Source organism: Mesorhizobium sp. GW821-FHT04C10, from assembly GCF_059420305.1.
On sequence record NZ_JBWKTL010000001.1, the window covers coordinates 4,952,326 to 5,066,478 of the forward strand.

At 62.3% G+C, this 114,153-nt stretch carries 102 protein-coding genes and 3 tRNA genes (2 of these 105 cut by a window edge); 44 read left to right on the top strand and 61 right to left on the bottom strand.

Going from position 1 to position 114,153, the window contains the following annotated elements; translation table 11 throughout:
* The 3 genes from AC07UC_RS24175 to AC07UC_RS24185 form a co-directional block, all read left to right on the top strand.
* A protein-coding gene (locus AC07UC_RS24175; RefSeq protein ID WP_494907642.1) for a glycosyltransferase crosses the window boundary here: on the top strand, window positions 1-555 show its end. The gene continues 576 nt to the left of window position 1, outside the view; only the last 555 of its 1,131 coding nucleotides appear in the window; its start codon lies off the left edge, out of view; its stop codon occupies window positions 553-555.
* Window positions 556-645: 90 nt separating this feature from the next.
* On the top strand, window positions 646-2,181 hold the full coding sequence (locus tag AC07UC_RS24180) for an undecaprenyl-phosphate glucose phosphotransferase (RefSeq protein WP_140767900.1): 1,536 nt from the start codon (window positions 646-648) through the stop codon (window positions 2,179-2,181).
* Window positions 2,178-3,428 (top strand): O-antigen ligase family protein, encoded by a 1,251-nt coding sequence (locus AC07UC_RS24185; RefSeq protein WP_202322951.1) that lies wholly within the window; start codon window positions 2,178-2,180, stop codon window positions 3,426-3,428. The genes AC07UC_RS24180 and AC07UC_RS24185 overlap by 4 nt, the downstream gene beginning before the upstream one ends.
* Before the next feature lie 1,145 nt (window positions 3,429-4,573).
* On the opposite strand, the gene AC07UC_RS24190 is transcribed toward AC07UC_RS24185, so the two are convergent.
* From AC07UC_RS24190 to AC07UC_RS24205, 4 genes are all read right to left on the bottom strand, one after another.
* Window positions 4,574-4,650 (bottom strand) — tRNA-Pro (locus AC07UC_RS24190).
* A gap of 108 nt (window positions 4,651-4,758) precedes the next feature.
* Window positions 4,759-5,220: a YbaK/EbsC family protein gene (locus tag AC07UC_RS24195; RefSeq protein ID WP_494907643.1), complete on the bottom strand. Its 462-nt coding sequence runs from the start codon at window positions 5,218-5,220 to the stop codon at window positions 4,759-4,761.
* 230 nt (window positions 5,221-5,450) lie between these two features.
* On the bottom strand, window positions 5,451-5,738 hold the full coding sequence (locus AC07UC_RS24200; RefSeq protein WP_494907644.1) for a helix-turn-helix domain-containing protein: 288 nt from the start codon (window positions 5,736-5,738) through the stop codon (window positions 5,451-5,453).
* Between the two features lie 104 nt (window positions 5,739-5,842).
* Window positions 5,843-6,031 carry a hypothetical protein gene (locus AC07UC_RS24205; protein WP_494907645.1) on the bottom strand — a complete coding sequence of 63 codons (189 nt, stop codon included), beginning with the start codon at window positions 6,029-6,031 and terminating at the stop codon, window positions 5,843-5,845.
* On the opposite strand from AC07UC_RS24205, the gene AC07UC_RS24210 reads away from it, so the two are divergent.
* Window positions 6,021-6,635: a hypothetical protein gene (locus AC07UC_RS24210; RefSeq protein WP_202322955.1), complete on the top strand. Its 615-nt coding sequence runs from the start codon at window positions 6,021-6,023 to the stop codon at window positions 6,633-6,635. The two genes, AC07UC_RS24205 and AC07UC_RS24210, sit on opposite strands and share 11 nt — an antisense overlap.
* Window positions 6,636-6,797: 162 nt before the next feature.
* Here the strand turns inward: AC07UC_RS24210 and AC07UC_RS24215 are convergent, their stop codons facing one another.
* Window positions 6,798-7,214, bottom strand: a complete 417-nt coding sequence (locus AC07UC_RS24215; RefSeq protein ID WP_494907646.1) for a hypothetical protein — start codon at window positions 7,212-7,214, stop codon at window positions 6,798-6,800.
* A 61-nt stretch (window positions 7,215-7,275) separates the two neighbouring features.
* Here AC07UC_RS24215 and AC07UC_RS24220 point away from each other — a divergent pair, with 61 nt between their 5' ends.
* Window positions 7,276-8,277, top strand: coding sequence for an ATP-grasp fold amidoligase family protein (locus AC07UC_RS24220; RefSeq protein ID WP_494907647.1), 1,002 nt, complete (start codon window positions 7,276-7,278; stop codon window positions 8,275-8,277).
* Between the two features lie 89 nt (window positions 8,278-8,366).
* Here AC07UC_RS24220 and AC07UC_RS24225 read toward each other — a convergent pair whose 3' ends face one another.
* From AC07UC_RS24225 to AC07UC_RS24255, 7 genes are all read right to left on the bottom strand, one after another.
* Window positions 8,367-8,669, bottom strand: a complete 303-nt coding sequence (locus AC07UC_RS24225) for a hypothetical protein (RefSeq protein ID WP_202322958.1) — start codon at window positions 8,667-8,669, stop codon at window positions 8,367-8,369.
* Between the two features lie 102 nt (window positions 8,670-8,771).
* Window positions 8,772-9,311 (bottom strand): MerR family transcriptional regulator, encoded by a 540-nt coding sequence (locus AC07UC_RS24230; RefSeq protein WP_027042329.1) that lies wholly within the window; start codon window positions 9,309-9,311, stop codon window positions 8,772-8,774.
* 212 nt (window positions 9,312-9,523) lie between these two features.
* A complete protein-coding gene (locus tag AC07UC_RS24235) occupies window positions 9,524-9,847 on the bottom strand; it encodes an integration host factor subunit alpha (RefSeq protein ID WP_010915609.1) in 324 nt (107 codons plus the stop codon).
* Window positions 9,848-9,948: 101 nt separating this feature from the next.
* The gene (locus tag AC07UC_RS24240; protein ID WP_140767909.1) at window positions 9,949-10,920 is read right to left on the bottom strand and encodes a beta-ketoacyl-ACP synthase III; all 972 of its coding nucleotides are present in this window, start codon (window positions 10,918-10,920) and stop codon (window positions 9,949-9,951) included.
* A 9-nt stretch (window positions 10,921-10,929) separates the two neighbouring features.
* A complete protein-coding gene (gene plsX / locus AC07UC_RS24245) occupies window positions 10,930-12,000 on the bottom strand; it encodes a phosphate acyltransferase PlsX (RefSeq protein ID WP_019857626.1) in 1,071 nt (356 codons plus the stop codon).
* A 113-nt stretch (window positions 12,001-12,113) separates the two neighbouring features.
* Window positions 12,114-12,662 carry a YceD family protein gene (locus tag AC07UC_RS24250; RefSeq protein ID WP_494907648.1) on the bottom strand — a complete coding sequence of 183 codons (549 nt, stop codon included), beginning with the start codon at window positions 12,660-12,662 and terminating at the stop codon, window positions 12,114-12,116.
* On the bottom strand, window positions 12,662-13,207 hold the full coding sequence (locus AC07UC_RS24255; protein ID WP_140767912.1) for a ubiquinol-cytochrome C chaperone family protein: 546 nt from the start codon (window positions 13,205-13,207) through the stop codon (window positions 12,662-12,664). The genes AC07UC_RS24250 and AC07UC_RS24255 overlap by 1 nt, the downstream gene beginning before the upstream one ends.
* A 114-nt stretch (window positions 13,208-13,321) precedes the next feature.
* Here AC07UC_RS24255 and AC07UC_RS24260 point away from each other — a divergent pair, with 114 nt between their 5' ends.
* From AC07UC_RS24260 to AC07UC_RS24270, 3 genes are all read left to right on the top strand, one after another.
* Window positions 13,322-13,837 (top strand): outer membrane protein assembly factor BamE, encoded by a 516-nt coding sequence (locus AC07UC_RS24260; protein ID WP_140767913.1) that lies wholly within the window; start codon window positions 13,322-13,324, stop codon window positions 13,835-13,837.
* A 158-nt stretch (window positions 13,838-13,995) separates the two neighbouring features.
* The gene (locus tag AC07UC_RS24265; protein WP_494907649.1) at window positions 13,996-14,541 is read left to right on the top strand and encodes a dTDP-4-dehydrorhamnose 3,5-epimerase family protein; all 546 of its coding nucleotides are present in this window, start codon (window positions 13,996-13,998) and stop codon (window positions 14,539-14,541) included.
* Between the two features lie 4 nt (window positions 14,542-14,545).
* Window positions 14,546-15,541: a glycosyltransferase family 2 protein gene (locus AC07UC_RS24270; RefSeq protein ID WP_494907650.1), complete on the top strand. Its 996-nt coding sequence runs from the start codon at window positions 14,546-14,548 to the stop codon at window positions 15,539-15,541.
* Between the two features lie 83 nt (window positions 15,542-15,624).
* On the opposite strand, the gene AC07UC_RS24275 is transcribed toward AC07UC_RS24270, so the two are convergent.
* From AC07UC_RS24275 to AC07UC_RS24350, 16 genes are all read right to left on the bottom strand, one after another.
* A complete protein-coding gene (locus AC07UC_RS24275) occupies window positions 15,625-17,766 on the bottom strand; it encodes a sodium-translocating pyrophosphatase (protein ID WP_056562478.1) in 2,142 nt (713 codons plus the stop codon).
* Between the two features lie 263 nt (window positions 17,767-18,029).
* Entirely contained in the window at window positions 18,030-18,779 is a 750-nt protein-coding gene (locus tag AC07UC_RS24280) for an ABC transporter permease (RefSeq protein ID WP_494907651.1), read from the bottom strand.
* Entirely contained in the window at window positions 18,776-19,714 is a 939-nt protein-coding gene (locus AC07UC_RS24285) for an ABC transporter ATP-binding protein (RefSeq protein WP_494907652.1), read from the bottom strand. Before AC07UC_RS24285 ends, AC07UC_RS24280 begins: the two co-directional genes overlap by 4 nt.
* Complete coding sequence (locus tag AC07UC_RS24290) at window positions 19,711-20,910, bottom strand: ABC transporter permease (RefSeq protein ID WP_494907653.1); 1,200 nt, start codon at window positions 20,908-20,910, stop codon at window positions 19,711-19,713. Before AC07UC_RS24290 ends, AC07UC_RS24285 begins: the two co-directional genes overlap by 4 nt.
* An 18-nt stretch (window positions 20,911-20,928) precedes the next feature.
* Window positions 20,929-21,840 carry a glycine betaine ABC transporter substrate-binding protein OsmF gene (gene osmF / locus AC07UC_RS24295; RefSeq protein ID WP_140767918.1) on the bottom strand — a complete coding sequence of 304 codons (912 nt, stop codon included), beginning with the start codon at window positions 21,838-21,840 and terminating at the stop codon, window positions 20,929-20,931.
* A gap of 174 nt (window positions 21,841-22,014) precedes the next feature.
* Entirely contained in the window at window positions 22,015-23,232 is a 1,218-nt protein-coding gene (locus AC07UC_RS24300; RefSeq protein ID WP_202322965.1) for an MFS transporter, read from the bottom strand.
* Entirely contained in the window at window positions 23,229-23,729 is a 501-nt protein-coding gene (gene nusB / locus AC07UC_RS24305) for a transcription antitermination factor NusB (RefSeq protein WP_056562492.1), read from the bottom strand. The genes AC07UC_RS24300 and nusB overlap by 4 nt, the downstream gene beginning before the upstream one ends.
* Window positions 23,726-24,220, bottom strand: a complete 495-nt coding sequence (gene ribH / locus AC07UC_RS24310; protein WP_056562495.1) for a 6,7-dimethyl-8-ribityllumazine synthase — start codon at window positions 24,218-24,220, stop codon at window positions 23,726-23,728. The genes nusB and ribH overlap by 4 nt, the downstream gene beginning before the upstream one ends.
* Before the next feature lie 81 nt (window positions 24,221-24,301).
* Window positions 24,302-24,577, bottom strand: a complete 276-nt coding sequence (locus tag AC07UC_RS24315; RefSeq protein WP_494908979.1) for a type II toxin-antitoxin system RelE/ParE family toxin — start codon at window positions 24,575-24,577, stop codon at window positions 24,302-24,304.
* Entirely contained in the window at window positions 24,577-24,837 is a 261-nt protein-coding gene (locus AC07UC_RS24320; RefSeq protein WP_140767921.1) for a CopG family ribbon-helix-helix protein, read from the bottom strand. Before AC07UC_RS24320 ends, AC07UC_RS24315 begins: the two co-directional genes overlap by 1 nt.
* Window positions 24,838-24,912: 75 nt before the next feature.
* Entirely contained in the window at window positions 24,913-25,530 is a 618-nt protein-coding gene (locus AC07UC_RS24325) for a riboflavin synthase (protein ID WP_494907654.1), read from the bottom strand.
* A 10-nt stretch (window positions 25,531-25,540) separates the two neighbouring features.
* Window positions 25,541-26,671: a bifunctional diaminohydroxyphosphoribosylaminopyrimidine deaminase/5-amino-6-(5-phosphoribosylamino)uracil reductase RibD gene (gene ribD, locus AC07UC_RS24330; protein ID WP_494907655.1), complete on the bottom strand. Its 1,131-nt coding sequence runs from the start codon at window positions 26,669-26,671 to the stop codon at window positions 25,541-25,543.
* Window positions 26,672-26,673: 2 nt separating this feature from the next.
* On the bottom strand, window positions 26,674-27,153 hold the full coding sequence (nrdR, locus tag AC07UC_RS24335; RefSeq protein ID WP_056562515.1) for a transcriptional regulator NrdR: 480 nt from the start codon (window positions 27,151-27,153) through the stop codon (window positions 26,674-26,676).
* Between the two features lie 189 nt (window positions 27,154-27,342).
* The gene (locus AC07UC_RS24340; protein WP_494908980.1) at window positions 27,343-27,921 is read right to left on the bottom strand and encodes an invasion associated locus B family protein; all 579 of its coding nucleotides are present in this window, start codon (window positions 27,919-27,921) and stop codon (window positions 27,343-27,345) included.
* Window positions 27,922-28,020: 99 nt separating this feature from the next.
* Entirely contained in the window at window positions 28,021-29,334 is a 1,314-nt protein-coding gene (gene glyA / locus AC07UC_RS24345) for a serine hydroxymethyltransferase (protein ID WP_015318249.1), read from the bottom strand.
* Between the two features lie 193 nt (window positions 29,335-29,527).
* Complete coding sequence (locus AC07UC_RS24350) at window positions 29,528-31,171, bottom strand: Na+/H+ antiporter (protein ID WP_494907656.1); 1,644 nt, start codon at window positions 31,169-31,171, stop codon at window positions 29,528-29,530.
* A 431-nt stretch (window positions 31,172-31,602) separates the two neighbouring features.
* On the opposite strand from AC07UC_RS24350, the gene AC07UC_RS24355 reads away from it, so the two are divergent.
* Window positions 31,603-32,328, top strand: coding sequence for a helix-turn-helix transcriptional regulator (locus tag AC07UC_RS24355; RefSeq protein ID WP_494907657.1), 726 nt, complete (start codon window positions 31,603-31,605; stop codon window positions 32,326-32,328).
* Between the two features lie 62 nt (window positions 32,329-32,390).
* On the opposite strand, the gene AC07UC_RS24360 is transcribed toward AC07UC_RS24355, so the two are convergent.
* From AC07UC_RS24360 to AC07UC_RS24375, 4 genes are all read right to left on the bottom strand, one after another.
* A complete protein-coding gene (locus AC07UC_RS24360; protein WP_494907658.1) occupies window positions 32,391-33,644 on the bottom strand; it encodes a L,D-transpeptidase family protein in 1,254 nt (417 codons plus the stop codon).
* Window positions 33,645-33,994: 350 nt separating this feature from the next.
* The gene (gene ldtR, locus AC07UC_RS24365; RefSeq protein WP_013896002.1) at window positions 33,995-34,510 is read right to left on the bottom strand and encodes a transcriptional regulator LdtR; all 516 of its coding nucleotides are present in this window, start codon (window positions 34,508-34,510) and stop codon (window positions 33,995-33,997) included.
* A 238-nt stretch (window positions 34,511-34,748) separates the two neighbouring features.
* On the bottom strand, window positions 34,749-35,171 hold the full coding sequence (locus tag AC07UC_RS24370) for a DUF6163 family protein (protein ID WP_056562528.1): 423 nt from the start codon (window positions 35,169-35,171) through the stop codon (window positions 34,749-34,751).
* Window positions 35,168-36,211 carry an enoyl-CoA hydratase/isomerase family protein gene (locus tag AC07UC_RS24375; protein ID WP_494907659.1) on the bottom strand — a complete coding sequence of 348 codons (1,044 nt, stop codon included), beginning with the start codon at window positions 36,209-36,211 and terminating at the stop codon, window positions 35,168-35,170. The genes AC07UC_RS24370 and AC07UC_RS24375 overlap by 4 nt, the downstream gene beginning before the upstream one ends.
* Between AC07UC_RS24375 and AC07UC_RS24380 the strand changes: the two genes are divergently transcribed.
* The 3 genes from AC07UC_RS24380 to AC07UC_RS24390 all read left to right on the top strand — a co-directional run bounded on the left by AC07UC_RS24380 (window position 36,126) and on the right by AC07UC_RS24390 (window position 39,213).
* Window positions 36,126-37,217 (top strand): DUF8605 domain-containing protein, encoded by a 1,092-nt coding sequence (locus tag AC07UC_RS24380; protein WP_494907660.1) that lies wholly within the window; start codon window positions 36,126-36,128, stop codon window positions 37,215-37,217. The genes AC07UC_RS24375 and AC07UC_RS24380 overlap by 86 nt on opposite strands.
* A gap of 110 nt (window positions 37,218-37,327) precedes the next feature.
* Window positions 37,328-38,359, top strand: coding sequence for a porphobilinogen synthase (gene hemB / locus AC07UC_RS24385; RefSeq protein WP_494907661.1), 1,032 nt, complete (start codon window positions 37,328-37,330; stop codon window positions 38,357-38,359).
* A 206-nt stretch (window positions 38,360-38,565) separates the two neighbouring features.
* Window positions 38,566-39,213, top strand: a complete 648-nt coding sequence (locus tag AC07UC_RS24390; RefSeq protein WP_140767935.1) for a dihydrofolate reductase family protein — start codon at window positions 38,566-38,568, stop codon at window positions 39,211-39,213.
* Between the two features lie 191 nt (window positions 39,214-39,404).
* Here AC07UC_RS24390 and ppk2 read toward each other — a convergent pair whose 3' ends face one another.
* Window positions 39,405-40,325 (bottom strand): polyphosphate kinase 2, encoded by a 921-nt coding sequence (ppk2, locus tag AC07UC_RS24395; protein WP_140767937.1) that lies wholly within the window; start codon window positions 40,323-40,325, stop codon window positions 39,405-39,407.
* 282 nt (window positions 40,326-40,607) lie between these two features.
* Between ppk2 and AC07UC_RS24400 the strand changes: the two genes are divergently transcribed.
* On the top strand, window positions 40,608-41,651 hold the full coding sequence (locus tag AC07UC_RS24400) for an aldo/keto reductase (protein ID WP_494907662.1): 1,044 nt from the start codon (window positions 40,608-40,610) through the stop codon (window positions 41,649-41,651).
* Window positions 41,652-41,743: 92 nt separating this feature from the next.
* Here the strand turns inward: AC07UC_RS24400 and AC07UC_RS24405 are convergent, their stop codons facing one another.
* Together AC07UC_RS24405 and AC07UC_RS24410 are read right to left on the bottom strand one after the other, a co-directional pair.
* The gene (locus AC07UC_RS24405; protein WP_494907663.1) at window positions 41,744-41,911 is read right to left on the bottom strand and encodes a hypothetical protein; all 168 of its coding nucleotides are present in this window, start codon (window positions 41,909-41,911) and stop codon (window positions 41,744-41,746) included.
* 60 nt (window positions 41,912-41,971) lie between these two features.
* Window positions 41,972-42,943, bottom strand: a complete 972-nt coding sequence (locus tag AC07UC_RS24410; RefSeq protein WP_494907664.1) for a glycosyl transferase family 90 — start codon at window positions 42,941-42,943, stop codon at window positions 41,972-41,974.
* 200 nt (window positions 42,944-43,143) lie between these two features.
* Between AC07UC_RS24410 and AC07UC_RS24415 the strand changes: the two genes are divergently transcribed.
* Window positions 43,144-43,290 (top strand): hypothetical protein, encoded by a 147-nt coding sequence (locus AC07UC_RS24415; RefSeq protein WP_081294707.1) that lies wholly within the window; start codon window positions 43,144-43,146, stop codon window positions 43,288-43,290.
* 54 nt (window positions 43,291-43,344) lie between these two features.
* On the opposite strand, the gene AC07UC_RS24420 is transcribed toward AC07UC_RS24415, so the two are convergent.
* Both AC07UC_RS24420 and AC07UC_RS24425 read right to left on the bottom strand, forming a co-directional pair.
* Complete coding sequence (locus tag AC07UC_RS24420) at window positions 43,345-43,605, bottom strand: DUF982 domain-containing protein (RefSeq protein ID WP_056562552.1); 261 nt, start codon at window positions 43,603-43,605, stop codon at window positions 43,345-43,347.
* Window positions 43,606-43,798: 193 nt separating this feature from the next.
* Entirely contained in the window at window positions 43,799-44,464 is a 666-nt protein-coding gene (locus AC07UC_RS24425; protein WP_202322976.1) for a GntR family transcriptional regulator, read from the bottom strand.
* Window positions 44,465-44,580: 116 nt separating this feature from the next.
* Between AC07UC_RS24425 and AC07UC_RS24430 the strand changes: the two genes are divergently transcribed.
* Both AC07UC_RS24430 and AC07UC_RS24435 read left to right on the top strand, forming a co-directional pair.
* Complete coding sequence (locus tag AC07UC_RS24430) at window positions 44,581-45,834, top strand: multidrug efflux MFS transporter (RefSeq protein WP_494907665.1); 1,254 nt, start codon at window positions 44,581-44,583, stop codon at window positions 45,832-45,834.
* A gap of 34 nt (window positions 45,835-45,868) precedes the next feature.
* Window positions 45,869-46,234, top strand: coding sequence for a DUF423 domain-containing protein (locus AC07UC_RS24435; RefSeq protein ID WP_494907666.1), 366 nt, complete (start codon window positions 45,869-45,871; stop codon window positions 46,232-46,234).
* A gap of 17 nt (window positions 46,235-46,251) precedes the next feature.
* Here the strand turns inward: AC07UC_RS24435 and AC07UC_RS24440 are convergent, their stop codons facing one another.
* Complete coding sequence (locus tag AC07UC_RS24440) at window positions 46,252-46,401, bottom strand: hypothetical protein (RefSeq protein WP_494907667.1); 150 nt, start codon at window positions 46,399-46,401, stop codon at window positions 46,252-46,254.
* A gap of 362 nt (window positions 46,402-46,763) precedes the next feature.
* Between AC07UC_RS24440 and AC07UC_RS24445 the strand changes: the two genes are divergently transcribed.
* Window positions 46,764-47,840, top strand: a complete 1,077-nt coding sequence (locus AC07UC_RS24445) for a LacI family DNA-binding transcriptional regulator (RefSeq protein ID WP_494907668.1) — start codon at window positions 46,764-46,766, stop codon at window positions 47,838-47,840.
* Between the two features lie 12 nt (window positions 47,841-47,852).
* Here AC07UC_RS24445 and AC07UC_RS24450 read toward each other — a convergent pair whose 3' ends face one another.
* Window positions 47,853-49,052 carry an OpgC family protein gene (locus AC07UC_RS24450; RefSeq protein ID WP_202322981.1) on the bottom strand — a complete coding sequence of 400 codons (1,200 nt, stop codon included), beginning with the start codon at window positions 49,050-49,052 and terminating at the stop codon, window positions 47,853-47,855.
* Window positions 49,053-49,253: 201 nt separating this feature from the next.
* On the opposite strand from AC07UC_RS24450, the gene AC07UC_RS24455 reads away from it, so the two are divergent.
* The 5 genes from AC07UC_RS24455 to AC07UC_RS24475 all read left to right on the top strand — a co-directional run bounded on the left by AC07UC_RS24455 (window position 49,254) and on the right by AC07UC_RS24475 (window position 54,478).
* Complete coding sequence (locus AC07UC_RS24455; RefSeq protein WP_494907669.1) at window positions 49,254-49,913, top strand: alpha/beta hydrolase; 660 nt, start codon at window positions 49,254-49,256, stop codon at window positions 49,911-49,913.
* A gap of 164 nt (window positions 49,914-50,077) precedes the next feature.
* Window positions 50,078-51,157, top strand: a complete 1,080-nt coding sequence (locus AC07UC_RS24460; protein ID WP_494907670.1) for a toxic anion resistance protein — start codon at window positions 50,078-50,080, stop codon at window positions 51,155-51,157.
* An 11-nt stretch (window positions 51,158-51,168) separates the two neighbouring features.
* Window positions 51,169-52,740, top strand: coding sequence for a substrate-binding domain-containing protein (locus AC07UC_RS24465; RefSeq protein ID WP_494907671.1), 1,572 nt, complete (start codon window positions 51,169-51,171; stop codon window positions 52,738-52,740).
* 14 nt (window positions 52,741-52,754) lie between these two features.
* Window positions 52,755-53,372 carry a 5-bromo-4-chloroindolyl phosphate hydrolysis family protein gene (locus AC07UC_RS24470; protein ID WP_140767959.1) on the top strand — a complete coding sequence of 206 codons (618 nt, stop codon included), beginning with the start codon at window positions 52,755-52,757 and terminating at the stop codon, window positions 53,370-53,372.
* The gene (locus AC07UC_RS24475; protein WP_494907672.1) at window positions 53,372-54,478 is read left to right on the top strand and encodes a type 2 periplasmic-binding domain-containing protein; all 1,107 of its coding nucleotides are present in this window, start codon (window positions 53,372-53,374) and stop codon (window positions 54,476-54,478) included. Before AC07UC_RS24470 ends, AC07UC_RS24475 begins: the two co-directional genes overlap by 1 nt.
* Before the next feature lie 3 nt (window positions 54,479-54,481).
* On the opposite strand, the gene sthA is transcribed toward AC07UC_RS24475, so the two are convergent.
* Window positions 54,482-55,870 carry a Si-specific NAD(P)(+) transhydrogenase gene (gene sthA / locus AC07UC_RS24480; protein WP_140767963.1) on the bottom strand — a complete coding sequence of 463 codons (1,389 nt, stop codon included), beginning with the start codon at window positions 55,868-55,870 and terminating at the stop codon, window positions 54,482-54,484.
* Between the two features lie 215 nt (window positions 55,871-56,085).
* On the opposite strand from sthA, the gene AC07UC_RS24485 reads away from it, so the two are divergent.
* The 3 genes from AC07UC_RS24485 (at window position 56,086) to AC07UC_RS24495 (ending at window position 58,485) form a co-directional block, all read left to right on the top strand.
* Complete coding sequence (locus AC07UC_RS24485; protein WP_056562574.1) at window positions 56,086-56,556, top strand: RDD family protein; 471 nt, start codon at window positions 56,086-56,088, stop codon at window positions 56,554-56,556.
* 139 nt (window positions 56,557-56,695) lie between these two features.
* The gene (locus tag AC07UC_RS24490; RefSeq protein WP_010915563.1) at window positions 56,696-57,460 is read left to right on the top strand and encodes an arginyltransferase; all 765 of its coding nucleotides are present in this window, start codon (window positions 56,696-56,698) and stop codon (window positions 57,458-57,460) included.
* 128 nt (window positions 57,461-57,588) lie between these two features.
* A complete protein-coding gene (locus tag AC07UC_RS24495) occupies window positions 57,589-58,485 on the top strand; it encodes a DMT family transporter (protein WP_494907673.1) in 897 nt (298 codons plus the stop codon).
* Between the two features lie 39 nt (window positions 58,486-58,524).
* Here the strand turns inward: AC07UC_RS24495 and AC07UC_RS24500 are convergent, their stop codons facing one another.
* Both AC07UC_RS24500 and parC read right to left on the bottom strand, forming a co-directional pair.
* Complete coding sequence (locus tag AC07UC_RS24500) at window positions 58,525-59,739, bottom strand: AI-2E family transporter (RefSeq protein WP_494907674.1); 1,215 nt, start codon at window positions 59,737-59,739, stop codon at window positions 58,525-58,527.
* Between the two features lie 251 nt (window positions 59,740-59,990).
* Window positions 59,991-62,243 (bottom strand): DNA topoisomerase IV subunit A, encoded by a 2,253-nt coding sequence (parC, locus tag AC07UC_RS24505; protein WP_140767969.1) that lies wholly within the window; start codon window positions 62,241-62,243, stop codon window positions 59,991-59,993.
* A gap of 338 nt (window positions 62,244-62,581) precedes the next feature.
* Here parC and AC07UC_RS24510 point away from each other — a divergent pair, with 338 nt between their 5' ends.
* Window positions 62,582-63,772: an aq_1923 C-terminal domain gene (locus tag AC07UC_RS24510; RefSeq protein ID WP_202322988.1), complete on the top strand. Its 1,191-nt coding sequence runs from the start codon at window positions 62,582-62,584 to the stop codon at window positions 63,770-63,772.
* Between the two features lie 117 nt (window positions 63,773-63,889).
* Here AC07UC_RS24510 and aspS read toward each other — a convergent pair whose 3' ends face one another.
* Together aspS and AC07UC_RS24520 are read right to left on the bottom strand one after the other, a co-directional pair.
* Entirely contained in the window at window positions 63,890-65,680 is a 1,791-nt protein-coding gene (gene aspS, locus AC07UC_RS24515; RefSeq protein ID WP_494908981.1) for an aspartate--tRNA ligase, read from the bottom strand.
* A gap of 198 nt (window positions 65,681-65,878) precedes the next feature.
* Window positions 65,879-66,487 carry an invasion associated locus B family protein gene (locus tag AC07UC_RS24520; RefSeq protein ID WP_281406800.1) on the bottom strand — a complete coding sequence of 203 codons (609 nt, stop codon included), beginning with the start codon at window positions 66,485-66,487 and terminating at the stop codon, window positions 65,879-65,881.
* A 230-nt stretch (window positions 66,488-66,717) separates the two neighbouring features.
* Between AC07UC_RS24520 and AC07UC_RS24525 the strand changes: the two genes are divergently transcribed.
* The 6 genes from AC07UC_RS24525 to AC07UC_RS24550 all read left to right on the top strand — a co-directional run bounded on the left by AC07UC_RS24525 (window position 66,718) and on the right by AC07UC_RS24550 (window position 74,217).
* Window positions 66,718-67,080 (top strand): hypothetical protein, encoded by a 363-nt coding sequence (locus AC07UC_RS24525; RefSeq protein ID WP_494907675.1) that lies wholly within the window; start codon window positions 66,718-66,720, stop codon window positions 67,078-67,080.
* A 220-nt stretch (window positions 67,081-67,300) separates the two neighbouring features.
* Complete coding sequence (locus AC07UC_RS24530) at window positions 67,301-68,155, top strand: CsgG/HfaB family protein (protein WP_140767980.1); 855 nt, start codon at window positions 67,301-67,303, stop codon at window positions 68,153-68,155.
* A 303-nt stretch (window positions 68,156-68,458) separates the two neighbouring features.
* Window positions 68,459-72,793 carry a beta strand repeat-containing protein gene (locus tag AC07UC_RS24535; protein ID WP_494907676.1) on the top strand — a complete coding sequence of 1,445 codons (4,335 nt, stop codon included), beginning with the start codon at window positions 68,459-68,461 and terminating at the stop codon, window positions 72,791-72,793.
* Between the two features lie 70 nt (window positions 72,794-72,863).
* Window positions 72,864-73,256, top strand: coding sequence for a hypothetical protein (locus AC07UC_RS24540; protein WP_494907677.1), 393 nt, complete (start codon window positions 72,864-72,866; stop codon window positions 73,254-73,256).
* A gap of 44 nt (window positions 73,257-73,300) precedes the next feature.
* Entirely contained in the window at window positions 73,301-73,906 is a 606-nt protein-coding gene (locus tag AC07UC_RS24545) for a hypothetical protein (RefSeq protein WP_494907678.1), read from the top strand.
* A 44-nt stretch (window positions 73,907-73,950) separates the two neighbouring features.
* Window positions 73,951-74,217 carry a curli assembly protein CsgF gene (locus tag AC07UC_RS24550; RefSeq protein WP_140767987.1) on the top strand — a complete coding sequence of 89 codons (267 nt, stop codon included), beginning with the start codon at window positions 73,951-73,953 and terminating at the stop codon, window positions 74,215-74,217.
* Window positions 74,218-74,277: 60 nt separating this feature from the next.
* Here AC07UC_RS24550 and AC07UC_RS24555 read toward each other — a convergent pair whose 3' ends face one another.
* Window positions 74,278-74,646: a hypothetical protein gene (locus tag AC07UC_RS24555; RefSeq protein WP_494907679.1), complete on the bottom strand. Its 369-nt coding sequence runs from the start codon at window positions 74,644-74,646 to the stop codon at window positions 74,278-74,280.
* A 482-nt stretch (window positions 74,647-75,128) separates the two neighbouring features.
* On the opposite strand from AC07UC_RS24555, the gene AC07UC_RS24560 reads away from it, so the two are divergent.
* The 3 genes from AC07UC_RS24560 (at window position 75,129) to AC07UC_RS24570 (ending at window position 78,649) form a co-directional block, all read left to right on the top strand.
* Entirely contained in the window at window positions 75,129-76,373 is a 1,245-nt protein-coding gene (locus AC07UC_RS24560) for an MFS transporter (protein WP_494907680.1), read from the top strand.
* Between the two features lie 75 nt (window positions 76,374-76,448).
* Window positions 76,449-77,600, top strand: coding sequence for a ribonuclease D (gene rnd / locus AC07UC_RS24565; RefSeq protein ID WP_202322996.1), 1,152 nt, complete (start codon window positions 76,449-76,451; stop codon window positions 77,598-77,600).
* A gap of 14 nt (window positions 77,601-77,614) precedes the next feature.
* The gene (locus AC07UC_RS24570) at window positions 77,615-78,649 is read left to right on the top strand and encodes an acyltransferase family protein (protein ID WP_494907681.1); all 1,035 of its coding nucleotides are present in this window, start codon (window positions 77,615-77,617) and stop codon (window positions 78,647-78,649) included.
* Between the two features lie 7 nt (window positions 78,650-78,656).
* On the opposite strand, the gene AC07UC_RS24575 is transcribed toward AC07UC_RS24570, so the two are convergent.
* Genes AC07UC_RS24575 through guaB form a run of 3 tightly spaced genes read right to left on the bottom strand, consistent with a single transcriptional unit; the run spans window position 78,657 to window position 81,178 of the window.
* The gene (locus AC07UC_RS24575) at window positions 78,657-79,076 is read right to left on the bottom strand and encodes an MAPEG family protein (RefSeq protein ID WP_494907682.1); all 420 of its coding nucleotides are present in this window, start codon (window positions 79,074-79,076) and stop codon (window positions 78,657-78,659) included.
* A 25-nt stretch (window positions 79,077-79,101) separates the two neighbouring features.
* Window positions 79,102-79,725, bottom strand: coding sequence for a hypothetical protein (locus tag AC07UC_RS24580; protein ID WP_140767999.1), 624 nt, complete (start codon window positions 79,723-79,725; stop codon window positions 79,102-79,104).
* On the bottom strand, window positions 79,676-81,178 hold the full coding sequence (guaB, locus tag AC07UC_RS24585) for an IMP dehydrogenase (protein ID WP_202322998.1): 1,503 nt from the start codon (window positions 81,176-81,178) through the stop codon (window positions 79,676-79,678). Before guaB ends, AC07UC_RS24580 begins: the two co-directional genes overlap by 50 nt.
* Window positions 81,179-81,483: 305 nt before the next feature.
* Between guaB and AC07UC_RS24590 the strand changes: the two genes are divergently transcribed.
* A complete protein-coding gene (locus AC07UC_RS24590) occupies window positions 81,484-82,905 on the top strand; it encodes an MFS transporter (protein ID WP_494907683.1) in 1,422 nt (473 codons plus the stop codon).
* 176 nt (window positions 82,906-83,081) lie between these two features.
* Here the strand turns inward: AC07UC_RS24590 and AC07UC_RS24595 are convergent, their stop codons facing one another.
* Both AC07UC_RS24595 and AC07UC_RS24600 read right to left on the bottom strand, forming a co-directional pair.
* Window positions 83,082-83,795: an RlmE family RNA methyltransferase gene (locus AC07UC_RS24595; RefSeq protein WP_494907684.1), complete on the bottom strand. Its 714-nt coding sequence runs from the start codon at window positions 83,793-83,795 to the stop codon at window positions 83,082-83,084.
* Window positions 83,792-85,156 carry a Ppx/GppA phosphatase family protein gene (locus AC07UC_RS24600; protein ID WP_494908982.1) on the bottom strand — a complete coding sequence of 455 codons (1,365 nt, stop codon included), beginning with the start codon at window positions 85,154-85,156 and terminating at the stop codon, window positions 83,792-83,794. Before AC07UC_RS24600 ends, AC07UC_RS24595 begins: the two co-directional genes overlap by 4 nt.
* Before the next feature lie 417 nt (window positions 85,157-85,573).
* On the opposite strand from AC07UC_RS24600, the gene AC07UC_RS24605 reads away from it, so the two are divergent.
* Both AC07UC_RS24605 and AC07UC_RS24610 read left to right on the top strand, forming a co-directional pair.
* Window positions 85,574-86,506, top strand: coding sequence for a lysylphosphatidylglycerol synthase domain-containing protein (locus AC07UC_RS24605; protein ID WP_494907685.1), 933 nt, complete (start codon window positions 85,574-85,576; stop codon window positions 86,504-86,506).
* 242 nt (window positions 86,507-86,748) lie between these two features.
* Window positions 86,749-86,822, top strand: a tRNA-Gln gene (locus AC07UC_RS24610).
* A 938-nt stretch (window positions 86,823-87,760) separates the two neighbouring features.
* Here the strand turns inward: AC07UC_RS24610 and AC07UC_RS24615 are convergent.
* Complete coding sequence (locus AC07UC_RS24615) at window positions 87,761-88,156, bottom strand: hypothetical protein (RefSeq protein WP_494907686.1); 396 nt, start codon at window positions 88,154-88,156, stop codon at window positions 87,761-87,763.
* A gap of 141 nt (window positions 88,157-88,297) precedes the next feature.
* Between AC07UC_RS24615 and AC07UC_RS24620 the strand changes: the two genes are divergently transcribed.
* The 4 genes from AC07UC_RS24620 to AC07UC_RS24635 all read left to right on the top strand — a co-directional run bounded on the left by AC07UC_RS24620 (window position 88,298) and on the right by AC07UC_RS24635 (window position 90,878).
* The gene (locus AC07UC_RS24620; protein ID WP_494907687.1) at window positions 88,298-88,681 is read left to right on the top strand and encodes a hypothetical protein; all 384 of its coding nucleotides are present in this window, start codon (window positions 88,298-88,300) and stop codon (window positions 88,679-88,681) included.
* A 390-nt stretch (window positions 88,682-89,071) separates the two neighbouring features.
* The gene (locus tag AC07UC_RS24625) at window positions 89,072-89,725 is read left to right on the top strand and encodes a hypothetical protein (protein ID WP_494907688.1); all 654 of its coding nucleotides are present in this window, start codon (window positions 89,072-89,074) and stop codon (window positions 89,723-89,725) included.
* An 87-nt stretch (window positions 89,726-89,812) separates the two neighbouring features.
* Window positions 89,813-90,758, top strand: a protein-coding gene (locus tag AC07UC_RS24630; RefSeq protein ID WP_494907690.1) for an IS630 family transposase whose coding sequence is annotated in 2 segments (ribosomal slippage) — window positions 89,813-90,151 and window positions 90,153-90,758 — 945 coding nt in all. Because the reading frame shifts where the segments join, the coding sequence is not laid out codon by codon here.
* A 46-nt stretch (window positions 90,759-90,804) separates the two neighbouring features.
* Window positions 90,805-90,878, top strand: a tRNA-Cys gene (locus tag AC07UC_RS24635).
* A gap of 72 nt (window positions 90,879-90,950) precedes the next feature.
* On the opposite strand, the gene AC07UC_RS24640 is transcribed toward AC07UC_RS24635, so the two are convergent.
* A complete protein-coding gene (locus AC07UC_RS24640) occupies window positions 90,951-91,982 on the bottom strand; it encodes a glycoside hydrolase family 19 protein (protein ID WP_494908983.1) in 1,032 nt (343 codons plus the stop codon).
* A gap of 36 nt (window positions 91,983-92,018) precedes the next feature.
* Window positions 92,019-92,744: a hypothetical protein gene (locus AC07UC_RS24645; RefSeq protein ID WP_494907691.1), complete on the bottom strand. Its 726-nt coding sequence runs from the start codon at window positions 92,742-92,744 to the stop codon at window positions 92,019-92,021.
* A gap of 258 nt (window positions 92,745-93,002) precedes the next feature.
* Between AC07UC_RS24645 and AC07UC_RS24650 the strand changes: the two genes are divergently transcribed.
* Window positions 93,003-94,688, top strand: a complete 1,686-nt coding sequence (locus AC07UC_RS24650; protein WP_494907692.1) for a hypothetical protein — start codon at window positions 93,003-93,005, stop codon at window positions 94,686-94,688.
* 664 nt (window positions 94,689-95,352) lie between these two features.
* Here AC07UC_RS24650 and AC07UC_RS24655 read toward each other — a convergent pair.
* Window positions 95,353-96,039: a D-lyxose/D-mannose family sugar isomerase gene (locus tag AC07UC_RS24655; RefSeq protein ID WP_140768012.1), complete on the bottom strand. Its 687-nt coding sequence runs from the start codon at window positions 96,037-96,039 to the stop codon at window positions 95,353-95,355.
* Window positions 96,040-96,283: 244 nt separating this feature from the next.
* Between AC07UC_RS24655 and AC07UC_RS24660 the strand changes: the two genes are divergently transcribed.
* Window positions 96,284-97,342, top strand: coding sequence for a D-TA family PLP-dependent enzyme (locus tag AC07UC_RS24660; protein ID WP_494907693.1), 1,059 nt, complete (start codon window positions 96,284-96,286; stop codon window positions 97,340-97,342).
* A 32-nt stretch (window positions 97,343-97,374) separates the two neighbouring features.
* Here the strand turns inward: AC07UC_RS24660 and AC07UC_RS24665 are convergent, their stop codons facing one another.
* The 7 genes from AC07UC_RS24665 to hutU form a co-directional block, all read right to left on the bottom strand.
* Window positions 97,375-99,006 (bottom strand): tetratricopeptide repeat-containing sulfotransferase family protein, encoded by a 1,632-nt coding sequence (locus tag AC07UC_RS24665; protein ID WP_494907694.1) that lies wholly within the window; start codon window positions 99,004-99,006, stop codon window positions 97,375-97,377.
* Between the two features lie 40 nt (window positions 99,007-99,046).
* Window positions 99,047-99,718, bottom strand: a complete 672-nt coding sequence (locus tag AC07UC_RS24670) for an outer membrane protein (protein ID WP_494907695.1) — start codon at window positions 99,716-99,718, stop codon at window positions 99,047-99,049.
* Window positions 99,719-99,906: 188 nt separating this feature from the next.
* Window positions 99,907-100,686, bottom strand: coding sequence for a heme ABC transporter permease (locus AC07UC_RS24675; RefSeq protein ID WP_494907696.1), 780 nt, complete (start codon window positions 100,684-100,686; stop codon window positions 99,907-99,909).
* A gap of 236 nt (window positions 100,687-100,922) precedes the next feature.
* Entirely contained in the window at window positions 100,923-102,695 is a 1,773-nt protein-coding gene (locus AC07UC_RS24680; protein ID WP_140768018.1) for a glucan ABC transporter ATP-binding protein/ permease, read from the bottom strand.
* A gap of 372 nt (window positions 102,696-103,067) precedes the next feature.
* Window positions 103,068-111,650: a glycoside hydrolase family 94 protein gene (locus AC07UC_RS24685; protein ID WP_494907697.1), complete on the bottom strand. Its 8,583-nt coding sequence runs from the start codon at window positions 111,648-111,650 to the stop codon at window positions 103,068-103,070.
* Between the two features lie 287 nt (window positions 111,651-111,937).
* The gene (locus AC07UC_RS24690; protein ID WP_140768022.1) at window positions 111,938-112,516 is read right to left on the bottom strand and encodes a HutD/Ves family protein; all 579 of its coding nucleotides are present in this window, start codon (window positions 112,514-112,516) and stop codon (window positions 111,938-111,940) included.
* Window positions 112,517-112,520: 4 nt separating this feature from the next.
* A protein-coding gene (gene hutU, locus AC07UC_RS24695) for a urocanate hydratase (protein ID WP_494907698.1) crosses the window boundary here: on the bottom strand, window positions 112,521-114,153 show its 3' portion. Its footprint extends 41 nt past the window's final position; 1,633 of the gene's 1,674 nt are visible here — the last part of the coding sequence; the start codon falls outside the window, past its right edge; its stop codon occupies window positions 112,521-112,523.

Below are 114,153 nucleotides of genomic sequence, written 5' to 3' on the forward strand. Positions count from 1 at the left end.
GAACCGGTGGCCGTCGGCCCCGATGCGGCGGATCTGCTCTATATCGGCATGATGCGGGACCTGAAGGGCCCCGACATCTTCATCGATGCGCTGGCCGCCGCAGGTCCCCGGCTTGGCCGTGCGCTGAGCGCGGTGATGGTCGGCGACGGCGACGACCTGCCGCGCTACCACGCGCAGGTGAAGCGCCTTGGGCTTCAGGACCATGTCCGCTTCCTGCCACCAATGCCGGCCAGGGAGGCCTTCGCGCTGGCGGCGCTCGTCGTCGTTCCCTCCCGCGCCGAAGCCATGCCCTATATCGTGCTTGAGACACTCGCAGCGGCAAGACCCATGATCGCAACCTCGGTCGGCGGCATACCGGAGATTTTCGCTGCCGGCTCCCCTGCCCTGATCAGGCCTGATCCCGTCGAACTCACCGACAAGATGAGTGAAGCGCTGGCCGATCTCGCAGCCTACGGCAAGCTGATGCCCGACGGCGCCGACCTCAAGGCGCGCTTCGGCGCCGACGTCATGGCCGCCGAAATCGAAAAGGCCTATTTCGCCGCGCTCGGCAGGTGACACCCCAAGCCTTTCCAAAGCCACGCGTTGTTTCAAGGGTTTCTTAGCTCTCTTTTGCTAATCACCCTGGGGAAGCTTGCGGACTGTTCCATGAACGAGATTGACCCCGCGCGCCGCTTTTCAGCAGAAGCTGTGCGTAAATTCGACGGCCCGGCCGATGGCGATGCGCCCGGGGGCATGAACGATGTTGCCCGACAGGTCGCGTCGCAATACCGGCGCGATACGATGTCGCCGATCATGGTCAGCGGCGTCCTGCGCATGATCGAGTTCGCGATCCTGTTCCTTTCGGGGCTCTGCGTCTATTTCTACTATGTCGGGTTCTTCAACTATCTCGCCTGGCAATATCCGGTGACGATCGCCGCCGCGTCGTTCCTCGCCGTGGTTCTGCTCGATGTCACCGACTGCTACCAGGTCGTTTCCCTGATGCGGCCGATCGCCAATTTCAGCCGCATCCTGCTGGTCTGGGCCGGTACCTTCGCGCTGATGGCGTTGACGGCTTTCACCATGAAGATGTCGGAAGACTATTCGCGACTGCTGTTCGGCACCTGGTTCGTGGTCGGCTTCGTCTTCCTCTTCGGCCTCAGGCTGGTGATGTCGAAGCTGATCCGGCGCTGGGCCCGCGATGGACGCATGGAGCGGCGCGCCGTCATCGTCGGCGGCGGCAAGGCGGCGGAAATCCTGATCCGTTCGGTCGAAAAACAGCCTTACAACGACATCCGCATCTGCGGCATATTCGATGACCGCAGCGACAAGCGCTCGCCGCCCATCGTTGCCGGCTATCCCAAGCTCGGCACCATTTCGGAACTGATCGAGTTCGCTCGCATCGCCCGCATCGACATGCTGATCGTGTCGCTGCCGCTGACCGCAGAAACGCGTGTGCTGCAGCTGTTGAAGAAGCTGTGGGTGCTGCCGGTGGACATTCGGCTTTCGGCGCATTCCAACGCGCTGCAGTTCCGCCCACGCGCCTATTCCTTCATCGGCTCGGTGCCGATGCTCGACATCTTCGACAAGCCGATCAACGACTGGGATTCCGTCGCCAAGCGCGCCTTCGACATCATTTTCTCACTGATCGGCATCATCGTCTTCTCGCCGGTGATGCTGGCGACCGCGATCGCCATAAAACTCGACAGCAAGGGACCGGTGCTGTTCAAGCAAAAGCGACACGGCTTCAACAATGAGATCATCGAGGTCTACAAGTTCCGCTCGATGTACACTGACCGGTCGGATCCGACCGCCAAGCAGACAGTGACCAAGAACGATCCGCGCGTCACCCGCGTGGGCCGCTTCATCCGCAAGACGTCGATCGACGAACTGCCGCAGTTCGTCAATTCGCTGCTGGGATCGCTGTCGCTGATCGGCCCGCGCCCGCATGCGATCGCGGCGCAATCGCACAACCTTCTCTACAACGAGGTAGTCGACGGCTATTTCGCCCGCCACAAGGTCAAGCCGGGCGTCACCGGCTGGGCGCAGATCAACGGCTGGCGCGGCGAGATGGACACCAACGAGAAGATCCGCATGCGGACGGAATACGACCTCTACTACATCGAGAACTGGTCGCTGCTGTTCGATCTGCGGATCCTGTTCCTGACACCGATCCGGCTGCTCAACACGGAAAACGCCTATTGAGCGCGATTTCCCATGAGTTGCCGCCGGCCGCGGTCAACGCCAAGCTGATCGCGCTGATTTCTTCCAGTGCGGTGGTGTTCGGCATCCTCCTGTCCGGCTTCGTCATCAGCGAGCCGGCGCCTTACGAAATCTACATGGCCGGGCTGATCGCCATCTGGGCGCTCTTCGGCTTGCGGATTTCCCGCGCTGCGATGCCGCTGCTGGTGCTGCTGGTAACAATGAACATCGGCGGCATGATCTCGATGACGCAGATGGCGGACCTCGCCTTCACGCCCCTCTATCTCTCCGTGTCGCTGTTCCTGGCCTTCAGCGCGGTGTTCTTCGCCTCGGTCACCGCCACGCAACCAGGTCTCTACCGGCTGATCTTCAATGCCTATGTCGTCTCGGCCGTGGCGACGTCGCTGCTCGGCATAGCAGGCTATTTCCATGCCTTTCCCGGCGCCGAGATCTTCACCAAATACGACCGCGCCGCCGGCGCCTTCCAGGATCCGAACGTCTTCGGGCCGTTCCTGGTGCTGCCCGGCATCTATCTGCTCTATCTGCTCCTGACCGGTCCGGTCTCGCGCATGCCGCTGCTGGCGGTGCCGCTGCTGATCATCGCATCGGGCATTTTCTTCTCCTTCTCGCGCGGCGCCTGGGGCATGTTCGCCGTTTCGGCGATCCTGCTCACCGGCTGCCTGTTCCTGCAGAGCAACAGCGGCAAGTTCCGGTTGCGCGTGGTGATCATGACCATCGCCGCGCTGTCGTTGCTGACGATCGCCGTCATCGTCATCCTGCAATTGCCCGGCGTGTCGGAGATGTTCTCCAACCGTGCGCATCTCGAGCAAAGCTATGACACCGCCCGCCTCGGCCGTTTCGCCCGCTACGGAATCGGCTTCCAGATGGCGATGGAGCGTCCATTCGGCATCGGGCCGCTGGTCTTCGGCAAGATGTTCGGCGAGGACACGCACGACATCTGGCTGAAGATGCTGATGGATTATGGCTGGCTCGGCTTCGTGTCGTTCCTGACGCTTGTACTGTGGACCATAGCCTCCGGGTTCCGCATCCTGCTGCGCGACCGGCCGTGGCAGCCTTACCTCTTGTGCGCCTATGTCGCCTTCATCGGCAATATCGGGCTCGGCACCTTCATCGATATCGATCACTGGCGCCACGTCTACCTGCTGCTCGGCCTGATCTGGGGCGCCATCGCCTTGGAGTACCGCCATCAGCGGCTGTTGCGGCCGGCTCTGGCTCAAGCAGGACGCTGAAGGCGCGATCTGCCCAGGGTTCAGCCAAGACGAACCGGAAGAAGTGCCATTTCCAAATGGCCAGGTTTCACCGTTCGGGCCATTGATGGCGACAAAGCCTACCGCTCGCCAGACTTCGGCGGGATCGTCTCAATGCGCACCTTGTAACCAATCCCCTTTGCCATCGCGAACGCTTGGGCCCTGTCTTTCGTCGTCAACACCGTGCGCCAATGTGGCTCTCAAAAACGGAAACGACGAAGGTCGTTTCCGGCTTTTCGTTCATCGCGCGGCTCCTTCATTTGCATGCTTCGGCCATATTAGTATCAGTGCATAGATTTGCCAGCCGGCGGTTCGGTCCCTAAACAGTCCGCCGGTCAGGCCCGGTGTCCCAATTCATCCCAACGCAGGCACCGGGCCGCCTTGAGCTTCGGAAATCCCGGGATTTGGTCTCGACCCAAGCGTCGACGAGATATCCTAAGCCGGCTTTGTTCCATGCCTGCCACTTGCGGTCGAGCTTGCGCTGCGCAATACTACCTCTTGGGGTAAAGGGTTGCAGGGGAGTAGCATGCCAATCTACGATGTCGCAGAAATGCGCTACGATCGGGTAATCAGATGCAAGGCAGTCGAAGCGACTAGTCCTGCCGTGGCCGCATCGGAAATGAATACCTGCGAGGCAGCCTCGCAAAGGTGGGCGCGGGACTGGATTCGCGTAACTGATGAGGCTCGTGGGGAAGTATTCGCCTACACGGTCGCTCGCCGAATGAATTCGGCTCAACCACCATCATGAAAATACAAATGTTGGTTCGCAGTGGGGACCAGCCCGCTGCTGGGACTTCTTTGGGGGTGCAGCGGGCTGCGGGTGTGGGCACCCAAGGAACAGCGAAGGGCTGAATCAGTTCGCTGTTCGCGGTCAACATATGAGACATCGGCTCAAGGGCGCGACTTACGGATTCGTAAGGAGCCCACCTCTCTCGCCTAACGGTGCTACACGTTCGAGGGGATTTGCCGACGAATTCCAGAATCGCCGACGCAGGAACATTCGCTGTGTGTTAGGGACTTCTTCGGAACGCCGTGTCCGAAACGGGCGACTGGAGCGCCTTTCGCTTCAAAAACGAGAAAAGGCGCCCAAGGCGCCTTCGGTAAAACCAGGGATTTCAAGGAACTAATGGTCGGAGTGGCCGGATTCGAACCGACGACCCCTTGACCCCCAGTCAAGTGCGCTACCGGGCTGCGCTACACTCCGGACCGGTCGCGATGTATCGTGATAACCCCGCTCGGGTCAACCGAATTCCGCGACTATCTTGCAGGTAGATTGTGAGACAATGGCGGCCGGCTGCGTCAGTACCTTACCTTAACCCTGGCACACATCGACCCATTCCGCACCGATAAGATCGACCATGCGCTGCGGGGCGATCCGCACCGCGGCGTTGGTGGCCCCGGCGGCCGGCACGACCTCTTCAAATTCGCGCAGCGACACGTCGCAGTAGACCGGCAGAGGCGCCGGCAAGCCGAACGGGCAAACACCGCCAACCGGATGGCTCGTGGCAGCGACAACTTCCTCCGCATCCAGCATGCGCGGCTTGCCGCCGAACCGGTCCTTGAACTTGCGGTTGTCCAGTCTGGCGATGCCGCTGGTCACGACCAGCATGGTGCGGTCGCCGACGCGCAGGCAGATCGTCTTGGCGATCTGCCCCGGAAGAACGCCATGCGCTTCCGCCGCCAGCGTCACCGTTGCCGAACTCGCTTGCGTGACGATGACTTCGACATCAGCCGCATGGGCGGCAAAGAACGCACGAACGGATTCCAGGCTCATATCGAAAAACTCACGGTTCAAAATCCGACGTACAAGGCGCCCGACACATAGGGCGCCCGACACACAGGGCGCCCGACACACAGAGCGATTGGCGCAAATCTGGATGCGGCACGTATAAACACGTGCGATTCATGAATCGGCAAGCCCGGCCGCCGGGGAACGCCGATGCATCAACAAGAAACCCGCCAAGCTGGCCTTGACGGGTTCCGCGGCATTGCTGGTTGCCGGTTTTATGCCAGGGGGCGACCTTGTGCGGCCGGTGTCGGTGCAGCGAAAGCGATGAGAGCATCCTGCGGCAGCCGAAGCGCGGCCGCGATACGACGCAGCTTCGCCGGATCGGCAGCCCTGCCGTTCTCAATGTCCTCAATTTCGCCGACCGCGAGACCGCAGGTCAGGGAAAGCTCTTCCAAGCTGTATCCGCGGGTTTCCCGCATTGCTCTGAGGCTACTACTGGAATCTGGCCCGATCTCACTGACTAACGGTTCGGAGAGGGCATTGATTTTTGCATTTTGGGGCATTGGCAACTCCGGTGGCTGAAAGAGTTTGATCAAAATGGAGTGTTGCCTGAGACGAGCAGGAAGATGCCCGCTCGCCAGTGATTTGCCAAGAGCCAAACGGACCGTCACGCTATCGTGAACCGGACGCCTTCGCGCCAGCTTACGCACATCGGTGCCATCAAGTTCTTTTGAACGACCGGCACCTTTTTGCTCGAAGGTTTGGGCCCACCTGTTCGTTGTTCTGATGCACTGGCGTGAAAACCATCCGGTTCCAGCCAGGCCATTCCCAGAAGGATATCTGCAATGAACGTCAAGGCATCCCTCCTCGTGCTCGGCACGGTCTCCAGTCTTTTCATCGCCGGTGCGGCGACCGCTCAGGCGGCGGACGCGTTGCGCGTTCGTGGTACTGTGATCAGCTTCGAGCCCTCCCTGCTCACCGTCAAAACCCGCCAGGGCGACACCTCCGCGATCAAGCTCAATACCGGCTGGAAGATCTCGGGCGTCGCCAGTGCCTCCGAAAAGGACATCAAGCAAGGCGACTTCCTCGGCATCGCTTCCGTTTCAAAGGCGGATGGCGGCAGCGGGGCGCTGGAAGTCGTGATTTTCCCCGCTGCCTTGAAAGGCACCGGCGAGGGTGACCGCCCATGGGACCTGCAGCCGAACAGCCGCATGACCAACGGCACGGTGGCGGACGTCACCGACATAAGCGGGCGAGCCGTGACGCTGACCTACGACAATGGGCAGACCAAGAAGATTTCGATCCCCGACAGCACGCCCGTCGTGACCTTTGCCCCGGCCACGCCGACCGATCTCAAGCCGGGCGCAACGGTTTTCGTGACCGCCCAGCGTGAGGCCGACGGGACGCTGAGCTCCAGCCGCGTCGTGGTGGGAAACAATGGCGTGGTCCCGCCGATGTAGCCAAACAGCCGGAGAGAGCGCGGCTTTTCGGCCTTGGTGATGATGGTTGGAAAGCCGGCTTCTTCGGAAACAGTCCAGAAACAAAATTCTACAATCGGGAAATACTGACGAAAAAATTCGGGAGCGTAATCCCATGTGCGGCGGTCGGGCTATCGACCCGATTTAATATCTGCCTGCGAAAAAAGGAAACGATCCATGAAGAAGTCCCTCCTCTCGGCTCTCGGGCTTGCGGTTGCAGTTGCTTTCACCGTGCCGGCTATCGGCGTGACGAGCGCGGATGCGGCCCCGATGGCGAAGCATCATCGTCATCATCACCACCATCGTCATCATCACCGCCATCACCACCACCATCATCACCACCACATGAAGACGATGAAGAAGGCCTGACACCACACTGCCAACGAGAAGACCGGCCTTGGCTTCTTGTTCAAGGCTGGTCTTCTTGGTTGCGCCGCCAGACCCGACATGAACCGGGCCTATCGAATTTCGCCTGACGACACTGCTGGCCAGGATTTCGGCGCCAATTCCAATACTTCGAGAAGCGAGACTTTCACGCCGCGCCAAATCGCGATACGGCAAGGGATGCTTCTGACCGGCAACTGTACCGGATCAGGCTTTCGCGAACAGGCCAGGTATCCCGATGACGGCCAAGGCCGACCTCTCCCGGACAGACCGCCTTGTCCTGTCGGTTGCCCGATTGTGGCTCACACTTCGCCACCCTGCCCTTGTCGTGCGGTTCTTCATGAAACTGGGCTATCTGCCCAATCCGGCGGCGCCCGTGCGCTACCATGAATTGTTGCTTTGGCGAAAGATTCTCGATCGCAACCCGCTGTTCGTGACGCTGACCGACAAGCTGGCGGCCAAGGCTCATATCCGTGAAGTCTGCCCCGGGATCCCCATACCGAAGACGCTCTGGCGCGGGCGCGACGCCACCGACATCCCGCCGGGTCTGCTGGCCGGCGCCGTGGTGGTCAAGACAAACCATGGCTGCGCGATGAACATATTCGTCGCCGATGGCAACCCCAGTCGCGGCCTCATCATCGCCAAGACGAGGCACTGGCTGAGAAAACGCTATGGCCGCCGCAATGGCGAATGGGCTTATTGGCCGATCGTTCCCACCGTTTTCGTGGAAGAGCGGCTGGCGCTCTCCGGGGCAAGGGTCGCAACCGACATCAAGGTGCACGTCTGCGGCAGCGTGGTAACGCATGCCTGGGTCGAGGATAAGGCCGCCGGCCGTTCGTTGCTTTTTGACCGGGACGCCAATCCATTGCCCGGGCGCGATCCAGACTATCCCCGCGAGGATCAGGCGGTGCCCGTCAATACGCAGCTTCTCGACTATGTCCGTCAGGCGGTATCCATCGCCCCCGCCATCGCCGGCAACCTTGACTACATCCGGGTCGACTTCCTTGTCACCGACCTTTGTCTCTATGCCGGCGAGATCGTCGTCTATCCCGGTGCTGGCTATGGCACCACCACCAATCCGGCGTTCGCCAGCGAAATCGAGCGGCTCTGGCGGCTCGACCAATCAGCCTTCCTGTGCCGGCCTCACAAGGGGGCTGTGCGCCTCTATGCCGACGCGCTTCGCGCCAGATGCCGGAGCAACATTGCGAATGGCCAGGCCGACGCCGCGCAGCACTCCTGATGAAGCCGCAGGGATCAATGGCGGCTCGCCCTTCGGGGTCGGCCGCCATTTTCTTGGCTGAATCCCTTGTCTTATGACCAGAGGACTCCTCAGCGTCGGCTGAAAAGCAGGCTGGCGACCAGGCCGAGTACCACAAGGCCGACCGCGGCGGCGGCCGCCGGATGGTCGCGGGCCGATTTCTCGATCACCCTGCCCTGTTTGCGGATTGCCGGCATGGCATCCCGCAGACGTCCGGCAAGATCCGAATATGTATCAAGAGCGGCATCGCGGCCGTCTTCATAGTAAGCGCCGCCCCGTTTTGACATTGCCTTGCGCAACGCCGCGAGTTCCCTCGAGAGGGCCGCGACCTGCTTCTCGAGGTCGATGTCCGAAAGGGTCGAAAATGATGCCATCATGCGTTTCCTTGTCTTGCTGAGCGTCTTGCAGAAGGAAACGTAACGCCTCACCCGAAGGCGAGTTCCGGCCCAAAGGCTTCAAAACGCGTCGTGCGGCGGTCAGCGCACCTGGTCAAGCAGACGCTTGCATTCGAGCAGGTCGAACAGCGCCTCCTGCAGCAGCGCCCGGTTGTCGCGCGAGAGTTTCGACGCATCCGGCTGAACCGGACCTTCCTCGTCGCTCTTGCCCAGGCCAAAAAAGCGGCGGCTGGGCTTGACCCTTGGCTGGCCAACCAGCTCATCATCTCCGCCACGCGGCTGCGCCGCCGGTGTCAGCGGCACCTGATCGGCCTGCTTCCGTTGCGAGATCGCCTCGACTGCGGCCATGTCACCATTGCCGATGGCTACGAGGAAGTGATTGCCGTTTTCGCGTAGCAGCTTCTGCACGCCCTTGATCGTGTAGCCCTGGTCGTAGAGCATGTGGCGAATGCCCTTGATCAGTTCGACGTCCTGCGGCCGGTAGTAGCGACGGCCGCCGCCGCGCTTCATCGGCTTGATCTGGTTGAAGCGCGTCTCCCAGAAGCGCAGCACATGCTGGGGCAGGTCGAGATCTTCAGCGACCTCGCTGATGGTGCGGAAGGCGTCAGGGCTCTTGTCCATGGGCGAAATCCTCACGCTGGAGCGTGATCCGGAACGGTATTCAGCGAGATCATGCTCACCAAAGAGAAAAGCTCATTCCAGTTGCGCGGAATGGACCATACGCGGAACACCAATCCGGCCATGCTGCCGAATCGGACCTTATTTCAGCGGTTTGTGAAGCAATATTCAAGCCCGGCGTCATGGCGGCGCCGGTTTTCAACCGCCAATGGAGGCTATTTGCCGCCCTTGGCCTTGCTGTTCTGATGCGAGCGCAGGATGCGGTTCTTCAGCACGTTGGACGATTTGAAGGTCATCACCCGACGCGGCAGGATCGGCACCTCTTCACCGGTCTTGGGATTGCGCCCGATGCGCTCGTTCTTGGAGCGGACGTGAAACGTCGCGAAGGACGACAGCTTGACCGTCTCGCCACGCACGATGGCTTCGCAGATTTCGTCCAGCACAGCTTCGACGAGTTCGGCGGATTCAGTGCGCGACAGGCCGACCTTTCGATAGACGGCCTCCGCAAGGTCGGCACGCGTAAGTGTCTTTCCCCCCATGCGACCGTCCCATCAGCTCAAACATAAAATCGGCACAACAACGGCTGAGCCTAAGTAATTGATCCGGCAAGGTCAAGGACCGAAACCGACCCGTTCGGCACTTACCAGCGAACCAGAACGGCACCCCAGGTGAAGCCGCCGCCCATCGCTTCCAGGAGGACGAGGTCTCCCTTCTTGATGCGACCATCGGCAACGGCCACAGACAGTGCCAGCGGCACGGAAGCAGCCGAGGTGTTACCGTGCAAATCGACCGTAACCACCACCTTCTGCTCGGCTATCCCGAGCTTCTTGGCGGAAGCGTCAATAATTCGTTTATTGGCCTGGTGCGGCACGAACCAGTCGAGATCGTCAGCGGTGATGCCCGCGGCCGCGAAGGTCGCCTCGATAACGTCGGTGATCATGCCGACCGCGTGCTTGAAGACCTCGCGGCCTTCCATCCTGAGGTGCCCGACCGTTCCCGTTGTCGACGGTCCGCCGTCGACGAAAAGCTTGTCCTTGTGCGCGCCGTCAGAGCGCAGGCTGGCCGCCAGAACGCCATGGTCGGCAATCGTGCCGGCCCCCTCGCCCGCTTCCAGGACCAGCGCGCCGGCGCCGTCTCCGAACAAGACGCAGGTCGAGCGGTCATTCCAGTCGAGGATGCGCGAGAATGTTTCCGAGCCGATGACCAGTACGCGCTTGGCGAGGCCGCCACGGATATAGAGATCGGCTGTCGTCACCGCATAGACGAAGCCGGAGCACACTGCCTGCATGTCGAAGGCAAAGCCGTGATGCATGCCGAGCCTGTTCTGGATCTCGACCGCGGTGGCCGGGAATGTGTTGTTGGGCGTCGACGTCGCCAGCACGATCAGGTCGATGTCGTCCGGCGTCAGCCCGGCATTTGCAAGGGCGGCACGGGCCGCGGCCTCGCCCAGGGAAGCCGTCGTCTCGTCGTCGGCCGCGATATGACGCTGGCGGATTCCGGTGCGCTGGGCGATCCACTCGTCCGAGGTTTCGACCATGCCCTCGAAATCGGCATTCTTCATGATGCGGCGGGGCAGCGCGGCGCCCGTGCCGCGCACGACTGATCTGATCAAAGTTCTTTCCTATTCCTTCGCGTCGGTAACGACGTCGGATTTCCGAGATGACAGGGCACGCGGGTTGCGCGCATGAAACAGGTCCAGGTCGGCCTCGATCCGGTCAAGCAGATTGTTGCGAACCATGTCGTAGCCGAGTTCGATCGCGGCGGCGAACCCGTCCGAATCGGCACCGCCATGGCTTTTGACGACGATGCCGCTCAGCCCCAGGAACACGCCGCCATTGGAGCGGCCGACATCCATCTTTTCGCGCAGGCGATCGAAGGCGCCCTTGGCGAAGACATAGCCTATCTTGGCCATCAGGGTGCGGCTCATGGCGGCGCGCAGATAACCTGCGATCTGGCGCGCGGTGCCTTCCGCCGTCTTCAGCGCGATATTGCCGGCGAAGCCTTCGGTCACCACCACGTCGACCGTGCCCTTGCCGATATCGTCGCCTTCGACAAAGCCATGATAGTTCATCGAGGCCATGTTGGCCTCGCGCAGCATGCGTCCTGCTTCCTTGACCTCTTCCTGGCCCTTGATCTCTTCCACGCCGACATTGAGCAGGCCAACCGTCGGTCGGGCGATGCCGAACACGGCGCGCGCCATGCCGGTGCCGAGAATGGCAAAATCGATGAGCTGTTGGGCATCGGCGCCGATGGTGGCGCCGACGTCCAGAACCACGCTTTCGCCGCGCAATGTCGGCCACAATGCCGCGATCGCCGGGCGATCGATGGTGGCCATGGTGCGCAGGCAGAATTTCGACATCGCCATCAACGCGCCTGTGTTGCCGGCGGAGATGCAGGCGTCCGCGGCACCCGACTTGACCGCTTCGACCGCCTTCCACATCGACGACTTCCAGCGGCCATGGCGCAGCGCCTGGCTGGGCTTGTCGTCCATCCTTACCGCGATCTCGCAGTGGAAGAATTCGCTCACCTCGGCCAATTTGGGGAACTTGGCCAGTTCGGGGCGCACCAGTTCCTCACGCCCGTAGATGACGAAGCGGATGTCGGGACGGCGGGTCGCGACCGTCATGAGCGCCGGAATGACCACGGCTGGTCCGTGATCGCCGCCCATGGCATCGATGGAAATCCTGATCACGCGGTATTTATCTCACGGTTATGCGGCAGGTCGCTTTAGTGATCGCGAAGGTTCGGCGAAAATAGCGGTTTTGGGTTTTCACACAACCGACTTTTCCATCGCGGGCGAGGTTTTCAGGATTTTCCCAGCAAGGATCGCAGTTTTTGCTGAAATTCATTCTCAGCCGCTTCGGTCCTGCCGCCGGGGTCCAGCGACGCGCCCGCCTTGCGCGGATAAGGGTCGATCGCCAATCCGAAGAACTGTTCGGCGAGTGCCCCGACATCGATGGTGTCGCCGGAAAATGTTTCGGGACTGTCGGGCCCGTCCGCATCGAGAAGTATCTCGCCGCCGCCTTCGAATCCCTGCCGCCCAAGCTTGGAGTCCTCGGGCAACAGCAGCGCCTCGACCGGCTCGTCGATATGCGCCTGGACCGGATCGAGCGTGACGATGCAGGCCTGGGTGATGTCGGCCTCGACACGGCCGCTGACCTTCACGCCATTGCGCTTCCAGGACACCACCAGGAGCTCCGCACGATAGGCTTCCACCGAAAGCAGCCCATGCTCCCCGGCGAGCGCCGCGCGCTGGGCGGCATCGGCCTCGATCACCACGGGCAGGCCCTTCTGCGGCAGGCGGGCGACATTGGCGAAAAACGATACCGGGCTTCGCGTATCAGCGTGTTTCATCAAGCACCTCCCTTGGCGAGCGGAAACGTCGCCGTACCGGAAACGATTGATTCGGACGGCTGAGCGGCCAGTTGCCGGCAAGCGTCGGCGACATAGTCGGCCAATTGCGATGCCTCCGGCCACGCGCCGGTGTCGGGCCGGACATTGCGGGCAAGTGCCGCGGTCAGCCCGTCCTGGTCGTTTCTTTCCAGCGCATCATCATAGGCGGCGGTACGGCCATAAAACATCTTCGCCAGCTTCTTCATGCGTTTGGGCACGCCCACATCGCCAATGCCCAACTCCCGCAGCGAATGATCGACGTCGAGGAAGAACTCGTCGATCAGCACCTGGGCGATCTCCTGCGCCACGCCGTCTTCACCGCGCAAGCGATGCTGGAACAGGAACATATGCAGAGAAAGCATCTCAAAACGGCCGAGCGGCGTGTCCGGTACATTCCAATGGGAATAAAATACAGTCTGCCGCGCCGCTGCCACGATTTGTGCGTAGAGCGCGTCGGTGATGGCGCGGTTGGCGTGGCGTTCGCGACCAAAAAGGCGCTGGAACATGGGGATGGTCTCCGGGGACCGTTTGTTGAATTGGCCTTGTTGCATCGGCAGGCAAGCTGGTTTACCGGTTTTGCGGCCCAGCGCAAGTTGCGGCGATATAATGGAGAATTGTTGTTGCGCGCGCTGAATTTCAAGTCGACCTTCTCGTCCAGGCCTGCTGGCGCGATCTCACTGCTGCTCGTCGTATCGGCGCTCTCGGCGTGCCACACCAACAAGATGATCGGCGACCTCAATCCAAGCGAGACGTTTACGCAAGGGTATGTCTACGATCAGCAGGCCGTCGATTCGGTGCCTGTCGGCTCCAGCCGCGAGCAGGTGCTTCTGGCGCTTGGCACGCCATCGACGACGGCGACGTTCGACAACGAGGCGTTCTATTACATTTCGCAAACCCGCAAACGCTATGTCGCCTTCGACAAGCCCAGGCTCGTCGACCAGAAAGTGCTCGCGGTCTATTTCGGGGCCGACGGCCGCGTCAGCCAGATCGCCAATTACGGCTTGAAGGACGGCAAGATTTTCGACTTCATTTCGCGCACCACGCCGACTGGCGGCAAGGACCAGAACTTCCTCAGCCAGATCATCAACGGCGCCAGCAAGCTGGCGCCCAGCATTCCCGGCGGCGGAACTCCCTGATCATCAGAACCCTGCTTCCTTTCGGAAAGCAGCAACATCTCAGGCGACCGAAAACCCGTGGGAGCGATCTCACGGGTTTTTGTTTGGCCAAGGCAAGGCCAGCTTGCCAGCAATGGGGCAAGCCCGTATCAAATCCCCCGGGCTTTGGGTTTTTGAAAATGAGCAGTGGCGAACGCGTAGCGCCGGACGGCTGGATGGCCACCGGCACGTCTGACAGGCAAACCGTCACCTCCGACTGGCTTGCCATCGATCCTCCGGCAATCGACGGCGTCAGGGTCAAGGAAATCAGGCCTGTCGCGACGTCCAACGGCTATCTCACCGAGGTATTCCGGGACGAGTGGAATCTCGATCAGTCGCCGGTCGGCCAGGTCTTCCAGCGCACGATGTATCCAGGTGCGGTAACCGGCTGGCATGCGCATGAGGCGACGCTGGATCGGCTCTTCTGCTGTGTCGGGAGCGTGCGCATATCGCTCTATGACGGCCGAAAGGCCTCGCCCAGCTTCGGCACTGTCTGGCACAAGATCGTCGGCGCGTTGCGACCGGCGATCGTCATCATCCCGCCCGGCGTGTGGCACGGTGTGACGGCGCTCGGGCCGGAGATCGCCCTGCTGCTCAATCTCGTCGACAAGGCCTATGCGTATGACGCGCCTGACCATTGGCGCCTGCCGCCGGACACCGATCACATCCCCTATAAGCTGGTGTAGCGTGGTGCGCCCCGGCCAGTCCGATGCAGCCGGGCAGAAGTCGCCGCTCGTCTCGGTGGTGATCGCAACCCACGACCGCCCGGCCGCCTTGCGGCAAGCATTGCGCAGCGTCCTGGGCCAGACCCTGCAGGACTTTGAAATTCTGGTGATTGGCGACGCCTGCCGCCCCGACACGGCGGGGGTCATCGCCGAATTCGCCGATCCGCGCATCGTCTATATCAACCTCCCGGTCAATTTCGGCGAGCAGTCCGGCCCCAACAATATCGGCTTTGCCAGGGCACGCGGCCGGTTCGTCGCCTTGCTCAACCATGACGACCTCTGGTTTCCGGACCATCTCGCGGCGACCACGGGATGGATCGATGCGACCGGCGCCGACGTGGTGATCGCAAGGGGCGTCGTTGTCGAACCACCGCTGGTCGATGGCAAGCCTGTCAAGAACTCGATATTCGGGATCGGCAAGGGCGGCTTCTACGATCCCGCGTCAACGACCGGGTTCGGATCGGCCCAGATTGTGCGGCGGACGGCGTTGGACTGGTTGGGGCTCTGGCGTCCGGCCAGTCAGTGCTTCTGCGAGTCATCGCAGGACTGGTTGTTCCGAGCCTGGCGAAAGGGTGCGGCCATCGCGACGATGCCGCATCTGACCGTGCTCAAGCTGCATTCCGGCAACCGCCGAGGCAGCTATGTCGAAGACCTGGCGACGGAACAGGAAGAGCTCGTCGCGGCAATGGAGACGCCCAACACCTTGCGTGTCAGAGTTCTTGCCGGTGCTGACGGACCGCCTCGCTCGACAAGAGCCACCTATCTCAGGCGTAGATTGCTCGCGGCTTGCGGCATCCACCCCAGGGCGCGGTCCTTCCGTCATCGACACAAACGTGGCGCATTCGTCGCGCTGCTGCGCGAGATCCGCGGCCTCCCGCCAATGCCCGAGCGCGAGCCGGGTGTGCGGGAACTGTCGGAGATCTACGGCAGCCGCCCGGATACGGACGCCAGCGGCGGTTGAAATCCCGTCGAAGCCGACGCATTAAATGAAAAGCCCGCGGGGATCGCTCCCCGCGGGCTTTTTCGGACCACCGGCCCGGCCGGTTAGCCGTGCGCGAGCACGGCCAGCAGCAGGAGGGCCACGATGTTGGTGATCTTGATCGCCGGGTTGACCGCAGGGCCCGCGGTGTCCTTGTAGGGATCGCCGACCGTATCGCCGGTCACCGAAGCCTTGTGCGCCTCGGAGCCCTTGAGGTGCTTGACGCCGTCCTTGTCGGTGAACCCATCCTCGAACGATTTCTTCGCATTGTCCCAGGCGCCACCGCCCGAGGTCATCGAGATGGCGACGAACAGGCCGTTGACGATAACGCCGAGCAGCGAGGCTCCGAGGGCCGCGAAGGCCGACGCTTTCGAACCGGAGATCAGCAGCACGCCGAAATAGACGACGAGCGGCGCCAGCACCGGCAGCAGCGACGGGATGATCATCTCCCGGATCGCCGCCTTGGTCAGAAGATCGACCGCACGCGCATAGTTCGGCTTGGACGTGCCTGCCATGATGCCCGGATCTTCGCGGAACTGCTTGCGAACCTCCTCGACGATAGCGCCCGCCGCGCGGCCAACGGCCGTCATGGCGATGCCACCGAACAGATACGGGATCAGGCCGCCGAAGATCAGGCCGGCGACGACGTAAGGGTTGGAGAGATCGAAGGAGATTTCACCCATGCCCTGGAAGTAGGGGTATTTGTCGCCATTGGCGGCAAAGAACTTCAGGTCGTTCGAATAGGCGGCAAACAGCACCAATGCGCCGAGGCCGGCCGAGCCGATGGCATAACCCTTGGTCACGGCCTTGGTGGTGTTGCCGACCGCGTCGAGCGCGTCGGTGGAGTGGCGCACTTCCTTGGGCAGGCCCGCCATTTCGGCGATGCCGCCGGCATTGTCGGTGACCGGGCCGAAGGCGTCGAGCGCCACGATCATGCCGGCAAGGCCGAGCATGGTGGTGACCGCGATCGCCGTGCCGTAGAGGCCGGCGAGCTGGTAGGTCGAGATGATGCCGCCGACGATGACGATGGCCGGCAACGCCGTCGATTCCAGCGAAACCGCGAGGCCCTGGATGACGTTGGTGCCGTGGCCGGTGACCGAAGCCTGGGCGATCGAGTTGACCGGGCGCTTGTTGGTGCCGGTGTAGTACTCGGTGATCACCACGATCAAACCCGTCACCACGAGGCCGATAAGGCCGCAGATGAACAGGTTCTTGCCGGTGATGACGATGCCGGCGACAGTGCCGACCTCGCCCCAGCCGAGCGTTGCCGAAGTGGCGATGGCGAGGCCGACGATCGACAGCAGGCCGGTGACAATGAGCCCCTTGTAGAGGGCGCCCATGATCGAGCCGTTGGAGCCGAGCTTGACGAAGAAGGTGCCGACGATCGAGGTCAGAATGCAGGCGCCGCAGATGGCGAGCGGATAGAGCATCGCAGTCTGGAGAACGGCGGTACCGCCAAAGAAGATGGCGCCGAGAACCATGGTGGCGACGACCGTCACCGCATAGGTCTCGAACAGGTCGGCGGCCATGCCGGCGCAGTCGCCGACATTGTCACCGACATTGTCGGCGATGGTGGCCGGGTTACGCGGATCGTCTTCCGGGATGCCGGCTTCGACCTTGCCGACCAGATCGCCGCCCACGTCGGCGCCCTTGGTGAAGATGCCGCCGCCGAGACGGGCGAAGATCGAGATCAGCGAGGCGCCGAAGCCGAGCGAGACCAGCGAGTCGATGACGATACGGTCATTGGGCTGCAGGCCCATGGGACCGGTCAGGATCAGGTAGTAGATCGAGACGCCAAGCAATGCCAGGCCCGCCACCAGCATGCCGGTGATGGCGCCCGACTTGAAGGCGATGTCGAGACCGGCGGCGAGGCTGTTGGAGGCCGCCTGCGCGGTGCGCACATTGGCACGCACCGAAACATGCATGCCGATGAAGCCGGCGGCGCCCGACAGGACGGCGCCGATCAGGAAGCCGATCGCGGCGGTGATAGAAAGCAGCCACCAGGCGAGCAAAAGCACGACCACGCCGACGATGGCGATGGTGGTGTACTGGCGCGCCAGATAGGCTTGCGCGCCTTCGCGGATGGCGGCGGAGATTTCCTGCATGCGTGCATTGCCCTGATCGGACGCGAGAACCGATCGTGTCGCCCAGATAGCGTAAAGGACAGAAAGCAGACCGCAGGCGATGACGGCGTAAAGTATGGTCATTGCCAAATTTTCCTCGATTGTTGGCCCAAATGAACCCCTCCCTGGGCCGTTGAGACAAAGACCGGAATCCGCGCACGGAATCCACCTCTTCGCATCGGTGTATGCGAAACAGGGCTCGGAACGTCAAGATATTGTTCAGTTTTTGCCCGGCTTTCGCCCAAAAGACAAAGCCGCGACCACAATGCCCGCATGGGCCTTTCATTTAGATCGATTGAAATGACGCAAGGGAATCACTGCGGCAGGACCGCCGGCTCCCCTAAGGACTATTCCGCCTCGCGGCCCATCCGGCGTGCGGTGTAGCGTTCGACCGCCGACAGACCGTCATAGATCAGCACGGCAAGGGCCGCCACGATCAGGCCACCCTGCAGGATGAAGGCGAGGTTGTTGGACAACAACCCGGCGATGATCACCTCGCCCAGCGTCTTGGCGGCCACGGTCGAGCCGATGGTGGCCGTTGCCAGGCTGATCACCACCGACAGCCTGATGCCGCCCAGGATGATCGGCGCGCTCAGCGGCAGTTCGACCTTGGTGAGCCTTTGCCAGCCGGTCATGCCGGCGCCACGCGCCGCCTCCATGACGTTGGCCGGCAGCGTCGTCAGTCCGGTCAGGGCATTCTCGAAGATCGGCAGCAGACCATAGAGAAACAGCGCGATCAGCGTCGGCTTCTCGCCAAAACCGACAGCCGGCACGGCGAGCGCCAGCACCGCCACCGGCGGAAAGGTCTGGCCGATGTTGACCAGGCTGCGCGACAGCGGCAGGAATTCGGCGCCGGCTGGCCGGGTGACGAGGATGGCCAGGGCCACGGCAACGATGGTCGCGGCGACGGTGGCGATCAGCACGGTGCGCAAATGCAGCAGCGTCAGCGTCAGCAGGCTGCCTTGATTATAGATCGCGGGAGCGTTGTTTTCTGTCAGCGGCTTGAGCAGTGGCTCGAACCAGCCTGGATTGGTGACAAAGGCCACGAGCAGCACCACCAGGGCAAGCCTCAGCAGCAGAGGCAGCCAGGCTTTCATGCCGGCCTCGCCGCGCGCTTGACCAGCCCGTCCACCGTGACGCGGCCGAGCGGTTTGCCGTCGGCGCCTTTTACCGGCAGCGCGGGCCGGCCCGACCACAGGAGTTCGGCCAGCGCATCGCGCTGGCTGGCATCACCGGGGATCGCCTCGCCATCGGCGGTGCCCTTTTCCACCGCGTCGCGCACCCGTCCGAGCGAGAGCAGCCTGAATGGCCTCTCGCTGGCGCCGACCAGGGTCTCGACAAAGCTGCTGGCCGGGTTTGCCAGGATCTCGGCGGGCTTGGCGTATTGCACGAGCTTGCCGGCATCCATGACAGCGATCTTGTCTCCCAGATGCACGGCCTCTTCCATGTCGTGAGTGACGAGAATGATGGTGGTGCCGAAACGCTTCTGGATCGCCAGCAGATCTTCCTGCGCCTTGGTGCGGATGATCGGGTCGAGTGCGCCGAACGGTTCGTCCATCAGGAGCACGTTGGGCTCGGCGGCGAGCGCCCGGGCGACACCGACACGCTGCTGCTGGCCGCCCGACAATTCATGCGGATAGCGCGGCCCGAACGCCTCGGGATCAAGCTGGTAGAGCGTCATCAGTTCATCGACGCGGGCCTTGATACGGGCCTTGTCCCAGCCGAGCAGCACCGGCACGGTGGCGATGTTCTGGGCCACGGTGCGATGCGGAAACAGGCCATGGCCCTGGATGGCATAGCCGATGCTGCGGCGCAGTTCGTAGCCGGGCACGGAGCGGTTGTCGGCGCTGTCGAGCTTGATGATGCCGGCGGTTGGCTCGACCAGCCGGTTGATCATGCGCAGCAACGTCGTCTTGCCGGAGCCGGAGGTGCCGACGATGACGCAAACCGTGCGTGGCTCGATGACCATCGACACGTCGTCGACAACGGTGGTCGCATCATAGCGCTTGGTAATGCCTTCGATCTCGATCATGCCGTTTCAACCCTGCGCCTGGTGGCGGTCATTTCGATCACCGCATCGAGGATGATGGCGGCGGCGAAGGCGAGCGCGACCGTCGGCACCGCGCCAAGCAGCACCAGGTCCATCGCCGTCTGGCCAACGCCCTGGAAGACGAATACGCCAAAGCCGCCGCCACCGATAAGCGCGGCGATGGTGGCAAGGCCGATATTCTGCACCAGCACGATGCGGATGCCGGTGAGGATCACCGGAAAGGCCAGCGGAAATTCGACACCGAACAGGCGCTGGCGGTCCGTCATGCCCATGCCGCGCGCGGCGTCGTTGGCGGCACGCGGCACGCCGGCGAGACCGACAACCGTGTTGGCCACCACCGGCAGCAGCGAATAGAGGAACAGGGCGACGAAGGCAGGTGCGGTGCCGATGCCGCGGATGCCGAGCGCGGCCGCTCCCGGCACATGTATGGCGACCCAGCCGAGCGGCGCGATCAGCAGGCCAAACAGCGCGATCGAAGGAATGGTCTGGATGATGTTGAGCACGTTGAGCACGCCGGCGCGCAGCTTTTCGACGCGGTGGCAGAGGATGCCGAGCGGCAGCCCGACGATCACTGCCGCGGCCAGCGAGCCAAGCGCCAGCGTCACGTGCTTGGAGCCTTCGGCCCAGAAACTGTCGGCACGGTTGGCGTATTCCTTGAGGATGGAAAGGTCGTTCCAGGCCCCCGACACCAGAAGCAGGCCGATCGCCACCACGGCTGCGACCAGCACGCCGACGCGCGCCGACGGCGACAAATTCAGGCGCGTCAGCACGTCGGCCAGCAAGAGCGTGAAGGCAAAGACGAGAATCCAGAAACCGGAGGCCGGAGACACCCTGGCGAAAGTGTTGCCGGCCGGCGTCAAGAACGTGCCGGCGACGCCGACGAGCAGCGCCAGCGCGGCAAGCGCGACCACACCGGCGGCAAGGCGCAGCACAAGCGGTGTCCTGAAAAGTGCTATGAGCGCGGCGACGACCACGATAGCCAAAAGCAATGGCCCGGCGGTTGCCGGCAGCGCCTCGAGAATCGAACGCGCCTGGCCCGGAACGATCCGGTTGGCGCGAAAGGTGGCGAAGGGGGCGAGGAACGCCGCATAGGCGGCGATCGCGGCGATGACCACGCCGAGCTTGTCGAAACGGATATTCACGCCCTCCCCCGCCGGTCGTTCCGGCGCGCCACGCATGCGGCGCGCCGGAATCGCCTACTTCAGAAAGCCGTTCTTCTTCAGGAAGTCCTCGGCGACGCCCTTGACCGGCTCACCGCCGACCTGCACGCGGCCGTTCAGCTCCTGCAGCGTGACGAGATCGAGCTTGGCGAAGACCGGCTTCAGCAGCGTCTCGATCTCGGGATGTTCCTTGAGCACGGATTCGCGGATGATCGGGGCCGGTTGGTAGACCGGCTGCACGCCTTTGTCGTCCTCGAGCACGACAAGGCCGGACGGCGCGATGCCGCCGTCGGTGCCATAGACCATGGCAGCGTTGGCGCCGCTGGTCTGGTTGGCCGCCGCGGCGATGGTCGCCGCCGTGTCGCCGCCCGAGAGCGTGATCAGCTGGTCCGGCTTCAGCGTGAAGCCGTAGGTGGTCTGGAAGGCCGGAAGGGCTGCCGCCGAATTGACGAACTCGGAGGAAGCCGCCAGCACCACCTTGCCGCCGCCGGCGACGTATTTGCCGAAGTCCGACAGGGTGACGAGCTTGTTCTCGTCCGTCACTTCCTTGCGCAGCGCGATCGCCCAGGTGTTGTTGGCCGGCGCCGGCGACAGCCAGACGATCTTGTTGGCGTCATAGTCGAGCTTCTTGGCCGTCTCATAGGCCTTGGCTGCATCCTTCCAGACCGGATCATCGGCCTTTTCAAAGAAGAAAGCGGCGTTTCCGGTGTATTCGGGATAGATGTCGATCTCGCCCGCTGTGATCGCCTTGCGCACCACCGGCGTGCCACCGAGCTGGATGCGGTCCGTGGTCTTGATGTTGTTGGCGTTGAGAACGAGCTGGATGATGTTGCCGAGCACGCCGCCCTCGGTGTCGATCTTCGAGGAGACGACCACCTGGGCACTGGCGGAAGCCGCCGTGATGCCGAGCGCGAGCGCCGCGCCAGCCAGAGCCTTGATTGAAAACATTGTGAAAATCCCTTGCTATGAACCGAAATACGGTGGCCGCATATGAGCATGGCCCAAACGCGGCGTCGGGGCATACGGTTTCATAAGAGTGGGTATCAGCGCAATAATTTTGTTCTGAAGCGGCGACTTCGACCGAAGCCATCCTGACAGCATCATGTCACGTCAAGGCGAGGCTCAGGCGTCGGATTTGCGCGGGCCCGTCAGCTTCAACGTACCAAGTGCCAGAAAGCACAGAACGGCGACCGGAAAGATCATCCAGTTCAGCATCTCCCAGCCCCAGGCGTTGTAGACCATGCCCGACAGCAGCGACGCGCAGGCGACGGAGCCGAACAGGGCGAAGTCGTGAAACCCCTGCACCTTGCCCTTTTCCGACGGCCGGTAGCTGGCAGCGACCATGGCGGTGGCGCCGATGAAGCCGAAATTCCAGCCGAGACCGAGCAGGATAAGCGACGTCCAGAATTGCCACAGCGCCAGGCCCGACAAGGCTACCGCAGCGCAGCCGATCAGCAGCAGCAAGCCAGTGGCGACGATGCGCTCGGCGCCAAACCGATGGATCAGCGAGCCGGTGAAGAAGCTCGGCGCGAACATCGCCATGACGTGCCAGGAAATGCCCAGCGTCGCATCATTCTCCGACAGCCCGCACCCGACCATGGCCAGCGGCGCGCCGGTCATGACGAAGCTCATCAGCGCATAGCAGCCGACAGCGCAGAACAGTGCGGCGACGAAGCGCGGCCTGGTGACGATTTCGGCCAGGGGCCTGGCATCGCCGCCGGCAACATCAACCTTGCTGGCGGCCTTTGCCGGAAGGCGCAGAAACGACAGGATAACGGCTCCGACCGCGGCAAGCGGCAAGATAGCGGCGAATGACCCGGCAAACATCACCGGCGCGAACAGTTCACGGGTGAAGATGACGATCTGCGGCCCAAGGATGGCTGTGACGATGCCGCCGGCCAGCACGAAGGAGATGGCGCGCGCCTTGAATTCCGGCGGCGCGTTGTCGGCGGCGGCGAAGCGGAACTGCTGGACGAAGGCACCGCCGACGCCGATCACGAGCAGCGCGAACGCGAACAGCCAGAAGCTGCCGTGGAAAAGCGCCAGAGTGGCGATCAGGCCGCCAAGCGCGGTGACGACGGTTCCGGTCATGAAGCCGCCGCGCTGGCCCAGCCGGCGGATGATGGCCGCGGCCGGCAAAGCGCCGAGCGCCACGCCAAGGTTGAAGCCGGTGACCGGCGCCGTTGCCAACGATTTGTCGGCGCCGAGCAGATATTGCCCGGCCAGTGCGCCCATGGAGATGGCTATCGGTGCCGCCGAGCCGATAATCGCCTGCGAGGCAGCGAGGATCAAAGCGGTGTGCCGCGCGTCCTTGCCCACCTCCACGGTGATGGCCGTCACGATGCGTCCTTGCCGCGCCCTTCGCCGCGCACCCGGCGTGACACCCGGTCGAGCACGGCATTGACCAGCTTCGGCTCGTCTTCCTCGTAAAAGGCCTTGGCGATGTCGACATATTCCGAAACGATGACCGCCACCGGCACGTCTTCGCGCTTCATCAATTCATAGACGCCGGCGCGCATAATGGCGCGCAGCGTCGAATCGAGCCGAGACAGCGGCCAATCATCGGTCAGCGCCTGACGGATGATTGGATCGATGGTCTTCTGGTTCTCGACGACGCCGGTCAGGATGGCGCGGAACCATTGCGCATCCGCTTCGCGGTAGAGCGCGCCGTCAACTTCCTTGCCAAGCCGGAACGCCTCGTATTCGGCGGTGATCTCGAAGACACCGCTGCCGGCGACATCCATCTGATAGAGCGCCTGCACGGCGGCCAGACGGGCGGCACCGCGCTTGTTGGCGTGGCGTATCGCGGGCTGTCCGGGCGAAGCGGGTTCGCTCACGATCGCGCTCCCAGTTGTTCCTTCAGCGCGATCATGGTCAGCGCCGCACGCGCGGCAAAACCGCCCTTGTCGCCTTCCGAGCGCTTGGCCCGCGTCCATGCCTGCGCGTCGTTCTCGGTGGTCAGGATGCCGTTGCCGATGCAGACCGAGTCCTGCACGGACAGATCCATCAGCGCGCGGCTGGATTCATTGGCGACGATGTCGAAATGATAGGTGTCGCCGCGGATGACGGTGCCGAGCGCAACGAAGCCGTCGTAATTCGTGCCGCCTTCCGCCGCGCCATCCAGCGCGAAGGTGATGACCGCGGGAATCTCGAGCGAACCTGGAACAGTGATGACGTCATAGGTCGCGCCCGCTTCATCGAGCGCGCTTGTCGCGCCTTCGAGCAGCGCGTCGGCAAGGTCGTCGTGGAAGCGCGCTTCGACAATCAGCAGATGCGCCTTCGCCTTCGGACGAATGAAGGCTTTGCCGTGTTGGGATGTGCCTGCCATAAAAATCTCCGGGGGGTTGCCGGTGACTTAGGCCGAAGCCGGATTGATCGCAAGCGGAAGATTGTGGGATGGACGTCGGTCCTATCGATCCTCTCGCGTATGCCACAGGCGCAACACAGAAATTGTCGTGTCCTGTATTTCGTAGCGAATTTCGTAGCTGCCTACCAAAATGCGTCGCACTTCTCGTGGCTCGAACTCTTTCAGTTTCTCGCCGATACGCGGATACTCGAGCAACCGTGTCGGCGCGGCAGTAAGCGGCTGCACCGCACGGGCGGCGGCTGGGCCATTTGCCGGCGCGAGAAAATCATGGAGCCGGACCAAGTCGGACAAAGCCTTGTTGGTCCATTTCAACTCCATCAACGAGGCACCGGCAGCGGCTTGTCGGTGCCAAGACTCTCAGCCCACGCCTGAACGGCCTGGTGGTCAATGACCCGTCCTGCATCCACATCGGCCAATGCTTCAAGCGTGAGCCGCCGGCGCTCCTCCTCCAAATCCACCCACGCGGAAAGAGCCTGTTTGACGATCCAACCGCGCGGGCGCTCAAGGCGAGCAGCTAGCTGATCTACCTTTTCGGCTAGCGGCAGCGGAACGTGAGCGGTGATTACTTTTGTATCCATCTGAGCCTCACAATCAGATTTAATCATAGCGATTAAAACTGATTAAGTCGAGGTCGAGGCTGAGGCCGGTAACACTCAAAGCCCCTCTTTCGCCGCCTCCGCCAGCCGCGCGGCGTAGCGGGCCATGGTGTCGATCTCGAGATTGACGCGGTCGCCGGCCTTGCGCTCACCCCAGGTGGTCACGGTCAGCGAGTGGTGGATCAACAACACGTCGAAGCGGGTGCCCTCGACCTTGTTGACGGTGAGCGAGGTGCCGTCGAGCGCGACGGAGCCCTTCGGCGCGATGAATTTCGCCAGTTGGCGCGGCGCCTCCAGCGTGAAGCGCACCGCGTCGCCCTCGTCCTTGCGCTCGACAATCTCGGCAGTGCCGTCGACATGGCCCGACACGATGTGGCCGCCGAGTTCGTCGCCGATCTTCAGCGCTCGCTCGAGATTGACCTTGGTGCCGGATTTCCAGCCCGAGGCCGTGGTCAGCCGCAAGGCCTCTTCCCAGGCTTCGACCTCGAACCAGCGCGCGTTCGAGCCATGTTCGGGCAAAGCCGTGACCGTCAGGCAGACGCCGCCGCAGGAGATCGAGGCGCCTATGGCGATGGTCTCGGGATCATAGGCGGTATCGATGCGCAGGCCGACGCCTTCGCTGAGCGGCTTGACGGCCGCAACGGTGCCGATATCGGTGACAATTCCGGTAAACATCGATTGATTCCTAAATGTCTCTTACCCATTCGGCGTAGCTGTCTTCGCCGAAGCGCATCTCGCGCAGCTTGCGAAAGCCAGCCGGGATATGGTCGGCATCGACCGGCGATGCAATGCCATCCTCGCCAATCGCCTCCGGTCCCTGGAACAACACGATGCGGTCGACCAGGCCCTCGTCCAGGAATGCCTTGGCGACCTGGGCGCCGCCCTCGACCAGCACGCTTGCCATGCCGAGCGCCGCCAGGTCTTCGAGCAGTTCCGGCAAGGCGACAACGCCGTCATGGGTCTCGGTGCCGATGAAGCGTACGCCCGCGCGTTCGAGCGCGGCGCGACGATGCGGATCAGCCTCAAGGCAGGCAGCGAGATAAAGCGGCACGCGGTCGACACCGGAAACCAGCTTCGAGGCTTCCGGGAGCCGGATCTGACGATCGAGGATGATGCGCGCCGGCGAACGGTTTTCCAAACCCGGCAGACGCACGGTCAGAGCCGGATCGTCTTCCAGCGCCGTGCCGATGCCGATCAGGATGGCGTCCGACTCCGCGCGCATCAGATAGACGTCGCGACGCGCGATCTCGCCGGTGATCGCAACCTGGCCAGCGCCTTTCCTGCCGATCTTGCCGTCGCTCGAAAGCGCAAGCTTCAGCGTCACTTCCGGGCGTTTTCGCAGAGATCGAATCAAATAGCCCGCCATCTGCTCGGCGGCTTCCGCGGCCAGCACCTTCTCCACCACCTCGATGCCGGCGGTGCGCAAAATGGCATAGCCCTTGCCGGAGACGCGCGTGTCCGGATCGCTGGCGGCACCCACGACGCGCGCGATGCCGGCATTGACCAGCGCATTGGCGCAAGGCGGTGTGCGGCCGTGGTGGGCGCAGGGCTCCAAAGTGACGTAAGCCGTGGCACCCCGCGCGAGCTCGCCGGCCTCGGCCAGCGCCTCGGTCTCGGCATGCGGACGGCCACCGACCGCGGTGACGCCGGTGCCGACAATCATCGGCCCCGCGCCATCGTCACGCACGATGATCGTGCCGACCGACGGATTGGTCGAGGTCCTGCCCGCATTCCTGCGCGAAAGCCGCAGGGCCGCGGCCATGAAACGGCGATCAAGGGCCGCTTGTCCGGCCTCGCTCAGTTGCGGTGCTGCCATGCTCAGCCGGCGTCCTCTTCAGTCTTGTCTTCGTCGCCCTTCAGTTCGCCCAGCAACTCGTGAAAGTCCTTGGCCTCGCGGAAATTGCGATAGACCGAGGCAAAGCGCACATAGGCGACGTCATCGAGCGATTTCAACGCCTCCATGACCAGCCGGCCGACCTCGCCGGAAGCCACTTCCGTCTCGCCGGAACTTTCGAGCTGGCGCACGATGCCGGTCACCGCGCGGTCTATGCGCTCGGGATCGACATTGCGTTTGCGTACCGCGATCTCGACCGAGCGCAGCAGCTTGTCGCGGTCGAACGGCACTTTCCGGCCCGACTTCTTGACCACGACCAGATCGCGCAACTGCACACGCTCGAAAGTGGTGAAGCGGCCGCCGCAATCGGGGCAGACACGCCGCCTGCGGATCGCCGCGCCGTCCTCGGCGGGGCGCGAATCCTTCACCTGCGTATCTTCGGACTGGCAATAGGGACAGCGCATGAAAAGCCTTGGGTTCGCGAATCTGATGAGGCGAAAGGCTTAGAGCCTTTCCAGCCGGGATTGAAGCAGTTCCGTTTCTTCAGAGATAGCGAGGCGCGAGGAAGATTGCCAGCGCGGCAACCAGCCGGACGGCGATGCCGCCGGCGACGGCCAGGCGATAGTCGACCTATTGCGGACCCGGCCGTCCGGTCACGGCGCGACGTCCTTGGTCGGAAAGCCGCAGGACGTGCCCAGGTTGCGGTAGGCCTTGGTGAAGCCGTCCATCGGGATACTGGCGAAAGCCTGCTTGCCGAAAGTCACGTCGAGCGAGACAACCTGGCGCATGGCACGCAGCAGCGCGAGACTGGTCTTGGCCTGGTTATCGACCGTCCAGCTCGGGCGGCCGATGACGGCATCGTTGGAATAGACCGTCGCCGAAACCTTGACGCCGGGATCGCCGAACGTCGCCGCGATCTTCTTGCCGGTCGGCAGCTCCTTGTTGTCGACAGTGAGCATGATGGCCGGATAGGCATCGGGCGGCAGCGCATCGCCGGTCGAGATCGACAAGGTCAGCGTGCCCGAATTGCCGTTCGCATCGAAGAACGCCGTCGAAGCCGCACAGGTCTTGCTCGCATCCTGGCCGGTGTCGAGCACATCGACGATGGTCGTCCATTTGCCGAAGGTGTTGGTAACCGGCGTCTCCGGGGCGGGCTGTGTCTGCGCCACGGCGGATCCGCAAACGGCCAGCCAGCCGACAACGCCGAGCGGGGCGAGACGAAAATTGCGCATCATCAGGTCTCCAGTTCCATGCGTCACCCGATCAGGGGTGACGCACCGACGGCGAATAAGAGATGACGCTTCGCGCCTGGTCAATCGAGATAAGGATGATCAACCGAGATAAGGATAGAGCGGAAAACGATCGGTCAGCGCCACGACCTTGGCCTTGACCGCCGCCTCGACCGCGGCATTGCCCTCGTCGGAATTGGCGACCTTTAGACCATCCAGCACTTCGGCGATCAACTTGCCGATCTCGCGGAATTCGGCCTGGCCGAAGCCGCGCGTTGTGCCGGCGGGGGTGCCGAGGCGCACGCCCGAGGTGACGAAGGGTTTTTCCGGATCGAAGGGAATGCCGTTCTTGTTGCAGGTGATGTTGGCGCGGCCAAGGGCTGCCTCGGCGCGCTTGCCGGTGGCGTTCTTGGGACGCAAATCGACCAGCATCAGGTGGTTGTCGGTGCCGCCGGAGACGATGTCGAGACCCGTTTCCTTGAGGCTCGAAGCCAGCGCCTTGGCGTTGGCGGCCACGCTCTCGGCATAGACCTTGAAGCTCGGCTTCAACGCTTCGCCGAAGGCCACCGCCTTGGCGGCGATGACATGCATCAGCGGGCCACCCTGCAGGCCGGGGAACACGGCCGAGTTCATCTTCTTGGCAATGTCCTCGTCGTTGCACAGGATCATGCCGCCGCGCGGGCCGCGCAGCGACTTGTGCGTGGTGGTTGTCACCACATGGGCGTGCGGCAGCGGCGAGGGATGCACGCCGCCGGCGACGAGGCCGGCAATGTGCGCCATGTCGACCATCAGATAGGCGCCGACCGCGTCAGCGATCTCGCGGAAACGCTTCCAGTCCCAGATGCGCGAATAGGCGGTGCCGCCGGCCAGGATCAGCTTCGGCTTGGTCTCATGCGCGGTCTTCTCGATCGCGTCCATGTCGAGCAGGTGGTCGTCCTTGCGCACGCCATAGGAGACGACCTTGAACCATTTGCCGCTCATGTTCACAGGCGAGCCATGGGTAAGATGGCCACCGGAATTGAGATCGAGGCCCATAAAGGTGTCGCCGGGCTGCAGCAGCGCCAGGAACACCGCCTGGTTCATCTGGCTGCCGGAATTCGGTTGGACGTTGGCGAAATTGCATCCGAACAGCTTCTTCGCCCGCTCGATGGCCAGTTCCTCGGCCACGTCGACGAACTGGCAGCCGCCGTAATAGCGCTTGCCCGGATAGCCTTCGGCATATTTGTTGGTCATGATCGACCCTTGCGCCTCAAGCACCGCGCGCGAGACGATGTTTTCCGAAGCGATCAGTTCGATCTCGTGGCGCTGGCGACCGAGCTCGTTACGGATGGCGCCGAAAATCTCCGGATCGGCGTCTTCCAGCGTGGTTTCGAAGAAGGATTCGAATTTATTCGACGCTGCCGCTGCTGTTGCCATGGCCTGAAATCCTCGGTTCGGGGGCAATTTGTTTATGCCTGCCGTTGCCCCAAAACCGCTGCACACTTTTGGGCGACACGCATTGCCGCGCCATTAACACAGTTGTTTTCGAGCCGCCACGTTTGCAGCGCGAAATTTGCTGGCCGGTTTGCGGCAGAGGTTGCAAATCCATGCCCCTTGGGCATCGTAGGCCCTATTTTCGTGACTGCCTGCCGTCCAGAAGAGCTTCGGTAAGCGTGATCTCGGTGAACAACGCCCGCGCGGTGTGATCGTTGATCTCGCCACGGCGAAGCATGGCGCGCAAGGCGTCGCGTTCGGCGGCGATGCCGGCGAGCCTCAGATCGATCTCCAGCCTCCCCGCCTCGCGCAACTCGGCGCGCGCTTCATCGGCCTCGTCGGCCGCCGCGATGCGCCGCCGGTAGGCAGCGACAATCCCATTGGCGGCGGCGAGCCTGACGCCGGGCACATCGCCCTCCTCCTCATCGGTCTGCGCGATGCTTTCAAGGTGGGCGATCGCGGCCTTCGCCGCGCCGACACGCGCCATGCGTTCCTCGGCGGCGCCTGCGTCTTCACCTGGCTCGACCAGGCCGCGCGCGATGACGGGCAAGGCCAGGCTTGCGATCGCCAGGGAGCAGATGATGACGCCGGCGGCGAGAAAGATGACAAGGTCCCGCGCGGGAAACGGCGAACCGTCCTGCAGGGCCAGCGGCAGCGACAATATGCCGGCCAGCGTGATGGCGCCACGCACGCCGGCCACCGACCCGGCGAGCCGCACGCGCAGGCCGAATGGCTCGGCCTTGCGTTTGCCGAGCCGAGCCGCAAGCCCCGCCATGATGTCGCCAATCCAGATCCAGACGAAACGCAGCGCGATCAGGCACAAGGTCAGCGCCATCACGGTCAGCACCGGCTGGATGAGTGGATAGTTGCCGGTGAGCTCCGGTGGCACCTTGCGGATGATTTCGGGAAGCTGCAGGCCGAGCACGATGAACAGCGCGCCGTTGAAGACGAAGGAAAACGTCGTCCAGAGCGAGATCGTCTGCATGCGCGCCGAAACACCAAGGAAGCGGAATATGCCGGTGCTCCCGGTCAACAGACCGGCGGTGACCGCGGCCAGGATGCCCGAAGCCTCGAAGTGCTCGGCGCCGAGATAGGCGACAAAGGGAAGCAGGATGGTGATCAGCACCTGCGCCTCGGCCGGCACGCCGCCGATGCGGCTCAGGAGTTGCAGCGCCTTGGCGGCGACGAACAATGCCGCCACCCCAGCCAGGATGCCGACCGCCACGGCGTAGAGGAAACTCAGCGAGGCCTCGGCGAAGGAGAAACTGCCGGTCAATGCCGCCGCGACGGCAAAGCGGAACATGACCAGGCCCGACGCATCGTTGAGCAGCGACTCGCCTTCCAGAATGTGCATCAACCGCGCCGGGACCACGCTCCTGTCGACGATCGAGGAGACGGCTACCGCGTCGGTCGGAGACAGGACTGCCGCGAGCGCGAAGGCAACGACCAGCGGAATGCTCGGCACCAGCCAGTGCAAGGCATAGCCGAAGCCGACAATGGTGAAGAAGACGAGGCCGATGGCAAGGTCGAGGATGGGTCTTCGCAATGCCATCAGCTCGCGCTTGGGCGCGCCAAAAGCGTCACTGAACAGCAGCGGTGGAATGAACACCAGCAGGAACAGTTCCGGATCGATCTCGATATGGATGCCGCGCACCGGCCATGCGAGCGCGGCGCCCATCGCAATCTGCAGGATCGGCAGCGGCACCCGCACCAGCCGCACTAGCGCGCCGGAAACGGCGACGAAAACGAGCACGGCGAGGACAAAGATGGCGGCTTGCATGGTGCGATTCCGGCTGTTTCGCGAACCATGCGCAATCGTCGACCTCCCGTCCAGACAGCGCCGGCGCGACGACGGCCGAAGGGCGGGCCGGGTTCAGGGCATGAGCGAACCGACCGCATGGCAAAGCATGCCGTTAATGTCAGAAAGAAAGCCGGCACCTGGCGTCAACGCGAGGCTGCCTAGGGGCACCAGGTGGCCGGCCGCACGCCAGCCCCCGCGGTCGACGTGCGTATGCTGGGGCGCCGATGTCCAGACATTCAGACGTGGATGCCGAAAGCGAGCGCCGTTCCCTTCCTGGATACGCTGGTATGTTCCCGCATCAACCTCCCGATGGCGCGAGGTTGACAGGTGGCTTTCGCCAGGTAGCAGCCTTGCGGGTCATATGCGGTTGTGCCACCGTGCACCACGGCTGGCGAGCGGGGGTTCGATCTATGCTGTCGCGGATCATGGCACATGCCGAACCGGCCCTGACGTCGGAAACGGCCGAGGATGCAAGCATCGCTTATTTCGCGGCGATGGAAACCTTCGGCGCTTCCTATCTGCAGACCCGCCTCTATCGAAGGCCGGCGGCGACGCTGACGTCCGCCAGCCATTGGGCGGCCGGCGGCTTCATCACCCGGCTGGCACCGGCGGACTGGCCAGGCAGCCCTGCGTTCGACTATGTGTGCTTCGAGTGCAACCCGCTGCTGGGCGCGATCCGCGAAAGCCGCACGCGCTACCGGTTCTCCGACTTTGCTCCGCGCGACCGCCCTCAGTTCGGCGTCTATTGGGAAGCGCTCGGCGAGGCTGGGATCAATGATGCGCTGTGTTCCACCTCTTACGGCGCCGATGGCGCCATAGCCTCGCTGCATCTCGGCTTCCACGAGCGTGAATTCACGGCAGAAGAGAGTTTTGCCATTCAGATGGCCGGTCTCGTGCTGACGGAACGGCTGATGAACCTGACGATGCCACCACCCGCCGCCATCGTTCGGCTGACGGTGCGCGAGCGTGATGCCTTGGCGCTTGTCGCCGAAGGCAAGACGGATTGGGAAATCTCGGTCATTCTCGGCATTGCCGAAGCGACTGTGCGCTTCCATGTCGACAATGCCAGGCGCAAGCTCGGCGCCGTCAATCGCGCGCAAGCGGTGGCGCGGCTGGTGAACCAGCGCTTGATTTAACGACGCTCCCGCCAAACAAAAAAGCCGCCTCACGGCGGCCTTTCGTTATGAATGTCAAAGCCTTACAGCGAAGATGTAATCTGCAGCTCGCTGGCGCCGTCCAGCGCGTAGACGTCGTCGCGGAACTGGATCACGCCAGGTCCCGTCGACCAGGCCGAGAGATAGAGAAAGTGCACCGGCACCGGGTTGGTGACCTGGATCGGCGTGTTCTGGCCGGTCTTGATCGCCGCCTCGAAATGCTGACGGTCCCAGCCGGGGGTGTCGCGCAAGATCCAGGTTACGAGATCGCGGACGTTCTGGACGCGCACGCAGCCCGAGGAGTCGAAGCGCATCATCTTGCCGAACAGGCTCTGCTGGGGCGTGTCGTGCATGTAGACGCCGTCCGGGCTCGGGAAGTTGATCTTGACCGAGGCCATGGCGTTTTCCGAACCGGGATCCTGGCGGAACCGGTATTTGGCGGCATCATCGGTCGACCAGTCGACGTTCATCGGATCGACTTCGCTGCCGTCCGGCGCGAACAGGCGGATATGGCTGTTCTTCAAATAGTCGGGATCCTTCCGCATCAGCGGAATGATGTCCTTGCGCACGATCGAGACCGGCGCGTTCCAGTACGGGTTGACGATGATCTCGTTGATCTTGGAATTGACGATCGGCGTCTGGCGATCGATCTTGCCGACGATCGCTGTGTGGCGAAGCACGACGCGGTCGTTCTCGACCGCTTCGACCTGCGCCGCCGGAATGTCGACCAGCACATAGCGGCTGCCCAGCGTGCCGGCCTTCTCCTTCAGCCGCTGCAGATTGGTTTGCAGCTGGCCAAGCCGGACCTGCGCCGAAACGTTCATCGCCGCATAAGTGTATTTGCCCATCGAGCCGTCGGCTGGCAGGCCATGACGCAGCTGGAAGCGCTTGACCGCCGAGTCGACATAGGAATCGAAGGCCGTCGAAATACCGGCGCTCTGCGAAAGGTCGCCAGCGACCATAAGCCGCTTGCGCAGCGGCACGACATCGGGATCATCGACTCCGAGTTGCAGCTTCTTGGTCGCGGGGACTTCCACCCAGCCGCCCTGCCCGACAATGTTCTGATATTGCGCGACCGCCTGCTCCGTGAACGCAACGGTCTGCGGGCTGAAGATAGGCAGCGTCGAAGCCACTTTGCCACCTTCGCTGGCGCGAGCGTCGAACTGGTCGTCCCAATTGCCGCGTGCGGAAGATTTCAGAATATCCCCGATCACATCCTGCGCGCTCGCACGGCCGGCCACCATGGCGGCGGCGAGCAACGAGGCTCCGGAAAGGAAAAAGCGGCGGCTGGTTTTCATGGACGTTCCAGACATAGGTAGCGGTTCGATCACTTGCTGCGTCGATCATCGGGCGATCTCGCCCGCACTCTAAAATTGGCAATCTTAACAATTAGCCAACCATGGCCCGTATCACGTTGGCGAGAAACGCACGAGGCGCGATACGGTTGCGGGTGGACGCATGGTCTTCACGACAGCATCACTGCCACCCTCGGTTCCACTGGAATATGGCGGCAACGTGGCCTTGTGCCCAAATCGGCCGGGCCGGTGCTCCGAAAAGAAAGGGACCGATGCTTTTCGGCACCGGCCCTGACTGAAGGTCGCTATTTCGGCCGCGCTTCTGTGGCGCGGGCCAGATCTGATGCGGCGCCTTACATCCGGTAGGCGATGGTGTCGTTCCAGAAGCGGTCGAGCCGCTGCAACGCGCGGTTCATCTGCTTGAACTCGTCGGTGTTGATGCCGCCGACCTGCTCGATCGAGCCGACATGGCGCTCATAGAGACCGGCGACGACGTCCGCCACCTCGTTGCCCTTCGGGGTCAGCGAGACGCGGACCGAACGGCGGTCGATGCGCGAACGCTGGTGGTTGATGAAGCCGAGATCGACCAGCTTCTTCAGATTGTAGGACACGTTCGAGCCGAGATAGTAGCCACGCGAGCGAAGCTCGCCGGCGGTTAGCTCGGAATTGCCGATATTGAACAGCAGCAGCGCCTGGATGGCATTGATGTCGGACCGGCCGTTGCGGTCGAATTCGTCCTTGATCACGTCAAGCAGACGGCGGTGCAGCCGCTCGACGAGCTGCAGCGATTCCATGTAAAGCGAACGGATAGCCTCGCGGCGATCGTCGGAAACGTTGGCGGTCTTCGCCGCCGGACGCGAATTGATCATTGTCTTTGCCTCTCGTTTGTCGCCCTGGTGATTTTTTGTTTTTCACCTTGATCGCGACACTATCGAATACTCATAAAATTCGACTTAAACGCTAGGGCTAACAAGAGCTTACCGGTAACAGGTTTCGAAAGAGGCTTAACGAACGGTCACCCGAGCAAGGATAATTAACCTAAAGGCTTAGGCAATGATCGCGAGGCCGGATCGAGGTGGCCGCGAAGTCGTCAATGGCGGCAAGAGCTTAGTGCCGCGCGGGGCGTTTCTGCAGGTAGATGACGACGCGAAAGACGATGTAGAGCAGCGCCACCGCCGCATGCGAGACGACGATCAGCAGCCGATGGCCGAAAAGCTCGGGAAAGCCGGCGTACATGACGGTTTCGGTGACCGCGCAGATGAACCAGATCACCGGGCCCCAGGAGGCCAGCATCCAAAGCCCCGCCGCGGCGAAGGGGAAGAACACGGCGAGCATCACCGCCGCCACCTGCCAGTGCACCGGCATCAGGTCGAAGCGCCAGAGCGATCCAGGGTAAAAGCCGATCAGCTTGATCCAGTACAGGATGCCGAACAGCAGGCAGTAGCCGGCGATGACGCGCTGGAACCAGGCGAAGATGACCTCGACCGTCGACGGCTGGAGTACGACGCGTCGCGACGTCACCTCGCTCATAGCGGGAGTTCCCGTTCACCGAGCGGAGCGAAATAGGCCTCGACATCCGCTTCGCCGACCGCATCGAGGCTTGCCGGCCGCCATTGCGGCTTCGACCCCTTGTCGATGATGGCGGCGCGGATGCCTTCGTAGAAATCGTGGCCGGCAAGCATGCGGTTGAGGATGCGGAACTCCATCTTCATGCACTCGTCCATCGACAAGGTCTGCCCGGCGCTGATCTGCCGCCAGGCGACGCGAAGGCTGGTCGGAGAGCGCATGCGGATCGTCGCCAGCGTCTTGGCCGCGAATTCATCGGTGCCCGACGCGCGGTCCAGGCTGTTGAGAACATCCTGCAGCGACGGTTGGTTGAAATGGCGCGATATCGCTTCGAGCGTCGGCCTGTCGGTCTCCCGCTTTGCCTGGACAAAGAAACCGCGCAGCACCGATTCCGGATCGCCGGTCAGCACCAGCCGATCGAGGAAGCTGGCCTGGTCTTCGGCCTTGATCGTGTGGGTGGCGAGCCCCGACCACAGCGCGTCGCCATAGCGGATGCGGTTGCCGGTCAGGGCCAGATACATGCCGAAGGAGCCGCCAAGGTCGGGCAGCAGATGGCTGGCGCCGACATCGGGGAAGAAGCCGATACCGACCTCCGGCATGGCGAACTGAGCATTCTCGGTCATCACCCGGTGCGAACCGTGAAAGGAAATGCCGACGCCGCCGCCCATGACGATGCCGTCGATGAGGGCGACATAGGGTTTCTTGAAGCTGTTGATGCGGGCGTTCAGCCGATACTCATCGGCAAAGAACTCGACCGGCGGCTTTCCGGCCCGGCCGGCCTCGTAGATATGCAGGATGTCGCCACCGGCCGAAAACGCCCTGCCCTCGGCCTTGACGAGGACGACGTCCACGCCGTCATCGCGCTCCCAGGCATGCAAGGCCTTGCCCAGCGCCTTGACCATGCGATGGGTGACGGCGTTGAGCGCCTGCGGCCGCGTCAGCGTCACGAGACCGGCCCTGCCCAACCGTTCGAAGCGAATTTCGTCGCCCCCACCAAAATCCATCGCCAGAGAATCCTTCCCCCGCGCCTGCGGGACTGAAGTGCTAAAGGCGGCGCATGGGTGCGTCAATGGCGGCAGCCTCTCCACCACAGCCTTGGCGGCCAGCGGTGAGCAATGCTACGAAGATCGCTGCCGTTGCAAGCGACGCGCCGATACTGCGCGCAGGCGGATTTGGGGACAGTTGGCCATGTCCGGATTTCTTCGTCCCGCACTGTTGACGATCGGGCTCATGATCGCAGGCCTTGCACCGCGCGCCGCGTTCGCCGTCACGACCGACGATCTCTACCAGTCGCGGACCATCGTCACCGGCCAGGGCGAAGAGAACCGCCAGATAGGCTTCAGGGATTGCCTGGACCGGGTCCTGGTCAGGGTTTCAGGCGATCAGCGGCTACTGAAAAAGCCGGAAATGCTGGCATTACGCGACAAGGCCGGCGATTTCATCGACAGCTTCCGCTACCATGACCGGCTGGAAGGCATTCCGATCCATGACGAGCAAGGCACGCATGACCGGCCGCACGATCTGATTTGTCTCTACAAGCCGGCCACGGTCAACAAGCTGCTGGCACAGCTCGGCAGCAGGCCTTGGCTTGGCGAGCGACCGACGCTTACCGTCTTTCTCGCCGCCGAACAGGGCGCTCGGTATTTCATGCTCAGTGCCGAAGAGAAGCGTGGCGAGACGATGCGCGAGTCTTTCGCCAATGCCGCCGATCCGCTGTTGATGCATGTCGCGTTTCCGAAGGCGGCGCAGTTGGCAGAGCTCGGCAAAAAAGGGCTAAGCACCGACGACATGGCAAGGCTGGATCTGCTGGCCAAACAGACCGGTGGCGCGCAAGCGCTCTCCGGCAGCATCGTATGGAGCGACAAGGAGCTCGGCTGGATCGCCGATTGGCGACTGGCCGATCACGGCAAGACCTATCGCTGGCAGATCCGCGGCGTCAGCTTCGACGAGGCGTTCCGTGTGGCAATCGGGGGTGCCGCACAGATTCTCTCCGGCAATGGGCAGCCCTGACCGGATAGGCATGGCGGGACGGTGTCCCTTCCGCCGGCTTGGCACAATCGTGTCGCATTGGTCAGCGACAAGGGCTCGTGGTAAAAGCCGCCGAAAAGAGAGTTTTGGCCATGAACAAATTCACCCCGACAAAGCCAGCCGGCGCGCGCAGCGTCGACGACATCACCGGCAGCCGCCGCCTGCGCCGCATGCGCAAGGCCGACTGGTCGCGCCGCCTGGTGCAGGAGAACCGGCTTACGGTCGACGATCTGATCTGGCCGATCTTCGTCGTCGAGGGCAAGGATGTGCGCGAGCCGATCGCGGCCATGCCCGGCGTCTTCCGCCTGTCGGTCGACCTTGCCGTCAAGGAGGCCGAACGGGCGGCAAAGCTCGGCATTCCGGCTCTCGCCACCTTCCCCAATGTCGACCTGGCCTTACGCGACCAGACCGGCTCGCACATCCTCGACCCGCAAAACATCATCAATCGCGCCAGCCGCGCGATAAAGGACGCGGTGCCCGGAATCGGCATCATCACCGACGCCGCGCTCGACCCGTTCACCAGCCATGGCCATGACGGCATCCTGCGCGACGGCATCATCGTCAACGACGAGACGGTCGAGCAGGTGGCGGCTGCGGCCGTCATCCAGGCGGCCGCCGGCGCCGACATCATCGCGCCTTCCGACATGATGGACGGCCGGATCGGTGCCATCCGCGACGCGCTCGACGCCAACGGTTTTCAGGACGTGGCGATCATGTCTTACGCGACGAAGTTCGCCTCGGCCTTCTATGGCCCCTATCGCGAGGCGGTCGGCACCGCCGGACTGCTCAAGGGCGACAAGAAGACCTATTACATCGACCACGCCAATTCCGACGAGGCGGTGCGCGAAGCCGAGCAGGACATCGCCGAAGGCGCCGACATGCTGATGGTCAAACCCGGCCTGCCCTATCTCGACATCATCCGCCGGCTGAAGGACGAATTCCAGATGCCGACCTTCGCCTACCAGGTGTCGGGCGAATATTCGATGATCAAGGCCGCGGGCGCCAATGGCTGGATCGACGGCGAAAAGGCGATGCTGGAGAGCTTGCTTGCCTTCAAGCGCGCCGGCTGTGATGGGATCCTGACCTATTTCGCGCCTGAGGTGGCGGAGATGCTGAAGGGGTAGCTTGCACCAAACCTGAACGAGGAAGCCGCCGAAGCCCGGCGATGCGGCGTATCAGCACCGTTATCTTTGTTTTGAACGATCGTTCCCAGCTGGCTGTCAGGAGCCTTCTGTAGCCCGTTGCGCATCACATGAAACCAATTGCTTTTTGCAAGCAGTTAGGTTAAACGGCCACTGGTTGCAAATTACATGCGGTTCAGGAGGCAATGGTGTCAAAACTTCGTGTCAATGCATTCACCCTCTCGCTCGACGGTTACGGCGCCGGTCCGGATCAGACTCTTGAACATCCTCTCGGCGTCGGCGGCGAAAATCTGCACAAATGGATGATCGGCACCCGCACGTTCCGCCAGATGGTGCTCGGCAAGAACGACGGGACCACCGACACCGATGACAGCTTCGCGGCACGCAGTTTCGAGAATGTCGGCGCCTGGATCCTCGGCCGCAACATGTTCGGGCCGATCCGAGGCGATTGGCCTGACGACAGCTGGAAAGGCTGGTGGGGCCCCAGCCCGCCCTATCACGTGCCGACTTTCGTGCTGACGCGCTACAAACGCGATCCGATCGTCATGGAAGGCGGCACGACCTTCCACTTCGTCACCGACGGCATCCATTCCGCGCTCGAGCAGGCAAAGGTCGCGGCTGGCGGCAAGGATGTGCGGGTTGGTGGCGGCGTTTCGACAATCCGGCAATATCTGCAGGAAAAGCTCATCGACGAGATGCACCTGGCGATCTCGCCGATCCTGCTTGGCACAGGTGAGAATCTGTTCGCCGGCCTCGACATGCTGAAGCTCGGCTACCAGTGCACCGAGCAGGTTGCGACGGCGCTTGCCACGCATGTGGTGATCGGGCGGGCGTGACTACAGCTCTTTCTCCCCGTCACTATACGGGGAGAAATGCCCGGCAGGGCAATGAGGGGCGGCGCGGCCTTTGGAGACTAGCGGCAAGCTACCAATGGCAGCGAATTGGGGCTCAATCGCCAACGCTGGCGCCGCCCCTCATCCGCCCTTCGGGCACCTTCTCCCCGTGAACGGGGAGAAGGACAAGGTGCTCAATACTTCTCCGGCACGTAGAGTTCGCGCGGCAATGTCTGGCGCTCGTATTCGGGATTGAAGACGCGCTCGGGCAGCGTGATCTCCTCGTGCGGCACCTCTTCATAAGGCATCTGCTTGAGCAGATGGTCGATGCAGTTCAGCCGCGCGCGCTTCTTGTCGTTGCCCTCGACGATGAACCAGGGCGCCTCCGGAATGTTGGTGCGGGCGAAGGTCTCTTCCTTGGCCTTGGTGTACTGCTCCCAGCGCACGCGCGATTGCAGATCCATCGGCGACAGCTTCCACTGCTTCATCGGATCGTGGATGCGCATCAGGAAGCGCATCTGCTGCTCCTCATCGGTGATCGAGAACCAGTATTTGACCACGGTGATACCCGAGCGCACCAGCATGCGCTCGAACTCCGGAACGTCATGGAAGAACTCCTCGACCTGGTCGTGCGAGGCAAAGCCCATCACCCGTTCGACGCCGGAGCGATTGTACCAGGAGCGGTCGAAAAGCACGATCTCGCCGCCAGCCGGCAGATGCGGGACATAGCGCTGGAAATACCATTGCGACTTCTCGCGTTCGGTCGGCGCCGGAAGTGCCACGACGCGGCAGATGCGCGGATTGAGCCGCTGCGTGATGCGCTTGATGACGCCGCCCTTGCCGGCAGAGTCACGGCCCTCGAAAACCACCACCAGCTTCTTCTTGTGATAGGCGACCCAGGACTGCAGCTTGATCAGTTCGGACTGCAAGGTGATAAGGTCGCGAAAATATTGCATGCGATCGATCGAAGGCGGATGCGAGTTCTTGTAGATCTTGGCGATCTCCATCGACAGCGCCGGTTCCGACATTTCGAGCTCATAGTCTTCGTCGAGCGTGTCGGCGAGCTCGGCTTCAAGCCAATCCTTGGCGGGAGAATTCTGTCTTAGCTCGGTCATATCAGTCGCTCCGCTAGCAAGCCCTGTCGATTCATGTCCGGCACCCCAAACTGCAGGCCCGTGGCCTGGAATGGAAACACCTTAGCCGAATTCAATATAGGCCGGCGGTGACGGTTTTATTGCAGTCCGGAACGCGACCGCGGCCTTTAAAAGCTCCGCCATGCGTGATCGATCCATCATCATTGCATGGCGACAAGCCGGGCAAATTGTCCTACAAATCCCCGGTCGCATTCCGGGCTGCCCTTCGCGGCGCCCCAATTCAACACAATCGCGAGGACTGACATGGAATACCGCACCCTTGGCCGTTCAGGCCTGAAGGTTTCGACACTGACTTTGGGCACCATGACGTTCGGCGGCACCGGGCCCTTCGCCGCGGTGGGCAACAGCGATCTTACCGAAGCGAAGCGGATGATCGACATGTGCATCGACGCCGGCATCAACCTCATCGACACCGCCAATGTCTATTCGAACGGCCTGTCGGAAGAGATCATCGGCGAGGCACTCGGCGGCAAGCGCAAGAACGACGTGCTGATCGCGTCAAAGGCGCGCATGCGGATCGGCAGCGGGCCGAACGACGAAGGCCTGTCGCGCCACCATCTGATCCGTGAATGCGAAAAGAGCCTGAAGCGGCTGAAGACCGACGTCATCGACATCTATTTCGTCCACCAGTGGGACGGTCTTACCCCGGTCGAGGAAACGGTGGCCGCGCTCGACACTTTGATCGCCCAGGGCAAGGTGCGCTATATAGGTTGTTCCAACTGGTCCGGTTGGCAGGTGATGAAGGCGCTCTCCATCAGCGACAGCCGTCACCAGCAACGCTTCGTCACCCAGCAGATCCACTATACGCTGGAGGCACGCGAGGCCGAATATGAACTGCTGCCGATCTCGGTCGACCAGGGGCTGGGCGTGCTGGTCTGGAGTCCGCTCGCCGGCGGCTTGCTGTCCGGCAAATACCGCCGCGACAGCCCGACCGCGCGCCAGCTCGCGGGCTGGTCCGAGCCGCCGATCCGGGACGAGGATCGACTGTGGCGGATCGTGGACGTGCTGGTGGAGATCGGCAAGGCCCGCAGCGTCTCGGCGGCGCAGGTGGCACTTGCCTGGCTGCTCGGACGCCCCGCCGTCTCCTCGCTGGTGATTGGCGCCCGCAACGATGCCCAGCTCAAGGACAATCTCGCCGCGGCGGCCCTGGAGCTCAACCCTGAAGAACGCCAGCGCCTCGACGCCGTCAGCCGCCCGCCTCTGCTCTACCCCTACTGGCACCAGCAATTGACGGCAAAGGATCGCTTCGGCCCCGCCGACATGGTTCTCGACCGCAGCGTCATCTGACCGTTAGAGCGGCTCCCTAGGGAAAGCGCTACGCGCTTTTCCCGGGAAAACCGTTTCACACTTTTCCTGGAATTGCTCTAGGCCGAGCCGCGCTAGCCCTCGATGAAGTGCCAGAGTTGGCGATCGGGTTCGAGCTGGCCGCTGAGCACGAAATATTTATAGAGCACGAGCAGGGAGACAGCCTGCTCGTCCCGCTCATTGGAGAATGTCCGGCAATAGGCATTGGCCGCGTCACGCTTACGCGTCGTTGTGCCAGGCATTTACCGAGAGCGGCGGTCGTCCAGCGCGTGCCGACCGGCTTCGACGAGAGACCCTGGGTACTAGCCCGTTATGCAGCGCCAGACCTCGGTATCCGGCTTGATCTGGCCGCTGAGCACGAAATATTTGTAGAGCACCAGCAGGGAGATCGCCTGTTCGGTCTGTTCGTGCCCAAAGGTCCGGCAATAGGCGTTCGCTGCCGCGGTGATACGCTCCGCCTTCTCCGGGTTCCGTTCGAAATAGGCCACATGCTCGGCAAGGTCCGAGAAATCAGCTTCGAGCGGCACATAGTGGACATTGGCCTCGAGCTGCCGCTCGGCGAACCATGTCTCGTATGTCGGCGGCGGCATCAGGCAGAGCGACTTCGAGCTCAATATCCATTTGAGGTTGGTCGCCACGTCGTTGCCCTCGAGCGAGACGATGTAGCGATAGCGCTGGTGCTGGCTGATGCTGAGAAACGGCTTGGCGTATTCGGCCGGAGCGTTCGGCTTGTGCGAGCCGGCATCGCAGAACGGCAGGTCGCGCACCGCCTTCAGAAATCTCGTCCTGATCGGATTGTTGAGATCGCCGCGCCAGACCACGGCAGGCAGCTTGTCGGCGAACGAGATGGCATCAGCCGGCATCTGGAAGTGACGAAACTTGTCGAGCTTCATGATGACCGCGTTCTGGTCGTCATCACGGATCGGCCGGTCCTTCACGATCGTCGGCACCTTCGGCAGCCTCCTGACGTCGCCGAATTCGAGGTCTATGAGCAATCCGGGGTCGAAGTAGCGGGCGAATTCCTTCAGGTCGTAATAGTACATGGTCGGCGTGAAGGGCAGCTTGCTGATGCGCATGGCATTGGCGCTGGGGGCGAAGCCATCCTGCAGCTTGTTGTAGTAATTCACCCGCCGGCGCGCCGCCTCATCGGAAAGCCTGGCCTTTTCGAGGCGAGCGGCCAGTCTGCGGCGAAACAAGGCTTGCGGAATGACATCGCGCGCGACGTTTCGCGCATAGTAGAAAACCTTTGCCGACGTCCGCGCAATTGTGGCCATGGTCCACTTGATCAAAACAAACGGGCAGCTCTCAATACGCTGGCGCCCCGCGTTTTCTACATCATTATGGCGCCCGTCTGGCAAGCCCCCCCTGCGGATCCGCGACGCCGCGCCCGTGCAGAACCGCTTCAGCTGTTGTGTTTGACGGCTAATGCTCCTAGGCAGGGTCAGAGCCGCAAGGCAGGTCAAAAGGAACCGATATGGCGCGAGCACCAAACTACGATCAGGAACGCAAGGAACGTGACCGGCAGAAGGCGGCGAAGAAGGCCGAAAAGCTGGCGGCCAAGGTTGCCGCGCGCGAACGTTCAAAGCCCGAGACCGAGATCGAAAACGAAACAGCGGAATGACGGCAAAAGGCCCGCAAATGCGGGCCTTGCCTCAATCCAGTTCGTCGCCCTGCGTCAGGCGGGCGCCTTGTCGCTGATAAAAACGTCCACTTCCCGCGCCGCGGCGATAAAGGCGCGCCTGGCATTCATGGCCGGCTTGTCGCCGGCCAGCGCATCGTGGCAGGCCTGCAGCGCCGCGCGATGCTTGGGACTGCGCTTGCCGGGCCAGCTGTTGAGGAGGTAATCGGAAGCCTCGCGGGCCGTGCGCAAGAGCTGAGTGCTTCCCGCCGTGACGGACTTGACGGTCACGGGTGTTTCAAATCGGTTGTTTTCCATCGCCGCTCTTACGCCATCGGCGCCCGTGAAGCGAGGCCGAAAGTGTGCTTCGCCTGCGGACGCCGCTTTTGCCCGGCAGCGCCCTGCCCGTACAGAACGGTTCGCGACTTCACGGAAACGCCGAACCGCCTTTGTCTCTCTATGCTGACGCAATTCCGGACGGGAACCGCTTCACTGTTTTCTCGGAATTGCTTCAAGCGGCAACGACGGCAAATCCCCTGGCGCGAAGACCGCGTCGATCGTTGGCGAGCGACGTCACCAGCCGGTCGCGGCTGCCGACGATATGGGCCGAAAGCAGGCGGGCCGCTTCATCGGCCTCGCCAAGGCGGGCCGCCGCCAGAATGGCACGGTGTTCGGCCCAGGCGCGACCCAGAGCCGCCTCGTCACGCACCTCCAGCCAGCGGGCCCGCGAGAGGCGCGTCATGGCATCGCGCACCGCCCGGAACAGGAATTCGTTGCCTGACAGGCGCGCCAGCTCGATGTGAAAATCCATGCCGACACGATGCCATTCCTCGCGCGGCGTGTTTTCGTCGCATGAATCGAGCATCGCCTCGATGATATCGATGGCGCTGCTTTCGGCGTGGATGCATGTCAGCCTCACGGCCGCGACCTCGACGGCTTCGCGATAGACGGCGATCTGCTCGAGCTCGGCGAGGTTGATCGGCGACACCGTCCAGCCGCGGCCATCCCTGCCAACCAGCCCCTCGGTCTCCAGCCGCAGAAGTGCCGCCCTGACCGGTGTGCGCGAGGCGCCGAAGCGGCCTTCGATCCAACGCTCGGTCAATTTCTCGCCTGGACCGATTTCGAGCCCCAGGATCATCTCCCGCAACTGTCGTTCGACATTCTGCATCTGTGACATCGCGCTGGCCTCTTCGAAGCCGCATTGACAGCAGCCGGGTTGAAGTTCATGACGTATACCGGTTTGGTATCCCAAAATGGTATCCGCAACAAGCATTGATATCGAGCAGGCAGGACATGGCACAGGAAGATACGCAACAAGGCGGCTACAACATTCACTGGCGCCGCAATCTCGCCGTCTGTTTCGCGGGCTCGTTCAGCACGCTCATCGCCATGACGCTGCTGCTGCCTTTCCTGCCGCTCTATGTCGAACAGCTTGGCGCGCAAGGCCATGCGGCGATCGTGCAGTGGTCCGGCATCGCCTACGGTGCCACCTTCTTCGCCGCGGCCCTGGTCGCGCCGTTGTGGGGACGGCTGGGCGACCGCTACGGCCGCAAGGTGATGCTGGTGCGCGCCTCCTTCGGCATGGCGATCTGCATGTCGCTGACGGGCATGGTCGAGACGGTCTGGCAACTGGTGCTGCTGCGCCTGCTGATCGGGTTTGCCGGCGGCTATTCCTCGGGTTCGACCATATTGGTGGCCATGCAGACGCCCAAGGACCGCTCCGGCTGGGCGCTCGGCGTCCTGTCGGCAGGAATCACGGCGGGTTCGCTTGTCGGCCCCCTGCTCGGCGGAGCGCTGCCGCCAGTCATCGGCATTCGCGCCACGTTCCTGTTGTCCGGCGGCGTCATCTTCCTTGCCTTCCTGGCGACGACGTTCCTCATCAAGGAGACCCAGCGCCCGAAGCCGGCCACGGCAGCGTCGGCGGCAAAGCCGAAAAGCGGCTGGTCGCAGATCCCGGACAAGCGCCCCGTCGTGGCCATGCTGACAACCGGCATGCTGCTCGCCTTCGCCACAATGTCGATCGAGCCGATCATCACCGTCTACGTACAGCAGCTCATAGAGGACCAGAGGCGGGTGACGATGATCGCAGGCGTGGTGATGTCGGCGACGGCGCTGGGCACCATCCTGTCGGCATCCTGGCTCGGCAAGCTTGCGGATCGTGTCGGCCACTGGAATGTCGTCGTCGGAGCGCTGGCCGTATCGGCCCTGCTGCTTATCCCGCAGGCCTTCGTCAGCAATGGCTGGCAACTGATCGGCCTGCGCTTTCTGATGGGACTGGCGCTGGGTGGCCTGCTGCCCTGCATCACCAGCGTCATCCGCCACAACATCCCCGACGGCGTCGGCGGCAATGTGCTTGGGCTGGCCATCTCGGCGCAGTATGTCGGGCAGGTTGCGGGACCCTTATCGGGTGGCTTCGTCGGTGGTCACTTCGGCATGCGCTCGGTGTTTCTCGCCACATCGGTGCTGATGGCCGGCGGTGCCGTCTACAACTGGATTGTCCAGTCGCGGCGCACACGGCATATGGCGTTGGAAGCGAGCGAGTCCTGAGGGCTCAGGTCGTTAAAACAGGGAACCAGCCGACATGAATTCCTCCGAACCAACCGCCAGCCCTACCCTCGTGTTCGCCGGCGGTCTCGTCGGCGCGGCAGGCGTGGCGCTGTCAGCCGCCGCCGCGCATCTCGGCGGCGCCTTCACCGGCACGGCCGCGTCGTTCCTCTTGATGCACGCGCCTGTCTTGCTCGCCGTCGGCCTCACCGGCGCGAATCGCTTTCTGCGGGTCGCCATCGTCGCCTTGCTTGCCGGGCTGCTGCTTTTCGCGGGCGATCTTCTCGCCCGCGATTTCCTGGGATCGAGACTGTTCCCGATGTCGGCGCCGATAGGGGGCACCTTGCTCATCGCCGGCTGGCTGGGGATAGCGATTTCTGCCCTGGTACGTCGGCGTTCTTGAGGCCGAATCGGTCGCGATCAATCCCTGGGACGTCCGGTGCTGATCCACAGATCGCGATTGCGCGAGGCCCGCCTCGTCAGGCGTCGCGCCTCCGGTCGCTCGGCGGCCGGAGCGATACCCCAGTAGTTGCGATAAATGTCTTCAAACAGATGCTTGATGGGATGCATGATTTTTCTCCCTTCGGGTTGAATCGATCCAATACATAGGCAAAAAAACGCGCCGATCAGCTTCGCGTACGCCCCACCAGGAAGCGAAGGTCGCGAATCCACGGGCTTGCCCCGCCCCGACGCCTGAAGCTGTTGGCAGCCGACCCCATACTCCAGTCGTTGCGGTAGATGTCTTCAAACAGGTAATTGACGGGATGCATCGCGCACCTCCCCTGAAACACAGGCAGGCCAAACCCACCGATTTGGATCGATTCAAGGATAGGCCTCCGACTGTTCTCGGTCAAGCAAAATTTGATTCGATCCAACGAAAGTGCTAGATGCAAATCCGGAACATGCTAAATGCATGTCAGGAGGCACGCACAATGGCGTCACTCACCGCAGGCAATCGAAGACCCGTCCGGCTGGCCGATATCGCCAAGGCCGCCGGTGTTTCGCACGGCACCGCATCCAATGTCTTCAGCCGCCCCGAGATCGTGCGCGAGGAAGTCCGCGAGCGGGTCAAGGCGGCGGCCGAGGCGATGGGTTATGGCGGGCCGGATCCCAAGGGCCGCCTGTTGCGGGCAGGCAAGGTCAACGCCATCGGCGTCGCCACCGCCGAACCCCTCTCCTACTTCTTCGACGATCCCTTTGCGCGGGTCATGATGGCGAGCATCTCGCAGGCCTGCGATGCAACAGGAGCCGGCATTTCCCTGGTATCGGCAGCCAACAACGAACAACTGGCCTGGAATATCCAGAGTGCGCTGGTCGACGGCTTCATCGTGTTCTGCATCGAAGGCGGTTCGCGGCTGGTGGAACTGGCACGCGAGCGCAAACTGCCCTTCGTGGCGCTCGACCTGGACTCCGAGGATGGGGCGGTCGCGGCGATCGGTGTCGACAATATCGCCGGCGCCAGCCTAGCGGCGCGCCATCTCACGGATCTCGGACATCGCCGCTTTGCCGTTCTGGCACTGCCTTTCGTCGACGGCAGGACGGGTCTCGTTTCACCCGAGCAGGTTCGCTCAGCGACCTATGCCGGCACGCGCGACCGGCTCACCGGCTATCTCCAGGAGCTTTCGCGGGTTGGCGTCGATACATCCACAGTGCCCGTCTACGAGACCGCCAACGACGCGACCAGCACGAGAGCGGCGCTCGAAACCATCTTCGCGGCCAAGGAGCCACCCACGGCCATCCTGGCGATGTCGGACAAAATAGCCCTGGTGACGCTTGAATGGCTGAGCGCGCGCAAGCTCAGCGTCCCCGACGATGTTTCCGTCATCGGGTTCGACGGTGTTCCGGAGTCCGCCGTGTCCGAGCCGCCCTTGACCACGATCGCCCAGCCGATAGCCGAAATGGGCCGCCTTGCCGTCAAGGCGATCCTGGAGAGCGACGGCAAGGTCAGCCGGCAGCTGCTGCCGGTCAAACTGGTTGTGCGGGCCTCGTCGGCTCCGCCGCGCGGCTGAACGGCGCGCCGCTCAGCGATTGGCTCTTGCCATGGCGGAGATGCCGAAAGACGCACGCGCCGGCGTGACATCCTTTTGCGTCGTACCGACCTTGCCCGAAGCGCTGATGGTCGACAGCCATTCGAGATAGAAGGCGAGCGCGAACTGCATGGCGATGCCGGCCGACAGCAGCAGGCTGTCATAGGCAAGCCCGCCCGGATTGATCAGTTTCATCACCTGCGCGACCATGGCGATCACCGTTCCGGCGATGAAGACCGGCAGCGAGCGCTTGCCGAGTATCGCCAGCGGATGGTCAGGACTGGTGCGGAACAGGTTCGACAGCGCCGGCAAGGCGACGATCAGATAGCTGACAGCCAGGATATGCAGCAGCCTTGGCAGCGACAGGAAGGTCTTGTCAAAACCGCCGATGACCACCGGCAGCTTGAACCACGTTATCTGACCCCAGAGCGGACTGTGCACCCATATCAGCGCCGTCAGCACATAGGCCGCGGCCGCGCCAACCAGCCAGCGGTTGATCGGAATGACACCGCCGCGTCTGACATGCAGCATGGCGGCGAGGCCGATGTTGAACAGGAACTGCCAGGAGAGAGGGTTCAGGAACCAGAAGCCGGGCTCAGGGTAATTTGGCGGGGCGATCTGCCAGATGCCGGCGACCAGCCACAGCGCGCCGGACACGACAAGCGCCGCGACAGGCCTGTAGCTGATGAACAGGACGAAGGCCGGTGCCATCAGAAGCAGCGCGGCATAGACCGGCAGGATATTGTTGTAGCCAAGCTGATGGCCGAGCGTGACGATGCCGACCAGCACTTCCGGCGTGTTCTTCATCAAGGGCTCGATGTTGATCAGTTTCAGCAATTCCGGCCGCCTTGTGAACACGGCCACGGTACAGAACAAGGCGATCACAACCATGGTCGTGACGATATGGGCGACATAGAGCATGCCTGCCCGCCGCCACATCTTCAACGTGGCCAGAAGCCGGCCACCCGAGCGGAACTTCGTGCCGTAGGCCAGCGCCACCGAGATGCCGGAAATCAGCACGAACGCCTCTGCCGCGTCCGAGAAACCGAAATTCTTGTAGGTCATGACCTCGAAGGCCGTGCCCGGCACATGGTCGATGAAAATGGTAAGCAGCGCCAATGCGCGCAGCACATCGATGCGCGTATCGCGTTCGGGGATACGCAAATTGCGATCCGGCAAGACAGGGGCAGTCATCGACAAAAGGCCTCAAAGCTGGTTGTTCATGTCCAGCAATGCGACCCCCGGCGCACCGCTTCGATTCCTCCCACGCGGAGTATATCGGCGCATAAACGGGCTGGAATGAGCCTGGTTCAATCAACTTTCGCGGAGCATGAAAATATTGCGTTTTGAAGCCGGCAAATTGAGCGAAGCCTCATATAATCAAGAGGATGCGGGATGACCGGCGACAGCACCGAAAACAGCCCGCTGCTCACGGATCTGGCTTTTCCCTATCGGCTCCTGGGCGCCGGCGGAAACAACCGAGAATGCCTTTTCCTGCTGCATGGATCGGGTGTCGACGAGACCACCCTGGTGCCGCTGGCAAGACGCATCGCTCCCGACGCCATCCTGATCGCGGCGCGTGGCCGTATTCCCCAGGAGGACGGTTTTCGCTGGTTCGAGCGTATAACCCCGACGCGCTTCGAACAGAAAAGCATCCTGGCCGAAACGGCCGCCTTCGCGGCATTCGCAAACGAGGCCGCGACGCGCCATGGGCTTGATCTCGATCACGCGACATTCCTCGGCTATTCGAACGGAGCCAATCTGGTTTCCAGCCTGATGCTGCTCCATCCGGGCATCGTCCGCAGGGCGGCGCTGCTGAGGACAATGCCTGTACTCGACCACGTACCGGCGACGGACCTCGCGGGAATACGGACGCTGATCATCGCCGGCGCCGCCGACGAGACCTACGGGCCCTTCGCGCCGGCACTGGTGACGCTGCTCAGCCAGCACGGCGCCGCGATCGACGCCCGCATCATTCCCTCGGGCCATGAAATCGGTGATCCGGACGCCGCGATCGTCAGGGATTGGTTGGCGAGATCGGCTGCCATTGTGTAGGTCGAGCCGCGTGTAAGCGCCGGGCAGCCCGTTTCGCAGCAGAATAAGTGCGAAAAAACAACTATTCGCCATCGAAACGGCCCGTCGCTCCCATTATCCACAGCGGCGACATATCTCTGTTACATCCGGTCTATCGAGATACTGTTCACTGATGGGAGGTCTGTATGGCCGACAAGAACAGCGTCACTCTGCTCGACGACACTTCGCAATTGCCTGTCATCGCGGCCAATCCCGCTGAAATTGCCAAGATTGAAAACAGCATCGACGTGCGCGACCGCGCTGCGATTTCGGTCTTTGGCGACCGCGCCCAGCAAGCCGTCAGCGATTATGCGGACAAGATCCTGTCCCAGTTGCGCAACCGTGATCTTGGCGACACCGGAGAGCTCCTGACCGATATCATCATGAAGGCCAAGAACCTCGATCCAGCCTCGCTCAAGGACCAGGGTTTTTTGAGCAATCTGTTTTCCTCGTTCAAGGCCCGGCTGGAACGCTTCAAGGAAAAATACGAGGACGTGGCGGGGCAGATCGACCGCATCGGCCTGGAACTCGACCGTCACAAGGATACGCTGCGGCGCGACATCGCCGTGCTCGACGACCTGCATGAGCAGACCAAGGACTCCATCCTCAAGCTCGATGCCTATGTGCAGGCCGGCAAGAAATTCGTCGACGATTATCGCACCAACGAATTGCCGAAACTGAAGGCCGCGGCGGATTCGACCGGCGGCGATGTCGGCGGCACGCTGGAAGCACAGACCTATCAGGACGCGGTGCAGGCACTGGATCGTCTGGAAAAGCGCGTCTTCTACCTGGTGCAGGCGCGCCAGCTCGGCATCCAGCAATTGCCGCAGATCCGCATCGTCCAGTCCGGCGACGAGACGCTGATCGAGAATCTGCAAGCGACATCGGCGCTGACCGTGCCGGCCTGGAAGCAGAAAATGGTCATCCTGCTTGGCCTGACCAACCAGAAATCGGCGCTCGAACTGCAAAAGACGGTGACCGACGCCACCAACGAGATGATCCGCCAGACCTCCAAGATGATGAAGGACCAGGCGATCTCGATCGAGGAGCAGGCGCAGCGCGGCATCGTCGATGTCGAGACGCTGGCGCAGGCCAACCGCGACCTCATCGACACGGTGCAAGGCGTGCTGAAGGTCCAACAGGAGGGCCGCCAGAAGCGGGCCGACGCCGAAAAGCAGATGGACCAGATGACGCTCGATCTGAAGAAAGCGCTGACTCAAGGCTGATCGGAACCGCCATGCCGAAGACGCTGACGTCCGCTCTGCTGCTGGCCTTCGCCGTGCTGTTGGCGGCCTGCAATTCGAACAACGTCAAATTCTCGATCGTCTCCGGGTCCGAAAACACGGTGCTGGAGCCGATCGTGCAGGAATTCTGCGCCAAGCAAGGCGCCACCTGCACCTTTGCCTATGAAGGCTCGCTCGACATCGGCCTTGGCCTACAACGGCCCGCCGGCCTCGACCAGGACGCCGTCTGGCCGGCCTCCAGTGTATGGGTGGATCTGTTCGATTCCGGCCGTAAGGTTCGCAACCTGACCTCGATCGCGCAGATGCCCGTCATTCTGGGCGTGCGCAAATCGAAGGCCGCGGAACTGGGCTGGGTCGGCAAGCCGGTCTTCATGAAAGACATCCTGGCCGCTGTGAAGGACGGCAAGCTCAAATTCCTGATGACGTCGGCAACGCAGTCCAATTCGGGCGCCAGCGCCTATCTCGCCATGCTGTCCAGCGCGCTCGGCAGCAAGGAGGTCATCGAGCCCGGCGATCTCGACAATCCCAACGTGCGCGACGCGGTGAGCGCCCTGCTGCAAGGCGTCGAACGCTCTTCCGGTTCGTCGGGCTGGCTCGCCGATCTCTATGTCGACAGCGCCGGCAAGGGCACGGTCTACGACGCGATGTGGAACTATGAGGCGACGCTGAAGGAGACCAACGACAAACTCAAGCAGATGGGCAAGGAGCCGCTCTATGCCGTCTATCCGGCTGACGGCGTCGCGGTCGGCGATTCCCCACTCGGCTTCATCGACCACGGCCGCGGCGCCGACGTCGAAAAATTCTTCACCGACCTGCTCGCCTACCTGCAGTCGGACGCGGTGCGCAAACGCATCGCCGATACCGGCCGGCGGCTACCGCTTGGCGGCTCGGCGATCCAGTCCACGGCCGAGCCCGACTGGAATTTCGACCCGAGCAAATTGGTGACGTCGATCCGCATGCCGGAGCCGGTGGTGATCCGCAAGGCGCTCGACCTCTATCAGGAGGCGCTGCGCAAGCCGTCGCTGACGGCGCTGTGCTTCGACTTTTCCGGCTCGATGGAAGACCAGGGCGAAAAGCAGTTGCAGGCCGCGGCGCAATTCCTGTTCACACCGGAAAAGGCCAGTGAGGTGCTGGTGCAGTGGACACCATCCGACCATATCTTCGTGCTGCCGTTCGACAGCGTCGTGCGCGCCAGTTTCGATGCGACCGGCGATGCGGCAGGGCAAGCCCAGTTGCTCGCTGCCGTCGCCGACCAGCACGCCGGCGGCGGCACGGACATGTATGCCTGCGCCCAGCAGGCGCTGCAAAAAATCACCGCGACACCGGATCTGTCGAAATACCTGCCCGCCATCATCATCATGACGGATGGCAGGACGGATGGCAGCGCCGATCTCTTCCTCCAGCAGTGGCGCGACGCGCCGGTGCGCGTGCCGGTGTTCGGCATCACCTTCGGCGATGCCGACAAGAGCCAGCTCGACAGCCTTGCCAAGGCGACTTCGGCACGCGTATTCGATGGCAGCGGCGATCTGGCGGGCGCCTTCCGCGCTGCCCGCGGCTACAATTGAGATGCGCGGCTAGGATGCGTGGCTTGTTCGGCAACGACTGGAACTGGATCGTGGCGGGCCTCGTCTCGGCGGCGTTGCTGATCGGGCTGAGCCTGCTTACCCATTTTCCGTTCCTGGTGTCGGCAATCATCGCAGCACTTGTCTTTGCCGGACTGGTGTTCGTGCTGGCACCGCGCCAGTTGTTCGAAGGCCTCGATCTGAATTCGTTCTCCGGCAGCCGGGTGGCGTTCGCCCGCGAGCTTCTGGCACAGGCGCAGCCGGCCGCGGATCGGCTTGCCGCTGCGGCAGGCACGATCACCGACAAGGAGATGAAGGCGAAGGTGAAGAACCTCTCCGACATCGCCGCCGATGTGATTTCCAGGGTCGAGGCCAAGCCCGACAGCGCGCCTTCGGTGCGGCGGTTCCTCACCTATTACGTGCCGCAGGCGGCAGAGGTGGCGGAGGGCTATGCGACGCTGGCAAACCGACGCGCGCCCAGTCAGGCACGGCTGGCGAATGTCGGCGCGGTGATCACCAAGCTTCAGGACGGGTTCGTGCACTATGCCGACAGCCTGGCCGACTCCGAACTCGGCACGCTCGACGTGGACCTGCGACTCATTCAGGAGTCGCTGAAAGAGGATATTGGTCGCTGATGGCCATTTCGCGCCGCGCTTTCGGACTGGGTCTGCTGGGCGCCGCCGCCGCCGGCACCGGCGGTTACCTGACGCTCAAGGATCGCCCCGAATTCCGTGGCTATCTCGGCAACAAGGCGCATCTGTTCGGCTTTATCGGTGGCGAAAAGCAGGCGTTCCTGGCCGATCCTGATGTCGTCCATGCGCTCGCCGGCTATGGGCTGGAGCTCAACGCGCGTGTCGCGGGTTCTGTCGAGATGGTGCGGGAAGCAGCACTTTTGTCGCAAAAACCGCAATTCCTGTGGCCATCCTCCTCGATCATGGTCGATCTCGCCCGCAAGAGCGGCGTGGCGATACGCAACGACCAGGTGGTTCTGAACTCGCCGATCGTCGTCTACACTTGGGGGCCGGTGGTCGAAGGGCTGAAGAAGAGTGGGCTGGTCACGGTCGCCGCCAAGGGCGGCTATAACCAGCTCGATCTCAAGGCCCTGCTCGACGCCATTCTTGCCGGCAAGAACTGGTCGGATCTCGGCATCGGCGAGCTTTATGGTCGGGCGCGCATCGTCTCCACGGATCCCAACCGCTCCAATTCCGGCTTCATGTTCGCCGGACTGGTGCTGAGCCTGATGAGCGGTGACGTGGCGACGCAGGAGCTGCTTGCCCAGCATGGCGACCAGGCCAAGGCGATCTTCCGCAGCATGGGCCTGAAGTCGTCGTCCTCGGGAAAACTGTTCGACCAGTACATCGCCGGCGGCCTTGGCGCCGAGCCGATGGTGATCGGCTACGAAAACCAGCTGGTCGAATGGGCGCTCGCCGATCCGGCGCGCTGGCAAAGGGTGCAGGCCGGGACCGGCGCCAAACCGGAAATCCTCTACCCCAGACCAACCGTCTACTCGGCGCATCCGCTGATCGTCGTCGATCCCGCGGTCGACCGCCTGCTGGAGGCGCTGACCAGCCCGAAGCTGCAAGAGCTCGCCTGGTCCAAGCACGGGTTCCGCGGGCCGCTCGGCACCGTAGCAGGTGATGCCGACGCCATAGCCGGCGTACGGCCGGCGGAAATCGAGGCGGTGCTGCCGATGCCGTCAGCCGACGTGATGCTTGCGCTGCTTGACCAGATGGACGGTTAAAATTCAGCCTCGCCCCATCCTGTTCCAGGCATCGAGCCCGGCGATCTTGTAGGCCTCGGCAAGCGTCGGATAGTTGAAGGTGTTGTTGACGAAGAAGTCGACCGTGCCGCCGAGATTGATGACGGCCTGGCCGATATGGATGAGCTCGGTGGCGCCCTCGCCGACGATATGCGCGCCGAGCAGGCGCCGCGTCTCGATCGAGAACAACAGTTTCAGAAAGCCGGTGTCGACCCCCATGATGTGGCCGCGCGAGGTCTCGCGGAAGCGGGCGACACCGACCTCATAGGCGCCGCCGCTCTGACGCACCTGTTCCTCGGACTGGCCAACCGTCGAGATCTCCGGCACCGCATAGATGCCGTACGGGAATGTTTCCGGCGGCGGCGGCAACGTCACGCCGAAGGCGTGGCAGGCGGCCACCCTGCCCTGCTCCATCGAGGTCGAGGCAAGGCTCGGAAAGCCGATGACATCGCCGGCGGCGTAGATGTTGGGCACGCTGGTCTGGAACGTCTGCGGATCGACCTTGATGCGGCCTCGGGAGTCGGCCTCGATGCCGACCACGTCGAGGCCCAGGCTGCCGACATTGCCGGTGCGGCCGGCGGCGTAAAGCACGACCTCGGAGCGGATGGTGCGGCCATCGGCCAGCTCCACCTCGGCGGTCTCGGGCTTGGAGCGGATTTCCTTCACCGCGCTGCCCAGCCTTATCGTCATGCCGCGATCGCGCATCTGGTGGATGAAATCATCAACGATCTCGCGGTCGACGAAATCGAGGATGGAATTGCGCGGCTCGACCAGTGTCACCGGCACATCGAGCGCCGAAAAGATCGTGGCGTATTCGACGCCGATGACGCCGCCACCGATCACCGTCAGCGTGCGCGGCAGGCGGTCGAGCTCGAGCATCTCGTCGCTGTCGAAGACACGGGTCTTATCGAAAGGCACGTCGCGCGGCCGGTGCGGCCTGGTGCCGACCGCGATCAGCGCGTTGGCGAAGCCGACCTCGCTGTAATCGCCATTGTCCGATGTCAGGCTGACCTTGTTGGGGCCGAGGAATTTCACCGCAGCGCGGGCGCTTTTGACGGTGTTGCGCATGAACTGGTGCTGCAGCACCTCGACCTCGTGATCGAGCGTCTTGTGCAGGCGCTCGATCAGGTCGCCGACGGAAATGTCCTGCTTGACCCTGTAGCCGCGTCCATAAAAGCCGCGCTCGCGCCAACCCGAGAGATTGAGCACCGTTTCGCGCAGCGTTTTCGAGGGAATGGTGCCGGTGTGCACCGAGACGCCGCCGAGACGCCGGCCGCGATCGACCACCAGCACCGATTTGCCGAGTTTGGCCGACTGCACCGCGGCGCGGCGTCCGGAGGGGCCGCTGCCGATGACCAACATGTCGTAGTCCATAGTGCCCGTCCCCTCACTTCTGCCCCAGCACGCTTTGTTGCGCCGCAACAAGCTAATGCCATCCACGCGGCAAATTCAACCGATTCAGATCGTGGAGCACGGCTTTCAGACTTCGCGTTCCTCGAAGCGCTCGACCTTGATTCCGCCGCAAGCCTTCACCATTTCATCATCGAGCGGTCCGCACCCTATGTCGGGCCTTGTTACGAGGAAATGACATGAACGCGCGCGTTCTCGACGGCGAAATCATCAACACCCGGCTTGACGACGTCAGGGCATATGAGGGCGTGCGCACAAGGCGCATCCTGGCCTTCGTGCTCGACTACATCATCGTCGCCCTACTCACCATTCCCTTCGCCATTCTGGTGTTTTTCCTCGGGCTTCTGACGCTTGGCGTTGGCTGGATGCTGTTCGGCGTCCTGGTGCCGGCCGTCGCCATCCTCTACATCTGGAACACGCTGGGCAGCGCCGACCAGGCGACCACCGGCATGAAGATGATGGGCATCCGCCTCGACCGTCTCGACGGCCGGCCGATCGACGGCCTGACCGCGGTCGTCCATTCAGTGCTGTTCTGGGCTGGCAACGTTATCCTGTCACCGCTGGTCCTGCTGGTGACCTTGTTTTCCGACCGCAAGCGCACGCTGCACGACCTTCTGCTCGGCACGGTGGTCAGCCGTACCGGCCGTTGAGGCGTTTTCCGGAAGCGTTCCCCGCCTTGTCGGCGCAAATGTGAAGGCATCAGCTTGCACGTGCCTTCACAATCCTGTTGAATTTTTCGCTTTCCGCGCCAAAGGTAGAGCGACTCGAAGGAGTGTTTCCAAGACTTAGATGACGCAGCATCCGACCCAGTCGCCACAGTTCTTCCTGACCGCGCCATCGCCGTGCCCCTATCTCGACGGCCAGTTCGAGCGCAAGGTGTTCACGCATCTGGTCGGCGACAAGGCGTCGGAGATGAACGACCTCCTCACGCAAGGCGGCTTCAGGCGTTCGCAGAACATTGCCTACAGGCCGGCCTGCGAGACCTGCCGCGCCTGTGTTTCCGTGCGCATCCTCGCCCAGGAATTCACCGCCAGCCGCAACATGAAGCGCGTGCTGCAGCACAATTCCGACCTTGTCGGCGCCATGCACAATGCCGAACCCTCGACCGAACAATATTCGCTGTTCCGCAGCTATCTCGATGCCCGCCACCGCCGCGGCGGCATGTCCGACATGACGGTGCTCGACTACGCAATGATGGTCGAGGACACCCATGTCGACACCAAGGTGATCGAATACCGGCGGCGCGGACCCGACACCTTCATCACCGGCAAGGGCCAAGGTGAGCTCATCGCGGTGGCGCTCACCGACAAGATGGCCGACGGCCTGTCGATGGTCTATTCCTACTTCAATCCCGAATTCGAGGAACGTTCGCTCGGCACGTTCATGATCCTCGACCACATCGCCCGCGCCAGGGCGATGGGCCTGCCCCATGTCTACCTCGGTTACTGGGTCAACGGCTCGCGCAAGATGAATTATAAGATGCGCTTCATGCCGCAGGAGCATCTCGGCCCCAAGGGCTGGGAGCGCTACACCAACGAAGCGGTTTCACGCTGAGTTTTTCCACGATCCGCGCTTAAACAGTTTCAAGGCAGGGGATGCTGGTCTTTCAGCCAGTTGGCTGGAGAGAGTGCGCTACTGCACCGGTCAGCCGCCAGCCTGCATTTCATTGCGAGAGTTCCTGCATGCCTTCCCACCATGACCACCAGAAGGGTCTTTTGATCACCGCCATCGGCGGACTGACGCTGACTGTCGACATACCGTTGATCCGTCTCGCCGACGGCGGCGCATGGACGATCATGCTGCTGCGCACCGGCACCACATTCGTCGCCGCCATGGTCATCTGGTCGGTCTGGCGGGCTTTGAGCCGTAACGCCCCGCCGCTCATTCCCGGCTGGTCCGGCCTGATCGTTGCGATATGCTACGGGTTGACAGGGATCACCTTCGTCACCGCCGTCTATCACACCTCGACCGCCGATCTCGTCTTCATCCTGGCCTTCAACACCGTGTTCTCAGGGCTATTGTCCTGGATATTCCTGCGGGAAAGGCCACAGCTGGTGACCATCGTGGCGATGCTGGTCATGATCCTCGGCGTGCTGGTCATCGTCGGTGGGTCGGTCGGCACCGGCAAGCTGTTCGGCGATTTCATGGCGCTGTGCTCGGCTTTCTTCATCGCGGTGGCCATCACCATCTCACGTGCCAGCGGCAAGGACATGGGCTTCACCTCACTTGTCGGCGTGCTTCTGCCGATGGCGCTGGCAGCCTTCATGGTATCGGGCGAAGGCTTCCACGTGAACGCGCCGTGGTGGATCATCTTCAACGGCGCCGTCATCATGCCGATCTCGTTCTTCTGTCTTGCCGCCGGGCCGAAATACATTTCGGGGCCGGAAGTGGCGATGTTCTACGTGCTCGAAACGGTGCTGGCGCCCGTCTGGGTGTGGATGATCTTTGCCGAGGCACCGACCCGCAACAGCCTGATCGGCGGCGCGATCCTGATCGTCACGCTGGTCGCCCATTCGCTCTGGCAGTTGCATGATGGTCGTAGGCAACGGGGTGACCTTGCGGTGCACCATCCAGCCTAAATTGTAATTGATGGGCCTGGCGCAAGTCGCGTTTCGGGATCAGGCGCTGGCCTTCTTTGCCGCGCCAGGTTCCGGCAGGACCTCGATCTGTGGGCTGGCCTCGATCTCGGCCGCCGAGCCGGCGGCCAACTCGTCGACCAGTTCCACCTCGCGCAGCCACTCGCGCCAGATGGCGACCAGCAGCGCCATCAGCACCGGACCGATGAACAGGCCGAGGAAGCCCATGGTCTTGACGCCGCCGATCAGGCCGAAAAAGGTCGGCAGGAAAGGCAGTTTTATCGGTCCGCCGACAAGCTTCGGGCGCAGCGTCTTGTCGACGATGAACAGTTCGACCGCACCCCATAGGAACAGCGCCAGGCCGGCCATGGGCGAGCCGCTGGCCGCGAGGTAGATCGAGACAAGGGTGAAGGACAAAGGTGCGCCGCCGGGGATGAGCGCCATGACGCCGGTCAGGGCACCGAGCGTCACCGGCGACGGCACGCCGGCCAGCCAGTAGGCAATGCCCAGCACCAGCCCCTCGCCGATGGCGATGACGGTCATGCCGGTCACGGTCGAGGAGATCGTCGCCGGCACGACGCGCGAAATCCGCTCCCATCTGGTCGGCAGGATGCGCTCGCCAAGGCGGTCGACCTGGCCGGCAAAATGCTCGCCATCGCGGTAGGCGAAAAACAGTGCGATCATCATGAACAGCAACGTCAGGAGCAGACCAAAGGCACTGCCGCCGGCGGCGAGCGCGCCACGATAGATACTGCCGATATTGGCGCCGCTGACCAGCTGGATCAGTTCACCAATGCCGCCGGGATGCCCGAAATTGGTCGTCCATTGCTCGTTCAGCCAGTCGCCGATGACAGGCATGGTCGCGATCCAGTGTGGCGTGGTCGCACCATGCCGGTTGGTCTCGATCGCCCAGGCCACCCACTCGCGCACCTCGTTGATCGCATAGGTGCCGGCAAGCGCGATCGGTATCACCAGGAAGGCAAGGATGAACAGGATGGCAAAGGTGGCGGCGACGGTGCGGTTACCGCCAACGCCGGCAAGCAGCCGCTGGTAGAGCGGCCAGCTGGCGAAAGCGATGACAAGCGCGGCCAGCACCGGGAACAGGAAGCCGTGGAAGAAGTAGACGCCCGCGGCGACGATCAGCACCAGCAGCCAGCGCGCCGCCGACAGCGGCGGAATGACAGCCGACCGCAACGGCGTCGACAGGCCGAACAGGCGCTGCTGCCGTTCCGGTTTCTGGATCCTGGATTCCTTCAAACGCCCGTGTCTCCCAAACACCCTTCTCCGTTATGCACTGATATAGTGCAGCAATCGTGACGATACTCCAAATGATTGGGTGGCGTCTCTTCCTTCTCCCTTGTGGGAGAAGGTGGATCGGCGCGTAGCGCCGAGACGGTTGAGGGGTGTTCCAGCGGAGTGAGACGTTGGTGCCAAGCTGGAGCACCCCTCATCCGACCTCGCTTCGCGAGGCCACCTTCTCCCACAGGGGGAGAAGGAAGAAGGCTCAGCTACCCGAACTTGCCCGTCCTCGGGAAACCCTTAGGCACCATACGCCCTGCCGATGCCCGGGCGCCGATCCATTCGGCCAGTTCCTCGCGCGACCTTGTGAAGGTGCGGTCGGCCGAATCCTGCCAGGACAAGCCCGTCTCCAATGTGAACGGCTTGAGATCAAGCAGGCCGCCATCCTTGTATTTCTGCAGCCGCACGCCCTTGCCGCGGCCCATTTCCGGAATTTCGGAGAGCGCGAACACCAGCATCTTGCGGTTCTCGCCGACGATGGCGAGATGATCGCCGGTGACCGGCACGCAGCGCTTGGCTTCGTCCGGCGCCTTGACGTTCATCACCTGCTTGCCCTTGCGGGTGTTGGCGACCACTTCCTCCTCCGGCACGATGAAGCCGTTGGCGTCATGCGAGGCCAGCAAAAGCTTGCGCTTGGGATCGTGGACGAAGGCGGTGACGATGTCCTGGTCATTGTCCATGTCGACGATGATGCGGATCGGCTCGCCATGGCCGCGTCCGCCTGGCAGCCGATCGGCGCCGATGGTGTAGAACTTGCCGCCAGTGGTGAAGACCAGCACCTTGTCGGTGGTCTGGGCATGGAAGGCGAGCTTCAGGCTGTCACCTTCCTTGAAGGTGAGTGTCGAAAGGTCGGCCAGATGACCCTTCATGGCCCTGAGCCAACCCTTCTCCGAAACCACCACGGTGACCGGCTCGCGCTCGATCATGGCGTGGGCGATATCGGTCAGGTCGTGCTCGGGCGCATCGGCGAACTGGGTGCGGCGCTTGCCGATTTCCGTCTCCGGGCCGAATTTTTCACGCAGATTGGCGACTTCCCACTTGATCGTCGACCATTGCTTGGCATCGGACGCCAGCAGCGCCTCGATCTGCTTCTTCTCCGCGCTCAGGCCATCGAATTCCTTGCGGATCTCGAATTCTTCCAGCTTGCGCAATGCGCGCAGGCGCATGTTGAGGATGGCCTCAGCCTGGGTGTCGGTGAGCGACCAGCGGGCCATCATCACCTGCTTGGGCTCGTCCTCCTCGCGGATGATCTTGATCACCTCGTCGATGTTGAGATAGGCGATCAGGTAGCCGGCAAGGATTTCCAGCCGCCGTTCGATCTCGCCGAGGCGATGTTTCGAGCGGCGGATCAGAACGTCGCGGCGGTGGTCCAGCCATTCCTGCAGCACGCCCTTGAGGGACAGGACATTTGGCACCTTGCCGCGTGACAGCACATTCATGTTGAGCGGGAAGCGGCTTTCGAGCTCGGTGAGCTTGAACAGCGATTCCATCAGGATGCCCGGATCGACAGAACGGCTCTTGGGGACCAGCACGACGCGGATGTCCTCCGCGCTTTCGTCCCTGACGTCCTCGAGCAGCGGCAGTTTGCGCGCCATCAGAAGCTCAGCGATCTTTTCGATCAGCCGCGCCTTCTGCACGCCATAAGGGATTTCGGTGACAACGATGCTCCAGGTGCCCCTGCCCTGGTCCTCCTGGCTCCATTTCGAACGCACGCGAAAACCACCACGGCCGGTCTCGTAGGCTTCGAGGATGGAGGCGCGGCTGTCGACGATGATGCCACCGGTCGGGAAATCCGGGCCTTGGACGAAATCCATCAACTTCGCCACCGACGCATCCCGATGCTCGATCAGATGCAATGCCGCGTCGCAGAGCTCGGCCGCATTGTGCGGCGGGATCGATGTCGCCATGCCGACCGCGATGCCGGACGAGCCGTTGGCCAGGAGGTTCGGGAAGGCGCCGGGGAGCACCACCGGCTCCTCGTCCTCTTCATTGTAGGTCGGCCGGTAGTCGACGGCGTCCTCGGTGATGCCGGCGAGCAATTCGGTCGCCACGTCGGTCATGCGCGCTTCGGTGTAGCGCATGGCGGCGGCGTTATCGCCGTCGATGTTGCCGAAATTGCCCTGACCGTCGACCAGGGGGTAGCGCATCGAAAAATCCTGCGCCAACCGCACCAGCGCGTCATAGATCGACTGGTCGCCATGCGGGTGGAACTTGCCCATCACCTCGCCGACGATACGCGCGCATTTGGCGAAGCCCTGGTCGGGGTTGAGACGCAGCAGGCGCATGGCGTGCATGATGCGGCGGTGGACCGGCTTCAGTCCGTCGCGAACGTCGGGCAGCGCCCGGTGCATGATGGTCGACAGCGCATAGGCAAGATAGCGCTCTTCCAGCGCCTTCTTCAGATCGACCGGTTCGATGTGATCGCCACCGCCATCTTGAGGCGGCAAAAGCCTTTTTCCCATGGGCTGGGACTAGCCGAGCGGGTGATTCGCGGCAAGAGGCGCGCGCCCGGCCGGTCGACTTGCGTGCTTTTCTGCAACAGGAAACCGCAAGGTCGCACTTGCCGGCCAACATCAATCTGTTACACGCCGCATCTATTGCGAAGCACGATAACGCTCGACGGCCCGACCTTCATGCCAAATTCACCGCATTCTCAAATGGCGTTCGGATCGGGTTTGCCTTTCACCGCGATTTTTGACCATTGTGCCGGGACATGCCTTTTTCCCGTCCAGTTCGTCACGGAATGGTGATGGCGCGAAGAATTGAAAAACAATTTCAGGACACTCTCAGGGACCTTGCGATGACAATCAAACGCTCAACTCTCCGGAAATTCGCTCTTTCGACCTTCCTGTTCACACTGCCGCTGAATGCGGCCCTTGCCCAGGACGCGGCCGTTGCCGATCGGCTGAAGGCGGCGCTGGCGGCTCAGGGCGTGAACATTTCCTGGACCGGCGTGACCGGCGACAACACCAGCATGGTGCTGCAGGGCGTGTCCATCAAACCGGCGGCGGAAAAGGAAGCCCTGCCGATCGGCGACGTCAAGCTCGAGGGCGTGACCGAGGCCAATGGCGGCTACGACATCGGCACCGTCTCGACCTCCCCCTTCGAACACAGCAAGGATGGCGTCACCCTCAACCTGAGCCCCTTCGTCATCCACGACATGACGGTTCCGGCCGAAGGCGCCACCGGCCCGCTGGGCTCGCTGCTGATGTACAAGTCGGCCGAACTTTCCAACATGACGGTCAAGGTCGCCGACAAGACCGCCTTCTCGATGGACGGGCTTGCCATCCAGATCACGCCGCCCGCGGACGGCAAGGAGATGGAATTCACCGGCAATACGGAAAAGTTCACGGCCGATCTCTCGCTGGTCGAGGATCCCAAGTCCAAGGAAGTCATCGACGCGCTCGGCTACCAGAACATCTCCGGCAATCTCGCAATGGCCGGCACCTGGCAGCCCTCGGACGGCAAGATGGAACTGTCGAAATATGACATCTCCGTCGAAAATGCGGGCACGCTCGGCATGACCTTCGATCTCGGCGGCTATACGTTGGACTTCGTCAAGTCGCTGCAGGAGATGCAGAAGAAGATGGCGGCTCAGCCGGAAGGCGCCGACAATTCGGCGCAAGGCATGGCCATGCTCGGCCTCTTGCAGCAGCTTTCCTTCAACAGCGCCTCGATCCGCTTCGACGACGATTCGCTGACCGGCAAGGTGCTGGAATATGTCGGCAAGCAGCAAGGCATGTCGGCCAAGGACATCGCCAACCAGGCCAAGGCGATCGTGCCGTTCGGCATGGCGCAGCTCAACAATCCCGAACTGACGGCGCAGGTGACGGCAGCGGTCAGCAAATATCTGGACGACCCGAAGAGCCTCGAAATCTCGGCCGAGCCGCCGGCATCGGTGCCGTTCGCGCTGATCATGGCGGGCGCCATGTCCAACCCGCTCGATCTGCCGAAGACGCTCGGTGTGGCCGTAAAGGCCAACGAAGACTGATCGAACGGCCTCAAGATACGAAAATAGCCCGGCAGCGATGCCGGGCTATTTTTTTGGATTAGTGAATCAAAAGAATCGGTTCGGACGGTTCTTTAAAGTGCCGTCCGAAGCTTGCGATCAGGCGTCCTTCTTAGTCGGCGCGACACGCAGGGCCAGTTCGCGAAGCTGCTGCGGCGAGGCTTCCGACGGTGCACTCATCAACAGATCATAGGCCTGCTGGTTCATCGGGAACATCGTGATCTCGCGCAGGTTCTTGGCGCCAACCAGCAACATGACGACGCGGTCGACACCCGCCGCCATGCCGCCATGCGGCGGCGCGCCGTACTGGAAGGCGCGGTAGAGGCCGCCGAAACGCTCCTCCACCGTGGCGCGGTCCAGCCCGACCGTCTCGAACGCCTTGACCATGGTTTCGGGCAGGTGGTTGCGGATGCCACCGCTGGCGATCTCGAAGCCATTGCAGACCATGTCGTACTGGAACGCCTTGATGCCGAGCAGATCCTCGCCGTTTAGCGCGTCGATGCCGCCCTGCGGCATCGAGAACGGGTTGTGGGCGAAGTCGATCTTCTTCTCCTCCTCGTTCCATTCGAAGAACGGGAAGTCGACGATCCAGCACAATTCGAAGCGTTCGCGGTCGACCAGGTTCAGTTCCTCGCCGGCGCGCGTGCGCGCCGCTCCCGCGAAGGAGACGAACTTCTTCGGGTCGCCGGCGACGAAGAAGGCGGCGTCGCCGTCGGCAAGGCCGAGTTGCTGCCGGATCGCCTCGGTGCGCTCCTCGCCGATGTTCTTGGCGAGCGGGCCGGCGCCTTCGAGCTTGTCACCCTCCTTGCGCCAGAAGATGTAACCCAGCCCCGGCTGGCCCTCGCCTTGCGCCCAGGAGTTCATGCGGTCGCAGAAGGCGCGGCTGCCGCCGGTCTTGGCGGGAATGCCCCATACCTCGGCCTTCGGGTCGTTGGCCAGGATGTTGGCGAACACCTTGAAGCCGGAATCGCGGAAATGATCGGAGACGGCCTGCATCTCGATCGGGTTGCGCAGGTCCGGCTTGTCGGAGCCGTATTTGCGCATGGCGACATCATAGGGAATGCGCTGGAACTTCTGCGTCACCGGCTTGCCGTTGGCGAAGGTCTCGAAGACCGCGCGGAGGACGGGCTCCATCGTATTGAGCACGTCGTCCTGCTCGACGAAGCTCATTTCGAGGTCGAGCTGGTAGAATTCGCCGGGCAGACGGTCGGCGCGCGGATCCTCGTCGCGGAAACAGGGCGCGATCTGGAAATAGCGGTCGAAGCCCGACACCATGATCAGCTGCTTGTACTGCTGCGGCGCCTGCGGCAGCGCGTAGAAGGTGCCGGGATGGATGCGCGACGGGACGAGGAAGTCGCGCGCACCTTCCGGCGACGAGGCAGTCAGGATCGGCGTCGAGAATTCGGTGAAGCCGACATCGTTCATGCGCTTGCGCATCTCGGCGATGATTTTCGTGCGCGCCACGATGTTCCTGTGCAGCGTGTCGCGGCGCAAGTCGAGGAAGCGGTACTTCAGCCTGATGTCCTCGGGATAGTCCGGCTCGCCGAACACCGGCAGCGGCAATTCCTTGGCCGCCGACAGCACCTCGATCTCGCGGGCGAAAATCTCGATCTCGCCAGTCGGCAGGTTGGCGTTGACCGTCTCCGGCAAGCGCGCCTTGACCTCGCCATCGACGCGGATGACCCATTCGCCGCGCACGGTCTCGGCGACCTTGAAAGCAGGCGAATCGGGATCGGCAACGATCTGGGTCAGGCCGTAGTGATCACGCAGGTCGATGAAGAGCAGGCCGCCATGGTCGCGCACGCGATGCACCCAGCCCGACAGGCGGACGGATGAGCCGACATCGCTCTTTCTCAACTGGGCACAGGTATGGCTGCGGTAACGGTGCATGGTCATTGGTAAAGTCCGGGGTGCTGGGTGGCAGGCCGAAGCATCAAAGCCCGGCCCAAAATTTGCGCGAAAAGCGCATGGGAGGCCGGATTTGTCAAGGCGAGCACCCGCGCGCGCCCTCACCCACCCGAGCCTCCGGCATCATGGAGCCAAGGCGGGTTCGTCAGTCACGCAACGTTATGCGCCACCACCGTCCGATCAGTTGGTGGTGCTGATCGATGCGTAGGCTTCGGCAAAGGATTTAGCCGGCAATGGCAGCTTGATGGCCTGGCCATCCGACGAATAGATGAGTGCGGCGCCATCGGTGCCTTTCTGCAATGCCTCTATGAGCGGTTGCGGCACCTCACCCTCGACAAGACATCCTTGCGCCGTGCAGCGGCTGATCGGGAAGGCGTTGCTATACGCGCCGACCTTGATCGTCACGCCCTTCTCGATGGCGAGACCGAGCGGCACGGCCATTTGCATCCGGGCGCCGCCTTTCGCCGGCCTGGCAATCCCCAACACCAGCGCGATCTGATCGCCGACGGCGGAACGCACGATGACCTGGCAATTCGGCTTGGCCGCTTTTTCCAAGCATTCTGTCTTCCATGTCCCAAAAACCGACGCGGCCTTGGCCGGCTGAGCCTCGCGAGCGGCAGGAGCTTCGGCTTTTCGCGCGCGCGGTGCGGCCAAGGGAGCATTCAAAACGGGCTGTTGATCGGACGGTGCCTTGTCGGGCAGGCCAATTTGCCGTTCCGGTACGATCGGCTCGACGATCGTGTCCAGGCCCTGGCGGCCTTGGGATTGTGCAAAGGCCGGAACGGACATCGCGGTAAGGAAAAGAGCGGACAAGACATAAATCGGGCGCATCATCGTCAGATCCTGCTTTAGTATGAGTGAGTTGTTTAGGCTACTCTAATGCCAAACAAGCAGAACAGCCAGCCGCTTCGACAGCCAGCTTGACAGGGTGTCATCGAGGGATGACTTTCTGGCCAGGACAATAGAATTTCGTCCAGCTACAACACTTGTAGAGCAAGAACCGAGGGGAGAGTTTCAGCTTGGATCGATTTTTCGGGAAGGCGTTCATCCTCGCCATGTCAAGTATCATGGCGGTATCCGCCGCTTCGGCCGATGCCTATGTCAACCAGCTTGACCAGAGCACAGGCGGCCAGGGGCTACAACAAATGAGCACGGGCACCGGGCCGGCCTATATCCAGCAACTGCCCGCGGATTCGCGCCCTGCGGTCGTTCGCCCGCAGAGAAACCGACCGAATGCAGCCGCCCAAAGCCGGGCGCACGAACTGGCGGCCAGGAAACGGTTTGCCTATCCCAATGTCGGCCCTGGTGTTTCGTTGGCACTGGCGGCCGCAAACGCCGACAAGCAGATGCCGACAGTCGGTCGTGGTGTCGTGAAGCGTTGATCAAATAAAAGGTGAATTACAGCTAATTTAATTATTGCTAATATATGTTTTATAGCCTCGAAAACCGCCCATTTCAAAAAAAGTCAGCCACAAATTAACGTTAAATCGCGCTAAAGTAGCAAATACTCTTGTAACCCCCCAGGCGAAACGCTAATGCTTAATAGGGCGTTAACGCAGGAGTGGCCGGATTTAGTCGGTCACGTGCGTGGGGGGAATATAAATGCATTCATTCAAGGTTGCGGGCCTTTTGGCCCTCACTGGCCTTGTGTTGTCAGGTTGCCAAACCGGCCAACAACTGCCGACACCTCCCGCTCATCTCGAATCCCTGACCAAGACAACCCATAGATTGTCGGATGTTCCCGCACCGGCCGTGCCTGTGGATGTTGCCGTCTACGATTTCCCGGACTTGACCGGGCAAGCAAAGCCCAACGAGAACTTCGCAGAGTACAGTCGCGCGGTGACGCAAGGCGGTGCCAACATCCTGATCGATGTGTTGAAATCCGCTGGTCGCGGCAACTGGTTCCGGGTGGTCGAGCGCGGCGGATTGAAGAACCTGGTCCAGGAACGGACCCTGATTGAGAACACACAGCGTGCTTATGGGAAGGGACTGCCCAACCTTCCGCCTGTTCGCTTTGCCGGCCTGATCCTGGAAGGTGGCATTGTCGGCTATGACTCGAACGAGCAAACCGGAGGTGCGGGAGCGCGCTATCTCGGTATTGGTGGCGATGTAACCTACCGGTCCGATCTGGTGACCATATCGCTGCGGGCCGTGAGCGTGCAGACCGGCGAAATACTTGTCTCCACGACAACGTCCAAGCAGATCTATTCCTTCGAGGTTCGCGGTGGCGCCTATACATTTGCCGCGCCGACGGAGTTGCTCGAGGCCGAGATCGGAACGTCCTACAACGACCCGGGCCACCTGGCGGTGCGTGAAGGAATGGAACTCGCTGTCTATTCCCTCATCGTACAGGGAGTGAAGCAAGGCCTCTGGAAACTGAGTGACCAAAGCCGCGCCCCGGCACTCATCGGCGAATTCGCAAAGACCTATGCGAAGACAGAGCGACCCGGATCCTGAGGTCGTCGCCACCCGGATCCCACACGATCTCTTCAAATTGACAATCGCAAGTACAGACAAATCAAAAGTATTGTTAAAATTTTAAATTCTAATTCCGGCGAGATATCTGGATTAAATCCACGATTTGCGCGGCTGATTCGCCAATTCCTCTTCCCGCCATTTACCTATTAACGAATTTTTAACAAATTAGACTTGCGCTTCTCTGAAAATGCGTATTAGCTGACGCTTGGGAACCTGGCCGTTCGGACGGTCAGGTTGGGTCTATGGTTTGCTTCTAGAGCTCCATCAAAGGGGGATTATCGAATGACACGTTCCAAACTTTTCCGCGCCGGTCTCTTGGCCAGTGCCGCGATCATGCCGATGGCGGGAGCCGCCTTGGCCGACAACACCGCCTTCATCGGCCAGCTCAACAACAGCAATTTCGCTTACCTGTCGCAGGTAGGCTCGAACGATGGCTTTATCTACCAGCATGGTACGGGCAACTTCTTCCTGCCGCTCGATGGTTCCAACAACCCGACGGTAGCGCAAACCGGAACCAACCTTCTCGGCGTAGAGCAGCTCGGCGATGCCAATTTCATTGGCGGGGTGTTTCTCCAGACCGGCAACAACATCGCCGGCCTCGCCCAGTTCGGCGACCACAACCTGGTCAACCGATTCCTGCAGACCGGCGACAACCGTGGGGCCATCTTCCAGGGCGGTCACGCCAACCTTGCTCAGAACGAGCAGCAAGGCAGCCACAACGACACCGGCATCATCCAGCTCAATCCGGATTCGAACAAGGTCGGCAACTATGCCTTCAGCACGCAGCTGTCGGGTCCGAATGTCACCGCCTCCGATTCTTTCTCCGGCATTCTGCAGGGCGGTTCCAACAACGTTGCGTCGAACGCGCAGAGCCAACAGAAAGGCTCCACCGCGACCATCGCGCAGGGCGGCGAGAACAACCAGGCCTACAACAGCCAGTTCATCGACGCCTACAACACTGGTCCGTTGATCACTCAATATGATATCGGCCATGGCAACGAGGCCGGCATCGTGCAGGTCGGCAAAGACAATCTCGGCATCAACAGCCAGGATTCGAGCACCAGTGGGCTGGTCGCCATTGTCCAGGGCGGCGAAGGCAACAAGGGCTACAACCTGCACACAGGCGGCACCGACAACGACGCGGCCATCGCCCAGTTCGGCGACAACAACACGGCGACGAACCTCAGCCGTGACGGCGGCCACCTCAACACCGGCAACAAGGCCGGCATCCTGCAGGTCGGTAATAGCAACACTGCGGTGAACAATTCGAAGAACGGCTTCGGTGACGTCGCCGGCATCGTCCAGAATGGCGATGGCAATACCGCCTTCAACAGCCAGGTCGGCGCAGCGAACGACGTTGCTGTCCCGGGTGTTGGCACCACGGGCAACACTGCACTCATCCTCCAGCATGGCAACGGCAATGGCGCCACCAACCTGCAGCTTGCACAACTCGAGGGCGGCAACAACAAAGCCGGCATCATTCAGGATGGAACCAGCAACGCCGGCCTCAACACCCAGACCGGCGGTAAGAACAATGTCGCAGGCATTGTGCAGTTCGACAGTTCGAACACCGGCATCAATACCCAGACGGGAGGTGTCGACGCCACTGCGCTGATTGTTCAGGGCGGCACCGGCAACTTCGCCTCCAACACCCAGACCAATGTCGACCCGACTTCCGCGGTAGTCATCCAAGGAGGTACCGGCAACATCGGAACTAATCTCCAGGACAGCGCGGTCAATTCCGAAGCGGCGATTGTCCAGGCAGGTACGACCAATTTCGCGTTCAACACCCAGGATATCTACACCGGACCAGGAGGGCCTGTGACGGGCAGCTACTTGAGTGCCGGGATCGTCCAGGTTGGCACATCCAACTTTGCGACCAACGCACAGCAAGGTGCCCACAACAATGCTGGCATCGTCCAGGGCGGAACGACCAACGTTGCATCGAACGCACAGGTCGGCGCTGAACTGAACGCCGCTATTGTCCAGGGCGGCACGTCGAACGGTGCCGCCAACATCCAGAATTCCGGGTCCAGCAACGCCGCTATCGCCCAGTTCGGCACGTCGAATGTCGCTGTCAACAAGCAGACCACCACGGTGGCCGATGCCGCCATCCTCCAGGTCGGCAACGGCAATACCGCGAGCAACGAGCAGTTGAGGGGCGGCTCGAACTTGTCCGGTCGCGTCGCGAACAAAGCCGCGATCGTACAGATTGGCGACGGCAACAAGGCAGCCAACCTGCAGACCGATGGCTTGGCCAATCAGGCTGGCATCGTTCAGGGCGGCAGTTCCAACGTGGCGGCCAATGCACAAACCGGCGGCAAAGCCGATGCGGCCGCCATTGCGCAGTTCGGCGATGGCAATATCGCCGGGAACACACAGGTCGATGTGGTCGGGACTTTCGTGGACACGTCCAACTCGGCCGGCATTGCCCAGTTTGGCAATTTGAATGAAGGCTACAACGTTCAGACGGCGGGCACCGGCAATGGCGCAGGCATATTGCAGGTCGGCGTCGGAAACACCCTTGCCGATCACAATCTGGCCGGCAATTCTCAGACCGGTGGCTCGAACAACCACGCCGGCATCGTGCAGATCGGCGCGGACAATCTTGGCACCAACACCCAGACTGGCGGTTCGGATGCGACGGCGCTGATCCTTCAGGGCGGCACCGGAAATATTGCAGCCAATTTGCAGACCAATGTTGATCCAACATCGGCCCTGATCGTTCAGGGCGGCACCGGCAACGTCGGTGCGAACACCCAGACTACGGTCGTCGACTCGGATGCGACCATCGTTCAGTTCGGTACGGGCGGGCTGTCCAATGTCGCCTTCAACGTGCAGAACGGCGTCATCGACTCCAGCGCCTTCGTCGCCCAGTTCGGCAGTGGCAACGGCGCCGTCAACACCCAGCAGGCCGGCAGTTCGGACGTCAAGGCAGCCATTGTCCAGGCTGGGAACGGCAACGTGGCAGCCAACACCCAAGGCGGAACAAGCGCATATAATGTTTCTGTGCCAACAGCCGCCACCGTCTACAACGCCGGCATAGACGCGTTGTCTACCAAGAAAAAAGTCTACGCACCGTTCAGTTTCGTTGGAACAGGTGCCGCACCTGCGGTGGATTCCGGCGCCTTAGTTGCTCAGGTGGGAGACAACAATCAGGCCGCGAATGTTCAGATCGGCCAATTCAAGCCCGCAATACCTGCGACCTACACTGCGACCTACCAGAAGTGGAAGCGGTCCGCTCCTTGGAATGCATGGGCTCTTGATGGGGCTGCAGGAACCGAAAGTCTGCCAGTCCCACTTGCGCTGCAGTCGGCCGGAGGCACGACCCCCGCCATCGCCTCCAACGCCATTATTGGGCAGTTCGGCGACAACAACATCGCGTCCAACAGCCAGATCGCTACATCTGGCGCCGACGCAGCGTCGGTCCAGATCGGCGATCACAACGGGGCCATCAACCAGCAGACGCTGACGGTCGACTCGGCCGCCGCCAATCTGCAGGTCGGTGACGGCAACGCTGCCATCAACACGCAGACACTGACCGCCAGCTCCAATGCCGCAACCGTCCAGGTCGGCGACGGCAACGGTGCGGTCAACACGCAGACGGGCACCGCCGACTCGCTCGCCGTCATCGCTTCCATCGGCGATGACAACAGCGCCGGCAACGTCCAGACTGGCACGACTTCGGCCAATGCCGCCGTCGTCCAGTTCGGCGATAACAACACCGCCTTGAACACGCAGACTGGCGCCACCGACGCACTTGCCGCCGCTGTCCAGATCGGCAACGGAAATGCTGCTGCCAACACTCAGCAGAATGGCAGCTCGCAGGTTGTGGCTGCCATCGTGCAGGACGGCAACGACAACACCGCGGCCAACGTGCAGGGTGCAAAGACCGTAACCCTGGAAGTTCTGGGAGTGCCGGTGTCGACCGCTGATTCACCCGCAACGCTGTCGGCCGCGGCTATCGTACAGTCCGGAGATGACAACAAGGCGTTGAACGTTCAGGGCGGTTCGATCGACGTGACATCTGGCCCGCTTGGAGCCGTTAGGCTGCCTGGACCTGCTGCCGGCTCGGTGGCCGGGATCGCCCAGTTCGGCGATAACAACGACGCGGCGACGTTCCAACTAGCGAGCGCTGGCGCGTTGTCTGCAACGCTTCAGATCGGCGACTTCAATACATCTGCAACCGTGCAGTCCGGTGTCGTCGGTGTAGCTGCGCTGACGGCTCAGAATGGCCAGCACAACACTGCGGCGACCACTCAACATCTTGCCGCGGGAGCGACGTCCGCCACGATCCAGAATGGCAACAACAACTCGGCCAGTACCTACCAAACGGGCTTGGGCAGTTCGTCCTTGATCGTGCAGGATGCGAGCAACTCAGGAGCAGCCGTAGCGCAAAGCGGCTCCTCGCAGTCGTCGCTTGTTGCTCAGGCTGGCGACTACAGCTTCGCCTACATCATCCAGGATGGCAGCTCGAACAACTCGACAGTGCTGCAGAACGGCATCGGTGCCGGGTCGAACCCGAACATCGCCTCCGTCACCCAGCACAACAGCGGCAACAACTCGCTGGTCTTCCAGTCCGGTCGCGGCAACGTCGCCGCGGTCGTGCAGAACTAGACTTGCAACGATGTGGGGCGCTTCGGGCGCCCCACATCCCTTTCAACCCGACAGGCAAGAGAGGCTGCGGATGGCTTGGAAAACCGGCTTTCTGGCAAGTGCCCTTGTTCTCGGCGGCAACACCGGTGCTTTTTCCATGGATAGCCAGACCCTTGACGCCAGGATCGTCGACCGTCGCGTCGTGAAGTGCGGCGTCACGATCGAAAGCGGCGCCATGACCAGGATCAGGCCGTTTATCGAAACGAGCGAGAGCGTCGCCGGCAAGTTCGCCATCACGGTGCGTGGCCGGTCGGGGACGAACACGAATTTCACCAGCCAGACCGTCAGTTTTCCGGGCAACAACCTGATCGCCATCGGACAGCCGAGCAGCATCAGCATCGAGATGGTCGCCACATCCGGAGGCACGGAACTATGCCGACTCTCGGAAAATATCGACTTCGACGCGCCGGGCACCCGGACCTGACAAGCTTGCAACCGCACGCCTTCGGGCAGCGCAAGGAGAGACAGATGGGTAAACTGGGCAGATGGAGCAAGGCGCTTGGGCGCGCCGCGGCCGTTTCGGTCTTTGCGCTGGTTGCAGCGTCTGCTTCGGCCGAGGACCTGCTGGTCGAGAATTCGCCGGACGCCAAGGCCACCCTCAATGTGCTGATGCAGCCAATCAGCCCGTTCATCCTGGGCCAGGCGCAGACCACAACATCGATCGCGCAGATCGGCGATACCAACCACGCCATGTCTTCAATCGACGGCGCCAGCAACCTGTCCTCGATCAACCAGGCCGGCAGCAACAACCGCGCGGTCCAGTCGATCCAGGGCAGCAACTCCGCGCTTCTGCTGGTACAGGGCGGCACCAACAACAATGTGCTGCAGGCCAGCCAGGGCGACCGGAACTTCCAGCTTGTCGGCGTTTCTGGCAACAACAACAGCGTAGCCTTCCTGCAGAAGGGAAACGACCTCGCAGGCGCTCTCGATGTGACCAATGCCAGCAATTCTACCGTCCTGGCAATCCAGACGCCACAATCCGGAAACTACCTGATGCCCACGGGCCTTCGCGGCTTGCAAAATGCGGTCGTCGTCATTGTTCCGGGCCGCATGTATGTCATTCCCAAGAAGTGATGCGGTTGGCCGCTGATTGATCCTAGTGAAGAAGGAGATTGACTATGTTACGCACCATCGTGCTCGCCGCTGGCATCGCGGCAATCGCCGCGATCGGAACCTCCACGGCGTCGGAACTCGTCTACAAGCCGGTCAATCCGACCTTCGGCGGCGATCCGCTGAACGGTAATTGGCTGCTTTCGCAGGCGACGGCGCAGACGGCGGGTGGCGGCTCTCCGGGATTCTCCATCGATTTCCCCGATTTCGGTGGCATCCCGCAGCCCAATCCGGATCCGACGGATCTGCCTCCCGTCAACGGAACGGGTAACTGAACCCCAACTGGAATCGAAAAGGCCGGGAAAGACCCGGCCTTTTGCTTGAAGTTGGCGAATTCAGCGCTGGTGGATGATCGCCACGTTGCCGCGTCCCTGCTGGAAAATCAGCGCCTGATGGCCTGAGCCGCTCTGCGTGATGGAGGCGGTGTTTTCCAAGCCGATCTGGCGGATGAGCCCGACATTGCCGACGCCATCCTGGGTGATCGAGGCATTGTTGGTATCGCCATCCTGCCATACCAATCCGAGATTGCCTTGGCTCGGCCGCAAGGCAGACATCGCCGTAGCCACCTGGAACATCGGCTTCACGATGTCTTCCGTGCTCATTGTTGCGAATGAGCGCGAATACGAACCGGATCCGATCTGATTTACGTAAGCCGGAGAATAAAAGTCCGACGCCTGTACATTTCCAGACAGCAATGCTGCCATGGCAACCGCATATATTGTTGTTTTTATTTTCATGTCCCTGCCCTCTGTTATGAAGCAGACGATACATGACATGCGATAATTTAGCGTTTAGCGCCATGATGTGTAATTCGTTAAAATTTCGAGGTGAATTTTATGTAGTGTCCAGCGATAGCGATGTCGGCTTGAGCCACGCAGTTCGGTCCGCCCAAGGCTTTCGAGCGAGGTGCCGTTGAAGATCGCATGCCTATCCTCAGCGACGTTTAGCAGGATGTTGTGGATACGGTTGCCATACGGCGGCTGAAGACCGTCGACACCCCCGGGCGCAGAACGTTCATTCCCCGCAGGCACTGTCCGGGAGCGGGCTGAATGGAAAGGCATCTGTCAAATCGCATACGGCGATTCTCTAAATCCGTGGGCTCGCATCCTGAACAGCGCGGGAATTGCCGCTGGCATTGATGGAGGCAATGGTTCAAGAAGGGATCACTGATACGTGATCGCCTTTCATGTCCTCCATCCGCCCGCTGATCCCGCTTCTTCTCGCCGCAGGCATCCTGCTCGGCGGCAATGGGCTGCAGAGCACGCTGATCGCGCTGCGCGGCGCGCAGGAGGGGTTTTCCGCTTCCGACATCGGCCTGATGGGCACTTTCTATTTCGCCGGCTTCCTGCTCGGCTGCCTGGCCATCACCCGCATCATGAAGGCGGTCGGCCATATCAGGGCGTTTTCGGCGCTGGCCGCGATCGCCTCGGCCGGCACCCTGATGCTGGTGCTGGTCCTCGATCCGGTGATGTGGTGCGCGGTGCGCTTTGCCGGCGGCTTCTGTTTCGCCGGTTTGTTCACCATCGTTGAAAGCTGGCTGAATTCCGGCGTCAGCAATCACGACCGCGCACGCGTGCTGGCGATCTACCGGATGGTCGACACCGGTTCCGTAACCGGCGCTCAGTTCCTGATTCCGATCTTCGGCGCCGGCGGCTTCACCATCTTCGCCATCATGTCGATCATGATCACGCTGTCGCTGGTGCCGGTGTCGCTCGGCGACCGCTCCAACCCGACGCCGCCGGAGGAGGTCAAGCTCGACCTGGCGCGCGTCTGGCGCATTTCGCCGCTGGGTTGCTTCGGCTGCATTGCCGTCGGCGTCACCAACAGCGCCTTTCGCACCTTGTCACCGGTCTATGCCGAGCAGATCGGCATGTCGGTCGCCGATGTCGTTACCTTCGTCAGCGTCGGCATCTTCGGCGGCGCCATCATCCAGTATCCGCTGGGCTATCTGTCCGACCGCTGGGACCGGCGCCGGGTGCTGTTGATGACGACCTGCTGCGCAATGCTTTCGGCATTGGCGCTGGTGTTCATCGCCGGCAGCAATCCGCTGCTTAACTTCGTCATCATCTTCATCTTCGGCTGTTTCGCCATGCCGCTCTATTCGCTGTCGGCCGCGCATTCCAACGACCGCGCCGACACAGGCGAGTTCGTGCTGATCAATGCGGCGCTGATGCTGTTCTACTCCTTCGGCGCCATTGGCGGTCCGTTCGCGGCCTCCACGGCGATGCAGTATTTCGGGCCGAGCGCGCTGTTCGTGTTCAGCGCCATCGTCTATGCGATCTTCATCGCCGTCATCCTCTACCGCATGCAGGCCCGGTCCGGCGTGCCCCTTGGCAAACGCAGCCGCTTCACCGCTCTGTTGCGCACCTCCACCATTTTCGCGCGGCTGGCCAGACGGAATGGTGATTCAGACGACCCGGGAAGCCCATGATGGAGGCGCCAAAGCTTGACGAAAGCCTTTCCGGCTGAAATCTAGGAAGACCTTACTCCTGCCAAAAGCGATTTGATGCACGTCATCACCACCCAGAAAGAACTCGAGACCGTTCTCGCCGCTTTCGAAAAGTCGGATTTCGTCACCGTCGACACCGAATTCATCCGCGAAACGACCTTCTGGCCCATCCTGTGCCTGATCCAGATGGCGGCCCCAGGCGTGACGGCGCTGATCGATCCGCTGTCGCCAGACATCGACCTGGCGCCCTTCTTCAGGCTGATGGCCAACGAGGCGGTGGTGAAGGTCTTCCATGCCGCCCGGCAGGACATCGAAATCATCGTCCATCTCGGCGATCTGGTGCCGCATCCGGTGTTCGATACACAGGTCGCCGCGATGGTCTGCGGCTTTGGCGACAGCGTTTCCTACGACCAGCTCGTGCAGCGCATCACCGGTGCACGGCTCGACAAATCTTCGCGCTTCACCGACTGGCGCCACCGGCCGCTGTCCGACAAGCAGCTCGATTACGCGCTGGCCGACGTCACTCATCTGATCGAGGTCTATCAGCACCTGAGCGCCGAATTGACACGGGAAAACCGCGCTCACTGGCTGAACGAAGAGATGGATGTGCTGACCTCGCGCGAAACCTACGATCCGCATCCCGAAGACGCCTGGAAGCGGCTGAAGATGCGGCTGCGCAAGCCCCAGGAACTGGCGATCGTGCAGGCCGTGGCGGCATGGCGCGAGCGCGAGGCCAGGGAACGCGACGTGCCGCGCGGCCGCGTGCTCAAGGACGACGCGATCTACGAGGTGGCGCAGCAGGCGCCGCGTGACGCGGCGGCGCTTGCCAAGCTGCGCACCACGCCCAAGGGCTGGGAGCGCTCCTCGACGGCGACGGCCCTGCTTGGGGCGGTCAATGCCGCACTGGCCTTGCCCAAGGAGCAGATGCCGAAGCTGCCGAAGAATTTTCAGCCGCCGGAAGGCTCAAATGCCGCGGCGGAACTGTTGAAAGTACTGCTCAAGATCATTGCCGAGAAGCAGGGCGTGGCCTCGAAAGTGCTGGCATCCAGCGACGACATCGATCACATCGCGGCCGAGGGCGAGGACGCCGATGTGCCGGCGCTGCAGGGATGGCGGCGTGCCGTGTTCGGCGAACAGGCGCTGAAGCTGGTGCGCGGCGAGATCGGCATCAAGTTCGACAAACGCAAGATCGCGGTGTTCGACCTTTAGAGGCTTTCCGGCCGATGGGTTCGGATCAGGATGAGAACCGACGATACGAGGTGATCGACGCATTGCGCGCAATCGCCGTGATGCTGGTTTTGATCTTCCACTACACGTCCCGCTTCCCCGCCGACTACATCCGGTTCGATCACCAGATGGAACTGCCGTGGCAAGGGGTGGTTGGTGTCTACCTCTTTTTCATCATCAGCGGCTACTGCATCGCGATGACAGCCGAGCGGGCTGGAACCGTGTGGATGTTCTGGCTGCAGAGATTTACGCGGCTGGAGCCCGCGCTCATCTCCTGCATCGCGGTTACGCTGGTCGTGGTTGCGGCTTTGGGGCTTCCGGGCAGAGACGTTTCAGCGCTCGACGGCCTGGAAAACGCAAGTTGGGTACCCTTGTTTGTTCCAACGCCGCTTGTCGACGGCGCCTATTGGTCGCTGCTTGAGGAAGCAAAATTCTACTTTGTGTTCGGCCTGATCTTCCATCTCTGGCCAGATCGTGTTCTCGCACTCTTCATCGGCTTTACCGTTCTGGGTGCAATTGCACAGTTTTCAGGGTTGTGGAGTGACCATCAGGCCTTGATCTATCCCTTCAAGGGCATCGCCACGTCGTATTTTTTCTTCCCCTACAGCCTCTTCTTTTTGATGGGCATCGCGGCGAGGCGATCGACCCGGGCTGTCCAGACGGTCGTGACGGCCGGGTGCCTGGTGGTCGTCATCAAGCTGTGGGGCGGCTCATCATTCAGTGCGTGGGTCATCGCGCTTTCAATTCTTGGTGTCATCGGGGTTCAGTTGCGCGATATCAAGATCTGGCGAGGCGTGAGCTACATCGGGTTGATCAGCTATCCCCTGTATCTTCTGCACCAGAATGTCGGTGTCGCAATCATACGATGGCTGGCTCCGTGGATCGGCTCCCCGTATGTCCGGATAGGCATAGCGTTCTGCACCGTGGTGGCCATTGCCGCGTTCATCGCATGGGCGGTCGAGCATAGATTTCGACGGAGGATCGAAATCCATGCGGCACGCTTGATGTCGAGGACCGCGACCTCGGCGTGACTCTATCTCAGGCCACACCCAGCAGATGCAGGGCGAACCAGATCCAGCCCAACAGGATGATCACGGCTCCAAAAGAGAAAGAGCGGCTGCGCAGCAGCAGATTGTTGCTGGTCAGATGAACCCAGGCGTGGAAGCAGCGCGAGGCGACAAAAATCCACATCAGTGCCAGGGTCAGATAGTTGACGCCGTTGGTGACATGCAGCGTCAGGCACAACACATAGAAAAGCACCGGCAGTTCGAACTGGTTGCTGAGATTGGCGGCAACGGTGGCGCTGGAAGCCGGCTCGGTCGAGCGGACCTTGTATTGACCAACCTTGGCCTCGCCTGACTTGACTGCGCCATATCTGCGACGACCCAACACGCCGTAGACGATGTAGATCAGCAGCACATGCGCCAGAACTGGCCAGAAGATCGCGGTCTGGTTCATGACGTTTCCCCTGCCCTGTCCAGCATCAAGCCTGGGGTCTCTGGCCCATAAGCCAGAAAGCGGCGATGACGACCACCGGTATGGCAAGAAGCGCGAATTTGGTGACGATCAGTGACGAGGCGAAAGACAGCGAATCCGGGTTGGCCGACAGGAAATCGGACAGAAGGCGCGCCACGGCGATATTCTGGGCATAGTCGGCAAGCGTATAGGGCAGCACCAGCACCAGCGCGAAGATCGACTGCACCTGCGGCGGCAGCACGCGGAAATTCTTCAGGCGCCGGCCGGAGGCCAGGATCAGGCTCACCAAGGTCAGCGACAGCAGCGCCGGGAACAAGAGATCGAAGGTAAGGTAGTGCCAGACGAGAATGATCTCGCCGCCGCGCCGGCCGAGCGCCGTCAGCCAGGCCATGCCTTCGTCGGGCGTGAAGCCGAAATAACGCATGTCTAGCGACGGCAGCCCGCCGCTCAACTGACGGAAATAGAAGAATTCCATCAGCGTCATGGCGATGAAAACCGACGCCGACAGGAAACAAAGCGCTGCCGCGTGGCGAGACAGCCGCAGGATCGTCGCGGTCAGGCTTCGCCCGAGCCCGTATTGCTCAGGCTCCGCCGGGATAGTTCGGGCTTTCGCGGGTAATCGTGACGTCATGGGCGTGGCTTTCACGAAGTCCGGCGTTGGATATGCGCACAAAGGTGGCGCGCTCGCGGAAATCGGCAAGGTCGCGGCCACCAACATAACCCATAGCGGCTTTTAGCCCGCCTGCAAGCTGATGCAGCACGCCAGACACAGGTCCTTTGTAAGGGACCTGGCCTTCAATGCCTTCCGGCACCAGTTTCAGCGTGTCGCGGACCTCGGCCTGGAAGTAGCGATCGGCCGAGCCGCGCGCCATGGCGCCGACCGAACCCATGCCGCGATAGGCCTTGAAGGAGCGGCCCTGGTGCAGATAGACCTCGCCCGGGCTTTCGTCGGTACCGGCCAGCAGCGAACCGATCATGGCGGCGCTGGCGCCCGCGGCGAGCGCCTTGGCAAGGTCGCCGGAATATTTGATGCCGCCATCGGCAATCACCGACACACCTGATTTGTGCGCCGTCTCGACGGCCGACATGATGGCTGAAAGTTGCGGCACGCCGACGCCGGCAACGATGCGGGTGGTGCAGATGGAGCCGGGGCCGATGCCAACCTTGACGGCGTCGGCGCCGGCATCGATCAGCGCCTGCGTGCCTTCGGCGGTGGCGACGTTGCCGGCCAGGATGCGAACCGAGTTGGAAAGCTTCTTGGCACGCGTCACCGCGTCCAGCACGCGCTGCGAGTGGCCGTGCGCGGTGTCGATGACCAGAAGGTCGACACCGGCGTCGATCAGGCGCTCGGCGCGCTCGAAGCCATCGTCGCCGACACTGGTGGCAGCCGCCGCGCGCAGGCGTCCCTGCGCATCCTTGGTGGCGTGCGGGTTGAGCTGCGACTTCTCGATGTCCTTGACGGTGATCAGGCCAACGCAGTTGCCTTTCTTGTCGACGACGACGAGCTTTTCGATGCGGTGCTGATGCAGGAGCCGCTTGGCCTCGTCCTGGTCGACATTCTCCTTGACCGTGATCAGGTTCTCACGGGTCATCAATTCGTAGACCTTCTGCGCCGGATCGGAGGCGAAGCGCACGTCGCGATTGGTCAGGATGCCGACCAGCCGGCCGGTCTTGTGGCCGCCGGTGCCGCCGTTCTCGACCACCGGAATGCCCGAGATCGAATAGGTGCGCATCAGGGACAGCGCGTCGGCCAGCGTGGCGTCGGGGCCAATGGTGACCGGGTTGACCACCATGCCGGATTCGAATTTCTTCACCTGCCGCACCTGTTCGGCCTGTTCGGCCGGCGAGAAATTGCGGTGGATGACGCCGATGCCGCCGGCCTGGGCCATGGCGATGGCAAGACGCGCCTCGGTGACGGTATCCATCGCGGCGGAGAGGATCGGCACGTTGAGGTCGATGTCGCCGGCAATGCGGGTGCGGACATCGGTTTCGCCGGGCATGACCTCGGAATGACCCGGCTGCAAAAGCACGTCGTCAAAGGTCAGCGCCAGTGCGCCGGTGGACGTTTCGATGATTTTTGCCATGGCCAGCCCTTTAGAATGCGGAAAAAGCGCTGGACCGGGATGGACAGCGCCGACTCGTTCTTCCCTTTCAGGATTGGCGCTGGCTGGTAACACGTCGCGGGGCGGATGAAAAGCCGATCGTTGCATCGCACAACAGCGTTATCGCGTGACCTGGCGCCACCACTGGTTGCGGTCGCACAAAAGTGACAGCAAATTAACACGACATTGGTGTCCAGCCGTGATAACCGCGCCCCTGTATCGGCTCCCTCCCTTTTCTTTCTTGAACGAGAATTGGGCCGAAAAGAAAATTTGAAACGGTCACGCTCGTGAATCGCACCATTCCGCTCATCCTGGCGGTCGCACTTTTCATGGAGAACATGGATTCGACCGTCATCGCGACATCGCTGCCGGCGATCGCCGTCGACATCCATACCAGCCCTATCGCGCTCAAGCTGGCGTTGACGGCCTATCTGGTGTCGCTGGCGATCTTCATTCCGATCAGCGGCTGGATGGCCGACCGTTTCGGCGCCAAGAATATTTTTCGCGCCGCGATCGCGGTGTTTATCGTCGGTTCGGTCGCCTGCGCCTTGTCAGGTTCGCTGCCGGCCTTCGTGGTGTCGCGCTTCCTGCAAGGCATCGGCGGCGCCATGATGACGCCGGTCGGGCGCCTGGTCCTGGTGCGGGCCACGCCCAAGAGCGACCTGGTCGCCGCCATGTCCTGGCTGACCGTTCCCGCCTTGGTCGGACCGCTTGTCGGTCCACCGATCGGCGGCTTCATCACCACCTACTTCACCTGGCACTGGATTTTTCTGATCAATGTGCCGATCGGCCTGATCGGCATCTGGCTGGCCACACGCTTCCTGCCGGAAACCGAATCGATGGAGACGCCGCCGCTCGATTTCGTCGGCTTCGTGCTGAGCGGGGTGGCTGCCTCCGGTGTGGTGTTCGGCCTGTCGGTGGTCAGCCTGCCCTATCTGCCGCCGGCGACCGGCTTCATCACCGTGGCCGTCGGGCTGCTGTCTGGCGCGCTTTACCTGATGCACGCGCGCCACGCCAGGAATCCACTGCTGGCACTCGAACTGTTCCGCAACCAGGTGTTCCGCTCGTCGGTGCTTGGCGGCTCGCTGTTCCGCATAGGCATCGGGGCGGTGCCGTTCCTGCTGCCGCTTATGTTCCAGATCGGCTTCGGGCTGACGCCGTTCCAATCCGGCATGATCACCTTCGTCTCGGCGATTGGTGCCATCGGCATGAAATTCGTCACCGCGCTGATTTTTCGCGTTGCCGGCTTCCGCCGCGTGCTCATCGTCGGCTCACTGGTCGCCGCCGCATCGATCGCCATCTACGGCCTCTTCACCCCCGAAACGCCTTACGTGCTGATGCTGGCCATATTGCTGGTCGGCGGCTTCATCCGCTCGATGTTCTTCACCGGCGTCAACGCGCTCTCCTATGCCGAGGTGTCGGCCGAGGACACCAGCAAGGCAACGCCGATCACGGCGGTGTTCCAGCAGCTGTCGATCGCGCTCGGCGTGGCGCTCGCCGGCGGCATTCTGGAGGTCTCGACCTCGATCCATGGCGGCCCGCTGACGCTGGGCGATTTCCATATCGCCTTCTTCATCGTGGCGGCGGTGTCCGCGACGGCATCGCTGTCGTTCATGCGGCTGGCGCCCGATGCGGGCAACGCCGTCTCCGGCCATGGCCGGCTGACAACGCCCAAGACGCTGGAACCGGTCCGGTCGCCGGGGGAATGAGGCTCCTTCCCTTCTCCCCTTGTGGGAGACGGTGGATCGGCGCGCAGCGCCGAGACTGTTGAGGGGTGCGTGACGGATTGAGGCGCTGATCGCAAGCGTATTGCCAAGCTGGAACACCCCTCATCCGACCTCGCTTCGCGAGGCCACCTTCTCCCACAAGGGGAGAAGGGAAGGCGCTACTCGCCGGCTGTTTCTCGCCCTTTAAAGTCTTTCGCTAACAAATACAGCTCCACCGATTCATCGCGCGAGGCCGGCGGCTTGACGTGATGCACGGAGCGGAAATTCTTCTTCAGCATCGAAAGCAGCTCGTTTTCGGCGCCGCCCTGGAAGGTCTTGGCCAGGAAATGCCCGCCCGGCTTCAGCACGGACAGCGCAAAATCGGCCGCCACCTCGCAAAGATGCATGGTGCGGATGTGGTCGGTCCGCTTGTGGCCGGTGGTGGGCGCGGCCATATCGGACAGCACGACATCGGGATCGCCGCCCAGCGCCTCGGACAGCTTGCGCGGTGCATCCGGATCGAGAAAATCCATCAACAGCACCGGCGCGCCGGGCACGGCATCCATCTCCAGGTAGTCGATGCCGACGACATGCGGATTTTCCGCCGTCGACTTCGTGCGCGCGGCCGCGACCTGGCACCAGCCGCCGGGGGCAGCGCCGAGATCGATCACCTTCATGCCGGGCTTCAGGAGATGGTGCTTGTCGTCGATTTCGATCAGCTTGTAGGCGGCGCGCGAGCGGTAGCCGTCGGCCTTCGACCGCTGGACATAGGGATCGTTGATGTGGCGCTGCAGCCAGCGGCGCGACGATTCCTTCAGGCCGCTCTTTTTCTTGATCCGCGTCTTCAGCACACGAATGCCGGCGGACCCTGGGTTTTCCGGTTTCTTGGTCATTGCCGGCCACCACGCCCATCGTTGCGCCAGACGCCGTCATCGGCCATCAGCTCGCTCAATATACCTTCGCGCAGGCCACGGTCGGCGACGCGCAGCCGTTCCGACGGCCAGACGGCGCGTATCGCCTCCAGGATAGCACAGCCGGCCAGCACCAGATCGGCGCGGTCCGCACCGATGCAAGGGTTGGCGCAGCGTTGCTGGAAATCCCAGCCCACCAGTCTCTCCACCATGCGGTCGACGCTGTCGCGGTCCATCCACAATCCGTCGACCCGACGCCGATCGTAACGCTCGAGATCGAGGTGAACACCGGCCAGCGTCGTGACCGTGCCGGAGGTGCCGAGCAGGTGGAAGTTGGGGCTGGCCTTGAGATGGCTCAGCCGGTCGCGGCCATCGAAAGTGGCCAGCCGGCCGGCGACGTCGTCGACCATGGCGGTGAAGATTTCGCGCGTCACGGTGCGGCCGCCAAAGCGCTCCGCCAAGGAGACGACGCCGACTGGCAGCGACGTCCACGAGACGATGTGGTTGGCCAGACGTGGGGAACGGCGGCCGGTGAGATCGATCAGCGCGATTTCGGAAGAGCCGCCGCCGATGTCGAACAGGACGACGCCCTGCGTGTCACGCTCGACCAGCGAGCCGCAGCCGGAAACCGCCAACCGCGCTTCGGTCTGGCGGTCGATGATCTCGAGCTTCAACCCGGCCTCGCGCTCGACGCGTTCAAGAAACTCGACGCCGTTCTCGGCCGAGCGGCAGGCTTCCGTGGCGATCAGCCTGGCCTTCCTGATTTTGCGGCTGCGCAATTTGTCGCCGCAGACCTTCAGCGCCTCGACAGCGCGGTCCATCGCCGGCTTGCCGAGCCGGCCATTGGCGGTGAGCCCCTCACCCAGCCTGACGATGCGCGAAAAGGCGTCGATGACGCGGAACTGGCCGTGCCGCGTGGGAACAGCGACCAGCAGCCGGCAATTGTTGGTGCCGAGGTCGAGGGCGGCGAATACGGGAAGCTCGTGCAGCGGCGGCCGGCGGGTGCCCTGCTCGTGGCGCGGCGCTTGGAGAACGGGCGAGATCACCGGGCCGGCCGGCTGCTGCTTCGCCTCCACGGCCGAAGCAGCCGCCTTGCCTGGCACCGGCGATCGATTGTCCTGCGCTTCGTCGCGCGCGAAAACCTTGCGCCCGCGCCTACGCTTGCGCCGCTTCTTGGGTTTGCCCTTCTGGTGATGGGTCGCGTCGCCCGCCTGCCCGTCGGCGGAGCGCGGCTCCGTCGGGCGGCGTTGCTGCCAACCGGCTGTCCCCGAGCCCGATGGCCCTGGGGAAGCGCTGGACGCGCCCACCTCCGACGCGCCTGCGCCGGTGTCGCGGTCTTCCACTGTCGTTCCTTCCGGCGCCGCGCGAACCGGTGACGGACGCAGCAGGCGCTTTGGCATGTTTCAAGTTGCCGCCAGACTAACAGTGCCGTGCCCGATCACCAAGAGCCGCACGCCGAATTTTGCCGGCTGGACGCGAACCGCCTTTCGCTCCGCCGCCAAATGTGGCCGCGAGGCCGCGGTTGGCATGCGATGCCGGCGAAGACAATCTCCTGTCAAAGCCGATGTTGTCACCGCATGCCGGCTCCTTCGCGCCATCATCGCTGCGGGCGAATCTTTGCCGGCTGCGGCGCGACAAGTGTTCGAGGTTGAATAGCCGGCTTCAATGAGGCATTTCTGAAATGTACGGAAGTCGCCGGGAACCGGCCTTCCACCACCAAGCGAAAAGGAAGCGGACGCGCAGCGCATGGCAGTCAGGCAATGAACTGGAGACGTTATTTCTGGCCGGTCGTCGGCATCGCCGCGGTGATCTTCTCGCTGCTGCTGCTCTGGCACGAACTGCGCGGCATTTCGCTCGACGATGTCTGGGACGGGCTCGCCGCCATTCCAACCCGCGGCTGGATCCTGGCAGCGCTGAGTTCGGTCATCGCCTATGCCGCGCTCGCCGGCTACGACCACATCGCGCTGCTGCATATCGGCAAACGGGTGTCGTGGCTGTTCGTGACGCTATGCTCCTTCACCACCTACGCGCTGTCGCACAATATCGGCGGCTCGGTGTTCTCCGGCGCCGTCATCCGCTACCGCGCCTATGGCACAAGGGGCCTGACCGGCCAGGATGTCGGCGTGCTGGTGGCGATCTGCTGGATCACCTTCGTGCTGTCGACGATTCTGGCCTCCGGCCTCGTGCTGGTGTTCGAACCTCAGATCATCGACCGCTTTTCGGGCATCGCCCATCACGGCCTGTCGGAAGCGGCTGGCATCGCCATGCTGCTTCTGGTCGCCGCCTACGTCTTCGGCAGTTGGCTGCACCTGCGCCCGCTGAAGATCGCCAGCTTCCAGTTGCACTACCCAGCGCTGCCGATCGTCGCCAGGCAATTGCTGATCGGCCCGATCGAACTGCTTGCCGCGGCCGCCATCATCTTCTTCGCCCTGCCCGAGGCCCACAATCCCGGCTATTTCGTCGTGCTCGGCGTCTTCCTCGTCTCCTTCTCCGTCGCCCAGATCTCGCACGCGCCGGGCGGGCTGGGCGTGTTCGAGGTGGTGTTCCTGGCCGGGCTTTCGGACATGGACCCGGTCGGCGTGCTGGCGGCGCTGCTGGTGTTCCGGCTGTTTTATCTCATCATCCCGCTGTTTCTGGGCCTGGGCATTGTGCTGTTCTTCGAGCGCTCGCAGTTCAGCCGGACGGAGAGTTGACGCACGGCCAGAAGACGTATCCCCGTTCACGGGGAGTTCAGACGTGGTCCGCACAGCGGACGGAAAGCCAACTGCTAGGCTTTCGAACGGCGAACGCCGGCAGGCTGATGAAGGGCAGCGCAAACTTGTGCCAATGCCGAAATTGAAGCGCAAAGCAGGCTTGACTATTTTCCGCTGGCGGCTACAAGGCAGCGCTCAAGCGGCTCAGCCGTTCGGCCCGCGCGGTTCATGACCACGCCTGCTGGGGAATAGGTTAACGGTAGACCCACGGACTCTGACTCCGTTAGTCCTGGTTCGAATCCAGGTTCCCCAGCCAAGCTTCTTTTTTCCATATATTTCAACCGCCCCAGTTAACATTAGAAAATGCTAAGTGTTACAGACAAGCGGGTGATCCACATGGCGTTCTGCCTGTGGAAATCGCCTTGGACTGACGTAAGATAGGATGCCTGTTAACGTTGCTCCATTTTGGGCGGGGAAAGTTTTATGGTCTACTTTCTAGCGATTTTAACGGTCTGGTTAGCGATCCTCGGTCTTGCACCTTTGTATTTGCTACCGACATTCATTGGAGAATTTGTTCGAGGTGGCCCGCCTGGGAGATGGTTCCAATCCTCGGCCGGAGTTGAAGGTGCCAAGATGATCAACGTCGGAACCATACTTGTGTGCTGCTTGGCTGTTTGGGCAGGCTATAATCACTACGCTTACAACTATAAGATTAGTCACGGCGCTTTCGGCAACACACCGCGCGAGGTTTACGATCGCATTCTGGGCCAATGTAAGCGCGAAATTCCAAGGTCATGGGGCCTTTGGCAATGCGATACAGAGAGGTGCTGTGAAGATCAGGCTGAGAACAAGGCCGGGATGGCGCCTTCCATGTATAAATAAATCGAGCGGCTCCCCTATTCTCGTAGGCTCCCCGGCACATTCAGGGGGCCAAGGCCCAACACTCTCTGCCACGGTTCCGCTGCGGTGCAGACACCGCGCGCTGCCTAATCACATTTCATAGCGCTCGATTGCCTTTGAAGCGCCCTTAAGCTCCTGGCGGGAAACATTGATAAACTCCTCCCACAGGTCAGCGAGTTTAGACGCCCTGTTATCTAACTTCGCAATTTCCGCCATTATCTCTTCGTAGATTTCGTTGCTTACGTATCGATCGCCATGCGGGCGCCACGTCGACCTCCCGGAACCATCCGATGTATAAAGACCATAAAAATCCATATAAAATCTATTTGATTGAGTGCAGAATTTCTCATATATTTACTGTATTATCTTATTGTGAAATGGAAATATGTCATTCTGTTTGTAATATATTAACTTGCGTATCCCATCATAATCATCATCTTCCATATAAGTTTGTATAGCTTTTTGTCTTATAATGTAATATTGATTTCTGTCTATTATGCTTATGACAGAATTAAGTTTTGATACGTCGTCAGACATCACGTTGTCGTCAATTTTGGCGCCTGTTCGATAGTCCGCAAGCTCAATGCTCACCCACGCTACCAAAGCTGCTACAAACAAAATTACAGCGGCAACATTGAATCTGCTGAAGTCGACCGGCCATTGAACCCATATCAACGACCCCAGCAACGCCAACACTGAACCAACCCGTGCGATCCTAGTGGGGTATTCCTCCGGCATCTTAAGGTTCATGATTGCCCCCTTCCCATCTATCCCGCAGCAGACATAAGGTCGCGGGCGTTTGCGCGCAAATAACTGGAAGCCCCGATAGATGTGCAACCTCATTTCCCGCCGTTACAATGATCCTAGCCGGCGAATCTAAGAGGAGTGGCAATGGACATCATGACCGGGCTCGCGACGGTGAGCCAAACAATCAAGATCGCGAAGGATTTGAAAGACCTTGAGCGGGATCTAGATTCCGCGAGTCACAAGGCGATGATGGCTGAGCTTTATAGCAACCTCGCCGATATCAAGATGGCGCTCAGCGACGCCAAAGAAGCGCTGCACAAAAAAGACGGGCAGATACAGAAACTAAAGGACCAAATTGAAGCGCTGAAGTCGGGTGACATCTGCCCGATTTGTCAAATGGGAAAGCTGAAGATCACTGCTGTAGGGGGACACCCAATATTCGGCGTTATGGGCCATCAGGAACATACACTGACGTGCCAAAATGCTGACTGCGGTCATTCTGAAAAACGCAAGGTGATCCCGAAATAGGCAACCGCCGATTTCCCGAGCGCTCGAAGTTCCGAGCCGTTCTGCGGAACGGGGGGCATTTTCCGGTACCTATAGATACTTCCCTGCTTCCTTCTCTTGTTCCCCCTGCCCTAAAAGTCAGCACGAAATGATGACACTTAGGACAGGGGGAATCGATCGAACGTCTGCGTTCAAAAGTGGTAAAGAGCTTAGGTTTGATAGACCGACGCGGAGGCTTCCAGCCACTTCTATAAGTTCTGCCCCTTGGGCTTGTCTTCGGTGCGCAAGCTGTCGCCTTGCAGATCATCACTTTGGCTGATTGAAGCAGCTGAGATTTCCAGAGCGAAAAAGATTGGTGGCCGCGGGTGCCACTGGCTAAGCTCCTGAAAGTTTCCCGCACTGGGCTCCATAATGGTCACCGATAGCCAGTTCATTCTTGAAAGCATCCGCCAAGGCTGCGTGATGCTTGCCGATGGCGAATTCGTCATCGACAGGCTGGTGAAGTATGTCGGCAACGGAAGGATCCGTTGGCATGTCGAGTTTCGTGGGCACCGTGTCGAGTTCACGACCGGCCAGTTGAAGAAGCAGCCTACCTTCCGAAGGAAGATGCTCGAACAGGCCGGCGTGCTGCCGCCCCAGCGTGCCGGAGCCACCTACAGGCGATGGGCTCTTGATCTGAGAAAGAGCGCCATCGAGCTTCCCTGGCGGGATAGACCGGTCGATGCCGGTTTTACCATCGACAGCCTGGTCAGTCTTGGAGGCGACCGCTGGACGGTTGACTATCAAGGCAAGGTCATCAAGTTCACGACGACCAAACTCCGCCGGCAGACCAGCTTCCGCAAGCGGATGCTGCTGAAGGCCAAGGTGCTGCCGCCCCAACTGGATGCGGTTGCCTATCGGAAGTGGATGGACTGGCTCATTCAAAACGCCACGGAGGCTGCACCACAGGCCAGCGATGCCTTGATGAGTGAGAAAAGTTGGCTTGACGACCTGCCCGAGCTGGCCGGCTGGCAAAGTGAAGCGGCGCCACAACGGCGCAACCGGAAGCCACCCGCAGCAGGCTGACTAGAGCGGTTTGCATTTTATCTGAATCAGGATTCCCAAGATTGAGCAAATCAGATTCGATGTTCTGACTGTTGGAGGTCGGGACAGATGGCCAAGCCTTATTCGATGGATTTGCGGGAACGGGCACTGGCTCGCCTTGAGGAAGGCGAGACGAGCCGAGAGGTGGCTGCAGCGCTGAAGGTGGCAGTTTCGAGCGTGATCAAGTGGGCGGCGCGCAAGCGTCGGCTGGGCAATGCGGCACCCGGCAAGATGGGCGGTCATCGACCCTATCTGATTGACGGGGAGCATCGTGCTTTCGTCCTGAGCGAGGTCGAGCGGGATGCCAACATAACGCTTCATGAATTGACGGCCGCACTGGCTGACAGGGGTCTCATCATCCACCCCGCCAGCGTCGGTCGCTTCTTGCATCGCGAGGGCAAGAGCTTCAAAAAAAACCGTTCTGCCGGCTGAGCAGCTCAAGCCGAAGCTGATGCGTCGGCGCGCGCAATGGATGCGCTACCAGACCCGCATTGACTCCACACGCCTGGTCTTCCTGGATGAAACATGGGTCAAGACCAACATGGCGCCGTTGCGCGGCTGGGGTGTGCGCGGCAAGCGGCTGATGGCTCACGCGCCATATGGGCATTGGAAGACGATGACCTTCATCGCCGCGCTGCGGCATGATCGGGTAGAGGCGCCTTGGGTCATTGACGGACCCATCAACGCGCAGGCCTTCCGGGTCTATGTCGAAACCGAACTCATCAAGACACTGAAGCCGGGCGACATTGTCATTCTCGACAATCTCGGGTCTCACAAGGGCCAAGCCGTCCGCGACATCGTCAGGGCCGCCGGAGCGCGGCTCTTCTTCCTGCCGCCCTACAGTCCAGATCTCAATCCAATCGAGAAGCTCTTCGCCAAGCTCAAGCACTGCATGCGACGCGCCGCCAGACGCAGCATCAAGGCCGTACACAACGCTATCGCCAGCACCCTCGACGACGTCACCCCAAATGAATGCAACAACTACATCCAAAGCGCTGGATACAAGTCAACCTAAATGCGAAACGCTCTAAACGCTGACGGGGTGGCCGTAAGACCGGCACGGTCTGAGGGCGGGACGGTGACGCATCGGTCTGCAAAACCGACGTAATGGGTTCAATTCCCATTCAGACCTCCATTTTGAAAAGCCGCCGGCGCTCGCATGAGCCCGGCGGCTTTTCTTCTGGGAAACCAGTCCCGACCCGGCCTTCTATTGCGGAGACGGCTCGGCAACCTTGGGCGGCACCTTCCCAGGCCGTTTTGCCGGGCGGACCGAGGGTTCCTTTTCGGCAGCGGCAGGCTCCCCTTCCTGCATCCCGCGGCCGCGATCCACGATCTTGTCGGCATTTGCAAGCGCGGCATAGACATCGGTGATCAGCCCCGGAAGTACCGCGGCGTCGATCGAGTTCGATTCCACATAGGCCGTGATGATGTCCGTGGTCATCGAAAGAACGGTCATCGCCGGGCTTTCAGGAGAGATCGTCCCGGGAGACGGAACGGCCTCGCTCATCCCTGTATACGGCGTATACCGCGCGATGGTGTCGAAGCCGATGTCCTGTCCGACGCTCGGCGCCATCGCGGATTCGGTCATCGCCAGTCCGTCGCCGGCAGGACCATCAACCGACATCGCCCCCATCGTCACCGCCACCGCACCCGCCGGCCGCAGCGCGGAGAGGAAACGGTTGTGATAGCCTGCTATTGCCTCGGCAATGCCGGGCTCATAGCCGTTGATGATCTTGCGCGCCCCGATCGGGTCATTCGTGTGGGCGTTGAAGTAGCGCGTCAGCGTGTGCGGGCCGTGCGCGTCGCCCCGGAACCAGCCCTGCACCATGCCGACGAACATCGCCGCCGCGGCATAATCGGGCCTCAAGGCAAGGTCCGGAGACTGAACCAGGTTTGCGCCGACAAAGTCGCCGGCCTTTTTGTAGTTTGTCTGATGAGTCAGCTGAACGTAGCCGCGCCCATAATATGGGTAGTAGCTCAGATGCGTCTTTCGCCACTGTTCCGACAGCCAGTAGGCCTCGCGAACCGGCACCATCTGTCTGGCGGTCTCATGAAAAGTGGTCGCAAACATGTAACCGAGCCAGCGCATGTCGGCGTTGGGCATCCGGATCTCCCACTGATCCAGCACCGCCGACATTCCGCTGACTTGAGCCTGGCTGAGACTGCCAAACAAAGACCGAATCCTGTTGAAGAAGAAGGGACGATCGAAACTCATGATTTCTCTCCCATTTTCGCCCATCAAGGGCCCTTCCCGCTTGTCTCGGCGGGCCTGCTGTTACCGCGCCAACGACCTCAAATCCTGTACCGGGCCGGATCCCTCATCGAACGGGGCCAATCGCTCGACAACACTGTCGATGCATTGATCCGTTTTTTCGGGGGCCGACCAATTCAGCCCGCCATCCGTGCTGCTGGCCGTGAAGCATTCCGGCTTTCGCTCTTCGGAGAATTGGACGATGCCGTCCAGACTGCCATGGCCCGCGGCGTCCAGAAGAACCGATCTGATCTGCATGTAATCCAGCGTATCAAGTCGTGTCTTCGGCGCGGGCAATTCTCCGCAGTTCACCGTCTTGAAGCCATCTCGTGTCGACAGGACCTGGTAGGATTGCCCCGGGCCCTCGACACTTATCATCGAGAAAAATATCGCCCGCCCGGTTTCCGCATGCACATAGACGTTCGAAAAACTGGCCTGTTCCTGCACGGCAAAGGCCTTCCACGCGTCCGCCTCTTTTACAAATATCGTGGAATAAACGCCGCCGTTTTCCACGTCTTTGACAAAACCACCGACGAACTCTGGAAGCTTGTCCTTCGCGGTATGGACGTAAGTCGGGTGAAAGGACGCAACGATTTCCCGACTGACTTCAATTGGACTTCCGCAAGTCCAGTTGTCCGAGATCATAGGGGCACGGGCCGGCTCGTCCGCGTATGCGATTTCGGCAATGGACATATCCATGCAGGCCGATGCAAGGATAGCAACGCTCGTCAACGTCTTGAACCCAGTCATTTTTCCCGCCTTTCCAGTTACATGCCAATAAATTCACTTGCCTGGAGGCATCTCTCTTCTTGCAGGGTCGGCGTGAAACGATCGTGAATTTCGCGATGAGCGTTGTCAGCGTGTGTTTGACATGCTGAATCCGATCCCGTCCGCGTCGCCATGGTGTCTGGCATGGCGTTTGCCAAGCGCAGGCATTCGTTACAAATTGCCAGAATACAAACCTGGCCGAGGGGCCTCGAGCCTGACGGTCGTATTGCATGAGAACACATGGACCGCTTCGACCTCGGCACCTATCGCCGTCCCATCTCCACCCGCTCCACCGAGACCCAGCGCTGGTTCGATATCGGGCTCAACTGGTGCTACGGCTTCAACCATGAGGAAGGCATCAAGTGCTTCGAGAAGGCGCTGGAGACGGATCCCGGCTGCGCCTTCGTGCATTGGGGCATCGCCTATGCGGCGGGGCCTTTCTATAACCTGACCTGGAAGGAGCATGGCGAGGCCGAGGCCGACAGCGCGACGAAGCGCTGCTTCGAGCATGTCCAGCTGGCGCGCGCCAACGCGGCTGGCGCCAGCGATGTCGAACGGCGGTTGATCGAGGCGTTGTCCAGCCGCTTTCAAAAGCCGCACCGGGTGAGTTCTCAGGAATTCGAACACTGGGATGACGCCTACGCCGCCGCGATGCGGCGGGTCTATGAAAAGTTTCCCGACGACCATGATGTGATGGCGCTGCTGGTCGAGGCGCTGATGATGCGCACGGTGCGGCGGCTATGGAACCTCAAGACCGGTGAACCGGCGCCGAATTCCGATGTCGTCGAGGCGCTTGAGGTTTGCGAGCGGTCAATCCGGCTCGCTGACGAGGCCGGCGCGGCACAGCACCCGGCGATCCTGCACCTGCATATCCATCTCCTGGAAATGTCGACCATGCCGGAACGCGGCATTAGCTCAGCCGACCGGCTCGGCGAGATGTGCCCCGATGCCGGGCACATGAACCACATGCCGGGACATATCTATGTGCTGTGCGGCGCCTATGAGAAGGCGAGGATCGCCAGCGAAAAGGCGGTCCGCGCCAACGATCTCTATCTCGCCTATGCCGAAGAGCCGACCTACTATCTGCTCGGCTGCTGCCACGACCTGCATCTGATGATGTTCACCTGCATGTTCCTTGGCCAGTACCGGCCGGCCCTGTGGGCCGCCGACAAGGTGCGCAGCCTGGTGACACGAGACGTGGTCGCCATCCAGGACCGGCCCAAGCTCACGCAAACGGTGGAAGGCTATCATGCGATGAAATCGCATGTGCAGGTGCGCTTCGGCCGCTGGCAGGAGATCATCGACGAACCGGTGGTTGAAGAGCCCGGCCTCTATGTACTGACGGCGGCCATGCAGCACTACGCCAAGGGTGTCGCGCATGCGACGCTCAGGCAATTCACGGAGGCCGAGCGCGAGCGTGAGCGGTTCCACCGGCATGTGGAGAACATACCGGCCGAGCGGCGTTTCCTCAGCAACCCGACCCGCGCCTCGCTGGCCGTCGGTGCCGCCTTGCTGGATGGCGAGCTCGCCTACCATCAGGGCCGGCACGAGGAGGCCTATGCCCAGTTGCGGCAGGCGGTCGAGCTGGACGACAACCTTTCCTACACCGAGCCATGGGCGTGGATGCACCCGCCGCGCCATGCGCTGGCGGCGCTGCTGCTCGACCAGGGCCATGCGCAGGAGGCCGAGCAGGTCTATCGCGACGATCTCGGCCTGAGCGCCAAGGTGCAGCGCTGCGCCCAGCATCCGGACAATGTCTGGGCGCTGCACGGGCTGGTGGAATGCTTGAGGCGCCGCGGCGAAAGCGAAGAACTGCCGGCCCTGCAGGCAAGGCTCGCCAAGGCGATGGCCAAGGCGGATGTGGCGATCAGCTCGTCATGCCTGTGCCGGACGAGCGTGCAATCGGCGGCAAGCTGCTGTCATTGAGGCTACGGCAGGCGTGCCCCCCCTCGCCTCGCCACGTCTCATGGCCGACCACCGGTAGGTGTACCGAAGCGACTCCGTCGTCGACATTGGAAAAACGGCCCATCGGCTCGCGAAACGCGCTGTCGTTGATCAGGCCAGACCTGACCGGTTTTCCTCAATTAGCACAGAGCAGTCTATCTCATCATGAAGTTGAGCGTGTGGGTCAGGCGCCAGCCAGGAAGCGTAAGAGCGAAGCCGCTTGAGCCTGGCTGTTTTCTCGAGCCGCGCCTGACGCTCATCTTCTGGCTGAGCACGAGGCAGCCTTTTGTTCCACTCGCCAGGATACTGCATTCTCTGCTCTCCTCGGTCGGAGCGCGCAAAGAGGCCCACTCAATGAGGGAGTTGGCCCCTTACCGGAGGACCACCTGTCGCTCCGGGTTTCCGCTCTCCACCTGGGCTGGATGCCACCACAGGCGCCGACGAGAGTCGCCATCCATTTTGATGAGGCTGCCGCAATTACCCTCGGGCCTCGGCAAAGTTATCCTTCACACCTCAAGCCTCGGCTTCATCGAGCGCCGTGGCTCAAACTGGCGACCAGCCTTGGTCATACCCGTGCCGGACGAGCGCGCTGCCGGCGCCAGGCTGCCATTAAAGCTGCCGATAGGCGACCGCCGCCGCCCTGCCCTCAGCCCAGCCATTTCTCATAGTCGGCCACCAGCAGATGCACTGGAGCAACATCCTCGTCGATGTTGGAGAAGCGGCCGATCGGCTCGCGGAACACGTTGTCGGTCAGATCGTCGTTGACGGTCGACACCTCACCGATCAGCACGTCCTTGCCCTCGGCCCAGAAGGCGTGCCAGACGCCGGGCAGCAAAGTGACGCTCTGACCCGGGTCGAGCTTCAGGAGGCCGCCCGCTGGCAGCCTGTGGATGGTTCCGTCGACCGGCACCGACACCTCCGCCTTGGGGTCGATACCGCCGTCGCGATCGTGCATGAACAGTTCCAGCACCAGCTTGCCGCCGCCGCGGTTGATGATGTCCTCGGCCTTGATGTTGTGGCGGTGCATGGGCGACAGCTGGTCCTTGCGCGAGATCATGATCTTCTCGGCATAGAGCATGCCCATGCCCTTCTTCATGTCCTCGTAGCGGCCATTGCGCACGGTGAACAGGAACAGGCCGAGTTCCTTGAATTTCTCCTGGCCGTAATCGGTGATGTCCCAGCCGAGCCGCGAGGTGAATATGGCGGAGGAGTCGACCTGGCGCGTCTTCATCTCCTCGGGCGACCAATAGGCGAAGGGCGGCATGATGTAGCCGAACGAGCGGATGAAAGCGTCGGCTTCGCGGATGATGTCATTGATGGCGGAGCGTTTCATGATCGTAACCCTTCGTGTCGACACGCTTTAGGTTGTTGCATGTCGTCATCCCAAAACCGCTGCGCACTTTCGGGCGACATGCATTGCAAATCGCATAGCCGAACGCCGATGCGGTGTCGATCCATCTCGCGCGTGCCCGGCGCCGCGCCAGGCGCGGATGGCCCACCGATCCGGTTCGCTGGCAGCGTGACATCACCCGCTTTCAGGCTCATAACCCCTGCGAATTCTCACAGAGTGATAGACCATGCCGACCGTTCACGACCTCGATACGCCGTCGATCCTGATCGACGCGGCGCGCGCCGAAGCCAACATTGCCCGCGCACAGGCCCATGCCGACAGAAACGGGCTGAAGCTCAGGCCGCATATCAAGACGCACAAGCTTCCTTACTGGGCGAAAAAGCAGGTAGCGGCGGGTGCTGTCGGCATCACCTGCCAGAAGATCGGCGAGGCCGAGGTCATGGCCGATGCCGGGCTGTCCGACATTTTTCTTCCCTACAACATCCTCGGCCGCGCCAAGCTGGAGCGGCTGAAGGCGCTGCACGGTCGCGTCACCCTGTCGGTCACGGCGGACAGCATGGAAACGCTGGAAGGACTGGCCGCCACTTTCACCGATGCCGGCCATCGTCTCGCGGTGCTGGTCGAATGCGACACCGGCATGGGCCGCTGCGGCGTGCAGACGGCCGATGAGGCGGTTGCGCTGGCACGTGTGATCGACAAGGCCGGCGGCCTCACCTTTGGCGGGCTGATGACCTATCCGGCGGCCGGCCGCGCGGCGGAGGCCGAAGCGTGGCTCGCCGACGCCAAGCAGGCGCTGACCGCTTCGGGTCTCGCCTGCGAACGCATCTCCAGCGGCGGCACGCCGGACATGTGGCGCTCCAGCGATACATCTGTCGTCACCGAATATCGGCCCGGCACTTACATCTATCTCGACCGCTATCAGGTCGCCAAAGGTGTCGGTACCTTGGACGATTGCGCGCTGACGGTGCTGTCGACGGTGGTCAGCCACCCGACGCCGACGCGTGCCATACTCGATGCGGGCAGCAAGGCGCTGTCCAGCGACACGCTCGGGTTAAAGGATTTTGGCGAGTTGCTTGGTGCCGCCGACGCAAGGGTGACCGGGCTTAGCGAAGAGCATGGCACGGTCACGCTTTCCGGTGACGCGAAACTGCGCATCGGTGAGCGTGTGCGCGTGGTGCCCGATCATTGCTGTGTCGTCACCAATCTGTTCAACCAGGTCAACCTGATCGACGGCGAGAATGTGCTGGAAACGCTGCCGGTGGCGGCACGCGGGCTGATGGGGTGAATATCAGGGTGTTCGACGGAACCCAGTTGAGCTCAGCTTTGAAAAACCGGCCCCAGAGCGGTCTTCAAAGGATCGAGAGCATCGCCGTATAGTTTCCAGCGTTCGACTGAGGATGAATAGATCGGTTGGCGCACCTGCCAGCGGCTCGGTGTCCGCACCGTGCGGTCGGTCTCGTGGAAGCGCAAGCAGGCATCATCCCACTCAAGCCCGAGAAATCCGATCAAACCCCGCGCACGACTTTCAAAATCGGCCACCGTTTCTTCGTAGGGCATGTCGTGGATATCAAGCGGAACAACCTCCGCCCAATGGCGCATCAAGCGGTCATACTGCCGGTAATACTGCCCAAGCTTGGCCAGATCGGCATTGTAGCCATGCGCCTCGGAAAAATTATGCATGAAACAGGACGTGCAATTATCCATCGGATCACGCCGGCAATGGATGATGTGTGCGTTCGGCAGGATGAGGCTGATGAAGGCCAAGAGCTCGAAATTATGCGGCATCTTGTCGACGACAAGCCGCGCCTTGCTGTTACGCTTGTTGAGATCGTCCAGATATTTCGAGCCAAGCTCCTTGGCCTTGGCCGGCGTGAGTGCCGCCATGGCCTTGGTGAAAATCGCAGGATCGAGCTTGTCGAACCCAAGCTCGGCGGCCAAAGAACGGATCGTCGGCAATTCGCCGGCGCCATGGATATCGCGATGGCTGGCGCATATCTGCTCGGTCAGGGTTGTTCCGGAACGTGGCATGCCGACGATGAAAACGGGCCGCCCTGACGGGTTGCCCAATTTCAGCCGCGCCTCGAAGAAGCCGGCGTCGAAATTCTGGATGAAGCCGTCGTAAACCTGCGTGTGTCGGGCGATGTCGAAGTCGTGACCGGAGATGGCCTTTGCTTTGGTGAAATGGCGAATGGCCAGGCGATACTCCCGCTGGTCGTTAAGCATCTTGCCAGCGGCATGATGCAGGAGAACCCGCTCGCGATCGGTCGTTATCGGCAGGTCCAGGCGCGCCCGCACCAAAGCCAGGGCCGGATCGTCCTTGACCGATTTGCGCGCCAGCGCAAGTCCAGCCAGCGCCTCGACATTTGCCTGGTCGATGGCGAGAGCGTTGTTGAAGCATTCGATCGCCTCGTCTTGCCGGCCCATGTCGGTGAGCAGATCGCCCATGCCGACCAGCGCCGTCAGCGACCGGCCGTCCACTGTCAGTGCCCGGCGATAGAAACCCTCGGCAGTGCCGCCCTCGAGCTGGTTGCGGTAGGAGCGGCCGAGATTGCACAACGCCTCGACAAGCCGACCGTCAAGCTCGATCGCTTTCCGCAGATGTTTGCGCGCCCGCTCGACGTTGCCTGTAAGGTTGTAGGCGTTGCCGAGATTGTTGCGGAAGATGGCGTTGCCAGGCTCCAGCTTGACCGCCTTTTCCATATAGTCGATGGCGGTTGGATTGTGGCCGGCCTCGATAGCCAGCGTGCCCATCAGATTGAGCGCCATGGCATTTTTGGGCTGCAGGCGAAGCACTGTCTGATAGCAGTATTCAGCTTCGCGAAAGCGCTTCCCCCGCTGCAGGTCGATGCCACGCTGCAACGTCCGTTCCGCCGGCTCGCCGGCGGATGGAAGCGATATCGGGGACAGTGCCGGCAAACCCAGGGGCTGCCGGCGCGGCAGGAGCGGCATCGATCAAATCTCGGTCGCGGCTTGCGACACGCCGAACAAATCAGAACTTGAGCGTCAGGCCAACCTGAACATTGTGGGAATACAGCTTGGCATCCTCGTACGTGCCGCCGCCGTCATTGTCGTCCAGATCGACGCCGGTGACCGCCTTGAACCGATAGCCGAAATCGAGATCGACATTCTGCGTCAGCGCGTAGGCGACGCCGGCACCTACCTGGCCGGCAAAACCCCAGCCGCCAGGCCCATAGCCATAGTCGTTACCGTCAAAGTGGGTATCAGCGGTAACATAGGCGGCGCCGAGACCACCACCGACATAGAGTTTGGCATCGCCGAAATGCGCGACATCGGCCCAGACATTGGCGAGCAGGTAGGTGGCCGACAAATTGCCGGAAGCCGGGTAGTTGTTGGAGCCGCCGTAGCTGTACTCGCTTGCCTTGTAGCGCGCGTAGGACAGTTCGCCTTCGACACGGAACACATCATTGATGCGTCGGCCGACAGCGCCGCCAATTACGAAGCCGGTCTTAAGATCAACCGAATACTCGTCGCCATAGAATTGAGTCTTCACATTGTTGGGGAAACTGGCGCCACCAAACAGGGTAACATACCACAAATCCTGTGCTGCCGGAAGGTCGGCGACCGCATCAGCCGCGTGTGCGGAACTCCAGCCGAGCCCCAAGGCAATCGCTGACACACCAGCCAAAAGGCACGCTTTCATGATAGAATCCCCTCGCCAAAACAAAGCCCATGACCTTCTGCCGTAACGGGAGCTGTAGCGTCAAGAGAACGAACGGGCCGAGGCCGTACTTTGGTGATTTTTGTTGCCGCACAGCAACATAGCGGCAACTCCTAATGAAACGAGCACCAGGCGCGTGACTATTGCTCCGGCGGCAATTCGGGTGGCAATCAGGATGAGCCAGCCGTCACATCGTGCCTCTCGGCCTGCCGTGCGGCGACCCTGCGCATGGCGATGACCCTGCGGCGGCGTATTTCCGTACGCATTGCCATCAAGTGCAGCGCGAAGAACAGCACCGTGAAGCCGATAGCCATGACCAGCAGCGGCCAGAGCAAGCTGGGATCGATGGTCGGGCCATCCATCCGGAACACCGAGGCCGGCTGGTGCAGCGTATTCCACCAGTCGACCGAGAATTTGATGATCGGGATGTTGATGAAGCCGACCAGCGTGATGATGGCGGCGGCCCAGGCGGCGCGGCTGGCGTCGTCGAGCGCGCGGGTCAGCGCGATGATGCCGAGATACATCAGGAACAGCACGAAGACCGAGGTCAGGCGGGCATCCCACACCCACCAGGTGCCCCACATCGGCTTGCCCCAGATCGAACCGGTGATCAGCGCAAGTGCCGTGAAGACCGCGCCAATGGGTGCCGCCGATTTCAGCGCGACATCGGCCAGCGGATGGCGCCATACCAGCGTGCCGAGGGCGGAAACCGCCATCAGCGTGTAGCACATCATGGCGAGCCAGGCGAAAGGCACGTGGATGTACATGATGCGGACGGTGATGCCTTGCTGGAAATCCTCGGGCGCGGTGAAGCTAATGTAGAGGCCGACGGCAAGGATGACTGCGGCGATCGCCGCCAGCCACGGCACGACCCTGTCCACCAGCGCGACGAAGCGCGTCGGGTTGGCAAGGTCCATCCAGCCGCTCAGGCGTGAAGTCGTGTCGCTCATGTGAGTTTACATAGACCGCCGGCGCGATTGGGGCAATCGAGCGGTGGTGTCGCAGGCGTGGAAGCGCCTTCCTTCTCCCCTTGCGGGAGAAGGTGGATCGGCGCGTCAGCGCCGAGACGGTTGAGGGGTGTTCCAGCGGAGTGAGAGGTTAGCGTTCCCTGGAACACCCCTCATCCGACCCTCGCTTCGCGAGGCCACCTTCTCCCACAAGGGGAGAAGGAAGAAGCGTCATCCGCTCAGGCGGCCTCGCCCTGCACGGAGCGGCTGAGGCGGCGGACTTCTTCGTCGTTGAGCAGGCCGCCGGCGCGCAGCAGGCTGGCGAAACGGCCGTTGCGCAGCGACAGTTCGGCGAAGCCGCCCATTTCGACCACCCTGCCCTTGTCCATGAACACGACCAGATCGGCGTCGCGAACGGTGGTCAGGCGGTGCGCGATGATGAAGGTGGTGCGGTCGCGCCGCAGTTCGTCGATCGCTTCCTTGACGCGGTCCTCGGTCTCGACGTCGAGCGCGCTGGTCGCCTCGTCGAGCACCAGGATCGGAGCATCCTTCAGCACGGCACGGGCAATGGCGATGCGCTGGCGCTCGCCACCCGACAGCTGGCCGCCACGCTCGCCGACCACCGTGTCGTAGCCATTGCTCTTGGCCAGGATGAAGTCCTGCGCGGCAGCCGCGACGGCGGCGGCATGGATCTCGTCATTGCTCGCATCGGCGCGGCCGACACGGATATTGTCCTCGATCGAGCGGTTGAGAAGCCCGGCGTCCTGGAACACGGTGGCGATCGAATGGCGCAGCGACTTGCGGGTCACGGTGCGGGTATCGATGCCATCGATCAGGATACGGCCGCTGGACGGCGAGAAGACGCGCTGCAGCAGATTGATCAGCGTGGTCTTGCCGGCACCCGTCGGTCCGACGATGGCGACCGTCTGGCCGGCCTGGACCTCGAAGGACACGTCGCTGACGCCTTGCCCCGAATTGGCGAATTCGAAGCTGACATCCTCGAAACGGACATGGCCGGTGACGTTGGTGAGATCGCGCAGGCCATCGGGCTCCGCGGCATCGGCGGCCGAATCCTCGAGCTTGTAGAAGTCCTCAAGCTTGGCGCGGGCCTCGGAGATCTGGTTGGCGAAAGCCGACATCTGGTCGAGCCGCGAGATCAGCAGCGTGGCGAAGCCGGTGAAGGCGATCACGTCGCCGACGCGCAACTGGCCATGCGTGACCAGATAGGCGCCGATCAGAAGCACCACCATCATCGAGATCGTCGACGACAGGCGATTGAGCGCATTGGCGATGGCCCACCAGTCGAGCACTGGGTTTTGCGCGTCGAGCAGGTTCTTGACGTAGCGGCGCAGCGTCTCGGCCTCATGGCCCAGACGGTTGTAGCTCTGCAGAACGGCGACGTTGCTCACCGAGTCCGTCACATGCGCGAACACCTTGTGGTAGTGACGCTCGACGGCGGCCTGGCCTGCCTTGGTGCGCTTCATGACCAGCCGGCCGATGCAGACATAGAGCACGCCGAGCCCGAGCAGTACCATCGACATGCGCACATCCATGCTGAGCGCCGTGGGCACCAGCAGCACGAGTGCAACGGCGGTGGACAGATGCTGGCGCATGAATTCGAGCCACAGGCTGAACAGCGTCTCGACGGCGCGCAACAACGTGTGCAGCGCGTTGGAAGTGCCACGCTGATGATGCCAGGCGAGCGGCATGGTGATAACGCGTTCGAAGGACTGGCACAGCACTTCGCTACGCCGGGCGTGGGCAAAGCGGTCGGCGCCGCGCGCCACCAGGACGAAAGCGATGACATTGAAGGCGCCCAGGCCGGCCCATACTGCAAGCGTGGAGAATACCGAGCCGTGCTCGGAAATCGCATCGATGACCCGGCCAAACATGATCGGCTCGAGAATGGCGATGGCGGCAAGGGCGACGTTGGCCGAACAGATCAGCGCCACACGCTTCTTGTCGGCGGCCAGATAGCCCAGCGCTCTCCAATAGATCTGCAGAAGTGACACTTCAGCTACTCCGCCAACTCTCTATTGTGCCCAATACCAGTATTGTGCACTGCACCATTCCCTGACACGTAACGGTTGATGCGTCGCAAAACAATGCCCGTCTATCGCTTCCGTTCCCATTTAGCGAACAAAAGATGACGACGATACGAAATCTGACGTGATCACCTAACGGTTTGAGATAAAAGGTGAAATGCCAGCCTTGCGGCAAAATCATGGCAGCGGCGGAGCACTGCCACATTTTTAATCACAACAGGCTCGCATGGCCTGGTTTGGGAGCGTCTGGCGGACGCCTTCACGGGTCGTGTGCAAGTAACGAGGGACCGCGTCGCGCGTCCCGAAGGACGCGCGATCTGTCGATTTAAGCTACTGATTTTACGCCGGTATCTTGACCACGACCTCGGTCCGAGTGCCGGCTTTGGGCTCGAACGAAGCGGACTTTGTTTTCGAACCATCGACTTCAAGCGAGATCGTCTTGGTCTTTTTGTCGCGAATGACATCAACCTTGATCTCGGCGCCAAGCATCTTGAGCGTGGCGTGGTAGCCATCCCAATGGCTGGGCAGTTTCGGCCGGAACGTGATCTGCTTCCCGCGCCGTTCGATGCCGAGGATGCCCTCGACCGCCGCCCGGTAGAGCCAGCCCGCCGAGCCGGTGTACCAGGTCCAGCCGCCGCGCCCGCCCTTGTCCTCTCCGGCATAGATATCCGCCGCCACCACATAGGGTTCGACGCGATAGTGTTCGGTCGAGGCCTCGTCGATTGCGTGGTTGACCGGGTTCAGCATCGAGAAGCAGCGATAGGCTTCGTCGGTCTGTCCCATCTCGGCGAGCGCGATGACGAACCACGTCGCAGCGTGGGTGTACTGGCCGCCATTCTCGCGCACACCCGGCGGATAGCTCTTGATGTAGCCGGGGTCTTTCTGTGTCTTCGAGAAGGGCGGCGTGAACAGTTTGACGATCTTGAGCTTGTCATCCACGAGCAGGCTGGTTGCCTGCCGCATCGCCGTCGTCGACCGCGCAGGGTCGCCCTCACCCGAAAGCACACTCCAGGATTGGGCGATAGAGTCGATCCGGCACTCTTCGGACGTGCGTGAGCCCAAGGGCGTGCCGTCATCGAAGCTGCCGCGCCGGTACCATTCGCCGTCCCATGCCGTGCTTTCAAGCGCCCGCTTCAGCGCATCGGCATGCTTTGCCCAGGCCTGCCCGCGCTTGCTGTCGCCCTCGGCCTTGGCGACGGTGGCGAAGTCGCCCAGCGTCTTCAGCAGGAACCAACCCAGCCACACGCTCTCGCCCTTGCCGTGTTCACCGACACGGTTCATGCCGTCGTTCCAGTCGCCGCCAAGGATCAGCGGCAGGCCGGCAGGACTGCTGCGCTTGATGGCAAGGTCGAGCGCCCGCGCGCAATGGTCGTAGAGCGACACCGTCTTCTTCGAGATTTCCGGGGTGAAGAAGGCATCGTGCTCGCCCTCGCCCAGCGCCTGCCCATCGATGAAGGGCAGCTGCTCCTTCAGGATCGCGGCGTCGCCGGTCACCGTCAGGTAGCGCGCCGTGGCGTGGGCCAGCCAGACCACGTCGTCGGAGATCATCGTGCGCACACCGGCTCCGGTGCGGGGCAGCCACCAATGCTGCACATCGCCCTCCGGGAACTGACGCCTCGCGGCGTTGAGGATCTGGTCGCGCGCCAGCGTCGGATCATGCGCCAACAGCGCCAGCGTGTCCTGCAACTGGTCGCGGAACCCGAAGGCGCCACTTGCCTGATAGAAGGCCGAGCGGGCGCGGATGCGGCAGGCAAGGCTCTGATAGGGCAGCCAGTGATTGACCATGGCGTCGAGCCCCTTGTCCGGCGTCTCGACCTGGATGGTGTCGAGGAAGCCGCGCCACTCGCGCTCGTTGTCGGCCAGGCGCTGGTCGAAATCCTTGTCCCGATGCCTTTGCACCAGCGCGCTCGCCTGCGCCGCAGAATCGGCATCGCCGAGCAGCCAGAGCAGCGTGACGTCGCCGCCGGCCGGGATCTCGATGTCGCGGGCGATCGCCGCGCAGGGATCGTCTCCGGCCTCGACGCGACCCGACAGCGCCGCGCCGCTCAGCACCGCCTGCGGCAGCTCGCTGGACCCGTGCCGGCCGAGGAACTCGGAACGATCCGCCGTCACCGAATGAACAGCGGCATCAGCGGCGAGGAAGGCCACGCGCTCGCTGAAATCGAGCCCGTAGGGGTTTTGCGCCAGCAAAGCGCCGGTCGCGCTGTCACGGGAGGGAACGATGGTCGCCGCGGTGCGTGACCGGTGCCCGCCAAGCACCCATTCGGCATAGGCATAGACGCGCAGCCGCGCCGGTACCGAGCCGGAATTCTGGATGCGCAGCCGCGTGATCTTCACCGGATCAATGGGGTCCACGACATGGGTCAGGTCCATCGACAACGGCCCGCGCTTCGAGCGGAACGTCGAGAAGCCCTGCCCGTGCCAGGCCTCGTAGGTCATCGAGGGATCGCGCACCATGGCGGCGAGCGGCGAGAACGCCCTGCCGCTGGCCTGATCGTAGATATAAATGCCCTCGCCCGGTCGGTTCGAGACCGGATCATTCGACCACGGCGTCAACTGGTAGTCGCGGCTGTTGCGGCTCCAGCTGAAGGCGGCACCCTCGGCTGAGGTGTGGAAGCCGAACGAGGCGTTGGAGACGACGTTGATCCAGGGCTGCGGCGTGCTGCGCCGGCCAGCCAGGCGCACCACATAGTGCCGTCCGTCGCCGTCGAAGCCGCCAAAGCCGTTCCATTGGTTGAGGCCGGTGCCGTCGGCGCTGACATCCGCCACGGCCTGCGAGGCGAATGCATGCGCCGCTGGCGCCGGAATCTCGCGTAGCGTCGGCAACCCGGCCGGCACAAGCGCGTCGCGCGCCTGCAAGGCGGCCGCCTCGGCCCGCTCTATCTGATCGAAGATGGTGCCGTTGCGCGTATGCAGCACCACCCGGGCGACGGCGAGCAGCGTCTTGTAGGTGGTCTCTTCCATCAGGTCGCGGCGCACCGCGAAAATGTGCTGGCGGGGGCCTAGTTCCTTGCCGCGCAGACGGCTGTTTTCGCACAGCGTCTCGACTGCCCGCTGCAGGTCCTGGACATAGGACGAGGCCTGCTCGTTGACGACGACGAAGTCGATCATCATGCCGCGGGTGCGCATATATTCCTGGAAGCGCAGCGCCTGGGCGACGATTTCCAGGTCGGCTACGTCGCCGATCCTGACCAGGAAGATCGGAAAATCGCCCGAAATGCTGGTCGGCCACAGGCTCGACTGCTTGCCCAGGCCCGAAGCGATGGATTCGGCCGGCAGTCGCAGGAACGCATCGGGATAGATCAGATAGCGTGCCAGTTTCTGCACATTGGCGGCATCGGTCAGGCTGAGGCCCATATGGCGGGTCTGCACCTGGCTCCGCGTCCAGGCAAGCATCGCCTGGCGGGCAAAGCTCTCCTGATGGTCGAGCCGATTGATGGCCTCGTCCAGCTCGGCGCGATTGGCCCCGACCACGGTCCAGAAGGTCAGCGATATCTTCTTGTTGGCGGGCACGCGCACCTGGCGGCGGAGCGAGGCGATGGGATCGAGCGTGAAGCCGGAATGGCCGCCGAGTCTCGCGCCTGGATCGAAAGCGGCGGCATCGACGATGGAGCGGCCACGGCCGATGAAGGCACGCCTGTCGGTCTCGGCCTCCGCATCGCGCGCCGGTCCGGACGGATCGGTGACGAAATGCGCCAGGGTGATATCAGGCTCGCTGGTTTCGCGCTTGCGGCGCGTGGCGAAGATCGCGCCGTTGTTGGCGGCGATTTCGGTCTCCACGAACATCTTCGAGAAGGCCGGATGCGCGTTGTCGGAAGCCTCCGAACCCAGCACCAGTTCGGCGAAGGACGTCACCTCGATGTGACGATCGGATGTGCTTTCATTGTATAGCGTTATGCGACGGCCTTCGCCATTGCCTTCGGAAACGACGATGCATTCGACTTCGGAGCGCAACGTGCCGACCGATTTGACGAAGCTCGCCTTGTCGTCGGAAAACAGGGTCTGCACCTTCTCCTCGGCCGCGCGCTTGGGCTCCGCCGTTGCCGACCACCAGTCTCCAGTGCTGACGTCACGCAGGAAGATGTAGGAGCCCAGACGGTCCTCGACCGGATCCGGCTGCCAGCGGGTCACGGACAGATCGCCCCAGCGGCTGTAGCCGGAACCGGTCGCGGTCACCATCACCGAATAACGGCCGTTCGACATCACATTGGTCGATCGCAACGCCCGCAACGGATCGAGCACGATGCGGGTGTCGGGGCTCTCGGTCTCGGTCTCGTCCTTGGCTCGCTCGTCCGCTTCGGTCCTGACGGTGGCGGTCGGGATGTCGCGCGGCGCCCTTTCCTGCAGCAGCAATTCAGCCGATTCAATAACCGGATCGCTGTGGAAACGGTCGCGCAGGCGACCCTCGAAGATCGCGTCGGCAACCGCCGCGATCGACATGCCCGAATGGTGCGCATAGTAATTCAGCACGACCGCGTGGTTGGTCCCTTCAGGCACGCGCTGCGGCGTGAAATCGACCGCATCGTAATAGCCATGAGGGCCAAGCGCACCGATCTCGCGCAGCCGGGACAGGTTCTGCACGGCTTCGCGCGGGTTGAACTGCGCCGCCAGGATGGTGGCGTAGGGCGCGATCACCGTGTTCTGGCCAAGGCCGCGCTTCAGCCCAAGCCCGGGCACGCCGAAATTGGTGTACTGATAGGTCAGTTCCCGGTCGCGGGCATTGTAGGCCGCTTCCGAAATGCCCCACGGCACGTTCTTCTGGCGGCCGTACTGCATCTGGCGCTTGATGATCAGCTTGCTGGTCTGGTTGAGGATCGAGCCCTGCGGCTCCTTCATCACCAGCGGCGGCATCAGGTACTCGAACATCGAGCCCGACCAGGACATCAGCGCGCCCTGGAAGCCGATTTCGACGATTGGGCGGCCGAGCCGGAACCAATGCTCGGTAGGCAGGTCGCCCTTGGCGATGGCGAACAGGCTGGTCAGCCGCGCCTCGGAGGCGAGAAGGTCGTAGCAGCTCTCGTCGAGCTGGTGCTCCTCGACCCGGTAGCCGATCGACAGCAGCTTGCGTTCCGGCCGCATCAGGAAGGCGAATTCCATCTCGAAGGCGAAGCGACGCGTACGCTCGCGCAAGGTCAGGAGCTTGGCGCGCAGCGCCTCGACGGCGTTGTCGTCGCTGTGGGCGTCGTGGACATGCGCCTCGCAAGTCGCTTCCAGCCTTGCCGCCCAATCGACGATGACGTCGCTCTGTGCCGACACTGCCTCGGTGTGGATGGCGGTGGCCAACTTGCGGATCTCGCCCGCCAGCACGGCAAGGTTGATGGTGCGGATCGAGGCCATTTCCGGCTGCGCCTTGATCGTCTCCACGGCACGCCGCATGCCGTCCAGGCGGTCAACCAGGCGCTGGCGCAAGGGCCGCAACTGGCGGCGATCGTCAGGCAACTCGTCGAGGCTTTCGCTCAGAATGGTCACCGTGTCGAGAATGCCTTCGAAATCGCCCTGGAGGTGAACGGAAGGCGCTTCCGCCCACTCGGCACAGGCGGCTGCCACCGCCACCAGGTGGCCAGCGAGATTGCCGCTGTCGACAGCCGAGATATAGAGCGGGTAGAGCGGCTTCAGCGTCGTGGTGTCGTACCAGTTGAAGAGATGGCCGCGGTGGCGCGGCATGCTCTCGATGGTCGTCATGGTGGCGTCGATGCGGGTGATGGCATCGGACAGGCTGATCCAGCCGAAATCGCGCGCCGAGACGACCGACAGCAGGTAGACACCGACATTGGTGGGCGAAGTGCGCGGTGCCACGACCGGTGCCGGGCTTTCCTGGAAATTGTCCGGCGGCAGATTGTGATGCTCCGCCGTGACGAAGCTTTCGAAATAGTGCCAGGTGCGCCGCGCCACGGTGCGCAGCGCGTGGATGTCGGCCTGCGATATGCGCAGGCGGTCCTCGGTTTCGGCCGAGCGGCTGATCCAGCTGGCGATCGCCGGCGATCCGATCCAGAACAGGGCGAAGAAGAAGGCGACGAAGGCGCCGGTGGAATCGGCCAGCACCGGAATGGCGAGGCCGACGAAGCCGATGATCACGGCGCCGTACATCATGCCGTAATAGGAGCCGACATCATTGTCGCCGGCCTTGTGCGCCTGCGAGGCGGTGCGCCATTCCAGAAGGTTCTGGCGGCTGACGAACAGCCGGTAGAGCGTACGCACGATGGCATCGCCCATCATCCAGGCATTGTGCGCCATCAGCACGATCTTGAGCGCCACCATCGCGGTGCCGAATGCGACGTCGCGCGCGAGCGCCGAGAAATGGCCGCGTGGCGTCTGGTCGCCGCTCTTGGGCAGGATGGCGTTGACGACGTCGAAGGTCGGCGCCATGAACAGGCTGAGGATCAGCAGCGCCTGCCACTGCGCGGCCTGCGTGAAGGGCAGCAGGGTCCAGCCGGCGATCGCAGCCATCACCCAGAAGATCGGCGTCAGCGAGCGGCGCAGGTTGTCGACCATCTTCCAGCGCGACAGGGCCGGGACGCCGGAGCGCGGATCGAGGATATAGCCCAGAAGCTGCCAGTCGCCGCGTGCCCAGCGATGGTGGCGCGAGGCGTCGACCGAGTAGCGGGTCGGATAGTCCTCGACCAACTCGACGTCCGTGACGAGCGCCGCGCGCGCCAGCGCGCCTTCGAGCAGATCGTGGCTGAGGATGGTGTTTTCCTCGATGCGGCCCTGCAGGGCGGCCTCGAAGGCATCGACGTGATAGAGGCCCTTGCCGGTGAAGGAGCCGTCACTGAACACGTCTTGATAAAGATCCGAGACGGCGAAGACATAGGGGTCAAGGCCACGATTGGCCGAGAACACGCGCTGGAAGAACGAGGCCTCGTCGCCTGATGTCAGCGAAGCGGTGATGCGCGGCTGCAGGATCGTGTAGCCGGCGGTGACGACGCGCCTGGTGGCGTCGAAATGCGGGCGGTTGAGCGGATGACAGAGCTTGCCGACGAGGCTCGCCACCGCATCGCGGGTCGTGCGCGTGTCGGCGTCGAGCGTCATCACATGGACGACTTTTTCCGGCAGCGGCACATCCAGCGGCAGGAAGGTCGTATCGCTGTCACCACGCAGCAAGAGGTCGAGCTCATGCAGCTTGCCTCGCTTGCGCTCCCAGCCCATCCAGGACCCTTGAGCCGCGTTGAAGAGCCGGCGGCGGTGCAGGATGTAGAAACGCGGCGCGCCTTCCGAGGGATAGCGGGCGTTGAGACGGGCGATCTCGGCACGGGCGTATTCGAGGATCTCGGTGTCGGCCGCATCGATCTCGATCTTGCTGTCGGGCCAGTCCGACAGCAGCGCGAAATGGATCTCGTCCACCAGATTGGCCAGGTAATGCACTTCGATGTTGCGGATGTTTTCCTCGACATCGTCACGCGAGCCGATCAGTGAGGGGACGACCACAAGGGTGCGCGCCTCGGGCGGCACGCCGTGCCTGTAGTCATAGCCGATCAGGCGTGTCGGCTTGAGGAACAGCGAGACCACGGTGTTGAAGAAGGCGAGCGCGCCCTCGCTCGCCGGCACGGCAAACAGCGCCAGCATCAGGACGATCGAGGTTACCGAGAGGCCGAGGTTAGCCAAGGCATTGCCGGTGAGGACAAGAAGCAGGGCGGTCAGCGCGAAGACCGGCAGGACGATACCAAGCCATCCGGTCTTGGCGAAGGCCCGCTTGACTGTCTGGCTGATCGTCGGCCGATAGCCGATCGCCTTTTCCAACTCCAGACGGCGCGGACCGACGAGATAGAAACCGACATCGGTGTGAGTGGATGCCGGCGGCGTATCACCCTCTTCAGTGCTGCCCGATCCTGTCTCGCCGGTGGCGTGGCCGGCCAGTTCGATCGCCTTTTCGGCAACGCGGTATTCCGACAGGTTGGAGCGGCGCGCCAGTTCCTCGATCGCGGTCCGGTATTGGTCGCGGGAGAAGAAGTCGAGCGCGGCGAAATCGGTGCGTTCGCGCAACACGGTATCGATGCGGCTGACGCCCTCGAACCATACTGTCCAGTCGACGTCGTTGATGAGGCGCAGGCCGCGGATGATGTTGCCGGTCGTCACATTGCCGCTGGACAGCGTGTGATGCTCGGAGATGATGATCTCCTCGGCATCGGAGCCGGTCTTTTCGAGCTCGCCTTCCAGCCATTCCAGGGCCTTGCCGGCATTCTGCGACCCATCGCGCAGGCGATAGAGAAGCTGGGTGGCAAAGGTGGTGTCCTGCGCGTGGGCGCTGAAATTGGCCAGGATCGCCTGCCGGTCGGCGCTGTCGTCGGTCGCCAGCACCTTGTCGGCCACATCGTTGGCGATCTGGCGCATCTGGCGGGTGCGATTGACCCTGACCGCCAGCCGGCGGAGATTCTCGATCAGCACGAAGCGCAGAAGCGATGGCAGCGCCCAGAGTTCGCCGATCTTCAGCGGCTCGACCGACTGAAAGCCTTGGACGATAGACTTGAACATGGTCGCGGAGACGGAACTGTCCGAATGCGCGACATAGGTCCAGGCCAGCGCCAGCGCACGTGGCACGGTGCCGCCATCAGGCAGTTTCAGAGTCGGCAATTGCCGGTAGAAGCGGCGCGGCAGGTCGCGCTTGACCTGGAAAATGGTTTCTTCGACGAGGTAATTGTTGTCGAGCAGCCATTGCGCGGCCGGAGTGATCGTTTCGCCCTTGGCCTGCGCCGCATTGGTCGAGCGATAGACTTCGAGGATCTTCTTGGCGCTGTCGCGGATACGCGCCTGGAAGTCGAACGGAATAAGCCCGAAAAGGTCGGTGAGATCGCCTTTTGCCAGGCTTTCGCCGAGCAGCCGGAGCCGTTCCTCCGGCAGGAATGTCGACCTTATCGGCTCTTCCGTGATGGCCGGGAAGCTGGCGCTGGTCTTCTCGATCTGGGCTGGGTTCGTCTGAATATTCATTGAAAATTCCGTAAGCGGGCACTCAGCGGCGTCACCGCCACGGCAATGGCCCTAAAACCGGTTCAAATGCAATTGGTTGCATAATCCCACTTGCCGAAAGTTTGTTTCCGCACCGCGACAGGGCGTCATCTCTCGGCAAAATTCCAAGACGAGCGCCCCTCTTCCCGTCGAGATCGATCGGCGGAGAGGATTCGGGCTTTTTCGTGATGCCGGCAAGAGCTTACGCTATATTTCACCGGCAGCACGATCATGTTTGGAAACAGGCGGTAACCGTTGGCGCGAAGGCGTCAGGCAGCGATCGTTATACGGATCACGAACACCGTCGTATCCCGAGCAGCCTCAATCCGCAGCGCGGAGGCATCCGGCCCGAGCAGCAGCGTGTCGAGCGGCCCGAGGCGAATTGACCCAGCCTCGGGGAAAGCGGCTTCGCCCTTGTGACAAAGGATGAGAGTCGAAGCGGCTTGGGTCGCGATTTCCGCAGGCCGCGAAATCACCAGACGCTCAACCGAATGCAGCTTGCGGCCACGGCGGGTCATGACGTTGAGATCGGTGATCGGGCCGGCGATCAGGGCGGCGCTGGTCGGCTGGTCGGCTGGAAAGGAAAAAGGCCGGGAAGCCGGTGTCAGCCGCGCCGCCGGCAGGCCGGCGATATCAAGCACGATGCCCTCGCCCTCCAGCACCGACAGTGTGCGGTCGATGCCGGCAAAGGTGGAGAATGGCCCGCTGCCCTCGACACGGGCCATCGAGACGCGCCAGTCGAAGTCATCGAGGCCCGCCCCGTCGGGTGAAACGGCGATCTCGGTCGTCGTGCCGCCGCCGTTCTTCCACGGCATGACGCGGTAGTCGGCGGCACGAAGAATGCGCATGATCTCAGCCGAGAATGCCGGGCAAGTTGAGCTGATGCTCCTTGGCGCACTCGATGGCGATGTCGTAGCCGGCATCGGCATGCCGCATGACGCCGGTCGCCGGGTCGTTCCACAGCACGCGCTCCAGGCGCCTGGCGGCATCGGGCGTGCCGTCGGCGACGATGACCATGCCGGCATGCTGCGAAAAACCCATGCCGACGCCGCCGCCATGGTGCAGCGACACCCAGGTGGCGCCGGACGCGGTGTTGAGCAGTGCGTTGAGCAGCGGCCAGTCGGACACGGCATCGGTGCCGTCCTTCATCGCTTCGGTCTCGCGGTTCGGCGAAGCGACCGAGCCGGAATCGAGGTGATCGCGGCCGATGACGACCGGCGCCTTGAGTTCGCCCTTGGCGACCATCTCGTTGAAGGCGAGGCCGAGCCGGTGGCGGTCACCCAGGCCAACCCAGCAGATGCGGGCCGGCAGGCCCTGGAAGGAAATGCGCTCGCGCGCCATGTCCAGCCAGTTGTGCAGATGGGTGTTGCCAGGCGTCAGTTCGCGCACCTTGGCGTCGGTCTTGTAGATATCTTCCGGATCGCCGGAGAGTGCCGCCCAACGGAACGGGCCGATGCCGCGGCAGAAGAGCGGGCGGATATAGGCCGGCACGAAGCCGGGAAAGGCGAAGGCGCTCTCGAAACCTTCATCCTTGGCGACCTGCCGGATGTTGTTGCCGTAGTCCAGCGTCGGCACGCCGGCGTTCCAGAACGCCACCATCGCCTCGACATGTTCGCGCATCGACGCGCGGGCAGCCTTCTCGACAGCCTTCGGGTCGCTGACGCGCTTCTCGCGCCACTCGGCCATGGTCCAGCCCTTCGGCAGATAGCCGTTGATCGGGTCGTGGGCCGAGGTCTGGTCGGTGACCATATCGGGGCGGATGCCGCGCCTGAACATTTCCGGCACGATCTCGGCGGCATTGCCGAGCAGCCCAACCGACTTCGCCTCGCCGGCCTTGGTCCAGCGCTCGATCATCTCCATCGCTTCATCGAGCGTCTCGGCCTTCTCGTCGACATAGCGGGTGCGCAGGCGGAAATCGATCGAGTCCGGATTGCATTCGATCGCCAGGCAGCAGGCGCCGGCCATGACGGCGGCGAGCGGCTGGGCGCCGCCCATGCCGCCGAGGCCACCGGTCAGGATCCATTTACCCTTGAGATTGCCGCCATAATGCTGGCGGCCGGCCTCCACGAAGGTCTCGTAGGTGCCCTGCACAATGCCTTGCGTGCCGATGTAGATCCAGGAGCCGGCCGTCATCTGGCCGTACATCATCAGACCTTTCTTATCGAGCTCGTTGAATTTCTCCCAGGTCGCCCAGTGCGGCACGAGGTTCGAGTTGGCGATCAGCACGCGGGGCGCATCGGCATGGGTGCGGAACACGCCGACCGGCTTGCCGGATTGCACCAAAAGTGTCTCGTCCTCACCAAGCGTCTTCAGCGAGGCAACGATGCGGTCGAAATCATTCCAGGTGCGCGCCGCCCGGCCGATGCCGCCATAGACGACCAGCTCGTTGGGATTTTCGGCGACGTCGGGGTCGAGATTGTTCATCAGCATGCGCAGCGGCGCTTCGGTCGTCCAATACCTGGCGTTGAGCTTGTCGCCGCGCGGC

Excerpts from the sequence above, each read along its gene's own strand:
- AC07UC_RS24180 (WP_140767900.1), top strand. The coding sequence starts at position 646 with ATGAACGAGATTGACCCCGCGCGCCGCTTTTCAGCAGAAGCTGTGCGT.
- AC07UC_RS24195 (WP_494907643.1), bottom strand. The coding sequence starts at position 5,220 with ATGAGCCTGGAATCCGTTCGTGCGTTCTTTGCCGCCCATGCGGCTGAT.
- AC07UC_RS24200 (WP_494907644.1), bottom strand. The coding sequence starts at position 5,738 with ATGCCCCAAAATGCAAAAATCAATGCCCTCTCCGAACCGTTAGTCAGT.
- AC07UC_RS24210 (WP_202322955.1), top strand. The coding sequence starts at position 6,021 with ATGAACGTCAAGGCATCCCTCCTCGTGCTCGGCACGGTCTCCAGTCTT.
- AC07UC_RS24220 (WP_494907647.1), top strand. The coding sequence starts at position 7,276 with ATGACGGCCAAGGCCGACCTCTCCCGGACAGACCGCCTTGTCCTGTCG.
- AC07UC_RS24225 (WP_202322958.1), bottom strand. The coding sequence starts at position 8,669 with ATGGCATCATTTTCGACCCTTTCGGACATCGACCTCGAGAAGCAGGTC.
- AC07UC_RS24230 (WP_027042329.1), bottom strand. The coding sequence starts at position 9,311 with ATGGACAAGAGCCCTGACGCCTTCCGCACCATCAGCGAGGTCGCTGAA.
- AC07UC_RS24235 (WP_010915609.1), bottom strand. The coding sequence starts at position 9,847 with ATGGGGGGAAAGACACTTACGCGTGCCGACCTTGCGGAGGCCGTCTAT.
- AC07UC_RS24250 (WP_494907648.1), bottom strand. The coding sequence starts at position 12,662 with ATGAAACACGCTGATACGCGAAGCCCGGTATCGTTTTTCGCCAATGTC.
- AC07UC_RS24255 (WP_140767912.1), bottom strand. The coding sequence starts at position 13,207 with ATGTTCCAGCGCCTTTTTGGTCGCGAACGCCACGCCAACCGCGCCATC.
- AC07UC_RS24265 (WP_494907649.1), top strand. The coding sequence starts at position 13,996 with ATGAGCAGTGGCGAACGCGTAGCGCCGGACGGCTGGATGGCCACCGGC.
- AC07UC_RS24275 (WP_056562478.1), bottom strand. The coding sequence starts at position 17,766 with ATGACCATACTTTACGCCGTCATCGCCTGCGGTCTGCTTTCTGTCCTT.
- AC07UC_RS24280 (WP_494907651.1), bottom strand. The coding sequence starts at position 18,779 with ATGAAAGCCTGGCTGCCTCTGCTGCTGAGGCTTGCCCTGGTGGTGCTG.
- AC07UC_RS24285 (WP_494907652.1), bottom strand. The coding sequence starts at position 19,714 with ATGATCGAGATCGAAGGCATTACCAAGCGCTATGATGCGACCACCGTT.
- AC07UC_RS24290 (WP_494907653.1), bottom strand. The coding sequence starts at position 20,910 with ATGCGTGGCGCGCCGGAACGACCGGCGGGGGAGGGCGTGAATATCCGT.
- osmF (WP_140767918.1), bottom strand. The coding sequence starts at position 21,840 with ATGTTTTCAATCAAGGCTCTGGCTGGCGCGGCGCTCGCGCTCGGCATC.
- ribH (WP_056562495.1), bottom strand. The coding sequence starts at position 24,220 with ATGGCAGGCACATCCCAACACGGCAAAGCCTTCATTCGTCCGAAGGCG.
- AC07UC_RS24315 (WP_494908979.1), bottom strand. The coding sequence starts at position 24,577 with ATGGAGTTGAAATGGACCAACAAGGCTTTGTCCGACTTGGTCCGGCTC.
- AC07UC_RS24320 (WP_140767921.1), bottom strand. The coding sequence starts at position 24,837 with ATGGATACAAAAGTAATCACCGCTCACGTTCCGCTGCCGCTAGCCGAA.
- AC07UC_RS24325 (WP_494907654.1), bottom strand. The coding sequence starts at position 25,530 with ATGTTTACCGGAATTGTCACCGATATCGGCACCGTTGCGGCCGTCAAG.
- ribD (WP_494907655.1), bottom strand. The coding sequence starts at position 26,671 with ATGGCAGCACCGCAACTGAGCGAGGCCGGACAAGCGGCCCTTGATCGC.
- nrdR (WP_056562515.1), bottom strand. The coding sequence starts at position 27,153 with ATGCGCTGTCCCTATTGCCAGTCCGAAGATACGCAGGTGAAGGATTCG.
- AC07UC_RS24340 (WP_494908980.1), bottom strand. The coding sequence starts at position 27,921 with ATGCGCAATTTTCGTCTCGCCCCGCTCGGCGTTGTCGGCTGGCTGGCC.
- glyA (WP_015318249.1), bottom strand. The coding sequence starts at position 29,334 with ATGGCAACAGCAGCGGCAGCGTCGAATAAATTCGAATCCTTCTTCGAA.
- AC07UC_RS24350 (WP_494907656.1), bottom strand. The coding sequence starts at position 31,171 with ATGCAAGCCGCCATCTTTGTCCTCGCCGTGCTCGTTTTCGTCGCCGTT.
- AC07UC_RS24355 (WP_494907657.1), top strand. The coding sequence starts at position 31,603 with ATGCTGTCGCGGATCATGGCACATGCCGAACCGGCCCTGACGTCGGAA.
- AC07UC_RS24360 (WP_494907658.1), bottom strand. The coding sequence starts at position 33,644 with ATGAAAACCAGCCGCCGCTTTTTCCTTTCCGGAGCCTCGTTGCTCGCC.
- ldtR (WP_013896002.1), bottom strand. The coding sequence starts at position 34,510 with ATGATCAATTCGCGTCCGGCGGCGAAGACCGCCAACGTTTCCGACGAT.
- AC07UC_RS24370 (WP_056562528.1), bottom strand. The coding sequence starts at position 35,171 with ATGAGCGAGGTGACGTCGCGACGCGTCGTACTCCAGCCGTCGACGGTC.
- AC07UC_RS24375 (WP_494907659.1), bottom strand. The coding sequence starts at position 36,211 with ATGGATTTTGGTGGGGGCGACGAAATTCGCTTCGAACGGTTGGGCAGG.
- hemB (WP_494907661.1), top strand. The coding sequence starts at position 37,328 with ATGAACAAATTCACCCCGACAAAGCCAGCCGGCGCGCGCAGCGTCGAC.
- ppk2 (WP_140767937.1), bottom strand. The coding sequence starts at position 40,325 with ATGACCGAGCTAAGACAGAATTCTCCCGCCAAGGATTGGCTTGAAGCC.
- AC07UC_RS24400 (WP_494907662.1), top strand. The coding sequence starts at position 40,608 with ATGGAATACCGCACCCTTGGCCGTTCAGGCCTGAAGGTTTCGACACTG.
- AC07UC_RS24405 (WP_494907663.1), bottom strand. The coding sequence starts at position 41,911 with ATGCCTGGCACAACGACGCGTAAGCGTGACGCGGCCAATGCCTATTGC.
- AC07UC_RS24410 (WP_494907664.1), bottom strand. The coding sequence starts at position 42,943 with ATGGCCACAATTGCGCGGACGTCGGCAAAGGTTTTCTACTATGCGCGA.
- AC07UC_RS24415 (WP_081294707.1), top strand. The coding sequence starts at position 43,144 with ATGGCGCGAGCACCAAACTACGATCAGGAACGCAAGGAACGTGACCGG.
- AC07UC_RS24420 (WP_056562552.1), bottom strand. The coding sequence starts at position 43,605 with ATGGAAAACAACCGATTTGAAACACCCGTGACCGTCAAGTCCGTCACG.
- AC07UC_RS24425 (WP_202322976.1), bottom strand. The coding sequence starts at position 44,464 with ATGTCACAGATGCAGAATGTCGAACGACAGTTGCGGGAGATGATCCTG.
- AC07UC_RS24430 (WP_494907665.1), top strand. The coding sequence starts at position 44,581 with ATGGCACAGGAAGATACGCAACAAGGCGGCTACAACATTCACTGGCGC.
- AC07UC_RS24435 (WP_494907666.1), top strand. The coding sequence starts at position 45,869 with ATGAATTCCTCCGAACCAACCGCCAGCCCTACCCTCGTGTTCGCCGGC.
- AC07UC_RS24440 (WP_494907667.1), bottom strand. The coding sequence starts at position 46,401 with ATGCATCCCATCAAGCATCTGTTTGAAGACATTTATCGCAACTACTGG.
- AC07UC_RS24445 (WP_494907668.1), top strand. The coding sequence starts at position 46,764 with ATGGCGTCACTCACCGCAGGCAATCGAAGACCCGTCCGGCTGGCCGAT.
- AC07UC_RS24450 (WP_202322981.1), bottom strand. The coding sequence starts at position 49,052 with ATGACTGCCCCTGTCTTGCCGGATCGCAATTTGCGTATCCCCGAACGC.
- AC07UC_RS24455 (WP_494907669.1), top strand. The coding sequence starts at position 49,254 with ATGACCGGCGACAGCACCGAAAACAGCCCGCTGCTCACGGATCTGGCT.
- AC07UC_RS24460 (WP_494907670.1), top strand. The coding sequence starts at position 50,078 with ATGGCCGACAAGAACAGCGTCACTCTGCTCGACGACACTTCGCAATTG.
- AC07UC_RS24465 (WP_494907671.1), top strand. The coding sequence starts at position 51,169 with ATGCCGAAGACGCTGACGTCCGCTCTGCTGCTGGCCTTCGCCGTGCTG.
- AC07UC_RS24470 (WP_140767959.1), top strand. The coding sequence starts at position 52,755 with ATGCGTGGCTTGTTCGGCAACGACTGGAACTGGATCGTGGCGGGCCTC.
- AC07UC_RS24475 (WP_494907672.1), top strand. The coding sequence starts at position 53,372 with ATGGCCATTTCGCGCCGCGCTTTCGGACTGGGTCTGCTGGGCGCCGCC.
- sthA (WP_140767963.1), bottom strand. The coding sequence starts at position 55,870 with ATGGACTACGACATGTTGGTCATCGGCAGCGGCCCCTCCGGACGCCGC.
- AC07UC_RS24485 (WP_056562574.1), top strand. The coding sequence starts at position 56,086 with ATGAACGCGCGCGTTCTCGACGGCGAAATCATCAACACCCGGCTTGAC.
- AC07UC_RS24490 (WP_010915563.1), top strand. The coding sequence starts at position 56,696 with ATGACGCAGCATCCGACCCAGTCGCCACAGTTCTTCCTGACCGCGCCA.
- AC07UC_RS24495 (WP_494907673.1), top strand. The coding sequence starts at position 57,589 with ATGCCTTCCCACCATGACCACCAGAAGGGTCTTTTGATCACCGCCATC.
- parC (WP_140767969.1), bottom strand. The coding sequence starts at position 62,243 with ATGGGAAAAAGGCTTTTGCCGCCTCAAGATGGCGGTGGCGATCACATC.
- AC07UC_RS24510 (WP_202322988.1), top strand. The coding sequence starts at position 62,582 with ATGACAATCAAACGCTCAACTCTCCGGAAATTCGCTCTTTCGACCTTC.
- aspS (WP_494908981.1), bottom strand. The coding sequence starts at position 65,680 with ATGCACCGTTACCGCAGCCATACCTGTGCCCAGTTGAGAAAGAGCGAT.
- AC07UC_RS24520 (WP_281406800.1), bottom strand. The coding sequence starts at position 66,487 with ATGTCCGTTCCGGCCTTTGCACAATCCCAAGGCCGCCAGGGCCTGGAC.
- AC07UC_RS24530 (WP_140767980.1), top strand. The coding sequence starts at position 67,301 with ATGCATTCATTCAAGGTTGCGGGCCTTTTGGCCCTCACTGGCCTTGTG.
- AC07UC_RS24535 (WP_494907676.1), top strand. The coding sequence starts at position 68,459 with ATGACACGTTCCAAACTTTTCCGCGCCGGTCTCTTGGCCAGTGCCGCG.
- AC07UC_RS24540 (WP_494907677.1), top strand. The coding sequence starts at position 72,864 with ATGGCTTGGAAAACCGGCTTTCTGGCAAGTGCCCTTGTTCTCGGCGGC.
- AC07UC_RS24545 (WP_494907678.1), top strand. The coding sequence starts at position 73,301 with ATGGGTAAACTGGGCAGATGGAGCAAGGCGCTTGGGCGCGCCGCGGCC.
- AC07UC_RS24550 (WP_140767987.1), top strand. The coding sequence starts at position 73,951 with ATGTTACGCACCATCGTGCTCGCCGCTGGCATCGCGGCAATCGCCGCG.
- AC07UC_RS24555 (WP_494907679.1), bottom strand. The coding sequence starts at position 74,646 with ATGGCAGCATTGCTGTCTGGAAATGTACAGGCGTCGGACTTTTATTCT.
- AC07UC_RS24560 (WP_494907680.1), top strand. The coding sequence starts at position 75,129 with ATGTCCTCCATCCGCCCGCTGATCCCGCTTCTTCTCGCCGCAGGCATC.
- rnd (WP_202322996.1), top strand. The coding sequence starts at position 76,449 with ATGCACGTCATCACCACCCAGAAAGAACTCGAGACCGTTCTCGCCGCT.
- AC07UC_RS24570 (WP_494907681.1), top strand. The coding sequence starts at position 77,615 with ATGGGTTCGGATCAGGATGAGAACCGACGATACGAGGTGATCGACGCA.
- AC07UC_RS24575 (WP_494907682.1), bottom strand. The coding sequence starts at position 79,076 with ATGAACCAGACCGCGATCTTCTGGCCAGTTCTGGCGCATGTGCTGCTG.
- AC07UC_RS24580 (WP_140767999.1), bottom strand. The coding sequence starts at position 79,725 with ATGACGTCACGATTACCCGCGAAAGCCCGAACTATCCCGGCGGAGCCT.
- guaB (WP_202322998.1), bottom strand. The coding sequence starts at position 81,178 with ATGGCAAAAATCATCGAAACGTCCACCGGCGCACTGGCGCTGACCTTT.
- AC07UC_RS24595 (WP_494907684.1), bottom strand. The coding sequence starts at position 83,795 with ATGACCAAGAAACCGGAAAACCCAGGGTCCGCCGGCATTCGTGTGCTG.
- AC07UC_RS24605 (WP_494907685.1), top strand. The coding sequence starts at position 85,574 with ATGAACTGGAGACGTTATTTCTGGCCGGTCGTCGGCATCGCCGCGGTG.
- AC07UC_RS24615 (WP_494907686.1), bottom strand. The coding sequence starts at position 88,156 with ATGAACCTTAAGATGCCGGAGGAATACCCCACTAGGATCGCACGGGTT.
- AC07UC_RS24620 (WP_494907687.1), top strand. The coding sequence starts at position 88,298 with ATGGACATCATGACCGGGCTCGCGACGGTGAGCCAAACAATCAAGATC.
- AC07UC_RS24625 (WP_494907688.1), top strand. The coding sequence starts at position 89,072 with ATGGTCACCGATAGCCAGTTCATTCTTGAAAGCATCCGCCAAGGCTGC.
- AC07UC_RS24640 (WP_494908983.1), bottom strand. The coding sequence starts at position 91,982 with ATGGGCGAAAATGGGAGAGAAATCATGAGTTTCGATCGTCCCTTCTTC.
- AC07UC_RS24645 (WP_494907691.1), bottom strand. The coding sequence starts at position 92,744 with ATGACTGGGTTCAAGACGTTGACGAGCGTTGCTATCCTTGCATCGGCC.
- AC07UC_RS24650 (WP_494907692.1), top strand. The coding sequence starts at position 93,003 with ATGGACCGCTTCGACCTCGGCACCTATCGCCGTCCCATCTCCACCCGC.
- AC07UC_RS24655 (WP_140768012.1), bottom strand. The coding sequence starts at position 96,039 with ATGAAACGCTCCGCCATCAATGACATCATCCGCGAAGCCGACGCTTTC.
- AC07UC_RS24660 (WP_494907693.1), top strand. The coding sequence starts at position 96,284 with ATGCCGACCGTTCACGACCTCGATACGCCGTCGATCCTGATCGACGCG.
- AC07UC_RS24665 (WP_494907694.1), bottom strand. The coding sequence starts at position 99,006 with ATGCCGCTCCTGCCGCGCCGGCAGCCCCTGGGTTTGCCGGCACTGTCC.
- AC07UC_RS24670 (WP_494907695.1), bottom strand. The coding sequence starts at position 99,718 with ATGAAAGCGTGCCTTTTGGCTGGTGTGTCAGCGATTGCCTTGGGGCTC.
- AC07UC_RS24675 (WP_494907696.1), bottom strand. The coding sequence starts at position 100,686 with ATGAGCGACACGACTTCACGCCTGAGCGGCTGGATGGACCTTGCCAAC.
- AC07UC_RS24685 (WP_494907697.1), bottom strand. The coding sequence starts at position 111,650 with ATGAATATTCAGACGAACCCAGCCCAGATCGAGAAGACCAGCGCCAGC.
- AC07UC_RS24690 (WP_140768022.1), bottom strand. The coding sequence starts at position 112,516 with ATGCGCATTCTTCGTGCCGCCGACTACCGCGTCATGCCGTGGAAGAAC.